This window comes from Micromonospora taraxaci (assembly GCF_007830095.1).
Lineage (GTDB): Bacteria > Actinomycetota > Actinomycetes > Mycobacteriales > Micromonosporaceae > Micromonospora > Micromonospora taraxaci.
In genome coordinates this window covers 3,085,095-3,200,437 of sequence record NZ_VIWZ01000001.1, presented here as the reverse complement: position 1 = coordinate 3,200,437, position 115,343 = coordinate 3,085,095, and the positions used below count along the sequence as shown (strand labels likewise).

Here is a 115,343-nt window from a genome sequence, read left to right as displayed (position 1 = left end):
TCAAATGCCGTTTCCAGGCATCGCGGTTGGTCACGTACTTCCCGAGCGAATGGCACCAGACACACAACATCCCGTACGTCTCCGCGAATCTCATTGCGATCAAGGACGACGCCCAACGCAACGGCGGCGAACTGAAGATATGACTGTCGGGCGAGCCACGGTCAGCTCGACTGTGGGCGATGCTGCCCGTCCTTGATCGTTGGCAGCTGAGCTGTTCGACACGCCGAGCGGTGCTCTGCTGAGCTGCCACCGATCGTTGTGACGATTTCGCGCACAAGGGACGGCCATCCGGGTTGCGGGCGGGCCGAATGATGGCTTAGGCGACGCACACGAGCCGGAAGCGCTCGGTCACCACGAGGGTGTCATCGTCCACTGTGAAGTCGGGATCGCCCAGCTCGGCGCGCATCTCGGCGCTGTGCCAGAACGTCTCGTGCCCCGCACGCCACTGCGCCACCGACTCGTCCCCCTCGCCCTCGGCGAGGGCGTGTTCCAGGTCGACGTCGGCGAGCCGGATCACCCGTACGTCGGTCAGCTCGATCACCGCGACCCGCCGGCCCGCGGAGTCCACCACGGCGGAGAGTTGGCCCACCTCGGGCAGCGGCTCGTTCGCGCGCTCGTACCCGATCAGCAGGCCGGTCGTGGAGGTCTTCGCCCCGGACAGGATCGCGCCCACCAGTGTGTCCCGCAGTGGCCCCGGAAACGCGAACTCGGCAAGCGGAAGATCGTCGAGGTGCATCCGTGGAGGGTAGGCGATCCGGTGCGGTGTGCGTGACCGTCGTCGACACGCTCGCGGCGACGTGGCACGGTCTCGTCATGGCCACCTATGGCGTCGCTCTCGTACTGCTTGTCGATCCGTCGGGCGCGGTGCTGCTGCAACACCGCGACGAGGATGCGGTCGTCTCGCCGGGCCAGTGGAGCCTGCCGGGTGGCCATGTCGAGCCCGGCGAGTCACCGGAGGAGGCGGCCCGCCGCGAACTGCTGGAGGAAACTGGCCTGACGGCGGGTGAGCTGCACCCGCTGTGGAGCGGACCGCGCCCGCACGAAGCGGACTTCCCGCACACCGTGACTGTCCACGTGTTCCGTGGTACTACCACGGCTCGTCAGCAGGACGTGGTGCTCGGCGAGGGGCAAGCGATGGTGTTCATCCCCCGGGACGAGGTGTTCGATCGTGACCTGGCGGTCTCCACCGCGCTGATCCTCTCCATGATCTAGCTCCAACGGTCGTCAACCTGCCCTGCCCTGCCCTGCCCTGCCCTGCCCTGCCCTGCCCTGCCCTGCCCTGCCTCGACGATCATGCAGTTGTGGTGGGTGACAAAGCAGCTTTACCGTGCGAAGTTTGGCACCACATCTCCATAATCGACGGGGTCGGGCTGTGCCGACGGGGCGGGACTCGGTCAGGTGTGGTGGATCGGAGTTTCCAGCTCGGTGAGTGGGCGGCCCGTGCCGCCCCAGGTCCGGGCCGTGATCTCGGCGGCGATCGCCACGGCAGTCTCCTCCGGTGTCCGCGCGCCCAGGTCCAACCCGATCGGCGAGCAGAGCCGGGCCAGCGCCGCCTCCCCCACACCGGCGTCGCGCAGTCGGCGCATCCGGTCGTCGTGGGCGCGGCGGCTGCCCATCGCTCCGATGTAGCGGGCGGGTGTGTGCAGCGCGACCTGGAGCAGCGGCACGTCGAACTTGGGGTCGTGCGTCAGCACGCACAGCACGGTGCGGTCGTCGACGGTCGTCGACTCCAGGTACTTGTGTGGCCACTGGACGACGAGGTCGTCGACGTCCGGGAAGCGCGCGCGGGTGGCGAACAGCGGGCGGGCGTCGCAGACCGTGACGTGGTAGCCGAGGAATGTGCCGATCCGGGCCATCGCGGCGGCGAAGTCGATCGCGCCGAAGACGATCATCCGGGGCGGTGGCACGTACGACTGGACGAAGACGGCAACGTCGTCGCCACGACGCTGACCCTGCCGACCCAGGTGGATCGTGCCGGTGACGCCGAGGGCGAGCATCCCGACCGCCTGTCGGGCGACCGCGTCGTCCAGCGCGGGCACGCCGACGCTGCCGGCGATCCGGTCCGGCCAGATCACCAGTTGGGCGTTCTCGACCGACGCGGTGGCGACCGGGCGGCCGTCCCGGATCGCGGCGAGCACCTCGTCGATCTCCATCATCGCGACGCTCGGCTGCACCAGGATCCGGATCGTGCCACCGCAGGTCAGGCCGACGTCGAACGCGTCGTCGTCGCTGACACCGAAGGTCTGGGTGTGGGCTGTTCCGGTCGCCAGCGCGGTCCGGCAGAGTTCGTAGACGGCACCTTCGACGCAGCCGCCCGAGATGCTGCCCAGCACCTCGCCGTGAGCCGAGACGGCCATCGCCGCGCCGGCCGGACGGGGCGCGGACTGCCAGGTCCGCACGACGGTCGCGACGGCGAACGCGACGCCAGCGGTACGCCAGCTCGTCAGCCCGTCGACGATGTCCCGCATGGCCGCACGATCCGCGAGCCCTGGCGGCACCGTCAACGCCGACCTAAGCAGTTGCTTAGGTCGCCGTTGACTTTGCTGACCGTCCGGCAGAGATTCTGCCGGACTGCGGAGGTGCGACATGCAGGTGCCGGCACCGTTCGAGTACGAGCGAGCCACCAGTGTGGACCATGCGATCAGCCTGCTGGAACGACTGGGCGGGACCGCCCGCCTGATCGCCGGTGGGCACAGCCTGCTGCCGATGATGAAGCTCCGGCTGGCCAACTTCGACTACCTGATCGACATCAACGACCTGCACGCCGAGTTGGGCTACGTCGAGACGGGCCCGGACGAGGTCCGCATCGGCGCGCTCACCCGCCATCGGGAGCTGCTCGAATCTCCGGTGCTGGCGGCGGCGTTCCCGATCTTCGCGGACGCCGAGCGGGTGATCGCCGACCCGGTGGTGCGTAACCGGGGCACGCTGGGCGGCTCGCTCTGCCAGGCCGACCCGTCCGAGGACCTCTCGGCGGTCTGCACGACGCTGGACGCACGGTGTGTGATCCGTGGTCCGGGTGGCGCGGAGCGGGTCGTGTCCATGGAGGAGTTCTACGTCGGGCCGTACGAGACAGCCGTCGCGGACGACGAGATCCTGGTCGAGATCCGGGTGCCGGTGCGACCCGGGTGCGGCAGCGCGTACGCCAAGGTCGAACGCCGGGCCGGCGACTGGGCCGTGGTGTCGGCCGGCGCGGCGGTGTGGCTCGACGGCGGCGTGATCGTGGACGCCCGGGTCGGGCTCGCGGCGGTCGGCCCCAACACGACGGGCATCCCGGAGATCTCGGCGGCGCTGCGGGGGCAGGAGCCTTCGGAGGAGCTCTACGAGCAGGCCGGGCAGATCGCGGCGCGCAGCTGCGACCCGGTGACCGACCAGCGCGGCAGTGCGGACTACAAGCGGCATCTGGCCGCCGAGCTGACCAGGCGGACCCTGCGCCGGGCCGTCGAACGGGCGAGGAGCTGAGTATGCAGGTCACCATGACCGTCAACGACGTCGAGGTCACCCGGGACATCGAGGCCCGGCTGCTGCTGGTGCACTTCCTGCGCGACGTCCTCGGGCTCACCGGCACCCACTGGGGCTGCGACACCAGCAACTGCGGCACCTGCGTGGTCTGGTTGGACGGCGAGCCGGTGAAGTCGTGCACAGTGCTCGCGGCGATGGCCGGCGGCCACCAGGTGCGTACCGTCGAGGGCCTCGCCAAGGGCGCCGACTTGGACCCGATCCAGCAGGGCTTCATGCAGTGCCACGGTCTGCAGTGCGGTTTCTGCACGCCGGGGATGATGATGACGGCGCGGGCGCTGCTCGACCGCAACCCCGACCCGAGTGAGACGGAGATCCGGGAGGCGATCTCGGGGCAGATCTGCCGGTGCACGGGTTACGCCACCATCGTGCGCTCGGTCCGCTGGGCCGCCGTGGCCGAGGCGCAGGCCGCGGCTCAGGTCACCGAGACCACCGAATCGACCGAGGCCGGCGAGATCGACAACGCCGGCCAGCCCGCGGAGGCCGCCGCATGACCACGGTGAACGAGCGCGTGGACGCGTTCCACGACAACGACCAGAAGCCCGTCGGGTACGGGCGGATGCTGCGCAAGGAGGACCCGCGGTTCCTGCGTGGCCGCGGCCGGTACGTCGACGACGTCCAACTGCCCGGCATGCTGCACCTGGCGATCCTCCGGTCGCCGGTGGCGCATGCCCGGATCGTCAGCATCGACACGAGCGCCGCCGAGGCGTCCCCCGGGGTGCGGGCGGTGGTGACCGGGGCCGCGCTGGCGCAGCAGAACCTGGCCTGGATGCCGACCCTCTCCAACGACGTGCAGGCGGTGCTCGCCACCGACAAGGTGCGTTTCCAGGGCCAGGAGGTGGCCTTCGTCGTCGCCGAGGACCGGTACGCGGCGCGTGACGCGCTGGAGCTGATCGACGTCGAGTACGACGTCCTCGACCCGGTGATCGACGCGCGCCGGGCGTTGGCTCCGGACGCACCGCTGATCCGCGACGACCTGGACGGCAAGACGAACAACCACTGCTTCGACTGGGAGACCGGCGACGAGGCGGCCACCGAGGCGGTCTTCGCCCGCGCCGATGTCGTGGTCAGCCAGGATCTCGTCTACCCCCGGGTCCACCCGGCGCCGATGGAGACGTGTGGGGCGGTCGCCGACTACGACGCCGTCGAGGGCAAGCTGCGGCTCTGGTCGACCACGCAGGCGCCGCACGCGCACCGCACCCTCTACGCCATCGTGGCGGGCCTGCCCGAACACAAGATCCAGGTGATCGCGCCGGACATCGGCGGCGGGTTCGGCAACAAGGTGCCGATCTACCCCGGGTACGTCTGCGCGATCGTCGCCTCGATCGTCACCGGCAAGCCGGTGAAATGGATGGAGGACCGCTCGGAGAACCTGATCAGCACCGGGTTCGCCCGCGACTACATCATGCGTGGGGAGATCGCCGCGACCCGGGACGGCCGGATCCTCGGCATCCGCACCAACGTGCTCGCCGACCACGGCGCGTTCAACGGCACCGCCGCACCGGTGAAGTACCCGGCCGGCTTCTTCGGTGTGTTCACCGGCAGCTACGACATCGAGGCCGCGTACTGCAAGATGACGGCGGTCTACACCAACAAGGCGCCCGGCGGCGTCGCGTACGCCTGCTCGTTCCGGATCACCGAGGCGGTCTACCTGGTCGAGCGGATCGTCGACTGCCTCGCCGACGAGCTGGGCATGGACCCGGCCGAGCTGCGGTTGAAGAACTTCATCCGGCCGGAGCAGTTCCCGTACACGACGAAGACCGGCTGGGTGTACGACTCGGGCAACTACGAGCCGACGATGCGGCTGGCGATGGAGATGGCCGGCTACGACGAGTTGCGCCGCGAGCAGGCGGAGAAGCGGGCCCGAGGCGAGCTGATGGGCGTCGGCATCGCGTTCTTCACCGAGGCCGTCGGCGCCGGGCCGCGCAAGAACATGGACATTCTCGGGTTGGGCATGGCTGACGGCTGCGAGCTGCGCGTCCACCCGACCGGGAAGGCCGTGGTACGCCTCAGCGTGCAGTCACAGGGTCAGGGGCACGAGACGACGTTCGCGCAGATCGTCGCCGAGGAGATCGGAATCCCACCGGCGGACATCGAGGTGCTGCACGGCGACACCGACAACACACCGTTCGGCCTCGGCACGTACGGCAGTCGGTCGACGCCCGTGTCGGGTGCGGCGGCGGCCCTGGTGGCCCGCAAGGTCCGCGACAAGGCCCGGATCATCGCCTCGGGAATGCTCGAGGTGTCGGTGGCCGACCTGGAGTGGGAGAAGGGCGCGTTCCACGTCGCCGGCGACCCGGGCCGGTCGGTCACGATCCAGGACATCGCCCTGCGCGCGCACGGCGCGGGTGACCTGCCCGAGGGCATCGAGGGCGGGTTGGAGGCGCAGATCTGCTACAACCCGTCGAACCTGACGTACCCGCACGGCGCGTACATCTGCGTCGTGGACATCGACCCCGGCACCGCGCAGGTGACGGTACGACGGTTCATCGCTGTCGACGACTGCGGCACCCGCATCAACCCGATGATCATCGAGGGGCAGGTGCACGGCGGGCTCACCGACGGCGTGGGCATGGCCCTGATGGAGATGATCGCGTTCGACGAGGACGGCAACTGCCTCGGCGCGTCCCTGATGGACTATCTGATCCCGACGTCCCTCGAAGTACCCGACTGGGAGACCGGCTTCACTGTGACGCCGTCCCCGCACCATCCGATCGGGGCGAAGGGCGTGGGCGAGTCCGCGACGGTGGGATCGCCACCGGCGATCGTCAACGCGGTCGTGGATGCCCTGAAGCCCTTCGGCGTCCGACACGCCGACATGCCGCTGACGCCGTCGCGGGTCTGGGACGCGATGCGCGGCCAGGCTCGGCCGCCGATCTGAGGGAGTCGAGGATGACCACCATCGCCGAGCGCGCCCGGGAACTGACCGACAACCGGGAACCGTTCGTCCACGCCACAGTGGTCCGCGCACAGGACCCGACGTCGGCCCGGCCGGGCGACGCCGCGGTGATCCGGTCGGACGGGTCGATCGAGGGCTTCGTGGGTGGGGTCTGCGCGGAGAGTTCGGTGCGGGCGGCGGCACTCGACACCATGCGCGACGGGACGGCCCTGCTGCTGCGTGTCCTGCCCGACGGCGCGCCCCCGTTCCCGGAGGCACCGGGGGCGCGGGTGGTGGTCAACCCCTGCCATTCCGGCGGCGCGATCGAGGTCTTTCTCCGACCCATGCTGCCGGCACCGGCACTGCGCGTGGTCGGGAGCACGCCGATCAGCGCCGCCGTGGCGACCCTCGCCGCGTTCCTCGACTTCGACGTCGTGGCAGCCGACGACGACGCCGGCTGCACCGCGGTGGTGGTGGCCGGGTTGGGTAAGGGTGAGCAGGAGGCGATCCGGGCGGCGCTCGACGCCGGCGTGGGGTTCATCGCGCTCGTCGCCAGCGACCGACGCGGCGCGGCCCTGCTCGACGAGCTGAGCCTGACCGACGCGGAACGCGCCCGCGTCCACACACCGGCCGGTCTGGAGATCGGCGCACGTACACCGGCGGAGATCGCCCTGTCGATCATGGGTGAGGTGGTCCGGGCCATCCGGGTGGACGGGTTGGCCCCGGCCTCCGGCACGCCGGCCGCGCGACCGCAGCAGGCCGTCGACCCGGTGTGCGGGATGACCGTGCTGGTCGGCCCGTCGACCCCGCACGCCCGGGTCGACGGGCAGGACTTCTGGTTCTGCTGCGCCGGCTGCCTCGCGAGTTACACGGCGGCGTAGCCCGTGTTCCTGACCGGTCTGGTCCTCGCCGCGGGCGCGTCGACGCGGCTCGGCGAGGCGAAGCAACTACTGCCGTACCGGGGGCGGACGCTGCTCGACGCCACCCTCGACCTGGCCCGCTCGTGCGGCTTCGACCAACTGCTCGTCACCCTCGGCGGAGCGGCGGCCGCCATCCGGGACCAGGTGGACCTGACCGGCTGTCAGATCGTGGAGAACCCCGCGTTCAGCACCGGCTGCGGTTCGTCGGTCAGCACGGCCGCGCGGGCGGTGCACGCGCGCGCCGACGCGCTCGTGCTGCTCCTCGGCGACCAGCCCGGCGTCCGCGTCGCGGACGTCCGCCGGGTCGCCACGGCGACCACCCCGCTGGCCGTATGCCGGTACGCGAACGGGCTGGGCCATCCGTTCCGCTTCGACCAGAAGGTCCTTCCCGAGTTGTACGACCTGCACGGCGACAAGGCCGTCTGGAAGCTGCTGCACTCCGGCCGCCACCCGGTGACCGAGGTGCCCGCCGACGGCCCGGTGCCGGTCGACGTGGACACCCGGGCGGACTACGAGCGCCTGCTGGCCGGCGACGTATGAAAGACGCCCAGGCCGTGCGGGACCGCCTCGACGCCGTCGACTACCTGGTCGACGACGGCCTGGCAATGGCCCTGTTCCTGGCGTTGCGCCTCGGTCGACCACTGCTGCTGGAGGGCGAACCGGGCGTCGGCAAAACCGCCGCCGCGAAGGCGTTGGCCCGCGCGCTGGAAACGCCGCTGATCCGGTTGCAGTGCTACGAAGGGCTGACCGCCGGCGAGGCGCTCTACGAGTGGAACCACCAGCGACAACTGCTGGCGATCCGGCTCGCCGAGGCACAGGACACCCGGCTCACCGACGCGGACCTGTTCAGCGCCGAGTTCCTCCAGGAACGGCCGATCCTGCGGGCCGTACGCCACCGGGGGCCGGTCCCGCCGGTGCTGCTGATCGACGAGATCGACCGGGCCGACGACGAGTTCGAGGCGCTGCTCTTCGAGTTCCTCGGCGAGGCCGGCATCACGATCCCCGAACTCGGCACCTTCACCGCCCGGACGCCGCCGGTCGTAGTGCTCACCTCCAATCGCAGTCGGGAACTGCACGACGCGCTGCGCCGCCGCTGCCTGTACCACTGGATCGACTTTCCCGCGCCGGCCCGGGCCGTGGAGATCGTCCGCCGGGCCGTTCCGGGTGCCACCGAGCCCCTGATCCACACGGCCGTCCAGTTCGTCGGCGGCGTACGCGACCGGGATCTGGAGAAGCCGCCCGGCATGGCGGAGGCCATCGACTGGGTGGCCGCGCTGTCCGTGCTGGGCATCGCCGACCTGGTCGCCGACGACGTCGCGCGGACCATCGGCACCATCGCCAAGACCCCCGACGACCGCGCGGTGGTCGCCGCCGCGCTTTACGCCTACCAGGAGAGCCAGCCGTGAAGATCAGCAACGAGTTCGCGGTCGCCGTGCCGATCGAGCAGGCGTGGTCGGTGCTCACCGACCTCGAAGGGCTCGCACCGTGCCTGCCGGGCGCCCAGTTGACAGGCGTCGACGGCGACGTCTACCGGGGCCGGGTGCGGGTCAAGGTCGGGCCGGTGATCTCCGAGTTCGCGGGCACCGCCCAGTTCGTCGAGAAGGACGACGCCGCGTACCGCGGGGTGATCGACGCGAAGGGCCGCGACGCCCGATCGACCGGGAACGCGTCCGCGCTGGTCACCGCCCAGCTACGGCCGGACGGCGACCGGACGCTGGTCAGCGTGGACACCGACCTGAAGATCTCCGGCAAGCTGGCCCAGTTCGGCAGCGCCATGATCAAGGAAGTGTCCGGCAAGTTGTTGGCCCAGTTCGTCGCCAACCTGGAGGCCAAGCTGGCCGCGGAGCAGCCGACGGCGGCGGCGCCGACCCCTCGTACGGACCCCGAACCCGTCGCGCCGAAGGTCGCCGCGCCGTCCGACCCGGCCGCGTCCGCCACCGCGATCGTGACCACACCCAGCACCGCCGCCGTCGCACCGTCGCCCGTCGAGCCGTCGCCCCTCTCGTCGTCGGCAGCCGCGCCGTCGCCCGTCACGCCGTCTGTCGTGGGACCGTCGGCTGATACCGCGCGGGCCACGCCGGCCGCCGAGCCGGAGGCGCTCGACCTGCTCAGCATCGCCGGTGGTTCGGTCACCAAGCGCCTCGTACCAGCGCTCGTTGGCCTTGTCGCCGTCGGCGCGGTGATCGTCTGGCTGGTCGCGCGCCGGTGAGTCCGGGAGTGCTGCGCGGCGTCGACCGGGCCGCGTTCGCTGTGGCGTTCGCCGGCCGGCTGCGACGGGCCGGCGTTGCCGCCGGGCTCACCGACGTCGACGACTTCGTCCGGGCGCTCGCCGCCAGCCCACCCGACTCGATGTCGTCGCTCTACTGGACCGCCCGGATCAGTCTGGTCCGGCGGCACACCGATCTCGCCGCGTTCGACCGGGTCTTCGCGGCGATCTTCGCTGATCCCCCGCCACTGCCCCGGCCGTCGCGGTCCACGTCGACGACCGACGGTCACGACGATCGGTACGTCCGGGTGCCCGCCGACAGCGACGACTCGGGGTCGGGTGGCGGCCTGCCCTGGGCGACGCTGCCGCCAGCCGTCGCGGAGACCGCGGAACGCGACACCACGCTGCGGCTGCCCGAGCGGCGGCCCAGCGCTCTCACCGGGCTCGCCGACCGCCCGTTCGACCACCTCGATCCCGCGCAGGTCACGCAACTCGGCGACGCCCTCCGCGCGGCTGTCGTCGGCTGGCCGACCCGGCGTACCCGGCGGCACGCCATCGCCACGGGCGGCGCGCGGGTCGCGCTACGGCAGACCATCGCCCGGGCCCGTCGCACCGGTTGGGAGCCCGTCGAGGTGGTCCGCGAGCGGCCGACACGACGGCCACGCCGGGTCGTGCTGCTCTGCGACGTCAGCGAGTCGATGCGGGCGCAGGCGACCGCGTACCTGCATCTGATGCGGGCGTTCGCGGTGGTCGCCGACGCGGAGGTCTTCGCGTTCGCGACCACGTTGACCCGGCTCACCGTGGTGCTGCGACACACGTCGGCGGCAGAGGCGGTCGCGCAGGCCAGCGCGGCCGTGACCGACCGGTACGGGGGCACCCGGATCGCCACGAACCTGCGCGCCCTGCTCACCTCCCACCACGCGGAGGCCGTGCGTGGGGCGGTGGTGGTGATCGGGTCGGACGGTTGGGACAGCGATCCGCCCGACGACCTGGCCGCCATGATGGCCCGGCTGAGCCGCCGCGCGTACCGGATCGTCTGGTTGAATCCCCGCGCCGGCGCACCCGGCTTCGCACCTCGGGTCGGCGGCATGGCCGCCGCACTCCCCTACTGCGACCGGATGCTGCCGGCCAGCACCTTCCAGGACCTGCTGGTCGTAGCCCGTCAGCTCCAGAGCGTCACGTGCACCGACGGCCGGAAGTGGCCGACGCTCACGCCCGCGCCGCGCATCATCGCCTGAATCGCCCTCGGCGTCGACGAGAAGCGCGACAGTTCGCCAGCGGCCGACATCGCGTCGGGGTTGGCGAGCACCTGCGAATGCCACACCGCCTCCATCGTCGCGTGTGGCCCCGCCACCTGCACGAGATGCCTCTGGCGGACGTCGGGCGCGACGGTGAACGCGAGGGCCGGCGCCACCCCCTTACCTCGCTTGGCCTCCCCCAGCGCCGCCGCGTGGCTCTGGAAGATCTGCTGCCGGTCATCCGGCACGGCGAGGCGACGCAGCAACGCCGGCACCCCGCCCAACTCCGTGGTCGCCGAGGGCCCGAGCAGCCAGGTCTGCTCCCGCAACTGCCCAGGGGACGCCGTCACCCCGGCGAGCGGGTGGAGCGGGCCGACGACGAGGACGAGGCGGTAGTTCATGACCGGGCGGCAGGCGATGGCGGCATCGACGACCGGCGGCTGCGGGCCGATGGCGATGTCCACGGCGCGGGCCAGCAGCAGCGGCCCGAAGGAGCCCGGGCCACGCACGCTCAACTCGACGTCGAGGTCGGCGGCCCGCCTCGCGAAGAGGTCGATCAGGCCCGGCGCGGCGAACTCGGCGAAGAGGCTCGACGCGGCGACCCGTAACAGACGCCGGCCACGGGTCGCGGCGCTCACCTCCCGTATCGTGCGGTCCTGCAGGCCCAGCAGCTCCGAGGCGCGGCTGGCCAGCCGCAGCCCACCGGGGGTGAACGCGAGGCCGCCCGCCGTACGGGCGAAGAGTTTGTCGCCGAACTCCTTGCGCAGTTGGGCGATGTGGAGCGACACGGCCGACTCGGAGACCTGGAGCTCCGCAGCGGCCTGCTTGACCGAGCCCAACCGGACCACGGCGACGTACGCGCGAAGCTGCGTAGGGGTCAACGGCGTCACCCTCTCCCCGCCTGATCGCGTGGCTCGGCTCGGCGTCGAGACGAACAACGATCATCCCCCGCTGGTCCGCCCCGCCGCCAGCACCCGATCATCCGATCGTCGGTCAGGTTCCCGTCTGGTGCCGACCGCGCACGCAGTACACGTCGCCGGAGTTCGCGCTGTGCGGCAGTGCGGCGAGGTGCGTCGCCATGTCGGTCGCGGAGACCCAGCGTTGGAACGTCATCGACTTGTCGTCGCCCAGCGCGACGTCGAAGCCGTCGAAGCCGAGGGCGGTCAGGCGTTCGAGACACCGGGAGGCGACCGGGCGCGCGATCGTGGTGAACTCGAACGAGAGGGCGGGCAGCGGGAGGGTCAGACCGGCCAGCACCTCGTCCTCGAAACCCTCCACGTCGATCTTCGCGAAGGTCGGCTCGCCGTACTCGGTGATGAGGGTGTCGACAGTGACCACCGGGACCTCGATGTCGGCGTCCCACACCTGGCCCTCCCACCCGCCGGCGCCCTCCGCCGCCAGCATGAAGTCGGGCGAGGCCGTCGACACTGTGGGGTTGGCGGAGTTGACGTGGAAGCGAGTGCTCCCCGGGGCCGCGCCGCAGACCGCCTCGACGAGCGTCACCTGGTCGTCGTCGGCGTAGATCGCCTTCAGGGCGCGCAGGCACAGCGGCTGCGGCTCCACCGCCACCACCCTCGCCCCGAGGCGACGGAAGCTGGCGATGTGGTCGCCCACGTGCGAGCCGACGTCGAAGACGAGATCCCCCTCGGTGACGAAGCGGGCGTAGAAGGCGTCCATCCGCGCGTCGCGCTCGGCGTCGCCGTAGTAGACGTCCAGCGATCGGTGCAGGAGGGACATCGCCGGGTCGGTCCGGAGGGCGGCGATCCTGGTGCTGGTGTCAGCCGTCATGTGTCTCAGTCCAGTCCGTGAGGGGGCCGGGTCACGGCCCGAAGGCGGTCAGGAACCGGTCCCGGAAGGTGTCCATCCGCCAGACCGGTGCCTGCGGTCCCGGCTTGAGCCCGTCCTGCCAACCCCACCCGGAGATCCGGTCCAGGACGGCCCGGTCCCGGGTGATGATGGAGATCGGGACGTCCCGGCTGGCGTTGTCGCCGGTGACAACGGCGGCGGGCTGGTGGTCACCGAGGAAGATGAACACGAGGTCGTCGTCGCCGTAGGTCTGCACGTAGGAGATGAGCGCGCTCAACGTGTACTCGATGGAGTGCCGGTAGTCCGCGCGGATCTGCTCGGTGTTGCGTCGCTTGTCGTCGGACTCCTTGGCGGTGCCCTTGAAGATCGCCCCGTTGCCGAGGGCGGCCCAGTCGACCAGCTCCGGGACGGGCGTCCACGGCGCGTGGCTCGACACCAGCGCGAGTTCCGTCATCGTCGGGTCGCCGTCGCCATTCGACTGCTCCAGCCGCCGCCAGCTGGCGAGCGTGTACTGGTCGGGCATGGTGCCGAAGCTGAACTTCGGCCCCCGGTACGCGAGCTTCCGGGCGTCGTAGAACCGGTCGTAGCCGAAGAAGGAGCCCTCCGGCCACGGCTTGCTCACCGCGGGCATCACGCCGACGGTCTGCCAGCTCGCCCGTTGGAACGCCTTGTTGAGGGTCAGCCGGTCACTCGCCAACAGGGTGCGGTGCCGCTGGTCGTTGTCGACCCAGAGGCCGGAGAGCAGGGTGTCGTGCGCGAGCCAACTACCGCCGCCGAACGTCGGCGAGGTGAGGAAACCACTCTGCGAGGCGAACCCCGCCGCGGTGAGCCGACTGGTCCCTCCGTCGAGGACCGCACCGACCTGCGGGGCGAACTCCGGGTCCTCGACGGCGTCCCGGCCGTAGCTCTCCACGAAGGAGACGACGACGTTCTTGCCGCGTAGCGCGGTGAGTAGTTGGTCGCCGGGCGTCTCGGCGAACCGGTCGTCCTCGAGCAGCGCGGCGAACCTCTCCCGGTCGTCGAGACGAAGACGTACCTGGAAGCCGTGGCCGTTGGTCAGGGTGGTCGCGGACGTGTCGGCGACAGTCACGCCGTCGACCACCCGCACGTTGAACGCGGCGCAGACCACCCAGACGACCACCAGCGCCGCCACGACCCGGGTGGTCCCGGCGCGGTGCCGGATCACCAGCCGGCGCAGTCGTCGCATCGACAGCGTGACCAGGGTGGGCAGGCCGACGGCCACCACCGCCAGGGTGATCGCCACGCCGATGGCGACGGGCCGGCCGTACGACTCGCTGACGAAGGCGAACCCCTCGTCGAGCAGCCCCCAGTCGAGCACCGGATCGAAGGCCCGGCTGAGCGCGGCGGTGAACCCCAGGTCGAACAGCTTCAGCAGGCCGAGCAGGCCGAGGGCCACGCCGGCGAGCGTCGCCACCAACCTGCTCCAACGCGGGGGTAGGGCGAGCAGGAGGGCGACAGCCAGCAGCGCCTCCAGGGGTATCCGTACGAACGCCCCCGGGCTGAGACGGCCGAAGTCGTACGGCAGGGTGAGCACGAGCACCACGAGCAGCACGGCCAGGAGGGTGACCAGTCGGGCCACGACGGAGCGCTTCGGCCGGCCCTCGGCCTCGGTGCCGTCGGTGGCGGTGACGTCCGAAAGCTCGCCCCTCATCGCCTTCCGTCCCTGGCTCGGCATCTGACGTACGCGCGTCAAGAGCGACAACCCGGGCATCCTTCCATGATCTTTGTTGAGTGCGGTAACCGGGCGACTCAGACGCGGGCGATCCCGCGTCGGGCCACGGCGACCGTCCGATGCTCTGGCCAGGGCAGCCCATCCGCCGTGCCGTGGACGACCGGAGTGCGCCGGTCCTCCGCAGCGTCGTGGGCGAGGGCGCGGCGGAGGTGACGCGTCGTCCACAGCCACGCGACGTCCCGCCCGAACGACTCGACCAGCAGCGCCAGCGACGCCACCAGCACGACTGTCGTCAGTGGCCCGGGCAGCGCGTCGCCCATCGCCACCGTCAGCACCACGCCCTGGATCGCGGCGACGACCTTCCGCCAGTAGCGCGGCGGCAACGATCCGCGCATCCAGCCCAGCACCCAGCTCGCGGCGACGAAGACGTACCGCATCGCGCCGATCGCGAGCACCCAGCCACCCGCCGAGGGGGCGACGTACATGCAGAGCACCAGGACCAGGAAGGAGTCGATCTCCATGTCGAAGCGCGCGCCCAGCTCGCTGGACGTCCCTGTGCGTCGGGCCGTGTAACCGTCCACGGCGTCGAGAGCCAGCGCCACACTGGTGAGGACGACCATCAACGCGACAGGTGCCGGCCGGGAGAACGAGTCCGCGGCCAGGGCAGTCACGCCACCGACGAGGATCGCCCGGCTCAGAGTCACCTGGTCGGCCGGGCCCAGGTCACGTGCGCCCGAGCGGGACATCCCCCGACTGAGCAGGGTACACAGCGCCACCCCGTACGCCAGCCCCGCCGCCCACCCGGCCGGGCCGAGACCGACGGTCTGCGCGAGCACCGCCAGCAAGCCGATCTGCACGAGCAGTCCGATGACCGGACCGGTTCGAACCGTTGACATCCTGCCTCCGTGACTCTGGTGGGTGACCCTGACCGTCATCACGGAAAACATGACCGATCGGTTCATTTTGAAACGCGCCGTGACCAAAGCGCGCCGTTGGCGTGTGCGCGCGCTGGCATCGCCCGCCGTCAGCCCACCTCGGCGGAGCCTGCATCAAGGGCGTGGAGCGCGGCGGTGGTCACCGGGTCCGCCGGGAAGAACGCCTCGACGGCCAGGCCGGCGACTGTGACATCCAGCGGGGTCCCGAACAGGGTGGTCGTGCTGAGGAAGGACAGCTCCTGGTCACCGTGGCGGTAACGGAGCGGAACAACGACGGCCGAGACGTCGTCGCTGGTCGGCAGGACGTCGTCGCCGCACGGATAACAGTGAAGCTCCTCGTGCAGTGCGGACAGGGTCGGGTCGTTCGTGGTCACAGCCTGCCGGCGCAGTCGGTTGAGCAGATGGGCCCGCCATTCGGCGAGGTTGAGGATTCGCGGGGCCATGCCGTCGGGGTGCAGGCTGAGCCGTAGCACGTTGATCGGCGGGGCCAGCAGGTGCTGCGCCGCGCCCGCGGTGAACAGGGCGACGGCGGGGTTGGCCTCGACGAGGTGCCAGTGCTGGTCGACGAGCACCGCCGGGTAAGGGCTGTGTCCGTTGAGGATCTGCCGTACGGCGGCACGCAACGGAGCCAGTTCCGGGCCGTCCAGGTCGTGGCTGGGGTAGGCGGGGGCGTATCCGCCGGCGAGCAGCATCGTGTTGCGCTCCGCCAGCGGCGTGTCGAGCTGTTCGGCCAGCCGCAGGATCAGGTCCGGGCTCGGCCGGGATCGCCCGGTTTCCACGAAACTCAGATGCCGGGCCGACACGCCCGCCTCGATCGACAGGTCGAGCTGAGTCATCCCGCGCCTGCGGCGCTGGTCGCGCAGCAGCTCACCCACCGGTCGCCCCGGCCTGGTCGTCACGCACCGACCCTACTGACCGCGTCGGGGGGCGGCGCATTACCTGCGACGTAATCGACAACGCGCGCCAGCGCTCGCGATTATTTCTCCAGGGGCGAAGCCCCGACCGCAACGAACGGAGAATCATGACCGCGTACGCGCTTGCTCACCTGCGCAGAGCTCCCATCCATGCCGAGGTGCTGGAATACCTGGAGCGCATCCAGGCCACCCTCGTGCCCTTCGGCGGCCGGTTCATCGTGCACGGCGGGCCGATCGAGGTCCTGGAGGGCGACTGGCCGGGCGACCTGGTCATCATCGAGTTTCCCGACCTGAGCAGGGCCCGCTCCTGGTACGGATCCCCCACCTACCAGGAAATCAAGCCCCTGCGGACGAGGCACCTCGCCGGCGAGGTGATCCTCGTCGAGGGGGTAGCCGCCGACCACAGCTCGTCGGAGATGGCGGCCGCGATCCGCCGGGCCGACGGTTCGTAGCGTAGGGGTCAGGGCTTGGGCATGGTGAGGACCTCGACACCGTCGTCGGTGATGGCGATCGTGTGCTCGCTGTGCGCGGTCCGGCAGCCGGTCACGCTGCGCAGGGTCCAGCCGTCGGGGTCGGTGACGAGCGTGGCGGTGTCCGCCATGACCCACGGCTCCAGCGCCAGCAGCACCCCTGGGCGCAACCGGTAGCCGCGGCCTGGCCGTCCCGTGTTGGAGACGTGCGGGTCCTGGTGCATCGTCGAGCCGACGCCGTGGCCGCCGAACTCGGTGTTGACCGAGTATCCGGCCGCGCCGAGAACCGAGCCGATGGCGTGGGAGATGTCGCCGATGTGGACTCCGGGGCCGGCGGCGGCGATGCCGGCGCTCAACGCGCGCTGGGTGGCGTCGATCAGCGCGACGCTGTCCGGGGGCTGCGTCTCGCCCACGATGAAGCTGATCGCGGAGTCGGCGACCACCCCACCCAGGGAGACGGCGAGGTCGAGCGACAGCAGGTCGCCGTCGGCGAGCCGGTAGTCGTAGGGCAGCCCGTGCAGCACCGCGTCGTTAACCGACGTGCAGATGTAGTGGGCGAAGGGGCCGCGCCCAAACGAGGGCTCGTAGTCGACGTAGCAGGACTGCGCCCCGGCCTCCATGATCATGCTTTGCGCCCACGCGTCGATGTCCAGGAGGTTCGTGCCGACCACGCTGCGACTCTTCAACGTCTGCAGGATGCCGGCGACCAGGGCTCCGGTGTCCCGAGCGCGGGGCAGGTCGGTGGGGCTCAGGATCTCGATCATGCCGCGCCTTCCTCGAACCAATAAGTATCCCGGCCATATTATCCCGGTACTAGAATCGGGGCATGGTCAGGTTGCCGCTCACTCCCGCAGAGGTCGAACGCGGACAGCGCCTCGGCGCCCTCCTGCGTCGCGCCCGGGGGGAACGTTCGATGCTCCTCACCGCGCTGGACGCGGGTGTCTCACCGGAGACTCTCCGGAAGATCGAGTCCGGTCGTATCGCTACCCCCGCCTTCCCGACCATCGCGGCGATCGCCGACGTCCTCGGCCTCTCCCTCGACGCGGTGTGGTCGGAGATCAACCAGTCGGACGACGGGGTCGAGTTCGTCCGAGCGGATCACACAGTGGCGGAGCGCCTGGCCTCGTAGCCCTCACCCCGGCGCCCGTCAAGGCAGGAACTCGGCGGTCAGGCTGATCAGCGCCCGGGCGGCAGCCCCGACCGGGCGGTCCACCGGGATGGCGAGGGACGCCGTCCAGTTCAGGTCGGCACCGGCGACGGTCAGCAGGCGCACACCGTGGTCGTCGGCGACGGCGAACCGGGGCAGCAGCGCGATGCCGAGCCCGTGCCGGACGTGGTCGGCGCCGGTGGCGATGTCGGGGATCTCGATCGTGACGCGCCGGGACAGGCCGGCCGCGGCGAACGCCCGGTCGGTCACGGCCCGATTGCCGTAGCCGACCGGAGAGTCGATGAAGTCCAGCCCGGCGATGTCGGCCAGGGTGACCGCCTCGCGGGTGGCCAGCGGGTGGTCGTCCGGGACGACGAGGTCGAGGGCCGAACTGGCCAGCTCAGTGAGGTGGATCTCCGCCGGGGGCGTGCCGGGTAGGGAGACGAACGCGAGGTCGAGCCGGCGTTCCGCGAGGGCGTCGATGAGCCCCTGGGAGCCGTGCGGGGCGACGCTGGTGTGCAGCAGCACCCCGGGATGCCGGCGGTGGAACTCGCCGAGCAGGGCCGGCAGGTGCAGGAGTCTGATCGAGGTCATCGTGCCGATGCGCAGGGTGCCGCGCAGGCCGCCGTGCACCTCGGCGACGGCGTCGCGCGCGTCGCGGGCCGCGTCGAGGGCGATCCGGGCGCGCGGCAGCAGCGCCGCCCCGGCGTCGGTGAGGAGTACGCGTTTGGAGTTGCGGTCCAGCAGCGGCGCACCCAGTTCGCGTTCGAGGGTCTTGACCGCCGCCGAGACCGCGGACTGGACGACGTGTAGCCGAGCGGCGGCGCGGGTGAAGTTCTGCTCCTCGGCCACGGCGACGAAGTACTCAAGTTGGCGGAGTTCCACACCACCAAGTATCACCGAACGCGATCGTCGCTAGCATCAACTTTCGTTGGCTCTGATGCTTGGGCCCAGCGACAGTGGGGCCATGTCGACGACCCTGTCTTCCCGCCCCGCCGTGTCCATGCCGGGATCCCGCCGGCACGGCCGCGGGTTCTGGGCGATCGCCCTGGCGTTCCTGGTCGCGATGGCGTTCTGCACAGTGCCTGCCCCGCTCTACCCGCTGTACATGGCGCGGGACGGCTTCTCCACCTTCATGGGCACTGTCGTGTTCGCGGTCTACGCGGTGGGCGTGGTGATCAGCCTGCTGCTCGCCGGTCACGTCTCGGACTGGGTCGGCCGCAAGAAGATCCTCATTCCGGCGTTGGTGTTGGAGCTGGTGGCCGCCGCCCTGTTCCTGGGCGACCCGTCCCTGCCGGTGCTGCTGGTCGCCCGGCTGGTGAGCGGGCTGGGCATCGGCATGATCACCGCGACCGCCACCGCCTACCTCCAGGAGCTGCACGCCGCGCACCGGCCCGACTCGTCCCGCCAACGCTTCGAGATGGTCTCGACGGCCGCCAACATCGGTGGCCTCGGCGTCGGCGCGTTGATCGCGGGCTTCCTCGCCCAGTACGTCGACGCGCCGCTGCGTACCCCGTACCTGGTGTTCGCCGTCCTGCTGACGGTGAGCATCGTGGCGGTCGCCCTGACCCCGGAGACCGTCGAGGCGCCGCTGGTCAAGCCCACCTACCGGCCGCAGCGGATCAACGCCGACCACGCGGACCGGGCCGGATACCTGGCTGCGGCGGCGGCCGGGTTCGCGTCCTTCGCCGTGTTCGGCCTGTTCACCTCGGTCGCCCCGGGTTTCGTCGCGGGTGCCCTGCACCTTCCGTCGCGTGCGCTGGCCGGCACTATCGTGTTCGCCGTGTTCGGCGGTGCCGCTGCGGCGCAGACCCTCACCAGCCGGCTCACCGGCCCGGCGAAGGTCCGGCTCGGGCTGCTCGCCCAGGCCCTCGGCGTACCCCTCCTGCTGGTGGGAATGCACGCCGCCAGTCTCACGGCGTTCCTGGTCGGCGGTGTGGTCGCCGGCATCGGCGCCGGAGTGTTGTTCAAGGCCGCCGTTGGTGCCGTCGTGGCGATGGCCGCCCCGGTCCGGCGCGGCGAGGCCCTGGCCGGGCTGTTCCTCGTCGCCTACCTGGGGATGATCCTGCCGTCCGTCGGCATCGGCGTCGCCACCCAGGCCGTCACCGCCGGCACGGCGATGGACTGGTTCACCGGGTTGCTGCTGGTCATCCTCACCGGCGTGGCCCTGCTCTTCCGCCGCAGCGCCGCGAGCGCTCGGTCCGCAAACTGACGGTGATGGCGGCTCAGAACCACCGGATGGGATGCTGCACTGGTGATTCGCCGACACGCCGTCTGGCTCGGTCTGGCGATCGGGCTGCTCACCGGCTGCTCCGAACCGCCCTACCCGCTACCTGACCGCAACGCGGCTGACGTTCGGGCCGAGGAGGACCGTCTCGTGACGCTCCTCCCCGTCGAGTTGCTGGGCGGACCAGGCACCTGCGAGGTTCGGCTGCTGGGGCGAGACGGTTCCTCGTCGTTCGCCTGGGCGCACTGTGAAGCAGCACCGGGGGCCGGGGTCGTCTCCGGAGTCTCCATACCGGTGCGGGTGGACGGCGATCGCGTCATCCAGCCCGGCGATGGGAGCGAATACTCCGCGAGCGTGCGTCGCATGTTCCCGGAGCGGCTGGCAGAAGCTGTCCTCGACGATGACGGCAGGCTGCGGCCCTGACGACGCGGGCGACAACCACGTCGCCGACGGTGCGCGGGGAGGGCCGGGGTCAGGTCGCGTCGGGCCACCACGGTTCGAGGAGGGTGGGGTCGGCGACGTACTGCGCCGCCTGCGTCCGCTCCTGCGGGGTCAGGGACAGCGCTTGGAGGCGGCCGCCCCACTCGGGCACCCGGTCGGCCTTGTCCAACGCGGTGGCCAGCTCGATCAGGCCGGCCAGCGCCATCGCCTGCTCGACCACCGGCGCGTCCTCGGCGCGGCGGCGCATCCCCGAGTCGAGCGCCCGGTAGGCCGCCCGGTCGTCCATCTTGAACTCGCGCAGGATCCGCGCGTTGTCGAGCACCCGGGCCAGCCCGTCAAGCTCCTTCGACCCGCCGTACTCCACGTCGTCCGGCTCGTCCCGCTGGATGAAGACGATGGTGTTGCCTGACGGGTCGACGATGCTGAACCGCGACGACCCGGCGCGGTAGCGGGTCATCCGGGGCAGGCCCTTGACCAGCACCTTGCCGTAGCTGCGGCGCATCGCCTCGGTGAACGCCGCGTGGTACGGCCCCACCGCGTCCACCATCACCAGGCACCCGCCGGACTGCTCCTTCGCCGGGTCGAGGTCCTTCGGCGCGGGACCGTAGTGCAGTTGGAACCCACTCCACGTGAAGGCCAGGTACACGTAGGGCTTGAGCTGCTCGTAGGCCACCTCGAACCCCAGCGCCCGCCAGAACGCCAGGGTCTCCTCCGGGGCTGGGCAGTGCAACAGCGGCACTGTGGTCTCGTTCGGTTGGACACGGTCCTCGTTGGTCGTCATCGTCGATCCCCGTCCGGTCGGCAGGCCGGCCATTGTGCCAGCACCACCGAGCGGCTTCGACGGGTTTCGTCTCCTACCCAGGGAGGAGGCGCGTTCCGACCACCGGCCGCAACCGGGGCTCGCGGTCGGACGCGATCGGCGGGAGCGGCCACGAGCATCTACAGACATGACTACCGATGTGCGCCGGGCGAGGCGCTGGAACCGCCCGCTGATGTTCCTGGTATCCGTGATGGCGGTGCTCGCCGTCGTCGCCGTGGTCGGCATCCTCGTCGACCCGCGCGTCCTCACCGGGGCGCCGATCTGGCTCAAGCCGTTCAAGTTCGCGGTGTCCTTCGTGCTGTACGGCGCGACGCTCGCCTGGATGCTCTCCCTGCTGCCGCGACGCAGCCGCGCCGTCGAGCGGGCGGTCGTCGTCATCGTCGCGGTGGCGGTCGTGGAGAACGCGTGGATCGTCGGTCAGGCGGTACGCGGGCAGACCAGCCACTTCAACGACACCACCCCCCTGAACACCGCGCTGTTCGCGGCAATGGGAGCGGCGATCATGGTGCTGTTCTTCGCGCACCTCGTCATCGGGATCGTGGTGCTGATCAAGCGGATCCCCGACCGGGTGGCGCACAGCGCGGTCGGTTGGGGGCTCGGCCTGTCCCTTTTGGGGATGCTCGCGGCGGTGCCGATGGCGCTGCCGGCTCAGGACCCGGGCATCGAGGGGATTTCCGGGGCGCACAGCGTCGGTGTGGCCGACGGCGGGGCGGGCCTGCCGGTGGTCGGCTGGAGCACCACCGGCGGTGACCTGCGGATCGGGCACTTCGTGGGGCTGCACGCCCTCCAGGCGTTGCCGATCCTGGCGATCCTGCTGAGCCGGTTCGCGACACGGCTGGACGAGCGCACCCGCTCCCGGCTGGTGGTCGTGGCGGGCGCGGCGTACGGCGTACTCACTGTGTTGTTGACCTGGCAGGCGCTGCGCGGACAGCCGCTGCTGCGCCCGGATGGCGTCACCCTCGCGGCGGTCGCGGCCCTGGTGGTCACGACCGCGACCGCCGCCGGGCTCGTGCTGGCGCGCCGCCGCCGACCGGAACTGGCGCTGGCGGCATGACCGCGACGCTGTTCTCTCTGACCTTCGCGGTGGCAGCGCCGTTCTGGGCGCTGATGATCCTGCTGCCGCGGTGGTCGTGGACCGCCCGGATCATCGCCTCCCCGCTGATCGTGCTGCCGGTCGTGGTGATCTACGCGCTGCTGGTGCTGCCGGCGTTCGGTGAGGTGCTGCCGGCCGTGGCCTCGCCGACGCTGGCCGGGGTGCGCGACCTGCTCGGCACCTCCGACGGTGCGGCGGCGGGCTGGGCACACATGATCGCGTTCGATCTGTTCGTCGGGCGGTGGGCGTGGTTGGACAGCAGGGAACGGGGGGTGCCGGCGCTGGTGATGGCTCCGGTGCTGCTGCTGACCATCCTGCTCGGGCCGCTCGGCCTCGCCGCGTACCTCGCGGTCCGGACCCGGTGGCGGCGGTCGGCGACCGCCGCCACCGGCCCGCAACGCCTAGGCTGACCGTCGTGAGCGGGCTGGGGCGACTGTTCGACCTGCGGGACACACTCGTGCGGATGGTGCTGCTCGACCTCACCGGGTTGTGCTACCTGCTCGTCGTCCCGCACTCCACCAGCACGCCCACGACGACACAGTGGGTCCTCGCGGTGCCGGCGTTCGCGGTGGCGCTGGCGGCGCACCGCCGACCGGTGGTGAACATGGTGGCGCAGGCCGCCCTGCTGGCGGTCGCCATCAGCCTGATCGACGACTTCACCATCAACCAGGTCGGCGCCAGTTGGGCGTTGCTCGAGATGACCATGCGGGCGCGTGGCCCCCGGGCCATCTGGCTGGCCACCGCGCTGCTGGTGGTGGTCGACCTGACCGACTCGATCGGCGACCCGCCGCGTCGGTTCGCCTCCGGGGTCGTCGGGCTCGCCGTGGAGGTCGGCGTTCCGGTCCTGCTCGGCCTGGTCATCCGCACCAACCGGGAACTCGGCCGGCAGGCCGTGGAGCAGGCCGCCGCCGAGCAACGACAGCGCGAGTCGGAGAGCCGCGCGGCGCGCGCCGACGAACGCGCCGCCATCGCCCGCGAGCTGCACGACGTCGTCGCGCACCACGTGGCGTCGATGGTGCTGCGGGTCGGGGTGGCCCGGCACGTGCTCACCGACCTGGACCCCCGGGCGGGCGAGGTGTTCGACGACGTGCACGGCACCGGCACGGCGGCCCTCGGCGAGTTGCGCCGGCTGGTCGCGGTGCTGCGCGACCCCGACGGGGTACGCGGTGACGCGGCGCTGACCGCGATCGAGCCCTCCGCGCTGCCGGCGGCGATCGGCGCTGCTGTCGACCGGGCACGTCAGGCCGGTGTCACAGTGGAGGCCGACCTGGATCCGGCGATCGGTTCGCTCGACGCGGTACGCGGCATGGCCGTGCTGCGGCTGACCCAGGAGGCACTGACCAACGTGGCCAAACACGCCGGAACCTCAGCGGTGGCGCGGCTCGTCGTCGCCGTCCACGACGACGCGGTGCACTGGGAGGTCACCGACACCGGTCGCGGTGAGGTCCCGGCGGGTCTACCGGCCGGCGGCGGTCACGGCATCACCGGCATGCGCGAGCGCGTCGAGGTCCTCGGTGGCCGGTTGGAGGCGGGCCAGACCGACACCGGCTGGCGGGTGCGCACCGCCCTCCCGGCCGTGGTCGCCGCGTCGGACCGGAGCCCGGGCGGGTCGATGCCCGCTGAGCGCGCGGCCCCGCCCGGGTCGTTGCCCGGTGAGCATGCGGGCCCGGTTGGGTCCCGCACGCCGGAGCCGGCGTGATCCGGGTGCTGCTGGTCGACGACCAGCACCTCATCAGGGCCGGGCTGCGGATGCTCTGCGACGCCCAACCCGACATCGAGGTCGTCGGGGAGGCCGACAACGGCCGCGAGGCGATCACGCTCGCCGCGCGGCTGCTCCCCGACGTCGTGGTCATGGACCTGCGCATGCCCGGCGTCGACGGGATCACCGCGACCAGTCGGATCCTCGCCGAACGCCCCACCACCCGCATCCTGGTGTTGACCACGTTCGGCGACGACGACCACCTCTATCCCGCCCTGACCGCCGGCGCCTGCGGGTTCCTGCTCAAGGACGCGCCCCCGACCGAGTTGCTGAACGGCATCCGCCGGGCCGCGGCCGGTGACAGCCCGTTCAGCGCGGAGGTGCTCCGACGCCTCGTGCAACGCGCCGTACACGCCCGCCCCGAGACGCCACGACCGGTGCAGGGGTTGACCGCCCGCGAACAGGACGTGCTGAACCTGGTCGCCGAGGGCCTGTCCAACACCGAGATCGGCGACCGCCTCCACATCGGTGTCACCACGGTCAAGACCCACATCACCAGTCTGATGACCAAGACCGACAGCCCGAACCGGGTACGCCTTGCCCTGTTCGCGCGCGGCGTCTGACGCTCAGGCCCTCATCCGCGAGGACACGGCGATGACGAGCAGCAGTGGCACGATCAGCAACGCCGGGGCGACGACCGGCAGGTGCAGGGCGACGAGCGCGCCGACCCCGGCGCCGACCATGAGGGCCAGCAGGACCTGGGCCTTGGGGCGCAGGCTGCCCCACGGGCTGCGCGCGGCGACGCCGGCGATCAGGCTGGTGAGCGTGCCGGTCAGGTACGTGGAGGACAGGCCGGGGACGCCGAAGCGTTGGATCGCGCTGCTCTGGATGCCCAGCGCGACGGCGGACAGCATGAGCAGCGCGAGGTGGACACCCGCGTCGGGGATGTGGAGGGTGACCTCCCAGACGACGAGGAACACGAGGAACACCACCAGTTCCAGGACCAGCGCCCAGGTGACCCGACGGGGCCAGACCAGGTCGTCCGGTTGCGCCGAGCCGACGACGCGGGCACCCGCGAGGACACCGACGATGAAGCTGACGATGGCGCAGCCCGACGTCAGAGCCAGCTCGGCGTCGCCCCGGCCCGCGGAGAGTCCGAGCAGGACCATGTTGCCGGTCATGACGCTGGCGAAGGCACCGCCGAGGGAGAGGAACCCGAGGGCGTCGGCGCTGCCGGTCAGGAAGGTGAGCACGACGACGAGCGCGTGCCGGCGGCGCAGGAGACGCGGGTCCTTCTGAGCTGCGAGGTCGGGCTGGATCACGCGGGGGACTGTGCTCGACACTGTCGGCCACCCTCCAGAGATTGTTCTTCGTATACACTTTGTCCGGACATGTTCACGGAGAGGCGACCAGGTGGCTGACGATCTGCGGGACAAGCTCGGCACCCAACACCTGCCGCTACGAGATCAGGTCCTCGCCGCACTGCGCACCGCGATCATCGACGGCAACTACCTACCCGGTGAACGGCTCACCGAGGACCGGCTGGCCGAGGACTTCGGCGTCTCCCGCAACCCCGTCCGCGAGGCTCTCCGCGTCGCCGAGGCCGAGGGCTTCGTCCTGATCCTCCCCCGCCGGGGAGCCGTCGTCGCCTCACCCAGCAGCGGGACCATCGCCGACATGTTCGCCGTCCGCGAGCGCCTGGAGACGCTGGCCGCCCGGCTGGCCGCCGAACGGGCCACCGCCGCCGACGTGGCCGCCCTACGGGCCCTGCTCGACCAGGGCCGCGAGGCGACCCAGCGACAGGATCTGGCCCGGGTCGCCGAACTGAACAGCATGCTGCACCTGCGCATCCTCCAGATCAGCGGAAACCCCTGGCTGTCGTCGATCGCCAAGTCGCTCTACCTCCATGTCCAGTGGGTCTTCCGGCTCGGGGCGGCGGAACGCGCACCACACTCGTGGGCCGAACACATCCAGCTCGTCGACGCCATCGAGTCGGGCGACGGCGACCGCGCCGAGCGGGCCGCGCTCGCCCACCTCGACGCGGCGTCCGCCGCAGCCCACGAGAACGCCGAGGGCGGCTACGGAGTGACGGCCTAGGGCCTGTGTCGAAGTCCTCGGTCGAGCCGAGGCGGAGTCCGGGCGGCGGTCCGGCAAGGCGGATATTCGTTCGGATACCGGTGTTGTATCCGGGCGAATATCCAACGCGGCCGGTCGTCGTCCGGGCCCGCCGCAGGCCGGCCAGGGGCTTCGACACAGGCCCTAACGGCCGCAGGCGTAGCCCTGCATCCCCCGGGGGTTCGCACCGGCGGCGAGCACACCCGTCGCCGGGTCCCGGGTCACGGCACAGAGCCGACCGAGGCTCCACCCGTCGACCACCCGCACCTCGTGCCCGTACGCCCGCAGGGCCGCCAGCACGCTGTCGTCGTAACGGTCCTCCACCACCAGGACACCGGGCTCCATGTCCCGTGGATAGAACGACCCCGGCAGGCCGAGCGTGTGCCAGGCCGGGGCATCGATCGCCTCCTGGAGGGTCTGACCGCCGACGAGGTGCCGTAGCAGGAACGGCAACTGCCACTGGTCCTGCTGGTCGCCACCGGGTGTCCCGCACGCCAGCACCGGTTCCCCGTCGCGGTGCACCATCGTCGGGCTCAACGTCGTACGCGGTCGCCGCCCCGGCGCCAGCGACGAGGCGAGGCCCTCCTCCAGCCAGAACATCTGCAACCTGCTGCCCAGCGGGAAGCCGAGTTCCGGGATCGTCGGCGAACTCTGCAACCAGCCACCGCTCGGGGTAGCGGAGATCATGTTGCCCCACCTGTCGACCACGTCGACGTGACAGGTGTCGCCACGGGTCACCCCGTCCGACTGCACCGTCGGCTCCCCCGTCGTCGGGTCCGTCGGATCAGCCCGCCGCCCGACACCGGGTCGGACGTGGGCCGGCAGGCGAGGCTGTGCCCCGTCGGGACGTCCCGGCCGCAACTGAACCGACGCGCGGTCACCGACCAGGGCAGCCCGCTCCCGCGCGTACTCCCGGGAGAGCAGCGCCTTGGCGGGCACGTCGGCGTCGTCGCCGTACCAGGCCTCCCGGTCGGCGAAGGCGAGCTTGAGCGCCTCGACCTGGGCGTGCACACCGGTCGCGGTGCTCGGGTCGTACGCGGCGGGCTCGTCGAGCGCGTCGAGGGTGGCCAGCGCCTGCAACAGCACCGGGCCCTGACCCCAGAACCCGGTCTTCGCCACCGAATAGCCGTGCCAGTCGAGGGTGGCGGGCTCCTCCCATGTCGCCGAGTACGCGGCCAGGTCGTCCCCGGTGACCAGACCGGCATTCGGTCGGCCGCTGGAGTCCTGGAACGGCCGTCGGCTGAACGCGTCGATCGCCTCGGCGACGAAACCCGTACTCCAGGCGCGTCGCGCGGCCTCGATCTGCGCCTCCCGGTCCGCGCCGGCCGCCTGCCCCGCCTCCACCAGTCGGCGCAGGGTGTCCGCGTACGCCGGGTTGGTGACCATCTCCCCCGCGCGCGGGGGCCGGCCGCCGCGCAGCCAGAGCGCGGCGGAGGTGGGCCAGTGTTCCTCGAACAACGACCGCACGGCGGCGACTGTGTCACCCACGCGGCCCACCAGCGGGTGACCGGCGCCCGCGTAGCCGATCGCCGGCTCCAGCACCTCGGCGAGGGTGAGCGTGCCGTGCTCGCGCAGCAGCAGGAGCCAGGCGCCCACGGCACCGGGTACGGCCGCGGCGAGCGGCCCGGCCCCCGGTACGAGGTCCATCCCGAGGGAGCGGAAGTGCGCGATGGTCGCCCCGGCCGGTGCCGGCCCCTGCCCGCACAGCACCTTCGGCCTGGGGTCCTGCGCGGTGGCCACGATGGCCGGGACCTCGCCGCCCGGCCCGTTCAGGTGCGGCTCGACCACGTGCAGGACGAACCCGGCGGTGACCGCGGCGTCGAAGGCGTTGCCGCCGCGTTCGAGGATGCCCATCGCCGCCTGGCTGGCGAGCCAGTGCGTCGAGGACACCATGCCGAAGGTGCCCTGCAACGTCGGTCGGGTGGTGAACGTCATGACAACACCTCACTGGTATCTGCGGTGCGAACGTCGGGGCCGGTGCCGTCCGGCCGGACCAGGTGGCAGGCCGCCATGCCGTCGCCGACGGCCGTCTGCGCCGGCACCTCCGTCGCGCACCTGTCGAAGGCGAGCGGGCACCGGGTCCGGAACCGGCAGCCGGACGGTGGGTCGAGCGCGGAGGGCAGGTCGTCGCCGAGCAGCACCGGCTGACGCTGCCGTTGGCGCACCGGGTCGGCCACCGGCGCGGCGGACAGCAGAGCCTGGGTGTACGGGTGGGCGGGCCGGGCGAAGATCCGCTCGCGGGTGCCCTTCTCGACGAGGTGGCCCAGGTACATGACGGCGATCTCGTCGGCCAGGTACTCGACGGCGGACAGGTCGTGGGTGATGAAGAGGCAGGCGAACCCGATGTCGCGTTGCAGGTCGGCGAGGAGGTTGAGCACCGACGCCTGCACCGACACGTCGAGCGCGCTCGTGGGTTCGTCGGCGATGAGCAGCATCGGTTCGGAGATCAGCGCCCGGGCGATGCTGACCCGTTGGCGTTGCCCACCGGACAGCTCGTGGGGATAGCGACGTGCCACCTCGGCGCGCAGGCCCACCCGTTCGAGCTGCGGAGCGACGCGGGCGTCCCGTTCGCGTCGGGAGAGCCGCCTGCCGGCCAGCCGCAGCGGCTCGGCCACGATCTCGCCGACCAGCATGCGTGGGTCCAGTGACGCGGCCGGGTCCTGGAAGACGATCGACACCGCGCCACGGTGCGGGCGCAGCCGCCGTCGGGACAGGTGGGTGACGTCGGTCCCGGCGATCCGGACCGTTCCCCCGGTGGGCTCGACCAGCCGCACCACGCATCGGCCCACTGTCGACTTCCCGGAGCCGCTCTCCCCCACCAGTGCGGTGACCCGACCCCTCGGGATGGTCAGGGACACCCCGTCGACAGCCCGGACCGGGCCGAAGTGCATCACCAGGTCCTCGATCTCCAGGGCGTTCGGCTGTGGCGTCATCGGGTCGCCTCCTGGGGTGCCGTCGAGCAGGGATGCCAACAGGCCGCCACGTGGCCCTCGCCACCGATGCCCGACAGCGGCGGGGCGGACTCGCGGCAGGTGTCGTCGGCGGCCGGGCAGCGGTCGGCGAAGGTGCACGCGTCGGGTTGCGTCGACAGCACCGGCACCAACCCGGGGATCTCGGTCAACCGGTCCGTGCCGGCGTGCCGCCCTGGCTGCGGTGACGCCGACAGCAGCCCGGCGGTGTACCGGTGCCGAGGGTGTGCGAACAGGTCGTCCACCGGTGCCCGTTCCACGACCCGCCCCGCGTACATGACGACGACGCGGTCCGCGATGTCGGCGATCACGCCGAGGTCGTGCGTGATGATGAGGACGCTCGTGCCGAGCCGGTCGCGCAGGTCGCGCAGCACCTGGAGGATGCCGGCCTGGACGGTCACGTCCAGCGCGGTGGTCGGCTCGTCGGCCACCAGCACCTTCGGGCCGCAGGCCACCGCCATTGCGATCATCACGCGTTGCCGCATGCCGCCGGAGAGCTGGTGCGGGTAGGTGTCGACCCGTTGGGCTGCGGAGGGGATGCCGACAAGCGTCAGCAGCTCGATCGCGCGAGCCCGCGCGGCCCGTCGGGACATCCGCTCGTGGACCTGGAGCACCTCCCCGATCTGCCGCCCAACGGTAAGCACCGGGTTCAACGACGTCATCGGCTCCTGGAAGATGTAGGCGATCTCCCGGCCGCGTACCCGGCGCAGCGCCGACTCGCGGGCGCCGACCAGTTCGGTGCCGTCGAGGCGTACGGAGCCGGTGATCCGGGCGCTGCCGGGCAGCAGGCCGGCGATGCTCATCGCGGTGACGCTCTTTCCGCACCCGGACTCGCCGACCATTCCGACGATCTCCCCGGGGGCGAGGTTCAGGCTGACGCCGTCCACCGCCGAGACGGTGCCGGTCTCGGTCGGGAAGGACACCGACAGGTCGCGGATCTCCAGCACGGGCGTGGTCATCGGCGGTCTCCCTTCGGGTCGAGGGCGTCCCGCAGGGCGTCACCGAAGACGTTGAACGCCAGCGCCAAGCCCATGATCACCACGCCGGGGAAGACGGCCGCCCACGGCGCCCGGGCGGCGAACTGCTGGGCGGTGGCCAGCATGGTGCCCAGGCTGGGCGCCGGTGGTTGGATGCCGAGGCCGAGGAAGGACAGCACCGCCTCGCCGAGGATCGCGGCCGGGATGGCGACGGTGGCCTGCACCAGGATCACCGACGTCGCGTTCGGCAGGATGTGCCGGGTCAGCACCCACAGGTCACTGGCCCCGTCCACCACGGCCGCCGCGACGAAGTCCAACGACTTGAGGCGCAGCGTGTCCGAGCGGACGACCCGGATCACCCCGGGGATCTGGGCGATGCCGATGGCCACCGCCGCGTTGCCGAGGCTGGCGCCCCGGATGGCCGCCAACCCCACCGCCATGATCAGGAACGGGAAGGCGAGCAGCAGGTCGGTGAAGCGCGAGATGACCGCGTCCCAGGCGCGGAAGTAGCCGGCCGCCAGCCCGAGCGGCACCCCGATGACCAGGGAGGTGGCCACCGCCAGGAGCCCCACCTGCAACGACGCCCGGGCACCGAGCATGATGCGGGAGAGGACGTCCCGACCGAGGTCGTCGGTGCCGAGCACGTGCCCGGCGGTGCCGGGAGGTGCGAGAGTACGGGCGAAGTCGGTCTCGTCGACGGAGTACGGCGCGATCCACGGCGAGAGCAGCGCGATGACTGCGGCGAGCGCGAGCACGACGAAACTGACCACCGCGAGGGGGTTGCGGCGCAGCCGCCGCAGCACCCGCGTACGCCTGGTGACGCCGACCGCGGTCTCCGCCATCGGTACGGTGAGGACGGTCATGCCGGATCTCCCGTCACCCGGATGCGGGGGTCGATGACCGAGTAGAGCAGGTCCACCAGGAAGTTGATCACGATGTAGGCGGTCGCGGTGAGCAGGACGACGGCCTGGATCACCGGGTAGTCCCGTTGGAACACCGCGTCGATGGTCATCTTGCCGAAGCCCGGCAGCCCGAAGATCTGTTCGGTGACCACAGCGCCCGAGATCAGCCCTCCGAGTTGGAGACCCACGACGGTCACCACCACGATGAGGCTGTTGCGCAGCGCGTGCCGGGTGATGACGGCACGCGGTCGCAGGCCCTTCGCCTTCGCCGTGCGCACGTAGTCCGACGAGAGCGAGTCCAGCATCGCCGAGCGGGTCTGCCGCATGATGATGGCGGCGAGGCCGGTCCCGAGGATCACCGCCGGCAGGACGATGTGGTGCAGGTTGTCCACGGGGTCCTCCAGGATCGGCACGAAGCCGGAGGCGGGGAACAGCCCGGTCGCCACGGACAGGTAGAGGATCGCGAGCAGCCCCAGCCAGAAGTGCGGCACCGACAGGCCGATCAGGGCCAGGCCGTTGGCGAGCCATTCCGCCGGTCGCCCGCGACGTACCGCCGCGAGCACGCCGGCGCCGACCCCGAGCGCCGAGGCGATGAGGATCGCCAGGACGGACAACTCGACGGTCACCGGCAGGGCGGTCGTGAGCATCGACGAGACCGGCGTGCCGGTGCGGATCGACACCCCGAAGTCGCCCTGCGCCATGCGCTCCACGTACTGCGCGAACTGGACCGGCAGCGGTTGGTCGAGCCCGTAGTGGCGGCGGATCGCCTCCAGCGCCTCCGGTGAGCGGTCCTCGCCGGCCAGGGCGAGGGCCGGGTCACCGGGGAGCGCCCGTACGCCGACGAAGACCACGACCGTCGACAGCAGCAGGGTCAGCGCCGACTGCCAGGCGCGGGTCAGCAGATATCGGGCCACGGTGACCTACTTGGCGAAGCCGGCGAAGCCCGCCCGGAGCACACCGTCCGGGAAGACCTGGAGGCCCTGGATCTGCTTGCTGACGGCGGTCAGGTTCCGCTGCCGGTAGAGGTAGATCAGCGCGTCGTCCTGCTGGAGCAGTGTGACCGCCTGCCCGTACAGCTTCTTGCGCTCCTCGACGTCGCCGGCCTGGCGGGCCTGGGTCAGCAGTGTGTCGAGCTGCGGGTTGCTGTAGCCGGCGACGTTCTGGCTGGCCCCGGTGCCGACGAAGTTCGTGATGTTGGCGTCCGGGTCGATCCGCCCGCTCCAGCCGAGCTGCAACAGCTCGAAGTTGCCGCGGTCCTGCTCGTCGAGGAGCGACGAGTACTCGACCGGGTTGATCTTCAGGTCGAACCCGCCGTCCTTGACCATGGACTGCAACGCCTGCGCGAGCCGCAGCGTGTCGGGGGTGTTGGAGGCGAGCATCGTCACCGTGTACGGCGTCTGCACGCCCGCCTCGGTGAGCAACTGCTTGGCCTTGGCGGGGTCGTGCGCCGGGCAGGTCTGCGCCTCGGGCGACGAGAACGGGCTCGCGGGCGAGATCGGCGAGCAGGCGGCGGCGTGCAGACCGTTGAAGACCGCGTCGACGAGCGCCTTACGGTCGATGGCGTGCTCGAAGGCCTGCCGTACCTTGGCGTTCTGCGCGAGGGGGCGGTTGATGGGCTTGGGCGCGGTGCCGACGCCGTCGACGTTGCCGACGTTGATGGTCAGGCCCTGGTAGCCGAGGGACTGCGACTGCAGGACGGAGATCGCGGCGTCCTGCCGCAGGGCGGCGAAGTCCTGGGTGGACACGCTGTCGGCGACCTGCACGTCGCCGGAGCGCAGGTTGGCGGCGCGGATGCTCGCGTCGGTGAGGATCCGCCACGAGATGGCGTCGAGGTGCACCTTGGCCGCGTCGTAGTAGTTCGGGTCCTTCACGACGTCGATCGAGTTCTGGGGCACCCGCTTGGCGAACTTGAAGGGGCCGACGCAGACCGGTGCGGAGGCGAAGTCGTCACCCAGGCTCTGCAGCGCCTTGGCGCTCATGATCATGCCGGCCCGGTCGGCCAGGGCACCCAGCAGCGGCGCGAACGGTTGCTTCAACCGGAGGACGACGGTCTGCGCGTCGGGGGTGTCGACGCCGTCGATGGGACCGAGTTCGCTCTTGCGCGCCGACCGGGCGTTGGTGAGGTGGCGTTGCACTGTGGCCTTCACGGCGGCGGAGTCGAACGGCGTCCCGTCCGCGAAGCGCACACCCGGGCGCAGCGGGATGGTCACCGTCCGGCCGTCGCCGCTCGTCGTGGGCAGCGCGGTCGCGAGCTGCGGTACGACCTGCGCCTTCTCGTCGACGTCGTAGAGCTTCTGGCACATCGCCTGGAAGACGTAGCGGGAGTAGAGGCTTCTCGACAGCGTCGGGTCCAACGCGTCGGGCTCGGCGGAGAGGGCGATGACCAACTTGCCGCCCTGCTTCACGGCGGCGGGGTCGGCCGGCGTACCGAAGGAGTCCTGGCCTGCCGACTGGTTGCCGCCGGACTGGTCGCCGCCGCCGCTGTCCGACACAGGTGAGCAGGCGACGACCGCGCAGACGACGGTGGCCGCCGCGACCGCGGCCCGGAGTACACGGCTCGTTTCGCTGACGGAGAGGTTCGTCATGGAGAGCTCCTCGAATGGGCGATTCGGGGAGCGTATGTTGTATACGATGAGCGCCGCAAGACCTCCGTGAACGGCTTTCCGGGCCGGCCAAACCCCCGGCGCGCCGACGTCGGTCAGGTCGCCGGCCGGGCCCGGCCGCCCCGCACGAGGCTGAGCAGGACGACCAACGCGAGCACCGCCACCACCGCGCTGAAGATCTCGCCGGCGGGCTGCAGCCCGATCGTCTGGATCAGCAGGCCGACCCCGACGGCGGGCACGCCGAGCATCGCGAACAGGATCGCGAAGAAGGTCGACACCGCCTCGGCCTGATGCTGCGGCGGCGTCTTCATCGTGATCGTCGCGACGCCGTCGCCGACCGCCACCCCGGACGCGACCCCGATGACCGCCGCGCTGACGAAGAGCGTCGCCAGCAGGGCCATCCACATGCTGAACGCGAGCAGGCCGGCCCCCACGACCAGACCGACGCAGGCGTAGGCGAGTGCGGCGCGCGAGGAGAGAACGCGGGTCAGCAACTGACCGAACGCGGCACCGGCGAAGGCCACGAAGACCACGAGCGCCGCCAGGGTGTGCGACCTCTCGTGCAGGACCATGCCGAGGAACAACCCGGTCACCGACGTGAGCACCCCGAGAGCCGCGAAGCCCGCCCCGGCGGTGATCGCCGAGCGGACGAAGTCGCCCCGGATGGCCGCCGGCACCGACAACCGTTGCACCCGGAGGGTCACCGGTGACCGATCCTGCACCGTCTCCGGCACACCGCGCAACGCGATGATCGCGACGACGGCCAGGACCAGCACGATCACCCAGGGCAGCCGGAGCGGATCCGGGGCCACGTCCGACACGATCCCGGACAGCAGGGTGCCGGTCGCGAGCCCACCGAGGTTCGCGAAGATCGATACGGTGGCGGCGCGTTTCGGATGCCGACGGTCGATCAGCTCCGCCAGCGCGGCGGTCGCCGCGCCGATGATCAGCGCGGCGGAGAGACCGGCGATGATCCGGCCCACGACGATCATCGCCAGGTCCACGGCGAACAGGAAGACGGCGTCGGCGGCGACGGACAGGCCCAGCGCGATGAGGATGACCGGACGGCGGCCGATCTGGTCGGAGAGCCGACCGAAGACCAGCAGCCCGACGACGACGCCCAACGCGTACAACGCGTAGACCACCGTCACGGTCAACGACGAGAACCCGAACTCCATCTCGTAGAGCGGATAGAGCGGGGTCGGCACTGTGGTGCCCACGAGCGTGATCCAGAACGCGAACGCGACCCGTACCGCGCCGGACGGGGAACCGGACCGTGTCACCCGTACAGCATGGGTGTCGGTAGCGGGCCGAGGTGCGGTAACGACCCAAACACCCTCATCAGGTGGCCGAACCGGCGCGACGCGATGGGAGGCGACGATCGGGGCGTCGCCTCCCACCGCGAGTTCCTAGCTGACCGCCGAGTTGTACGCCTGCGCCGTCACCCGCGCCTGGCGGGGCAGGCCCGGCCGCGCGGGCCAGGAGACCCGCACCTCGCGGGTCTCCCCCGGCAGGAGCCAGAAGTAGTTGTCGTCGAAGCGGGCCGGCAGAACCCTCTCGCCACGCTGGTCGCGCACGGCGAGCCGCACCAACGCGGCGACGGTACGGCCCTGGTTGCGGACCGTCGTGGTGACGGTGTTCCGGCCGTCCACGACACGTACGGTGCCCGACGACGTCGACAGGCGGGTGCTCGGCAGGTCGTTGAGCGCCCGCATCTGCTCGGCCTTGTCGTAGCGCCAGTAGGTGTTCTCCGTGAGCAGCCGGTCACGGCTGTCGCGCAGCTCCAAGCGGACCAGGTGCAGCCCGCCACCGTTCGGCGCGGCGAGCGGGAAGACCGCCGTCGTGGCCGAACGCGCCACGTCCACCCGCTGCCGCTGCGGCGTACCCAACGACCGGCCGCTCAGGTCGTACCGCCGGGCGGTGACCGTCACGCCGGTGACCGCCGCCGCGGTGTGGTTGACCACCCGGACCTGCCAGGTGCCCGGGTCGGCCTGCACGTGCAGCGGCTCGCAGCCCTTGCGGGCCCCGTAGTAGGCGCCGTTCACGTCGAGGTCGTAGTCGTAGGTCTGCCAGACCGTGCTGTGCCACGCCGGGTGCGACATCCACAGCAGCAGGCCTGTGGCGTCCTGCCACAGGTTGGCGTTCCACGCCTCGAACATGGCGCGGTGGCTCTCGTAGTTGACGAACTGCGCCCGGGTGGCGAACTCGTCGAGCGAGTCGGACTCGCCGAGCCGCGCGTCGATGGCCGCCTGGTACGTGCCGACGCGCTGGTTACCGATGGTCGACCAGTCGTGGTAGTTCCACACCTCGCTGATCGGCCACTCCTTCGCATCGCCGACGAGGTTGCGCATGCTCTCCGCCACCGACACGACCGGCATGCCGATCTCGGTGTGGAAGCCGAAGGAGTCGGCCTCGTACATCGTCACGTCGGTGTAGGTGTTCGGGTCGACCCAGTGGTACGGCCCGCGTCCGCTCACGATGCCGCTGGCGGAGTTGGGGATGTAGAGGATCTCCGGGTGCTCGGTGCTGACGGCCTGCTTGAGGCCGGCGTCGACGATCGGCGGCGGGTCACCCTCGTTGGCGCCGCACCACACCACGATGCTGGGGTGGTGACGGAACCGCCGGATCGTGTCGGCGGCGATGTCCACGTAGCCGGGCGGGTTGGGCAGGAACCCGCCGGCCTGCCAGAAGTCGTTCCAGACCAGGATGCCCTGCTCGTCGCAGGCCTGGTACAGCTCCTCGCGGTTGCTGCTGCCGAGCCAGTTGCGGATCATCGTGAAGTTCATGTCGCGGTGCATCTCGACGGTGTCGGCCAGCCGGTCGGGCAGCACCCGACGCAACAGCTCGTCCCAGCCCCAGTTGCCGCCCCGGGCGAACACCGGCACGCCGTTGACACTGATCTTCAGCTCGGTGATCTTGTTGCTGACCGACTTCACGTCGGTCCACGACTGCCCGTCGTTCGAGACCTGGATGACGAAGTCGCGGGCGTACGCCTGCTCCCAGACGATGGTGACCTGGTCGAAGGTGATCGGTGCGCCCAGGTCGACCTGGATGTACTGGTTGTCCTCGAACGTCGACGACCAGCGGGTCCGTGGGTTGCCGTCGACGGCTCGGTCCGGGCCGTTGGAGTCGCCGTCCGACGACGACGCGCTGGCGACCTTGCCCAGGGCCAGGTCCACGTCCGGCTCGGCCTGCCGCTGCACTGAGAGCGTCCACATGGACACGCCCCACGAGGTCACCCGCGCACCGGTCTGGATGCGCAGGTGCCGGGCGGTCTGGCTGGCGAACGTCTCGACCTGGTTGGCGCGGCTGCCCAGCGGGGTGTCGTTGCTGACCGACGTCACGTCGGTCCAGGCGCCGCCGTCGGCGGAGACCTGGACGCGGTAGTCCAGCGCGTACGCCTGCTCCCAGACGATGGTGACCCGGTCGAAGTCGACGGCCGCGCCGAGGTCGACCTGGATCCACTGGTCGTCCTCGGCCTTCGAGGCCCAGCGGGTCGCCGCGTCGCCGTCGACGGCCTTGGCGGCCACGTTGGTGTCGTTCTCCGCCGACGAGGCGGTCGCGTCGCGGCGCAGGGCGAGGTCCGGACCGGTGCCGTCGGCCACCGACAGCGTGTACATCGAGATGCCCCAGCCGGTCGCACGCTGGCCGGCCTGGATGCGTACGTGCCGGGCGTGCTGCCGGTCGAACGTGACGGTCTGCGTGGCCGCCCCGTCGACGAACTCCAGGGCGGGCTTGCCCGGCGGCGAGATCACGATCGGCTGGTGCCAGTCGTAGGCGAACTGTCGGACACCGAAGCGCAGCTCACGCCGGTCGCTGACGGTGCGCTTGACGGTGGCGGTGAGCGTGAGGTCGTACAGGTGGGGGTCGCCGTAGCCGTTGGGCCACCACAGCCGGGGCTTGCGCAGGCGCAACGCGGGGTGGCGCTCCGGTGCGAAGGTGACAGTGGTGCTTCCGTTGGCGGGGACGGTGACGGTGGACTCGACGCGTACCTTGTCGAACTCGGCGCGGACGGTGACAGTGGTGGCGGTGGCCGTCGCGTTGCGGACCGGCACCCGGATGGTGACCTCGGCGACGCTGGTGTCCGGCAGGTCCGGCAGCGTGGTCTGCACGTGCGGGTCGCCGACGACCACGGCACCGGTGCTGCGCAGCCGGACGTGGTCCCAGAGGCCGGTGACCCGGTCGCGGACGGCGGGCATCCAGTCCCATCCGGACACCGCGAGGTAGGTCGGCGCGTCGAGGTAGTGGTGGGCCGACTGGAGGAAGGTACGGCCGTCGGCACCCTTGTCACCGGGGGTGCCCTGGTGCGGCATCGGAGTGACCCGGACGGCGAGGACGTGCTCGCCGCGGTGACCGGCGAGGGCGTCGGTGATGTCGAAGGCCGCCCGCGCGAACGGGTGCTTGACGCTGCCGACCTGCACGCCGTTGACCCAGGCGGTCGCCTCGTGGTTGATGCCGTCGAACTCGAGCCAGATCCGCCGACCGGCCGACGTGTCCAGCTCGCGGGGCAACCGCAGGGCGCGCCGGTACCACCAGGTGTGCCGGGACAACGCCTCCGGGATGCGCATGTTGTTGAAGCCGGACACCGGGTCGGGCAGGTGCCCCTGCTCGACCAGGGTGCCCAGCACGGTGCCGGGCACGGTCGCCGGCAGCCAGGACCGGACGTCGACGCCCGCTCGGGAGAGTTCGGCGCCGTCGGCGGTGCCCGCGAAGTCGTCCATCGTCAACGACCAGCCGGACTCCAGCGGCACCGTGCCGTCGGCGGCGACCGTGAGCGCGGGAGCCGGGCCGGTGTTGCCGTCCTCCCAGCTGGTCCAGCCCTCCACCTTCGGCCGTCCCGCCAGGGGCACGCCGTAGACCTGGAAACCGTTGAGGCCCAGCGGGTTGCTGTTCGAACGCTTCGTGGCCGTCATCCGGATCCACCGGGCGGTGACCGGCTCCGGCAGCTTGATGGCCTGTACGCCGCCCTGGCCCTCGGTGGTCTCGTACACCGACTTCCAGGTGCGGCCGTCGGTGGAGACCTCGATCCGGTACGACGTGGCGGCGCTGGAGAGGATCTCGTCGCCGTCGGTTTCGGTGTAGTTGCCGTCGAACGGCCCGTCGGCGAGCGTGGCCTCGAAGACCAGGGTGACCGCCTCGACCCGGCAGAGCGCCTGCAGGTCCACGGAAATCCACTGTGGATCGGCGTTACCGGCCGCCCGCCACCCACTCCCCCGGACGCCGACCTGCGGCAGGCCGTCCACCGCGAAGGTCGCGGGCGTCGGCGCGTAGTCGGTCGAGGAGACCGCGACCGGACGGTACCGGGCGAGGTCGGTGGCCTGCGGGGCGGCAGGCGGCGTCGCCGGAGCGGCGGCTGCGACGGCGTCCGGTAGGACCGCGGCCACCCCGACCGACGCCAGCAGCGTGGCTCCGGCGGAGAGGAAGGTACGCCGCGACAGGGGCGATTGCTCGGACATTGTGCCTCCAGACGTGACAACGTTGTCAGACGAGGGTCTCTGACAACGTTGTCAGATCGTGGCCGCATGTTTCGCCAGAGTCAAGAGTCCGAGTCGATCGTGATGCCAGAAAACGGCCCGCGACTGTTCCACTTCAGAGTGTGAAGGGGGTGCGGGCGACCGGTCGCCGCCCGCACCCGACGGCCGTCACTCCGGGTACGAGGGCCCCGGCTCGGTGCGCAGCATCCGCTTGAGCATGCGGTTCGCCGCCCTCATGTCGTCGCTGATCAGCTGGGTCCGCACCGTCCCCTTGCCGGTCAACTTGCCACCCACCTCGAACACCGCCGTCTCGCCCGGCAACGGCACCGCCTGGCAACCGGTGTACGTCTCGGAGGGAAGGCGCCCGTCCAGCAGGTAGGCGTACACCGGGTCGTCCACGCACGACGTGTAGTACGGGAAGACACCGTGGCTGCCCTCGTTGTCGACGCTGATCATCGATGCACCGGGAAGCTTCTTCGACGCCGCCAGCGCGCCCTCGTACGCCGTGGCCACGTCGAGCTCGTCCTGCAGCATCAGCACCCGGGGGAACGTCTTGCGGTCGAACTTCGGCATCCGGTTGCTCGTCGGCCAGTACGCGCAGGCCGGCGGGTTCTGCAGGTACGGGGCGACAAGCGGCGCGTCCCGGGTGAGGCGCCGGCTGAACGCGTTCCAGTGCGCGATGCTGTCGTTCCACTGCCCGTCCTGACAGCGGATCACCTCGAAGACGTAGTCGATGTCGTACGTGTACTCGTCCGTGCCCTGGGCCAGCAGTGCCCGGTCACGCTGAGTCTTCAGGGCCGCCTCGGCGCCGACCCGGGACTGCTCGATGTACGCCCGGTCGTCGGCGGTGACCCCCGGTGCCGTGAGCATCTTGGCCGTCGCGGCACTGAGAATCCGCTCCGGCGTCCAGCCGTTCCACTCCTCGTAGTACTGGATCACCGTGTTCACCGCCGCCGCGGCCGTCGGGTAGTTCTGGGTGTCGTAGAGAGCGCCGAGGATGAACCAGCCGAACATGAACGGCCCCATGCCGACGCGGGTGCCGCCGGCCCGCTCGAACATCTCACGGATCTTCATCGGGTCGGTGCCCCGGCCGTACAGGTCGTCGTGGCGGGCCATGTACGGCAGCAACTGCTCCTGGAACGCCCGGTCCCGGGTGAACGGTTGCAGGTCCCAGGTCTCCTGCAGGGTGGGTGAGCCGACCGCGGCCACCGAGTCGAGCACCATCCGGTTGGTCCGGCTTCCGAACGTCGCCGCGTACCAGGTGCCCAACCAGGTGCCGTACGAGTAGCCGAGGTAGTTGAGCTTCTGCTCCCCGAGCAGCACCCGGATGAAGTCCATGTCGTAGGTGGTCTGCTCGGTGGTGATGAACTTCGTCAGCTCGGTGCTGCGGCAGCCGGCCACGTTGGCCTGGGTGATCAGGTCGTTGGTGTTGTCGGTGTCGCGGTAGGTGACGGTGCAGAGCAGCGGGGTGCTCTGCCCGACGCCGCGCGGGTCGAAACCGATCACGTCGTAGTGCTCGGCGAGGGCGGGCGCGGACCGCGCCACGTACGGCGCCAACGACAGACCACTGCCACCGGGTCCACCCGGGTTGACCAGCAGGATGCCCTTGCGGTCGCTGCCGGAGGCGACGGTGCGGCTGATCCGGACCTGGATCGTCCTGCCGTCGCCCGGGTTGTGCCAGTCGCGCGGCACGGTGATGGTCGCGCAGGTCAGCCGCAGCCGCGTCTCGTCCTCGGGGCTGACGTCGGCCAACCCGCACGGCTCCCAGGAGAGCCGCTGGCTGGCGAGGGATGCCGCCAGGGCGGCCGTGTCCGGCTCGGTGGCCTTGGCCGCGGCGGCCGGGGTCCCGGCCGCACCGCTGGTCAGAGCCGCCGCGACCAGGGTCACAGCGAGCAGGGCGGCCGGCCGGCGCACGCGGCGTGGGTGGCGCGACCCGGTCGTGGGAAGGGGCATCGTCCCGTCCTCTCATGGAGCGGATGATCGAATGGCCTTCACCCTGGCTCAGGAGTGTTTCGCCGCCACGGTCCGGCGATGACGAAGACCGGCCATGGCGGAATCCGGCCAGTCACAGCCAGCCGCGGCGAGTGGCCTGTACGCCGAGTTGGAACCTGCTGCGCGCGCCGAGCAACTCCTGCAGGCGACTGACCCGGCGGTGCACAGTGCGGTTGCTGATGCCGAGGTCACGGGCAATGGCGTCGTCGGTCAGGCCCGCGGTGAGCAGCGCGAGCAGCCGCTGCGTGGCGGCGGTCGGCTCGGCGTCCGGTTGGGCGGTGTCGGCGGTGGCGTGGATCGGCGCGCCGAGCCGCCAGAACACCTCGAACAGCTCGGACAGCCCGTCCAGCAGGCGGGAGCGGTGCACCAGCATCGCGTCGGCGTCGTCACCGCCGGCGCGCGGCAGGATGACGAGGCCACGGTCGGCGTCGACGAGCATCATCTTCAGGGGAAGCTCGGGGAAGACCCGCGCCTGCTCGCCGGCAGCGACCGCGGAGCGCACCGCCGCGAGCATCGCCTCGTCGTGCAACAGCTCGCCCTCGTAGACGCAGCGGTAGCGCAGACCGCGCCGCAGCGCGTCGTACTGCACCTCCTCCGGGACCCGGGCGGTGTCGCGCAGGTACGGCCCGCGTTCCAGGCCCCGCACCTCGGTGCGGGCACCGGCCTGCAACTGGCGAAACAGCTCGCGGACGGCGCCCTTTCCCTCGATGACCTCGACGAACGCGGCGCCGGTGCCGTGCACCGCTGTGTAGAGCCCGGACAGCGTCTCCGCGGCAGCGCGAGCACGGGTGGCCTCCATCTCCCGCTGCGCGGCCCAGTTCTCCAGGGCGGTACGCGGCGGTCGGACGTGCAGCACGCCGGCGGTGTCCCGGTGCACCGCCCCGCTGCTCAGCAACCCTGCGAGCACCCGAGCGGCCTGCGGCGACGCGGCGGACAGGAAGTCCCGCTGCGCCACGGGCGCCACCCGCAGAAGATCGCGGTAGACGTCTGCGGCGTCGGGCGTGACTGGGAGCGATTCCACGTCGAGGGCGGGGGCCACGACGAGGGGATCGGTCCGCATGCCGGCGATCGTAGAGCCCGTCGGTGTCCGGGGTCCACGCCGCCGAAGACGCGGACGCCGTCGACCCAACGGCCGTATCGATCGTGGTCAGCTCGTCGGCGGGCCCTCGCGGTGCTCGTGTTCCCGACGGTGGTACTCGGGGCGGAGCTTCGCGGCGGCGAACGCCCCCTTCACCGCTGCCGAGAGCGCGACGATGTCGTACGCGCCGTGGTGGCGCCGGCCGTTGATGAAGAAGGTCGGGGTGCCGGTGACGCCGCTGAGGTCGGCGGATTCGACGTCCTCGGCCACCCGGTCCACGCCCATCCGCTTGACCATGTGCTCCCGGAACATGTCGAGATCCAGGCCGAGCCGCTCGGCGTAACCCAGCAGGTCGGTGGGGTTGAGCGCGTCCTGGTGGGTGAGGAGCAGGTCGTGCATCTCCCAGAACGCGCCCTGCTCCCCCGCGGCCTCGGCGGCCTCGGCGGCGAGTTGGGCGTGCGGATGGACGTCGGTGAGCGGCAGGTGTCGCCAGACGTAGCGGACGTTGGCGAAGTCGGCCAGCATCTCCCGCACCACCGGCTCAGCCTGCCCGCAGTAGGGGCACTCGAAGTCGCCGTACTCCACAACCGTCACCGGCGCGTCGAGCGCTCCACGCATGTGGTCGCGCCCCGACTCGACAGCAAGCTTCAGGTCGACGATGGCCTCGGTGACGCCGAGCAGGGCGCGCGCACGTCGCGACGGCGAGAGGCGGGCGACAGCACGGAACACCAGCCAGGTCACGGCGGACGCACCGACCGTCGCGACCAGGATGCCGAACTTCGCCTCGTCCAGCGCCGGGCCGTGCAGCGCGTGGGTGGCGATCAGGAGGGCGACGGTGAACCCGATACCGGAGACTGTGCCGACGCCCGCCACGGCCACCCAGCCGACGGGTGGCCGGAACCGGTTCCCGCTCAGCCGGGCCACCAGCCACGAGGTGGCCACGATCCCGGCCGGCTTGCCGACGATGTACGCCGCCACGACGCCGAGCGTCACCGGCGAGGTCACGGCCCTGGACAGCAGCTCGCCGTCGAGGACGATCCCGACGTTCGCCAGGGCGAACAGCGGCACGACCACGTAACTCGCCCACGGGTGGTAGAGGGTCTGCAGCCGCTCGTTCGGCGACAGCGCCGAGGTGAGACCGGCATGGGCCATCCGGGCGAGCTGCGGGGTGGGCTGTTCCCGGAAGAGGCGGAACTGGTCGCTCGCGCGCTGCAGCTCGTCCCGCCCGGGGGCGTACGCGTAGGTCAGCAGCCCCATCACCAGGCCCACCACTACCGGGTCGACACCGGACTCCGAGACCGCGACCCAGGCCGCCACCCCCAACAGCGCGTAGACCGGCCCGAACCGCACGCCCCACGCCCGGACGAGCAGCACGACACCGAAGATCACCGCCGCGACGAGCAACGCCGTGGGCGAGGGGTGATCCGGGTACGCGATGGCCAGCACCGCGATCGCGACCAGGTCGTCGACGACGGCGACGGTCAGCAGGAAACTCCGCAGCCGGTCCGAGAAGCGGGGCCCGAAGACCGCGAGCGCGCCGAGCGCGAGCGCCGTGTCGGTGGCCATCACCGCGCCCCAGCCGGCGGCGGTGGTCTGCCCCGCGTTGATCGCGAGATAGATGCCGATCGGCAGGAGCATGCCACCGAACCCGGCCAGCATCGGCAACGCCAGTCGCCGCCGCTCCCGCAGCTCGCCGATGTCGAACTCGCGACGCAACTCCAACCCCGCGACCAGGAAGAAAAACGTCATCAACCCGCTGTTGACCCAGGTTCGCAGGTCGTGCGACACCGGCCAGTCGCCGAGCCGGACCGAGAAGGTGGTGCTCCAGACCGACTCGTACGACGACGAGTGCAGGTTCGCCCACACGAGGGCCACCACCGCAGCGACCACTACCACCCGCGCGCCGCCGGTCTCGGTGCGCAGGAACGCGCGCAGCGGAGCGTTGAGCCGCCCCTCCCAGGCGGTCCGGGTGATCATCACCCGGCGCGGGTTGTCGCTCGTCACGGGACAATCTTCGTTGACCCGACCGTCACGCGGTCCGAATTGAGGCACATCACCGACCGGCCGCCGTGGGGCGGGAAAGCTCTACTCCTCCTCGGCGAACACGACCGCACGGCGCCGGCGGATCGCCGGGAGGACGGTGACGACGAGCGCGGCAACGGCCAGGGCCAGGAGCACCGCCGAGATTGGTCGGGTCACGAAGACCGACGGGTCGCCACGGGAGATGATGAGCGCGCGTCGCAGGTTCTCCTCGAGCAACGGGCCGAGGACGAAGCCGAGCAGCAGCGGCGCCGGCTCGCAACCGCACTTGATCAGCAGGTAGCCCAGGACCCCGAAGAACGCGATCGCGTAGACGTCGTACGCGTTGAAGTTCAGCGAGTAGGTGCCGATCGCGGCGAACAGGATGATCATCGGGAACAGCACCTGGTACGGGATGCGCAGCATGCGCACCCACAGGCCGATCAGCGGCAGGTTCAGCAGCAGCAGGATCACGTTGCCGATCCACATGGACGCGATCAGGCCCCAGAACAGCGCCGGTTCGTCGTTGATGACGTTCGGGCCGGGGGTGATGCCGTGCACGATGAACGCGCCGATCATCAGTGCCATGACCGGGTGGGCGGGCAGACCCAGGGTGAGCAGTGGGATGAACGACGTCTGCGCGGCGGCGTTGTTCGCCGACTCGGGGCCGGCGACCCCCTCGATCGCACCGTGCCCGAACTCCTGAGGACGCTTCGAGATCCGCTTCTCGACGGCGTACGAGGTGAACGAGGCGAGCACGTGGCCCCCGCCGGGCAGGACACCGAGCGCGGCGCCGAGACCGGTGCCCCGCGCGATCGGGGCGACGATCCGACGTCGGTCCTCGCGGGTCGGCCAGAGGTTGGTCACCCGGTTGACGATCGCCGTACGGGTCTGCTCGTTCTCCAGGTTGCGCAGGATCTCGGCCACCCCGAACAGGCCCACGGCGACCGACACGAAGTCGATGCCGCCGTACAACCCCCGCTGCTCGAAGACGAACCGGGGCGTCCCGGTGTAGATGTCCTGGCCGACAGTGCCGAGCAGCACGCCGAGCGCGATCATCGCCAGGGCCTTGAGGGCCGTGCCCCGGGCCAGGGCGATCGACACGATCAGGCCGAACAGCACGAGCGAGAAGTAGTCGGCCGGGCCGAACTTCAAGGCGACGCTGGCCAGCGGTGGAGCAGCGGCGGCGAGCGCCACCGTGGCGACCGTACCCGCGACGAAGGACCCGATCGCCGCGGCCGCGAGGGCCGGCCCGGCCCGGCCCTGGCGGGCCATCTCGTGCCCGTCCAGCGCGGTGACCGCCGCAGACGACTCACCGGGCAGGTTGATCAGGATGGCGGTCGTCGAACCGCCGTACTGTGCGCCGTAGTAGATGCCGGCCAGCATGATCAGCGCCGTCACCGGCTCGAAGCTGAAGGTGATCGGCAGCAGCATCGCGACCGTCGCGGTCGGCCCGATGCCGGGCAGGACGCCCACCGCGGTGCCGAGCAGCACTCCCACGAAGCAGTAGAGGACGTTCTGGACCAGGAGGGCCGTCGAGAAGCCCAGCGCGAGGTTGTCGAGGAGTTCCATGCCTCAATCCAGATGCCGCGTCAGAACACCAACCACGGGCCCCACAGGGGGATCCGCAGCTGGAGTCCGACGACGAAGATGAGCGTGCTGGCCACTGTCAACCCGGCGGCCACGGCCACCGCCGTGAGCAGCCGCACTCGTGTGCTGGCCAGCGTGGTGAGCAGGGCGGTCACCGCCGTCGTCGGGACGAATCCGAGGCGCCGGATGGTGAATCCGAAGAACAGGACCGCGAGCACGATGACGGCGACGGCCCGCCACGGGACCGGTCCGAACGAGATCACCTCACCGGCGACGAGGCCCTTGCCGACGATCGCCAGGCCCAGCGCGACCACTGCCGCGCCCACCAGCAACGGGAAGGCACCCGGGCCCATCCGTGTCGGGGTGCCCAGCTCGTAGCCGAGCGCCCCCACCACGAATGCGCCACCGATCAGGACGAACATGCCCCCGGCGAGGACGTCCGGGAACGACCGATGGCGCTGCACCTCAGGACACCTTGACCCCGGCGTCGGCAATGATCTTCGCCCAGGTGCCCAGCTGCTCGTCGAGCTTCGCCCGGTGCGCGTCCGGTGTCGCGTCCTGGGCCGGGACCGGCGCGGTGCCGAGCTTGGCCATCTGGTCGATGACCGCCTGGTCGGCCAGCGCCACCTTGAGCGCCTCGGACAGCTTCTGGACGATCTCCGGCGGCGTGTCGGCCGGAACGTAGAGACCGTGCCACACGCTGACCTTCAGCTGCGGCAACCCGACCTCGGTGGTGGTGGGCAGGTCGGGAAGGCTCTTCACCCGCTCGGGTGTGGTGACCGCGTACGCCTTCACCTTCCCCGCGGCGATCTGACCGCTGGTGTTTGTCGTCTGGTCGCACATGAAGTCGACCTGACCGCCGACGAGGTCGGTCAGCGCGGGACCGGTGCCCTGGTACGGGACCTCCTGGAGCTTCACGCCCGTGGCGTTCTGGAACAGCAGGCCGCACAGGTGGGAGGCGGCCCCGATACCCGCGTTGGCCAGCGTGACCTTGCTGGCGTTCGCCTTCACGTGGGCGACGAGGTCAGGAAGCGTCGCGGGCGCGAAGTCCTTACGGGCGACGATCGTCATCGGCACCTCGGTGACGAGACCGACCGTCTCGAAGTCCTCCAGAGGCTTGTAGCCCAGGCTCTTGTACAGGGCGGGCGCTGTCGACATGCCGATGTGGTGCATGAGCACTGTGTAACCGTCCGGCCTGGCCCGCGCGACGTCGCCGGCGCCGACAGTGCCGCCGGCACCCTCGACGTTCTGGACGACGATCTTGCCGCCGAGCTTCGCGGCCATCGGCTCGGCGATCATGCGGGTGACCGTGTCCGTCGGCCCGCCGGCGCTGAACGGTACGACGATGGTGATGTTCTGGTCCGGGTAACCTGCGGCGTCGCCTCCGCCGGCGGCGCCTCCGTTACCGGAGCAGGCCGCCACGAGCGCGACGACGCTGATCGCGGCGGTCATCCGTCCGGCGGCCCGGTACCTGCTGGTCGTTCCCATACGGCGGCCCTCCCCATCAGCGCATGGACATTCCTCGGTGGATGCGAGGACCCCAGTCTCTGCTGGTCGGGGCACGGATGGTGTCAGAGAAATCCCAAGAACTCGCGGACCGCACGAGCACCGGTCCGGGCCGTAGAATCCGCTGGTATGCGGATAACCGTCATCGAGGATGACGACCGCGTGGCGCGGGGTCTGGTGACCGTGCTGACCCAGGCGGGCTTCGAGGTCCACCGGGTCGCCACCGCCGCGGAGGCGGTGCGCGCCGCGCCGTCCGACGTGGTCCTCGTCGACCTTGGTCTTCCCGACGGCGACGGGCTCGACGTGATCCGCAGGTTGCGTGACCACCCGCAGACCGCCGTCATCGCGGTGACCGCACGGTCGGAGGAGCACGAGCGGGTCCGTGGCCTGCGCGCCGGCGCCGACGACTACATCGTCAAGCCGTTCGGCATCCCGGAGTTGCTGGCCCGCATCGATGCCGTGCTGCGACGCACCCGGGCCGCCCGGGCGCACGGTCGGCCGGACGCGCCGCTCGTCCTCGGGCCGGTGCGGATCTGCGTCGGCACCCGCGAGGTCACCGTCGACGGCGCCCCCGTGCCGCTGACCCGCAAGGAGTTCGAGTTGCTCCTGCTCCTGGCGCGGCGTGCGCCCAACGTGGTCAGTCGCGACGTCATCCTCGACCAGATCTGGGGTGCGACCTGGGAGTCGTCGAGCCGTACCCTGGACACCCACATCGCGGCACTGCGGCACAAGCTCGGGCCGGGAGTGGTCATCCGCACGGTCCACGGCGTCGGCTATCGGCTCCTCGCCGACCAGCCGGAGTTGATCGGCTGACGCGCCGTGCACCGCCGCCTGCTGGTCGTCCTGGTCCCCCTCGCGGTGCTTCTCGTCGCGGCGCTCGGGGTGCCGCTCAGCGTCACCGTGGCCGAACGGGAGATGCAGGAGACCTACGTCAACCGGCTCAACGACGTCGGCCGGTTCGCGTCGTTGGCCGAGACGGCGCTGTCCACCGGCCGCACCGAGGCGTTGCAACAGGAACTGACGCGGTACCACGATCTCTACGGCATCCCCGTCGCGCTGATCGACACGTCGGGCACTGTGCTCCTCGGGCCCCTCGACGCCTACAAGGCGGCGGCACGCACCGAGCCGGCGTTGCCCCGGATCGTCACCGCGGCACTGGCCGGTGCCCGGTCCGAGCCGTCCTGGGAATGGGCTCCGTGGGACGACTCCGCCCTCGTCGTGGCGGAGCCGGTGGGCCGGGACAGCGAGGTTATCGGCGCCGTCGTGACCATCTCCGACCTGTCCAGGACGCGCGAGCTCATCCTCGTGCGCTGGGCCTGGCTGGCCGGGCTCGGGCTGCTGCCGTTGATCGCGCTGGCGGCCGTCGCCTGGCCGGTGTCGGCGTGGGTCCTGCGGCCGGTACGCAAACTGGACGCGGCGACCTCACGGATCTCCGAAGGCGACCTGACGATCCGCGCCGACGCCGAGGCCGGGCCGATCGAGCTGCGGCGGCTGGCGCAGTCGTTCAACACCATGATGGACGCCGTCGAGAACGCCGCGCAGCGACAGCGCGCGTTCGTGTCCGACGCGTCGCACCAGTTACGCAATCCGTTGACCAGCCTCCGGCTCGCGGTGGAGAGCCTCGCGCCGCACCTGCGACCGGAGGGTGACGGCCAGCAGGTGTACGACGTCGCCGTCGACGAACTGAAGGCGATGCAGCGGATGCTGAACTCGTTGCAGGCCAGCGCGCGGATGGAGAGCATGCGGACCGCGTCGCCGGTGGACCTCGACGAGGTGCTGGCGACGCGGGTCGACAGGTGGCGGGCGCTGACGGCCACAGCCGGACAGACGCTGACTGTCGACGTACCGCCGGGGTTGCGGTTGCTGGAGCCGCCGGGCGGCCTGGGCAGCATCCTGGACGAGCTGATCAGCAACGCGCTGCGGCTGTCCGACGCACGGGTCGTGGAGGTGTCCGCACAGGTCGTCCCCGGTCACGTCGGCGTCGGGGATCGCGTCGGCGCCGTGGTCACGGTCGTCGTCCGCGACGACGGTCAGGGCATCGACGTGTCCGAGCGGGCCCAGGCGCTACGACGCTTCTGGCGGTCGCCGCGACATCAGAACGTGTCCGGCACCGGCCTCGGGTTGGCGATCTGCGCCGACCTGATCGGGGCGGCCGGGGGCACGCTGCGCCTGGAGGACGGCCTGCCGCGGCCGGACGGCTCCGGGCACGGCCTCGCCGCGGTGGTGATGTTGCCGGTCGTACCCCAGGTGGTGTCGCCGGCCGACGCTCCGGCGTCGGTGCCGATCTGACGATCCGGTCGCGGTCCCGGGTCACCGCTTCCGGTCGCGGAACCAGGCCGCCGCGCCCGGGTGGAGCGGAACCGACGCGGTCGATATTCCGGTACGCACGTTGATCTGCCACGCCTCGGGAAGGGTTTCGGCGTCGTCGCGGCCGGCGGAGGTGATCGCGCCGGTGTGCGTGAAGACCGTGTCGGTGATGGCGTAGACCAGGTCGTCGGGCAGGTCGTCGCGCGCGAGCAGCACGTTCGGTACGGCGACGGTACGGGTGGCCGGGACACCGGCGTAGGCAGTCGCGTGGATCATCGCCGGGGCGTAGGGACCCGGGTACGCGGTGAAGAGCCCGCCCGCCTGCACGTCCAACGGGATCAGCCGGATGGGGTGCCGCTGCGCCAGCTCGGTGATGGCGGGTGTCGGGACACCGGTCAGGGAGAACATCGCGTCGATCGAGCCGTCGCGCAACGCCGCCGCCGATTCGGCCTGGCTGAGATGCCTGCGGTCGACGGTCACCGGGCCGAGTCGCAGAACGCGCAGCGCTGTGAACTCCGTGCCCGAGTCGTGCGCACCGAGCGACAGACGCCTGCCCTCGAGGTCCTGGAACTCGTCGATCGCCGAACCGGCCATCACCACGAGATGCAGGTGACTGTCGTAGAGCCGGCAGATCGCCGACAGCCCCCGGGGCGCGCTGCCGTCGGCCTCGATCAACGCGTCCAGGCTGGTCAGCCCGAGGTGCACGTCGCCGGCCCGCAGCATCCGGATGTTGTCGGTGGACGCCCCGCTCGGCACCGTGGTCACCGTCGCGCCCGGCACCTGCTCGGAGATGTGGTCGGCCAACGCGCCGCCGATGCGCCGGTAGACCGCTCCCGCCGGCCCGGTCGCCAGTCGCAGGTGGACCTCGCTCCCCTCGGGCTGCCGCGAGCACGCCACCAGCGAGCCGCCAGCGGCCAGCAGCACCGCCCGCCGACCAAACCGCATCCCCGGATCCAGTGCCATGGCGAAATGGTACGTTCGCCCCCAAAGTCGATCATGGAGTTGTGGTGCCCGACTTGACGTTGTATAGGCGCTTCGACACCCACCACAACTCCATGATCGCCGAGGCTTCGCGGTCAGCGGCCGTACGTCTCCAGCAGCCGTAGCCCCGCGCTCTACCGGTCACAGCCTGGCTGGACTGACCGTTCTATCCGCTATGCTGGTGGGTATGGCGCGCACCGAACCCGACACCCGGCCCTCTGCAGCGCGACTCCGGCTCCTCAACACGGCGACCAGGCTCTTCTACGCCGAGGGGATCCATTCCGTCGGCGTCGACCGGATCATCGCCGAGGCACAGGTGACCCGGGCCACGTTCTACCGGCACTTCCCCAGCAAAGACGACCTCATCCTGGCGTACCTGCGGGAAGTCCACGTCCTGGAGCGTGGACTGGTCGAAGCGGCGATCGCCGCCAACTCCGCGCCGGTCGACTCGCTCCTCGGCATCGCCGGCGCCATCGCCCAGAACGTCCAGTCGCCCGCGTTCCGCGGATGCGCCTTCCTGAACGCCGCGGCGGAGTATCCCGACGCCGGTCATCCCGTGCACCAGGAGATCATCGCCCACCGGCAGTGGTTCCTGGACACGCTCACCATGCTGATGGCGCAGGTCCACGAGGAGACGGCTGACCCTGCCGCGCGGCACTTCGTCATGCTCCGCGACGGCGCCATGGCCGCCGGATGCCTGTTCAACCCCACCCTGGTGTCCGAGACCTTCCTCCACGGGGTGGAAGGGCTCCTCCGGATCAACACCGAGCGCCAGTCGGCCGAAACCGACCGCTGAGCCGCGTGTTCACGCCTCGGAGTCGTCCCGGTCGGACGGCTCCCGCCCGACCGGTGGGGCGGGCACGTCCAGCGGACGGCCCCGACTTCGCAGCGCGTCGAGCAGCGCGACCAGGGCCAACACACCGGCCACCACGGACAGCGAGACCATCGACCTCCAGCGGAACAGCGCCGGTGTGAGCAGCAGCAGAGCCGCCAGGCCGATCACCAGGGCTCGGGAGACCCGGCCGAAGATCTCGTACTCCAGCCGCATCCGGGCGACGAGGAAGAGCGCCGGACCGCCCACCACGAACAGCAGCCAACTCGGCCGCGGCGACCCGTACGGATGGTCGATCACCAGCTCGTAACCGACAGCGGTGACGAGCACGCTGAGCACGATCAGCAGATGCGTACGTTCCGACGCCGTGCCCAACCTGCCGGGCATACCCGCGCGACTCAACGCATCGGTCAGCAGCAGACCGGCACGGTAGAAGTAAATTCGCCAGAGCAGCGCGCTGGTGACGAACGCGACGACGAAGGCCGCCGCCCGCTCGGCGGAGTAGTCAGCGCCCCCGAAGACGATGCCGATGAGCAGGATCGACTCACCGAGGGCGATGAGAATCATCTGCTGATAACGGTCGGCGAGATGCGTCCCGGCGATCCGCCAACGGCTCACCTCCGAGGCCCCGAGCTTCGGCAGCGGCCAGCCCAGAATCCAGGCGAGGTAGTCGACGCCGAGAGCGACAGCCCACCACGCCGGGAGAAGTCGGTCCGGGCCCAGGGCGCCGGCCAGCCAGAGCGGTGCGCTCGCCGCAGCCCAGATGGCGAGCCGGAAGGGCACCAGCCGTCGCGGATGGCCACGCAACGCGGCGGCGATCACCAACGGCCGCACCACCATGACCGACAGGTACGCGACCACGAACGGCAGCGCCCGCTCCTCCATCCCACGGGGCAGCGTCACCGCCATGACCAGGCCGGCGAACATGGTGCCGACCACGACGGCCTGGATGATCGACCGCTCCGGCTCGTAGCGGCTGGTGATCCACGCCGTGTGCGACCAGATCAGCCAGAGCGCCAGGAAGAGCAGCAGGGTACGACCGAACCCGCTCACGAGCGCCCAGCCGGTTTCGTCGCCCAGCTCGGCGAACCGTCGCGAGACCTGGGTGAGGGCCACCACGAAGGCCAGGTCGAAGAACAGCTCCAGGAACGTGGCTCGGCCCGAACTCGTCGGCGGGCGCAGCAGCTTGGCACCAGGTCCCGCCGTCATCGTCCTCCTCAGTCCACCCCTCGTCGCACCAACGAATCGACCTGCGAGGGGTTGCGTCGGAGCAGCGGGTCACTCGGCCTTCGCACGGCGACGACATGGAGATCGATCGTCAGCCGCGGGTGAGGCGACCCTCCGCGTCGAAGCGGAGGCGGCCGCTGGTCGTGGCGACGTGCAGCCCGTACCGGAGCAGCTTGTCGATTCTCTCGGTGCGTCGGCGGTAGCCGAGCCGCTCCAGGCCGGCGCGCAACAGCCGCTCCTCGTCCATGCTCGACGCGCCCTGCAGCACGTGTACGAAGGCGTTGGCCACCTCCTCGGGTGGCACCTCCTCGAACGCCCGGTCGTTGCTCGCCTGGGTGACCCGGTACGCCCGGTACATCTGCGGGTCGACACCATCGGGCCAGGCGTACCGGCCCAGCGTCGGGTGTGTGTGCAGGTGGCGGGAGTCCACGAGCGCCAGCACCGCGTTACGCCGGTCCTCACGGGTGCGGAGGAACCCGAACCGGGCTAGGGCGAGGCGTGCGAGCCGGTGCTGCTCGATGGGCCCCTCACTCTCGATGATCTCGCGGAGCCCGTTCCGCATGAGATCACGTACACGCCGGTCGGTTGCCAGCAGGTCGAGGTCGGCCTGGTCTCCCAGCGAGGTCGGGACGTACGGAACGAACGGGCTTGCCGTCACGGTGTCCGCTGTCGTTGCCGGCGCGGTGGTCGCGGCGGCGAGTGCGGTGACGGGGGCCGACGAGATGCCCGGGAAGGGTTCTTCCTCCACCGTGCGGCGCGGCTGTGGCACCTCGGCGGCCGGTGTCGGAAACTGCGGCTCCCCGTCTGTTACGGAACGTGGCTGCGGCAGCTCGATGCCAGGTGCGACTGACGACGACTCGGGCTCCGGTTCGACGGTCGCGAGGGCCTCGGCTCGGATGACCGCTTCGTCGACCCGGTCGAGCATGGCCGACCGGTCGTGGATCCACGCCGGCAGCCAGAACCGCACGACCTCCGACCAACCCATGATCGAGCAGAGCAGCGCGGGTGCCGAGTCCCGGTCGGCCACCGTCGGGCGTGCGCTCCAGTCCGGGCCGTCGAGCATGACGGCCACCTGCCAGCGTGGTGAGCCTGGCCTACGGACGGCGATGTCCACAGTGAAGTCGGACAGGCCGTGCGAGGTACGGACCTCGTGGCCGCGGTCGCGCAGTGCCACGGCCACCTCATCGCGGATCCGGCTGCGCCGCTCGGTGCGGTCGGTGGCCAGGTCACCCAGACGGTCCGCGCCTGCGGCGGCCATCTCGCAGTACGCCCGCAGGTGCTGAGTGCCCAACGCGGACGTACGGGCGAGGTCGATGTCGGACGGGTCGAAGGACGAGTAGAGGACGACCTGGCGGCGGGCGCGGGTGATGGCCACGTTGAGCCGCCGCTCCCCGCCGGCCTGGCTGAGCGGGCCGAAGCTCAGCGGGAGCTGGCCGGTCTCCAGGTTGGTGGAGAAGGCCAGCGAGAACAGGACGACGTCCCGCTCGTCGCCCTGCACGTTCTCCAGGTTCTTGACAAAGATCGGTTCCGCGACCGCACCGAAGAGGTGCTCGCGGATGATCGGATCGGCGCTCTCCTCCAGCAGGTTGAGGATGAGATCCCGCTGCTGGATGTTGAAGGTGACCACGCCGACGGAGTGGTGGGCGGTAGCCGGGTCGTGCAACCGCCGGGTGATGTCGGCGAGGATCGCCCGCGCCTCGACCTCGTTGGTGCGGGATCCGCCCCGGTCGTACTGGCCGTCGACACGTCGCCAACTGATGCCCGCCGCGCTGGAGGCGCCGGGCGACGGGAGGCTGGAGAGCTTGTTGTCGTAGTAGTAGCGGTTCGAGAAGGCGATCAGGGACTCGTCGTGACTACGGTAGTGCCAGGACAGCCAGCGTTGCGGCAACCCCGACTCGACGGCCTCGCTGAGGATGCTCTCCAGGTCCTCCGGCACCGGGCCGTTGCCGTCCTCGACCTCGTCGACGGTGTGGCTGGCCTGCATGATGCTGCTCGGCGGCATCTGCCGGGAGTCGCCGACCACCACCACGGCGCTGCCCCGACCCATCGCGCCGATCGCCTCCGCCACGCGGATCTGGGAGGCCTCGTCGAAGATGACCAGGTCGAAGCGTTGACTCCCCGGCGCCAGGAAGTTCGCCGCCGACGCCGGGCTGACCAGCACGCACGGGGTCAACGCCAGCACCGCGTCCGGGTACTGCTCGAACAACTCCCGGAAGGACCGCCCGCCCCGCTTGCGGCGAAGCTCAGCCGCGAAATCGGCGAAGCGGCCACGCCTGTCGGTCGGGCTGAACGGGCGGCGCCGGACCAGCACCGACGGCAGCTGCGTCGGCAGCGCGGACCGTAGCTCACCGGCAGCGGCCTCGAACTGGCTGATCTGATCGTCGTGCAGCTCGCTGTCGAAATACTGCAGGCCGCCGGCGCGTACCCGCTCGGCGAGCGACGCGGTCGCGACTCCCCGCCGGTAGACCTCCTCCGCGACCTGCGCGGACACCTCGGCGCGCAGCAGTTGGTCCCGGTAGTCGGTGAGGCCGGCCGAGGCCAGCACGTCGGCGTGGGTGAGGACGGTCGCCCATCGGCGCAGCGGGAACAGTTCCTCGGCCCGCAACTCCTGCAGCCAGACGGCGCCGTCGCGCTGCCAGGCGTCGACCCAGTGCGAACCGGCGGCCCACAGCGTCAGCTCCGGCCCGCCGGAGCGCAGCACCCCGCGCCAGGCCCGCCACCGCGAGGCGAACCTGTCGAGCAGAGCCGCCCCAACGTCGGTGAACCCGCTCTGGAACAGCTCCCAGGCCTGCGGATGCTGGCTCAGCAGCGTCCGGCTGACCCGGGTCGCCTCGATGGCCTCCGTCAGCCGCTCCTGCGCGTTCGGGTCAGTGGGCAGCCACTGCGGCAGCCGCAGCCCACCGAGCGCCAGCAGGTGGTGGTGGAGCGCGGCGGCCTGTGCCTGGGCAGCGACCAGCCGGCCGGTGAGCACCTCGATCTGATCCACGTCGAGCGTGGCACCGGCGACCACGTGCACTGCCAACCGGTCCGCGATGGCCTGTCGGCGCTTGCGCTTGCCGAACAACCGCTTCGCCGCCTCCTGGGCCTCACCGTGCCAGGTGGTCAGCTCCGGTCGGGCGAACACGTCCGGCCGGAAGGTCGCCAGCTCACCGGCGAAGCCCTGCCGGAAGGCCGCCAGGTCCGCCTGGAGCCGGGCCATCGCCTCGTCCCAGCGCCGATCGCTCGCGTGCACCGTGGTCGCCCGGTCCGGCAGCAGTCCGCGTACGGCGAGCCAGGCGCCCGCCTGCAACTCGCTCACGGTTTCCGGGGCGGGCAGGGTCCGCAGCAGCTCGACCAGACGGGGGTACGCGGCGAGGTCGACACGGAGACGTTCCAGCTCACCGGCGATCTCGGTGACCGCCGCGCCGTGCAACCCGTCGAGGGTGCGGCAACCGCTGAGCGCCCACGGGTGCGCCGCCCGGAGTCGGGCCGACCGGGCGGCGGCCGGGAACTCCCGCAGTGTCGTCTCGACCTGTGCGCGTGCCTCGGCCGATGTGTGCAGGTAGGCCACCGGGATCGGGGCGACCGGGCCGTCCCCGTACGCCAAGGTCTGCTCGTAGGCCGACCAGAGCGACATCCCGACGGGGTTCGTGGTGTGCACCTGGGCCGGGTACTCGGCCAGCGGGGCGAGCCGCGTCCGGTAAGCCGTCTCGACAGCCGTCCACGTGCCGTCGGCGCCCTGGTCGTACTGGTCGAGGGCGTCACGCAGCTGCTGGCGGATCGCGTTGAGGGACTGCTTACGCCCGTGCAGGTCCAGGGCGAACGGCCCGAGGCCGATCTGCTTGAGGCGGCGCTTCACCACCTCCAGCGCGGCCTGCTTCTCGGCGACGAAGAGCACTGACCGACCGGTGCTGACCGCGCGGGCGACCATGTTGGTGATGGTCTGCGACTTGCCGGTGCCGGGCGGGCCCTCCAGGACGAAGGAGTGGCCGCGCTCGGCGCGCACGATCGCCTGCATCTGCGAGCCGTCGGCGGGGATCGGCAGGTGCAGGTCCGCCTCGTCGACCAGGACCTCGGCGTCGTCGGGGCGGGCCGGGTCGTCGAAGGTGGCACCGGACGACTCGACCAGGTGCCGGACGACCGGGTTCTCCATGAACCGGGGCCAGTGGTCGGTGAGGTCCCGCCACATCTGGAAGGTGGAGAACTGCAGCAGCCGAAGGCTGGCAGTCTCGTCGATGCGGTAGTTGAGCCTGTTGTCGAGCAACCCCGTGTTGATCGCGGCGAGGGTCTTCGCGATGTCGATGCCGTGCTCGTCGAGGACCGGCTGTTCCAACTCCGGGATCCGCACGCTGTGCTTGACCCGCAACCACTCGATCAGGCAGTAGTTCGGGCTGGCGACCTCGGTGCCGTCGATGACCATCGCGTACGGGCGACGGCCGCTGCCACCCTCGATGCGTACCGGCAGGAGGAACAGCGGCGCGTACGCCTCTCCCCCGGTCGTCTTGGTGTGCACCAGCGTGCCGATGGTCAGGTAGAGGTAGTTGCTGCCGGTCTCCTGCTCCATCGTGCGCGCCTCGCGCTGCAGCGCCCGCATCGCCGTCTTGTACCGGGCGTCGGTGACCGCGCCATAGACCCGGCGATCGGTACGCAGCTCCCGGGTCAGGATCTCGGCGTCGAGGTCCTGCGCCCGGCGTGCCCCTGCCAGCTCGTGGACGTGGCTGATGTCGTCCTGCGGGATGACCTGCACCTGACGGCCGTCGTGGATGAGGTCGTCGAGCAGGGCCAGCGCACCCGCCGGCACGTGCAGGTCCAGGCCACGGCCGCGCTTGGGCAGGTTGAGCAGCGGGTTGCGCAGGCTCAGGTCGAGCAGCGACTTCTTCCACTGCTGGATCCGGGCCGGCGACCCGTCGGACTGCTGCGCCACCTCGTCGCCGTCGTCGGCGAGCTGACGCAGCTTCGCGGCGGCGACGCCGGGCGGAAGGTCGAGGGATGCTGTTATTTCCAGCGTCGCCTCGGCGTCGACTGTGGCAGGCGTGATCAGTTCGTCGGGCGACGGCAAGGGCTGGATGCCCGAGCGGTGCGCCAGGTGCACGTCGACGACGCCCTGCATGCGCTCGCCGTCGCCACGGAAGTGCCCGAGCCCGACGCGTACCGACTCGGTGAAGGTCGCCGACTGCGCGCCCGGCCCGATACGGGTCAGCTCGACCGGTACGGCCCGGCCGGAGTCCACCATCGAGATCAGCAGGTTGGTCTCGGTCACCGCTGCCGAGCCCAGCCGCTCCTCCTCCAGCAGGAAGCCACCGAAGGCATGCCCCGCGCTGACGAAGATGAGCGGGTGCAGCCCCGCCGCCTCCAGACACGCGGCGTACGTGACGGACAGGTCGAGGCAGTTACCGAGTCGCCCGTCCAGGACGGCGGCTGTCGTGCGTACCTTCTGGCCGGTGTTCTCGAACGACGCCGGCAGGGTCTGGTAGGTGATCTCCAGTTGGCGCAGCGCCTCGTACACGGCGCCGGCGATCAACGCCGCCCGCTCCGAACCCTCCTGGTAGCCCTGCAACGAGCCGGAGCCGGTCCGCGCCAGCAGGAGCTGCGCGGCCGCCCGCAGGACCGCCTCCACCGCCCGGGTGTTCGGCTGTACGAAGGCCGCCAGGCTGTCGTAGAGGGCAGGGCTGTTGAACCACTCGTTGTGCGCCAACACTCGCGACGGGGCGACCAACGTCACGTCGTTGTCGGCTGTCTCGACGATGAGGCGGTAGTCGACCGGGAACGCCTCGTCGGTGCGGTACAGCAGCTTGCGGTCGGGCGTGAAGTCGCGGAAGTCGTCCCAGCTCGTGCTCGCGCCGGGACGCAACGGCGCGGCCAGGGTGCGCGTCCACGGGTCGGTCAGCGCGCCGTCGGGGCCTCGCAGTTCCAGCGTCAGCGTCACGTCGGTCAGCGGCACCGCGCCGCGGTTCACGAGAGTGAGGTGACGGACCAACGGCACCCGGTTGTGCACCAGGGCGGCGTTGATCGCCGGCTGCACGAGCAACCCGACTTCGAGCTGGTCGTCGTCGGCGGTGAACTGCGCGAAGACGCTGTCGGACATGGGCGTTTCTCCAGGTGGGGAGACCGTGGGGGGCCAGCCTAGCGGTCAACCGACCGGCGGAGAGGGCCCCGGCCGTAAGACGATCTTGGAAGTCGTACGTCTGAGGCAGGATGTGCGCCATGACGACGCAACACCAGCACCTGGTCTACGGACGCGCCACAGCACACGACTGCCTCGCCTTCGCCGACGCCGGCACCGCGACCGAGGAGGCCGCGGAGATCCGGGCGCTCGCCGCCGCGCGCACGTGGGGCGAGGCGCGGCAGGTCCGGATGACTCACCTGTGGAACCCCGCCGGTCCGGAATACCACGATCCGGAGGACGGGTACGCCGACGACAAGCCTTTCACCATCAGCGAGGTGCGTGCGGTCGAGGACGGAACCTGGCCGCGGATGGTCACCGAGCGGGCGTTCACGCTGCTGCCGCAGGACCTGCAGGACCGGTACGGCAAGCGTCAGGTCACCGTGCACGACGGCGACTACCTGGAGGTTCCGGTCGCTGGCGAGAGTGAACTGGTGGCCGAGCTGCGCCAACGCGGCTACGAGGTGACCCGCGACGACGAACTGATCAACCAGCTCGACGGCTTCAGCTTGGGCTCGCTCACCGCGTGAGGCGTGGCGGAGACCCCGGCATCGCCTCCGAGGGTTGACGTTGGTCGGTCCGACGCGGGCCGGGGTCTCCGTGGCTGGTCCTCATCGTCGGCGCTTGTTCAGACTTGGAAGGCCACCTGACACAGTCCGCACAGTGCCGTCCGGGTTGCTCCGGCCTGGCTTCTGTTGGGCCTCTGTCACTCGCCGCCCGGCGAGGTCGGAGGCGCCCAAGTTGACGACGACCCGGTCCGGCCGCTGCCAGCTCCGCAGGTGAGCCAGGGCAAGCTGTCTGTCCACGATGCCGGTGAGCGCACGAATCGCCGGCATCGCCCGGGACGGGTCAGCGAGCAGGAGATGGGCGACATCGGCTGGGGTCAAATGCCGCGGTGAGGCGTTGCCGGCTGAGATGAGGGACCCGTGAACCTCACCATCCTCAAGCCACAGCCACACCGGCAGCTTGCCGTCGCCGGCCCGCATCACTGGGGTTGTCGACGGCATGCTCAGCGTGGTGGAAGCCTGCCTGGCCGCGAGGTGGGCTCGTAGCGTAGCCGCCAGCTGCGCCTGCCCCCGCGTGGTGGAGGCCTGCCTGGCCGCAAGGTGGGTTCGTAGGGCAGCCGCCAGCTGCGCCCGCTGCCGCGACAGGGCCGCCAAGTCGGTCGCCGGGCGGGACGGGGCCGCCAGGTCGGCCGGCGGGCAGGACAGGGCCACCTGACCCGACGATGCCTTCGGACGGAGTTGCGGCGGCCTGGTCGGTGAGGCTCGCCGTATCGCCGCACGCCGTTCCTCCATGAACCAGCCGGCGAACGTCCACTGCTCCCGCGTGAAACTGACCGGGATGACCTCGGTCAGGTCTGGTGCCGACGTGTTCTGAACGGAAAGTTGGGCGTGTCGCTTCGCATGGTCGGTTGCAGTGAATGATCCGATATGGAGGATCTCGGCCAGCGGTATTCGCCTGACGTAGGCCTTCGGCCACGGCAGCAACCGCCAACGCCGGAGGACAAGGTGCTCCTCCTCGAACCTGGCGTCCCAACGCCGAGCGACCATCCCCGCCACCTCCCGTGCTGCGCACGTTAGCGGCCTGATGATCATCACCGCACTCGGCACAACGGGCAGTTGAGATGCCGGATCGTCTGGTTGTGTCAGCGGCGCAGCCGACGGGTGCAGTCGCCGTCGTGGCCGTCGCGCAGGAGGCAACGCCGGCCACCAGGCAGCCGCAGGTCGCAGAAGACCCGGTGGCGGAGGAACTGCTGGTCCTCCTCGGACACGGTGGTCTCCCCCGGGTCGGCCATCGGCAACACCAGCATCCACCGGCCGATGACCCTGGCCAGGCGTTGCGCGGCCGGCAGGTCGTTGGCGACGACGGGCAGGTGGATGACGTACCGCTGGCTCATCGGGCCTGGCCCCGCTCGTTGCGGGCACCGGCCTGCTCGGTCTGCCAGCGGCGCAGCCCGGCCTTGATCCGGGCGGTCTCGCGGCGGCTCTCGGCGAGAGCGGCGTAGACGGCGGCCATGTCGACGGCGACCCGGTCGAGGAAGGCGTACACGTCGTCGGGGTTCAAGCCGCGGCGCCCGAACCCGACTGGCGCGAAGCGACGCTCACGCACCTGCCACGGCAACAGACTTGTGTACGCAGCGGAGCGGTAGGTCGCGCCACTACCCGTCGCGGTTGATCGCCGGTTTGGAGCGTTCACGTCCGTCCGCCTTTCCTGGCCGTGGATGGGCGGGTTGCCCGCCCATCCTGTGGAGGCACACCCGTCCCCTGAAACCCCAGTTCTCAGCGGTACGGTTCACTGCTCGGCGAGGGCTGTCCTGGGAAGCACGGCGGCCGTTCGGGGGGACCGGCCGGCCGCCGTGCTGTGATCAGCCTGTGATGGCCGCATTGGAGAAGCAACGTTTCAGGCCCACTTTCGCCGTTTTGCGCTGACTTTCTTTGCTGCAACCCGCGCGAGTTGCAGGGACGGCTCATGCAGTGTTGCGTAAGGGAATCAGGAACCGTGCGGATGCTCGAACCCACTCAACCGTGAGCAGCAACGGATGGCAGAGGATCTGCCGGGACACGGGCGACGTCGCGATGAGCTAACGCCTCGAGAGCGCATCGGTGGCGTCAGCGCACTCGCCCAGTTCAAGCTGACAGGCCATTACCTGCTGTCGACATTCCTCGACTAGGTCCTGGCCCCCGCCCGACCGCTCCAGATCTTGTGCCAGAGCCCCGAAAGCGCGGCGCGCCTTCCGGAAATCGCCTGCAAGCATCAGGAGGTTCGCGATATCAACTCGTAGCGCCACGATCTCGGCGGCGAGCGGCGCACCGCCTTGCGGCACCAAGCGAAGGGCCCGCTGCAACACCTCGGCGGCCTGCACGAAGCGCTCATTCTCGGCCAACTCCCTCGCCTGCGCCCGCAACTCCACCAGTTCCCGCTTGACCTTCTGCGGCGGAACCGAGACGGGGGCAGGGCCGGGAACCTTGTCGTCCGATCGTGCGGCCACGAGCCCTGGTGATTCACCGTTTTCGAGGAACGGCGTAAGGATCTGACGAACCTCGCCAGCCGACGCTGGCCTTTCCGCTGGGTCCTTGGCTAACAGGCAATACAAGAGATGCGCCAGATCGTCGGGCACATCCGATCGATACTCAGTGATGATGGGAATCGGTGAGTCGATGTGACGGCGCATCATTTCTGGTGCGTTCGCCGCCTCATAGGGAGGGCTTCCGCCGAGCATCTCGAAGAAGATGCAGCCCAAGGCGTATAAATCGGCGGCAGGGCCCACCGGGCCGCCCTGCGCCTGCTCGGGTGCGATGTAGGCAGGGGTGCCGAGCGTGCGCCCGGTCGCGGTGAGGCGCGAGGCCTCGGCCGGGCCGAGCAGCGCGGCTACGCCGAAGTCGAGCACTTTGACCACCCCCGATGGGGTGATCATGAGGTTGTGGGGCTTCAAGTCACGGTGCACGAGCGAGGCGCTGTGAGCTGCCACGAGCACCGAACAGACCTGCGCGGCAATGGAAACCGCCTCGCCGACAGACAGTCGTTCCTGCTCGGCGATGTGGTCGGCGAGAACAATTCCCGGTACGAGTTGCATGACGAGGAAGAGGTCTTCGCGATGTACGCCCAGGTCGTGTACGGCCGGCACTCCGGGATGGTCGAGCCTGGCGGTCGCTCTCGCCTCCCGCCTGAAACGCTTGCCCGCCGTCTCACGCTCGTCCTCCGGCACGTCCAACTGCCGGAGAAATTTGATCGCCACCGGCCGGTCGAGCCGCTCGTCGAAGCCGGCCCAGACCTGACCCATTCCTCCGCGACCGACCGGATACGTCAACTCGTACCGATCACCGACACGATCCCCCGCCTGCACCTACAGCCTCCCCGCATCCCACGCCGACCCCGCTGAGCAGGAACGGCAATCAGGCTAGCTGTCGCTGCACGAGCCGTCCGGTCAGGAACGGGCTGGGCGTGCCGTGCCAGAACACCGCAAGCTCGTCACGGGCACGGGTGGCGGCGACGAACAGCAACGACCGGTCACGCTGGCGTTCGCGCTGGTAGCGCTTCGGGTCAGTGTCCCGGTACCTGCTGATCATCTGGCGAGGCACCAGGCCGTCGCTGACCCCAGCGATGATCATGCGCTGGTACTCGAGGCCCTTGAACCGGTGCATCGTGCCGATGTGCACGCCGTCCGGGCGCTTCGGGCCGTCCGGGCCGATCTCCACCACTTCCAGGCCCTCGGCCTCCAGCCGGCTGATGACGTCCGCCGCCAGGTCCTTGGTGGGTACGCAGATGGCAACCGAGCCGTCCGTCGGACTGCCCCAACTGCGCAACTGCTCGACGATCAGGTCCCGCTCCTGCGCCCACGTCGCGGCTCCGCGAAAGACCGGGCGGCCGCCACGAAGCAGCGACCGGTAGCCCGCCAGGTCCTCCTCACCGCCGTCCAGGTCGTCGTACACCTCCCCGGTCATGATCTGCAGGGCGTCGGCGAGGATCTGCCGGGTCGTGCGGTAGCTCAGCGTGAGTCGGGACGACCGGCCGCGGATGTTGACGCCGAGGCTGCCCAACGTGACGTGGTTGTCGTAGATGCGCTGGTGGGTGTCGCCGGTGAGGAACATGTCGTCCGGCCCTGGCGCGACCATGGCACGCAGCATCTTCCAGTGGGCAGCGCTGAGGTCCTGCGCCTCGTCGACCACCACGTGGCGGTAGCGCGGGCGGTAGAAACCGCCGGACGACTCGCCGGCGACCCCGGTGTTCTGGGCCGTGCGGTCCATCTCGAGGCGGGCAGCCCGTTGTGCCACCTGGCGCCAGGTCCAGACGCCGCGGTTCTCCAGCCAGGTGGTGAAGCGCTCGGTCAGCTGCCAGATCTGGTCCCGCTCCGCCCGGGTGAGACTGCGGCCCCGGTTGGGGCGGCGGGCCTTGAAGTAGTCGGTTCGGGAGTTGAGCACCTGACCGAGGATCACCTGGGTCCACTCGGCGGCCAGGAACTCCGCCTCCCAGCCGGTCTCCCCGGTCTCCAACAGGAATTCGTCCCACAGCTCAAGGACGCGATTGTCGTCCACCAAGCGGCGGCTGCCACCCGCCTTGGCTTCGGCCACGACCCGGCTGGCCAACCGGTCGATGTTGACGATGTCGACCCGGGCCACCAACTCCTGCCCGCCCAACGCCATAAGGCGGGTACGCAGATCCGCAGCCAGGTTCCGGTTGAAGGTGGTGAGCAGGATCGGCTTGTCCACGCCGTTTGGCAACTGCCGGGCGAGGTGCGCCACCCGGTGCAGGGCGACGATCGTTTTGCCGGTGCCCGGGCCACCGCCAACTCGCGCTGGACCGTTGTAGCGGCGCTCGACCAGCTTCCGCTGGGTGGGGTGCAGGAAGATCTGCCACCGCTCGAAGGCTTCGCCGAGCATCGCCTGCAAAGCCTCGTCGTCGGAGGTCACCTGCGTGGCGGGGCGTTCCACCGCCGCCTCGAAGTCCTCGGGGTCGACCGGCTCGTCGGCGCGTACCGGGTCCGTGACCTGTTGGAGCACGTCGTCGTAGGGGGTGCCGTCGAAGAGCGCGAAGAGCACGTCGGTGGTGAGCTGCGGCGCTCGGTCGAGCAATTCCAGCAGCTCCGCCTCGGTGGTCAACTCCCGGATCTGCGGCAGCAACGGCTCGGAGACGCCGAGCTCCAACAGTTGAGTGTCGGTGTAGGCGTCGAAGAGCGGCTTCTGGGCGGGCTCCGGTTCGGCATCCGGCGGCACGACTCGACCGATGATGCTGTCACCGACGGGTGCCATGTCGACGACCTCGATGCCGCCGGTGATCCGGTTGATGCGGTACGCGTACCGGCTGAGGTCGTCGTACACCTCACCGCGGTGCTTGACCGCGACGAGCAGGTAGTCGCGCGCGGCGATGTGCAGCAACAGCGCTCGGTAGTCCTTGTTGACGCGGGCGGACATCAGCCGGGACTCGCTGTTGAGCGCCTTCAGGTTGAGCCCGGGGTTCTCCGGGTTGTGCCGGAACTTGTGCATGAACTCGTAGACCGCTCCGATGTCGGCGCGGGTGAGCTTCATGACCTCCTTGTCGGCACGGTCCAGCATCCGCAGAGTTGTTACTCCGGTGCTCATCGACGTTCTCCCCCGCTCGTCGCCTTGATCTCTGCCGCCAATTCGTCAAACGACCATTCGCGCGCGGTACGGGCGTGCCAGCCTGCGTCCGCGTACGCCCGATCGCGGTCCTCCGTCTCCGGGTCGTCGGACGGGCCGGTCAGCACGATGGCGATCCGCCGGTCGGGCCAGGCCAGTTCGGCTGGCCAGCCCTGGTCGCCCAGCTCGTAGCCGACGATCGGGGCGGGCAGGTCCTGTCGGGCGAGTTGCTGGACGAGGTGGTCGAGAGTCTTCTCGTCCGGGTCGAGGTAGCGCAGGACTTCCCGCCATGGTGACTCCGTGTCGAGGCTCCCGGACTCGGCGGCCATCGGCTGCGCTACGACGCCGAGCCAGGTGGCCGTCTCCTCGTCGAGCGGCAGTGCACGGTGGGCCAGCACGAGCCCGGTGCCCTCGGTGACGGCCATCGAAGCCGGCTCGAAGGTGTCCAGGGTGGACACGGCGAGCTGACCGGCATCGCCGCCACCATTGCCGAGGAACTGAATGACGTTGCCCCAGGCGAGCCACGCGGCCCAACGCTCCTTGTGGCCCGCCGCGGTCACGGCGGCTGGCAGGTCATCGAGGACAGTCAGCGCGGACCAGGTCGGCAGCGGCCTGCTGCGCCCGTCGACAACGAGCGTCACCGGGCAGTCGGCATTGTCCCGGGCCCGGGCAACCATGATCTTGCCTGCAGTCGGACCGGGTAGAGGCTCGCCATGCAATGCCGCCAAGAGCCGCTCCGCCACGCCACCAGAGTCGGCGGCGGTGTTGTCCCGGGCCTGTTTGATCATGCCGGCCAGGGTGGCTTCGACCCGACGCTGCCATCGGTTGAGGTCGGGGTCGGCGAGGAAGCGCATCAGCTGCTCGATCGGGTTGACCCAGATGGTTTCCTCAAGCTCATCCGGGTCGGCGCCGGGGAGGAACTGTCGGTATCGCTCCCGGGCGGCCTGCTTGCTGACCCCGCCGTACGGCGTCCACCGCCCCTGCTCGTCCGTGTTCCCCCAGGTCTTGACGTCATCCCAGGTGGCCGCGAAGACCAGGTAGCCGTGTGCGCGCAGCCGGGCCCGCTTCTCCGCGTCGTCCGCGAGCCGGTTGTACTGGGACGAGGCATGGTATTTGAAGCCGTCGAGATAGACGGCCACCTCCGGCGACGGGGCGTCGAGGCGTTTGAAGTGGACGTCGGGGCGGGTGCCGCGAACGGTGTTCTGCAACTTCATCTGCCAGTGGGTGACGCTCTGACCGTTGTCCCGGACGAACCGCAGGTCGGCGATGCGGGCACCGTCGTGGTCGGTCCGTCGATCGATTCGCAGGCCCGAGTTGGGTTTCTCACCAAGCGCCAGCAGCTTGGTGAGGAAACGCATCTCCAGCTCGCTCTCCACTTGGTGGATCAGCGAGATCTCATCCGTCCGGGTGCCCTCCTCGACGTCCCAGCTGTCGAGGAGCTTGTCCAGCATCCCCAACGCCTCGTCGCGACTCATCAGTGCGAAGTGCTCGTTGCGCGCGTGCCGCAGGAGGCAGCGGTGACAGACCGCCCTGCCTTCGTGTCGACAGGCGCAGTCGGCGATCCGCTGTCGCGCGAGCTCCAGGACCGCGCGAAACTCCTCAGGCTTGGCAAGGCGGTGCAGATAGCCGGTGCCTTGCGGCTGAGTGTCGTAGACGACCACGAAGTTGCGCGTCCCGTCGCTCTGCCCGTCCGGCATGGTGGCCGACACAGCCTGGAGGTGTGCCGGGTCCCCGCCGTACTGCGCGGCGATGCCGAGGCGGATCGCGGCAGCGAACGACGCGATGCGTTCCTGCACCACGGCGGTGGCGGCCGGGATCAGGATGCGCAGCGCCTCGGTCTCCAACTCGTGGGCGAGGATCAGGTCGACGTGGGCGTCCGGGGCGGCTGGCGAGCGCCGGTACGGGCACCAGGGCCGGTGGTGCTCGGCGCCCTTCACGACGGTCGACCCGGAAGCCTCCGCAGCGAGTTGCTGGGCCACCGCGGGGACGCCGTCAACCGTGGTCCCGCCGCATGCGGTGCAGGTGTGGAAGCGGTTGATCCGCACCTCCTCGCCCGCGAACAGTTCGGCCGCCCGGTCGTAGCGCTGCGCACCCAGGTTGAAGTGGCGGATCATCGCGTGCCGGCTGTAGTCGACACCGAACGTGTCGTGGGCGTGCCGCCAGGATGAATCGACCTTCGCCGGGTCGACGTCGACGGCGATGGTGGTGGCGTAGAAGCGCCGGTCCCGGTCGTCGCTGTCGTCGCGGATGCGGGCGTCGTCGCGCTTGTCGCGGCTGAGCACCCGGGTCGGTTGGAGGACCTGGAACAGCCGGCCGTGATCGGCGATGCCCTGGTCGGCGCAGCGCGGGCAGGCGCTGGTGTCCTCCTTGGCGAGGTGGGTGCGGACGTAGCCGCACTGGGCGCAGATCCGCCACTGCTCGTACGCCGGGCGGTCCGCCGGACCGACGTCGAGCCCAGAGATCTCGTGCTTGTAACCCCGTACGTAGTAACTGTTGCCGGGGGCGATCTCGACCAGCGCTTGACGGGCGGGGCGGGCGTACTCGCGCAGTTCGCTGTGGAAACGGCGATCGCCGTCGACCTTGTCCTCCCAGGTCAGGGTGGCTTCGAGGTCGGTCCGGCTGTCGATGAGCGCGTAGTTCGGCAGTAGGCCGAACTCGACCATCGTGCCGTGGGCGGCAGCCGCGCTGACCTCCCGCAGTCGGCGACGGACCGCACCTTCCTCCGCTTTCAACATCTTGATCTCGCGGGCGTGGTCCGGGTCGCTGGGCACGAGCGTGCCTCGGGCGGCGGCGAGTTCCTGCATCCGGCGCCGCAGGTCGGCCAGGCGCGATTCCCAGACATCGTCGGCTTCCTTGACCCGGTGGACGATGCCATCGGCGGCGAACTCCCGCAGTTGATCGGCGGCAGCGCGAAGGACCTTGTCCCCGAACAAACTCAGGAAGCCCTCCACCAGCCGTCCGCTGTCGCGGCGACCAGCCTCGGCGAGGCCGGTCAGCCAGCCGGTCGGCCCGAACAGCACGTGTGCCCGCCGTGGCATCGGCAGCACCCCGGCGAGGCGGCCCCGGGCGGCCAGATCGATCAGGTGGGCGAGGTACTGGCGTCGCAGGATCTCCACTGCGGACAGGAAGCAGCCGGGTGGCACGATCTGGCCGGCGATCATGTCGCGCGGGTCGGCCAGGTAGTAGCGGTCCCGTTCGGTTCGCCCGACCAGGGTCAGCACCAGCGCGTTGCCGCTCTTGCGGCCGGCCCGGCCCGCCCGCTGGACGTAGTTCGCTGGGCCGTGCGGGAGTGACGCGAGCACCACCGCGGAGAGGGCGCCGATGTCGATGCCCATTTCCAGGGTGGGCGTGCAGGAGAGCACGTTCGGGTCGGTGTAGCGAACGCCGTCGCGGAACTCCTTCTCCACCGTCTCCCGCTGAAAGCGCGTGAGCATCCCGGTGTGCTCACCGGTGACGACCCGGAACACCGGGCTGTCCAGGTAGAGCCGGCGGTAGTAGTCGTCGGCGGCGGTGTCGTCGCGGGCGGCCTGGAGTTGACCCCGGCAGCGGTACTGCCGGCACGGCTGGCCGATCCAGTCGGCCACCCGGTCAGGGTGCTCGGTCTGCTGCCAGTGGCAGGTGTCGCAGCCGACTCCGGCCGTCACGGCGGACGCGTCGTCGAGCCGGGTCACCCGCAGGTGGCCGGGCATCAGCCCGTACACCGTGTTGCCGTCCTCCGTGTCGCCGACCGCGACCACGTCGGCGGCGGCGAGGGCCGGCAGCAGCCGGCTGAGGAAGCCGGCGGCGTCACCGGGGTCGAGGCCGAGGCAGCGCGACGTCCAGTCCTGGTACCAGTTGCCCCGCGCGGTGATCACGTCGAACTCTGAGCGGGACTTCGGTGTCGCGAGCAGGAATGCGGGCGCGGACAGCCCTTTCGGGAACGCGGGCATCCCGGCGGGCCGGCCGCCCCAGATCTGCCACCGGGTGCCCCCGCGCTTCAGGTACGGCACCAGCCACTCGTGGAACACGGCGCCGCGGACACGCAGCCGTTCCAACAGGCCCCGGAGGAAGGCGAGGTAGCGGGCGTCGTCCGGCGCCATTCCGGCCAGGTGGCCGGGGCCCGTGAGGTGGACGTCCCGACAGATCGCGGCGGCTCGCGCCGGATCGTCGAGGGACACCTCGACGGCGACGCTGCGGGTCAACTCCAGGGTGCGGCCCTGGCGGGAACGCAGCCCGGTCTCCATCACGGTGGCGAAGACGAGCCGTTCGCTGATCAGCTCCCACGTGTCCCGGCTGCCGCTGTGCTCACCGGCGAGCAGGCTGTCGACACCGGGCTGGTCGTGCAGGTCCGGTGGCACGACGGTGGAGAGGATCTCTGGCTTGGCCGCCTCTTCGATCATCCGGATGAAGAGGTCGTCGAGCCCGATTGACTCGCCGGCTTTCAAACGGCCGGCGAGGAGCGAGCGCAGCGAGAACGAGTAGGACCTGTTGGCGACGAAGCCGGCCCGGTGCGCGGCGTCCTGCACCGAGTCGTTGAAGAGCAGCGTCTTCTTCTCAACCTCGTCGAGCTCCCCACCGGTGAAGAGCTGCGTGATCGCCACCGAGGCGAGGGTGGCCAGGCCGGCACCGAGGAAGCGGATGCCGTGGTCGAGCTCGCAGGACGGGCAACGGTCCTTCTCGGCGCCGTCGATGTCGAGCACGTCGCCGAGCACGACTATCGCGTCGTCGGTGGGCTTGCGGTCACGCTGCTCGTCAAAGGGGCGCACCCGACGGCCGTACTCCAGGACCAGCAAACCGCGGGAACGCTGGCGCACCTCGTCGTCGGTCGCGGCGATCAGCGCGCGGACCCGGCGCTTGTCCCGACCGACGCTGGCGCGGTAGATCTTGTCCGGGTCGGTTTCCAGCTCCTGCGGGTCCTTCTCCGGCGACAGCGCCATCCAGCCCGAGCGGCCGCAGTGCCGGCAGTAGATGGCCGGCAACCGTGGGTAGCGGTTGTCGGCCACGACCACGTCGGCGTCGGTGGCGTACGGGTCCAGCTCGCGCGGCGCTTCGCCGTACCAGCCGAAGGCGGCCTGGTGGGAGGTGCCGCGCAGCAGGCGGGAGACGGCGCGCACCCACAGGTGGGTCTCGATGTTGAGCAGCGGTCGACCGGGAGCTTCCGGGTTCTGCGCGACGGAGAGCAGGCCGACGAATCGGGCGAGAGCCTTCGCCGTGATCTCGGCCGGGGTCTTCATCACGCTGCCCCAGCCGGTGGCGTTCTTGCGAGGCAGCACGTCGATGATCTCGTCGAAGGTGCACGGCCTGGCCTGGAGCGAGTCGAGCACCGCCTTCGTCAACGGGTGCTGACGGAGCAGGTCACCGAGTCGCGCCGGGTCATCGAGGCAGCGTTCACCGACGACCAGCTCGGCGACTTCGGCCATCATCTCCTCGGGGTCGCGGTCATCGACGGCCGCGAGCTGCTCCGGGCTGGGCAGCGGCAGGCTGAAGTCCTGGCGGGCCACGAACTCGCCGGCCTCGTACCGGTCCTCCCCCACCAGTGAGCCGGCGTCGAAGGCGACGCCAAAGACCTGCTCGGCGACCTCACGGATCGCGGTACGACCGTCCCGACCGCCGCCCTCGCCGAGCGTGGCGGAGGTCGCCACGGGGCAGATCGGTCCGAGCGGCCGGTCCGGCTCGTCGAGGTCGAGCGCGGCGGCGAGCCGGCGCAGCAGCATCGCCACGTCGGTGCCCTGCGCGCCGTCGTAGGTGTGGAACTCGTCGAGTACGACGTACGCCGGCTCGGCGCCCTCCCAGAGCGGTAGATCGTCGGCGCGCTGGAGCAGGAGGTCCAACATTTTGTAGTTGGTGATCAGGATGTCCGGCGGCGTGCGGCGCATCTCCGACCGCTTGGTGAAGACATGCTTGTACTCGATGGCCGCGACGTCGCCGATGTAGAGACCGGCGGTGACCTGGCTGAGCGCCGGGTCGGTAAGTAGCTCGTTGATGCGTTGTGTCTGGTCCGTCGCGAGGGCGTTCATCGGGTAGAGCAGGATCGCCTTGACGCCGGCTCTGCCCTGCTGCTTCTGTCGCCGGCAGTGGTCGAGCACCGGGATCAGGAACGACTCCGTCTTACCCGAGCCGGTGCCGGTGGTGATCAGCGTCGGCTCGGCCGGCTTGCCCTTCGTCGACAGCCGGGCGAACGCGTTCGCCTGATGCAGGTAAGGGGTGAAGTCGGCCGGCGCCCAGTTGAGGTGCGCCCGCCAGTCACCCTCCGCCGGGCGGAAGGGGGTGCGGATCCGCAGGTACGGGCCGCGGAAGATGCCCTGCTCCGGGTGGGAGAGAAAGCCCTCCAGGCCCTGGCGTACGCCGTCCTCGGTCAAGCCGAAGGTGGTGGTCAGGTACTGGGTGAGGGTCCGACGCAGGGTGTCGGCGGCGATGGTCGGCCTCATGAGCGGATCACTGCCGCATGCTACTGCACCCCTTACCGGCGTTGACCTGCGCGACAGCCCCGCCAGCGGGGTGAGTCGGATTCACGACAAATACATTCCGGAGCAGGCGCCGAAACCGACTCTCACCACGGCATACATCCAACTAGGCAGCCCTACCACCTCACCAGCAGCAATGAAAGGGTGTACGGCTCTTTGTGATCCGCCTTATGATCGCGTGCCGGAACGGCTCCGGAACGAATGAGGTGACAGCCACCCAATGGTCGCAGCGGCAGAGACCACCCTGCAAGGACTGCTCGAAGGCACAAAGCAGTATCAGGTGCCCCTCTACCAGCGCACCTACTCGTGGCAGGGTCACCAACTGGAGCGGTTGTGGGACGACATCGTCCGACTCGCTGAGGACAGGGTCGAGAACCCGAAAACGACGCACTTCATTGGGTCACTGGTGCTCGCACCCAGCCCCAACAACGGTCCTGCCGGCGTCGGGGTGTTCTTGGTGGTCGATGGCCAACAGCGATTGACAACCCTGTCCATTCTGCTCTGCGCCATCCGGGACCATCGGGCAGCCACCGAAGATGACAGCCACCGCGACCGACTCACCGGCCAGTATCTGATCAACCAGTGGGTGCCCGAGCGCCGTTTGAAGCTCGTCCCTACCCAGGCCGACCTCGACGCTTATCTGGCCTGCGTGGACTCCTCGGCGCAGGCCGGTGGGGGTGAGGTCGGCGCAGCGTACAAGTTCTTCCGTGACAGGCTGGCGGCTTCCGCCGACGCAACACAGGTCAAAGACCTGGAAGATGCGGTGCTCTTCGGGTTAGCGCTGGTCTCGGTGATCGCGCACCCCGACGACAACGTCTATCGAATCTTCGAGTCGTTGAACAACACCGGCCTCAAACTGACCCAGGCCGACTTGCTGCGCAACTACCTGTTCATGCGTCTGCCCGACCGCAGCAAGACGGTGTACGACGCGCACTGGCTGCCGTTGCAGCAGCGGTTCAACTCAACGGAGTTGGAGACCCTGTTCTGGTTGGACCTGGTGCAGCGCGACCCGCGAATCACACAAGGCGACACGTACGCGCGGCAGCAGGCGCGGCTCGACCGGCTCGGCACCGAAGATGACATCGAGGCCGAGGTGCGTCGATTCGGTCGTCTCGGCCGGCTGCTCGAAATCATCCTGCATCCCGACAAGGAGCAGGACTCGGACGTACGTTTCCGGCTGGAGCGATTGCACGCCTGGGGCACGACTACCGTCTACCCGCTCCTGCTGCACCTGCTGGATCGTCGCAGTGTGGGCACTGCGACCAGCGCGCAAGTCGCGTCGGCGATGCGGTACGTGGAGAGCTTCCTCGTCCGGCGGTTGCTGATAGGCCGGGCCACCGCGAACATCAACCGCAATTTGCTGTCCATCGTCACCGAGATGAACAAGGACCTACCGGTCGACCAGGCGGTACACGCCTACCTGTCGGCCGGCCGCAAGTACTACGCGACGGACGCCGACGTACGCCACGCAGTACGGTCGCTGCCGTTCTACACCAACGGAAGGGCATCCCAGCGTTCGCTGGTGCTGCGCTGGTTGGAGGAATCGTACGACAGCAAGGAGCCGGTCTCTCCAGCGAAGCTGACCATCGAGCATGTCCTGCCGCAGAGCATCGGTCCGGAGTGGCAGCGCATGCTCGCTGCGGACCTCGAACCGCACGAGAACGTCGTCGAGGTGCACGACGCTCTGAAGCACACGTTGGGCAACCTCACGCTGACCGGCTACAACGCTGAGCTGGGTAACAGCCCCTTCGCCGTCAAGCGGGTCGACCTCGCGAGGAGCGGCGTACGCCTCACTCGGGACATCGTCGCATGTGAGCGCTGGGGGCGACCGCAGATTCATGCTCGCGCCGACGCCCTTGCCGAGCGAATCATCAATCTTTGGCCGGGGCCGACCGGGCCTACCGTCGATCAGTCCGAGGTGCGCTGGGACCTCATGGAAGCGGCACTCTCCGCATTGCCGGCCGGCTCCTGGACAACCTATGGAGACCTCGCTGCGTTGATCGGCACCGCGCCCCAGCCGGTCGGCAACCGGCTACGCGCCGTCCCGGTACCCAACGCCCATCGGGTGTTGCAGGCCGAAGGAACGAAGGCCGGGGGTTTCCGGTGGCCCGACGGACGCACGGACGACCCGGTCGCGGTGCTGAAAGCCGAAGGGGTCGAGTTCGACCAGCACGGCCGGGCCGATCAGGCCCAGCGCATCGACCTCGACGAGTTGGCACAATTGACCGGGCTGGCCCCCGACGAGTTGCCACGGCGGCTGCCCCAGCCTCGACCCGGTGACGGGCAGTCCCTCGCCGAACGCTTCACCGAGCAGCTCGGGGTACTGCAAGGTCCGGTCGTTGCCGGAGCCACGCTGACACTGCTCGACCGATGGACCGAGATGGGCGGCACGCTCCTCTACGGCGGTGGAGCGGAGACATCCTGCTTCCTGATGGCCCGCGAACGTGGTCACCGTGACGGCGACATCTGGCCGGTGACCCTTTACCCCAGCGGGAAAGTTGAGGTGGTCTTCCAACACATGGCCAGTCGTTTGCCGTTTGACGCCTTGGCGCTGCGTGAACAGTTCCGGCAACGACTTAATCAGCTGCCCGGCGTGAACATCGCCGCCGCGAAACTCACACTGCGACCCGGCGTCCCACTGACCATCCTCGCCGATCACGCAGCCGCTTCGACGCTTGTGGAGCACCTGCAGTGGTTCTACGACCAAGCCCACCTGTCCGAGGAGGCGGACGAGACGCTCACGGTCTAGCAGGAGGGCAGACGCCTTCTCTGATATGCCGACCTGCCTTCGCAGCAATCAAGGTGGTAGCCGTGTCCGCGTTGACCAATGAGGTAAAGAACGCCAAGAGCCCGGTGGCCCGTTGGCTCCGCGCGACGTTTCCGCACCACCACGACATACAGGCCGATTATCGAGAGGCCGCCGGCCCGGCCCGGGTACTGCCGTCACCGAGCGTTGCGCTCTGGACGCAGGGTGCTGCTATCGATTGGTGGTTACGCTTCCTGATCGACCCGGCCCCATCGATCGGGCTCGCAGTGGCCGGGCTGAACACGCGGCGAGCGCCGTGCGAACGAGCTGGCCTGGAACTGCTGCACGAACTGGGTGCGGTCGATAGCGATGGCAATCACGTGGGGCCAATCCATCCGGCCCGGTTCAGAGAGCGGTCTGATGAGTGGTGGGCACGGATGTCCTACGCGCTCGCACTCATGGTCGAGCTGTACCGGGCGGCTCGGGTAGACGGATCTCGCCTGATGCAGCTTGGTCCGGACAGTCGGGCGCGCGACCTGCTGGCACTGGCGAACGCCGACGAGGTCGCCGACCTGATTGCGATGCGCGACCTGGCAGTGAAGCAACTGATACCAGTGCTGCCGGTCGGGCGCGTGGCCACTGGCTCGACGTTCGAGGGCAGCGCCGATCTCAACGCTGACGCCGATCTCATCGTCGGCGGCGTGCTCGTCGACTTCAAGTCCACCCAGGGAAGGGCAAGGCCGGACGGCAGCCGTGCGGCCGGGCTGACGAGGGCCGAAATCGATCAGTTGCTGGGATACGTGCTGCTGGATTACCTCGACGCGTTCGCACTGCACTCGGTGGCTATCTACACCGTCCGCTACGGACACTATGCCGCGTGGCCGCTGGAGGACTTGTGCGCAGAGCTCGCAGGGCGGCCAGTTGACCTCCCCGCGACGCGGCAGGAGTTCAGGCATCTGGTACGCGAGCTGCCGATTAATCGCAGGGCGTCGATCGTCGACAGGATCCAGCGGCGGGTCGCCGCCAGTTAGCCGGTCAGCAGTCTGGACCCATGCCTTGGCGGTGTGACAGCAACATGCGGCTCAGCGCTGAGCGGTTCGAGGAGCGTCCACGATCCACAGATCCAGGTCAGCCGCGCCACCCACGTCGGTGAATCCAGCTACTACTAACGTCGGCGCTGTTCGGCAGCACCAACCGGGTGAATGCTGCCGCCGCAGGCCAGCGCACGCACCGCAAAGGGCCCGAGCCAGTAGCCAGGGATCCGCGCAGGCTCGAAGCGGATCTGATAGCGCAACGCCTAGCTCCGACCTCCGTCGAACTCCCACAGCAGTCAACCATTCGTCACCCCGGCAGGACGAACGGCTACTTCCGGGGCAACGTCACCGCCAATAGCATCGAGTTTCTCGGATGGAAAGGACGAGCTTTGCGCTCGGCCTTTTCTGCGGCCAGAGCCCGGTCCGACGGCATCGGAGGCGGCGTGGTAATCAGGCGAACCATCAGCGACTGGTACACCAATGCGGAGGGCCGAGATCGTTCTGATTCCCGGCATGACTGGGAGAATGACGACCAGCCCGACCGTACGCCTGATGCCTGGCTCGATCGCCTCCAACCCGCAAGTCGCGTAGGCTACACCCGCCCCTCAGGCGGATCCGTCTCCAAGGTCGCCCCGGCGAACGCTGGTCGCCTGACCGATCGTAAAAGGCGAGACCTGGCAGATGCCGCCCGCGATCTCCGGCACCGAATGCCGAACATCAAGGACTCGACGATTGCTCGGCACCTTCGTCAGGACGGGTGGCCCCAGGTCTCTGTTGACCAGATTCGCGCAGCTCTGCGCGCCCATCCTTCTCCGCGTCACAGGCAGCAGTCTCCTGCTCGTCATTCGGAGGCCCGGAAAACTGCGACGAAGAAGCCTGGCACCGCAACCGTCACTAGTTCACCCAGCGCGATCAAGCCAACGGGAAGCCCGGCGGTCGCACGAGGCCAACAGAGCCTCGCCCAGGTGGCGCACGCCATGCGTGCAACGTTTCCGCAACTCGGCATGAAGAAGCTGACTAAACAGGTACGGGGGCGCGGCTGGCCGACGGCAACCGTCAAGCAGGTGGAGGCGGCTCTCCAGCGACCGCGACCCAAACAGCCGGTCAGCAGCCGACCGATTGCATCTCGGGCCGTCCGTTCTCCTCAACCAGACACCTGTTTCGCCTGCGGAGTGGTGCCGTCGCTGCTGGGAACGTGCCGCTGCTCCTGACAACCACACGAAGCCCGAACCCGTTACGTCGTCAGCCGGCGCTCACGCCAGCGCTGGATGGTCCGCTTGTAGGGCTCGGGCATGTGCAGATGTGGCACCTCGTCGTACGTAAACACGCCGAGCTCCTTGTGCTCGGCCGAGTAGACGAGCTCCTCATCCCCGACGTAGGTAGCGCCGAAGCTCACGATGAACACGTGCCGGACGGGCGTGATCTCGTAGACCCAGGAGTCGATGATGTCGACCTCGGTGATGGTCAGGCCGAGCTCTTCGGCAACTTCCCGGCAAACACCATTCTCGGGCGTCTCACCGACTTCGAGCTTGCCGCCGGGCAACTCCCACTCGTCGCGTTCGTTGCGTAACAGCGGCACCCGACCATGGTGGTCGACGACGAGCTTGACCGAGATCGGCAGCTGGTACTCGAAATACCCCGGGTTCCGCTCGACCAGGTACGGCGGTCGCTCCGTCACGCGAGAAGTCCTTCCGTGGTGCGGCATCAGTTGGCGGTCAGTAGGAGAGCGGCGATGTCGTCGGCCCGTTTGAACCGACCACCGCTACCACCGGGTTCGCTTTCCGCGTCTCGGATCAACTTCTCCAGGTAGTGCAGCCCTCGATCACGCGCATCGGGAATCACCTGAGCCCACGAGCGGTAGATTTCGTAGTCGGTGACCAGCCGGGCGAAGCCGTCGGTGCACAGCAGTATGCAGTCGACGTGCGTCCACTCGCCGGCAGCGGTGTGTGGTCGAAGCTGGCGATTCGGGTGCCCGGAGAAGATCGATTCGACATCACCGGAGGTCATCGTGTGCAGCCGGCGCTGGTGCATGGCGGCGATGACTCGGTCCGCCTCAGCCTCATTTGTCGCGACCGCCGCGGCTTCGCGTCGGTCGAAGTAGCCGGTCGACAGCACCACAGGTTGAACGCCCTGGACCACGGCGGTGGCGTCGCCGATTCGGGCGAGGTCGTAGCCGATGCCCTGGTCGACGCAGACCGCGATTGAACAGGCCGGTGGCACCCGGCTTACGGGGAACGACAGTGCTGTCTGCTTCCGGGCCACATCGTCGGCGAGCGACGTCAGGAGCGCGGCGGCGCCACCTTGATAGTTGCCCGCACCGGCCTGCGTCAACCGCTCGGCGAGGTGGTCGACAAGCCACTGCACGTCGCTGTCGGCGGGCAGCGCGGTGTCGTCGTACAGATCGGTGGCGCCATCGATGACCCAGGCGAGGGTGCCGCGGTGGCCGACGCGGTCTTCATTCGCTCGCATGCCACCGGCCGAGGTAATCGCTTCTCCTACCTTCATGGCCTGTCCAACTCTCATGACATCCACGAGGCTGGCACGAACATACCGGCCCCGATCATGGCGCACCCGATGACGACCGCTGCGATCACCCGGCGAACGCGGCTGTTGTTGACGAGAGAGAACGTACCGAAAACGACAGCGATCGCGCCGGACGCCACGAGCATGAGACGGAGGCCCTCGACGCCTGCGCTCTGGCTGGCGATGTTGCTGGCCGTGGCGATGAAGGCCACCACGGCCGCCAGCAGGCCCAGGAGTTGCAGTTGCTGGCCCTTGAACTCGGTCAACTCGGTGCGGAAGCGGGCGTGGGCCTGGGCCCACCGGGCGCGCTCCTGCATCAGATCGATTCGGATCCGGCTCGACTGGTACTGGCTGAGCCGACGCAGGTGGTCCCGGGAATCACGCGGCTCCAGTTCGATGGCCTGCGCGACGGCGGCCCTGGCCGCCTCGAACTCTCCGCGCAGTGCCAGCACCCGGCCTTTCGTCTCGTAGTAGTGGGCGACACGTCCCTGGGTGAGTGTTATTGCCCGGTCGATGTGCCGCTCCACCTCGTCGAGGTCACGTGCCGGGCCTGGATCCTCCAGGCGTTCGAGGTATTCGACCCAGAACGCCGCCAGCTGATGGATCACCGCCGCCACGTCAGGCATCGAGGCAACGGCCTGACGGGAGTATTCGACCGAGCTGCGAAGTGAGGCGAGGTCGCCCTTGGCGCGGGCCACGATCGCGCGAAAGGTGTGGAAGTAGGGCTCCGCCCCAAACTCGTCGTCGTGGTCTCGGACGACCGAGGCGTACTCGGCGTGGCGCTCCTCGCGCCGTAACCGCAGCAGGAGAGCGTAGAGCGCCGCGAACCGGGACCGCCTGCGAATGGCGTGATCGTCGAGAACGGCGCGCAGCAGCGGCTCGGGGTCGGGGTACGCCTCGACGACGGCCCGGATTGCCTGCGGGAAGGCCGCATCGGACGGTGGCGGCACCTTCGACAGCGCGGCGACGAGGTGGCTGCGGTCGGGCGCCGAGGACGCCGGCTGGCGCAATCTAGGAACTCGCAATCGAAAACCCCCGGTTCAACCCGGTATACGGATGATCGCTGTTGACTCTCGCCAGGAACCGCACCAGGCTCCGATCGCCGGTGAAGGCTGTGCGCCCGTGCAGGAAGCGGTGATTGTGTACGAGGTAGCCGTCGCCCGCACCCAGGCGCAGAGTTTGGGCCGTCTCAGCGATCAGGCGACGGAACGTGACCACGAGGTCCGTACGCCCATCGGTGCTGTACGGACCGGCGACCCGATCGTCGCGATAGCGGATGCGGGCGTGGCCGACACCGATCTCGATAACCGCCGGGCCTGGCCGACCGGTTGCCGTCCTCAACCGCAGGCCGGCGATCTCGGTATCCCCGGCACACTGGCGGACGAGCGCCAGCACCCGCGCTCCGTCGACCAGCGTGGCGCTTCCTCCGGCCTTCGCTGGAGTCAGCATGAGGGTGGCGAGCACACTGGGTGGTTGTGCGTGCAGACTGCGATCGGTATGCGGCGACAGGGCCAGATCGGTGAAGCCGGCCTCGTTGTCGTCCTCGTCGGTGCGTAACCGAGGCGCGATGACGGTCAGCCCGTCGGCCACCTGATGCGGATGGTCGGCGGGGGCGGTCCAGCGGTCGAGCAGAGCCCGGACCTCGGCAACGGATCCTTGCCGGATCAGGACGACGCCGTCATGGGCGAGTGCGCCGGGCACGAGGTCCGGGCTCACCTCAGCCTCGCGTCCCGCCTCCACCAGCCGCATACGCCCCGCCTACGCGCGCCCGTCAGTCCTCAGGGTCGTCGAGGTCGACGGCCGCCGGAAGCTCCGACCGCGCCGGGGGCTTCACCGGGGCGGGCGTGGGCAACGCGCCGAGACCTGCTCGGTCCAGCGCTGTGTGCAGGTTGCCGACCAGTTCCTTGAGCACATCTTCCCGCGCCTGGTTGTAGGCGAGTTGTGCGGCCGCGCCGGCGGCGGCTCCAGCACGCTCATAACCACCCCAGGTGTCCAACCACTCGTAGGAGCCGTTGACGCGGCGCATGCGGGCGACCCAGTAGACGGATCCCTGCTTCCGAACCGTCCAGTAGCTGCCATCGGCCGTGTAGTTGCGGTATGCCATAGAAACCAAGCTATAGACCGACAGGGCGGGCCACTTCAGCCGTACGTCCACTTCAGACTGCGCCGAGCACCGAGAGCGCGCAGGGAAGAGACCCCTTGCGGGGCAGCTATCGGCGCTGGTCCAGGCCCGTCAGGTCGAACCCCGCCGCAGTACCGGGCCACAGCGGCGACCGGACAGAGTGTCGCCTGGCCATCCTGGGCCAGGCAGAGGCATCGGCTACGTCGTGCCGAATTCCGGACCGGCGCGAGACATGGCCCAAGCGAGCCGATCATCGGAAGAGGGGCGACTGAACGTCGATGACCGGCTTTTTCGCTTCATCTGGCGGTGGCAGCACGCCTAGATCCTCAAGCTCTGTCGCCCTCAGAAGAGGTCCATCGAGGACGGCTTTCAGCACGTCGTCCTGCTGCGGTTCGAGGAGCACGCACCCATGGAGCACGGCTAGCAGGTTTCGCAAATCATCGGTGAAATCCCACTTGCTGGCAACGATTCCGTTCAGTGGAGACGATCTGCGCAAACGGGGCCACTTGGAGCGGTAGTCAAACCATTTCTTGACCACTTGCGTGCCACAAACGTCATAATCCCAAACGGCCGAGGGGACGGGACCGAGGGCCCCCTCGCCCACATACAGTGTCGAACTGTCCCGGTCGTACGTGATGCTTTCGGGCATGCGGTCCGGCACACCTGGTATGGGTACGAGAACGTCAGGCCGCAGTTCCCGCGGTGGTCCCGGGGGACGGCCAGACGATGGGCAGACATAACGCTCACCGTAGGTCTGGAGCCAGATTACCCGCCCACCAAGGCCGACTGCCGTACGCCAAAGGTCGGGGTTCAATGTCAACGGGATCCGCACTCCCGGGGTGCGGAGCTCCGATCGAAATCGCGTCGGGAAACCGGGGTGCGACGCCACGGCGGCAACATAGGCGAAAACGTCTTCGCAGGTAACGTCGCTGCCAAGCTGGCAAGAAAGGTGTTCCATTAGGCCAGGGGCGATGTTGGGATGATGACCGCTGACATCACGGTACGGAGGTATTACCTTGCCTCCATGATGACCCATGTAGTGGTCGTTATCCGGCACCTCCGCGGCGAACACGACGGCCGGTCCAGAGGTAACTGACTGCGCGAACAGTGTGGTCAGATACGTCTGATGCTTTCCGTATGTAGACCAGAGATCGGGGCGGGAGAAGTCGACAACCCTTCGGTCGGCAATAACGTACTGCCGGTCGAAGCTCCGGAACGCTACGCGCATGACGGAAACCTGAGGGTCAATGGTGCCGACCAGTGACGCGGGCTGACCTGTGCCGTCGAAGTGCGGCGAGAGTGCGACAGATATTGCCCTATCCCTAGTCTCTTTCATGAGCTCCGGCCGCTCAGCCAGAGGAGCCGAGATTAGGCGCCGCCACCGCTCGGCTAACGTCTCTTTATCCGGCGCGTAAACCCATGTTCGGTTTGCCTTGATACCTGGGGATTGCCACGGCATCAGGTCGGCGAGCGCAATGCAGTCATTCCATATCGCCTGCGACGCGGGACGGAAGGGAGTCGACCACTTCGTTGGGCAGTCCAACCACCGACCACTTGCGGCAGTCAGATCCTGGAGGGCGTTTAATTTTTCTTGCCTAGCGCCGGAGAGGGCAACGTAACGAATCCTGGCGGGTGTTTCCGTATCGGCCGCCTTGGCGCGTCCGAATACGCCGATACACAATGGCTGCTGCACGTCTGGAAAAATGCGTGTCGGCACCTCGGGCTGATGCCCTTCAGGAGATAGATCGATGATCCAACCCCAGTCGGCCTGTCGTCGCAGGTACTCACGCATGCCGGCAAATCCTGGCCCGGTCGTGTAGGCCGACGTGCAAACGAAGGCCACGACCCCCTCCGGGTGCTCAGGATGTGCTTCGAATACCTTCCAGGTGGCCCAGCGCCAAAAGTAGATGTTCAAGTTGTGCAGTTTGAACTCGAGTCTGCCGGTACCGGTGCCTCGAAAAGCATCGAGCATGCTCGACTTTCCCTTGTTGCTGGCAAGTACGAGCCCTCCCTGATTCTTGGCGCGTTCGAGGTAGGGCGGGTTGCCGAGAACGACCATGACTCGTTCCTCGGTCTTGACCTTGATTGCTTGCGCACGGGAGTCAGCAATTGGCCGGTACACGTACGGGCTAACAAGCGTCTCTACGTCAGGGTCCTCCAGGGTATCCGTGACGTAGAATCTGACCCTCTCGTCGGCAACCTCCAATCCCCGCGCCGCGAGATCCTGGTGCAGCCGTAGTTCCGCTACGGCGAAGGGCGCGATTTGGCGTTCAAATCCAACTAAACGACCGAGGAGAGCACGAAGTTCAGCTGGCTCGTCCCCGTGGTCAGCCGCAATCGTCTTCGCTACACGTGCAATCACGCTTAACAGGAAAGTGCCGGTACCCATAGCCGGGTCGACGACCACTACATCGCGGTCGGCCAGACCTAGCCGTCGTTTCAGCTTGTCGTGCAAGATGCTGTCGACAAACTGGACCATGAAGTCCGCAACGGGCTGCGGCGTGAAGTAGGAGCCACTTCCCCGTCGAACCGCTGGGTCGTACAACTCCAAGAAGCGCTCATACAGCTGATCCGATGTGTCTGTCCGCCAATCTGTCCAGTCACTGGCCTCGATGGCGCGTCGCAGCGTTTGCAGAGCCACGCTGCGCTGCTCAATGCTAGGACCACCGTGGTCCTCGGTGAGGATAGCCAGCGCTCGCCCGACGAGCAGGTGGTTCTTGGCCAGCTCTCGCCCGAGCGTCGGCAGTTCCTTGCCCTCGAACTCAATCCCTGACCGACGCGCCAACAGCAGCCCAAACGTGACGGTCTGCGCGTAGGCGTCGGCGAACAACTCCTCGCTCAGGTGGGGAAATAGCCAGGTGCGCCAGTCGGCTAGATGATCGCTGAAGAGCCGAACCCTCCCACCGAGTCGCTCTTGACCGAGGGTGTCCAAAACCTCGTCGCGCAGCAATCGGCAAAGTCGTGCCGCGTCTCGGACCAGATGTTCGAGGCGGCGATGTGGACGTGGACGCCACGCAAGGAACGCGTGGAGCACGAGCGCCAGGTTGCCGTCTGCGGGCCGAAGGCGCGCACCGGCCCGCTGCAGGTCGCCGTCCATCCGTGCCACTGGCCCCTGCAATTCTCCCCAGCGATACACCGCGAAGGACTGACCGTCGGTGTACAGAACGTTCGGAAGCAACTGAAGCTGGACCCATTGCCTACGCTCCCGGGCCGTGGGGTGCCAGCCGTGGCCGGGAACACCTCTGCCCGGCGCCTTGAGTTCCACATACCCGATCGGGGCTCCGTCGACGTCGATCAAGTAGTCAGGGCGGATAGCAAGGTCCGGGAGACGGACCTCGCCATGCGCCCTGACCGGGCAGCCAATCGCTTGTCCAGCCGCAACGAGAAGCTCCACCATTGGCGCCCGCAAGGTGTCCTCCCGAGCAGCCAGTCCCCGCTGAAGGATCGGCGCGACGGAAGCACCGAAGTGAGAAACAGCTGCCTCGAGCAAGGCACCGTACGCTTCAGCAGAACCCCGAGGACCGGGCACGTCGGCCGCACTGCGGGTGCGGGCGCTCCTGTCCATGCGCCCTCACCTCGGTCGGTGAGTCATAAAGGGGCCGCCACCACCCAGCTCACGATGGCTACTCAGAGTCATTGGATGACCTCCCGCCGTATTGCCACAGCATGCGGCAGGCAGCGAAATAGATCAATGGCCACAGTGCACGTCTGACCAACCGCATGATGCTGGCCGGTACGCACGACAGAGAGCGGAGGCGCTGAAGGTGACTGACCCGACCGGGAACGATCGTCGGCCCGGAGGGATTGGGTCGACCCATTCGTGGTCATATCTGACCGTCCAGCCGATGACGCGACCGGTCCCGCCGATCAGACCCACATCAACATCTGGTCTTGCACGTCGCACACCTCAGGCAGGATCTGGGGCATGACAACGCACCGCCCGACCACCGCGCGCCTGGTCTACGGTCACGCGCAGATGCACGACTGCCTCGCCTTCGCCGACGCGACACCGCCGCCCGCCCGCACCTGGGACGAAACCCGGCGAATCCGGACCACCCACGTGTCGAACCTGCCGTCCCGGAGTGTTACGGCCCCGACAAGGACCCCGCGGACGACGAACCGTTCGACGTCAACGAAGTGGGTTCGGTCGTAGAGGGCAACTGGCCGCCGTTGGTAGCCGAAGGGGCCTTCACGCTGCTGCCAAAGGATTTGCGCACGCGCTTCGGCAAGCAGCGGGCCACCGTCCTCAATGGTGAGCTGCTAGAGATCCCGTTGAGCGATGTAGCGGAGCTGGTGGCTGAGCTGCGGCGGCACGGCTACGAAATGCAACGCGATGGCGAGCTGATCAACGTGCTCGATGGCCGCAGCTTCAGCCCGCTGGCCGGCTGACCGCGACTTCGGGCTCCGACCGCCGGCTCCGCGCGACACGCCGGAGCCGGCGGGAATTTCGATCACCCCGAAAACATACAGAACCCCCATTGGTACGCCGAAAATCGCCGCCTGGGAATTGCACGTGCATGACTGTTGTCGGGAGTGTCTTGTATGGTCAGACGCGTATCGCTATTGATGCAGTGGCACCGCCGAAGAATGGCCGAACGGCAACGGTTCCACGTTTCAGCGATGGCGTCGGGATGTAACACCATGCAACACGGAGAGGGGTGGCGGATGGCCGACGACATGGGATCGACAGTGCCGCGACGGCAGCTTGGGCGGGCGCTGCGCGACCTGCGCACCGAAGCGCGGATGACGCTGGACGGCGCGTCCGAGGCGATGCAGTTCAGCCGACAGAAGCTGTGGCGCATCGAGACCGGCCTCGGCCCGGTCCGCTCCGTGGACGCCAAGGCGATGTGCGAGCTGTACGGGGCGACGCCCAACCTGACCGGTGCCCTCACCGCCCTGGCTGCCGAAACCAAGGCCAAGGGCTGGTGGCACTCGTACGGCGACGCCGTCCCCGACTGGTTCGAGCTCTACGTCGGCCTGGAATCCGCCGCCTCTTCCATCCGCCGCTTCGACGAAGCGCTGATCCCCGGACTGCTTCAATCGCGCGCCTACGCCCTGGCGATCTACCAGCACCGCCACGAGGTGACGGAAGAGGAACGCGAGCGTTTGGTCGAAGCACGACTGCAACGGCAGGCGCTTTTTCATCGGCGACTGCCTCGGGCACCCAAACTCGAGGTGATCCTGGCCGAAGCAGCGTTGTTGCGGAGGGTTGGGGACGCCGCGACCATGGCAGATCAGCTTCGTCGTCTACTGGAGATCGGGGAGATGCCCAACGTCTCGGTCCGAGTGCTCCCGCTGACTGCCGGGATCCATCGAGGCGCGGAGGCGGGCACCTTTGTCATCCTCGACTTCCCACCCGCCAAACGGAACACCCCTGAGCCACCGGTGGTCTACCTCGAGTCGTGGACCGGCGCCCTGTACCTGGATCGGCCAGAGGAATACGCAGCCTACGAGCAAGTGTGGGCAGGCCTCGATGACTTGACGCTCGATGAGGCACAATCGAGGCAGCTCATCGAGAAGATCATCGGAGAGGTCCACCATGGCTGATTTGACTGACGCTCAGTGGCGCAAGAGCACCCGCAGTGGCAGCAACGGTGGCGATTGCGTGGAGGTCGCCGGCAACCTGCCCGGCCTCGTCGCCGTACGCGACAGCAAGGACCCGGCGGGACCAGCCCTCACCTTCTCCCCCGCCGCCTGGAACAGCTTTGTTCAGGTCACGAAGTCCGAGCACTGACACGCACGACGGACGGGAGCGCAGTTGGCGGACGCGCCGGACACGCTCCCGTCACACAATCGGTCAGGAGGTCGCGTCCCCGATCACGGACTGAGCCGCGTCCTCGAACAACGACCACCGGTTCCGCCACACCTCCACGTCCTTCGGGTAGATGGCCGTGTGACGGCTCTCCGGGTTACGCGGGCGAACACCGCCGACACTTGCCATGAACTCGTCGTGCCGCTCGCGCACCCCGGCACGCAGGTCCTCTCCCGGCACGACGTAGAAGTCCCGACGCCCCTCGGTCACGTCCACGAGAACGTAGACATCAACCGACATCGCCGTCATCTTGTCGATGTCCGCGATCATCCAGGTGCCCTGCGCGGCAACCTGCACAGCCGCAGTCCTACCACTGATCGTCACGAAGGTCTGCGGACCATGCAAGCTCGCCGAATGGCCGTGCAACAGGGCCTCCGCCACCGCTAGGTGGCGCCCAGCCTGGTGCTTCTGGTGGTTAGTCGGAGCCATCTGCTCTCCTTCGGTTGGAATCGGGGTAGCGGGCTACGACGGCTGCCAACCCGCGTCGATCGCATCCTGAAGCCGCTTACTGAACACGGCATGCGCCTGCCGGTACTCGCTCTCCCGATCTGCCTTATAGAACGGCGCCACGTACCCCTCGGGCAACAGATTCCGCTCGGAACGCTCTAGGTACGACATTAACTGATCGTAATGACCCTTGGTCTGACCATAACCAAACGCGTAAGAGTCAGCCGCAACCCTTCGGCCATTAGCGTCGAACCACGTCTGATCTTCTCGGTCAACCAGGATCGGATAACGAGAACGTAGAACCGCAAGCAGTTCCTCAATCCCAATACCAAGCCATACAGCCACTAATGAATCGATCTCAACTAAAGCGGCTCGGCGTTCATACTCCGACCGCAGGGGAGTGTCTGCCCCCCACGTTTCAGATACACCACCAAGTTCCACCACGCACGGCCAACTGAGGGCCCAAGTCTCTTCGCCCCAGTCCGAGCGGTACAACTCCGACCACAACTCCGCGTAGCTGGATGTCAGACAGTTCAGTCGTAGGACACGCAGGAGGAGCGGCTGGCTCAGGGGATGGCCTGGGATCGGCACGGGCATAGTCTGAGCCTCATGGCGACCGAGGTATGTCAGGCCGAGCACCCGGATAATGTAGTCCAGTGGGAGCGATGCCCAGAATCCCGCAACCAGCACAGTCTCCAGACTGGAAGACATCGCGAGACTATGCACGGCGTGCACATGCGAAAATTCCTTTGGCAGGATCGACGCGTAGAGAGATCGCTCCATTGCCTTCGGGTCAATCATTGCCCGCCACCCAAGCCGATAGTATTCGGTGTAGGGCCGCCCGTCCCATTGATCTTGCACACGAACAAACTCCCGCCGATCGCACCCTCGCCTGTACGTCGTGCGCGGGAGAAAACCGTCCTCAAGCATGGTGAGATTGATCGAGCCCCAGTCCTTGACACCCTTGAACGGCACGTTGGGCTGCTTGGAGAGTGGCGTTCCTACTGTGAAGTGGCTGCCCTGAAGGATCACCTCGTTGGCCGCGGACGGTACGCCCACGCCGTACTCAATGAGACCCCTGTCCTTTGCCGTCTTCTCGTTCATCCCTGAAGTCGTCCAGAAGGGCCGATCGCCGAGCCTGTAAACGACCATCGATAGGGCCTCGATTGCGCCCTGCTCGTGAGTGGTGATGGGATACAACAGTTGGGCTTCGGAAACAGCACCATACGGCTCGCCCCGCAACCTCTGCCACTCCGCGAGTAGCGCGAGGTCAACGCTAATTACTCGTGAAGCGTGTGGGCGAATATCCCAAGAACCATTATACTTCTGTCCAGGAATCATGCCAGATCCATCGTGTATCAGCGATCCGTAGAGCGGTTCGACTCCATATAGCTTACTAAGGTGCAGGAAGTGGATTTCCTTCACCGGCCCGTATACGTGGAGCCCGAACTCGATATTCCTGCCAACAGGAGATGCGAATGCCCAATTGGCGGCATTCACGAAACCAGCATGCAGCCGGAGCCTCCTATATGCCTCGCCCCTGAGATGCCCTTCTCTAACCCCAACAAAATGGGTATCAGGATGGACAAGCGCCGTAACACCACGCGACCCTTGGCTGCCCCAACAGCGACACATAAAAGCTCGATACAGATCCGGCCGAGTGCCATTCATTAGCGGATATAGAATTCCCGATCCGACGAGCTTTACAAGTCCCGCGTTTGCCCCAAGCTCTCCCAGGTAACGATGTCTGGGTGTGGCGGATGCGAGCGCCTCAGTTTTTCTCTCCTCGATATCGCGAACACTCGCCCGTTCAGCCGTTTTGAACCAAGGTTCCTCTTCCGCCAAGCTGCCCGCGGCGTCCCAATCCGGCCGAACCCAAGGTGGGTTACCAACTTGCACGTCGAAGCCACCCTTGGCGAAGGCTTGGGCGAAGGTGAGCTCCCAGTGGAAGAAGCTCTGCTGGTCGGCAATCCGATGGGCCGCGAGGAGCCAGGGAAACCGGTCGGAGAGGGTCCACGGCGAGTCGACGCCGATTACGCCGTCGAGCTTCTGCTCGAACTCGCTCATCTCGCTCAGGCTGGTGAACGTCCGGCCGTAGAACCGTTCGGCGTTCTCGTCCAGGTCAGTCCGGCCGATGAGCGCCTCTGCGAACGTCAGCCAATCATCCAGGTTGGACAGCGGCACCTGCTGGCGAAGTTGTTCCGCCACCGTCATCCGACGGGTGCCGGTCGCCTTCGTCGGCATCTTCATCTGCTGCGGCTGCACGTTCCCGAAGATGTCCGCGGTCTCGTAGACCACCGGTTCCTCGTACGCCGGCTCGTCCTTGATGTGGGAGACCTGGACAGGCGCGGCCGGATAGGCCGGATCGGAGCCGTCGAGCAGCCCGACCTTGTCCAGCGGCCAGAACCACAGCGCGCACCAGACGTCCATCAGCGTCTTGAGCCGCCAGTACGGCGTGCCCGGCGCGGTGAGGTCGGCCAGGATCTCCTCCCGAGGCACCGCCTCGGTGACCTCAGGCAGGTCCTCAGCACCCCAGACCCGGATGTCGCGGCGAATCTCCCGCTCGGAGATGGCGAGCCGCTGCTGCACCAGCCCCCACAGGAACTCGACCCGCCGCGCGAGGGCCTGCAAGCGTTGGACCTGCGAGTTCTTTCCCTTGGCCGACGGCGTGCGCTTCATCGCCGTACGCCAGGCTTTTAAACGGGCGGTCTCAGCCGGCGCCAGTTCGCGGGCCTCCTTCTCCCCCGCGACCGCGCCCCAGCCGTCGGCGGGGAGCAGGAAGTGGTGGATGGTGCCCTCGTCGATCGGCCCGTCCCGGAAGGGCTGTTCCTTGGGTGCGGTGGTGAGCCACGACTTGTCGGTGAGCTGCTTCGGGGTGTAGGTCTTGCGGCCGGCGCCGATGAGGGAGTTGCCGCGTTGCAGGTGCAGGCCGAACCAGGGGGCCTGGAGGCCGGCGTGCATGACGTTGAGCCAGAGTGACACCTCGGCCAGCTCGACGGCGGTGCGGTTGAGGTCGACGCCGTAGCTGTTGTGCAGGGCGATGTACGCCTTCACCCGCTGGAGTTCGAGGTGGTAGTCCTCCGGGTCGAGGGTGACGTCCAGTTCCTTCTGCCGGCGGCGTAGGTATTCGGCGGCGACCTGGTTGATCGCCTCGTTGAGGAACGCGCCGGAGCCGAGCGCCGGTTCGCAGATCGTCCAATCCAGCAGTTCGCGGGCCGGGGTGATGGTGTCGTCCTGGTCGAGCCGGTACTTCAGGGCGAGTTGGACGGTGACCTCGGTGAGCGACTGTGGGGTGTAGTAGGAGGCGCTGGTCTGCCGGTCCCGGCCGGCGAGCCGGTAGACGAACTGTCCCGCTTCGTAGCAGACCCGGCTGCGCACGCCGGTGTACGCGTTCTCCCTGTACACGAAGACGTTGTCGTCGTACTCGTCGGTCTTGGAGGCCGGGATCATCCACGAGCCGTCCTTCGGGTCGCCGTTCTTGGCGACCTCGTAGAGCTGCTCGGTGGCGACGAAACCGGTGTACGACATCAGGCCCTCGTAGACCGCGCCGAGCTGGTTGATGCCGAGCTGGGCGTACGAGATGAAGCCGCCGCGGCGCTTCTTGCCGCCCTTGGTGAGCATGAGCCGGCGCAGCACCTCGTAAAGGACCTTGTTGCGCAGCCGCGTGTCGATCTTCGGGCCGTCCGGGTCGTCCGGGTCACTGCCCGGTACGGCGATGAGCCGACCGATGAGCTTGGTCTTCTCCGGCAGGAACAGGTCCGACTTCATCGGCTCGAAGCGCAGCCCCTCCCCCTCGCTGGCCTTCTCCTCGACGTCTGCGCCGCGGCGCGGCCGGTGCCCCTCGTTGACCATGTGGAACAGCAGGTCGAGGGACTCGTACAGGTGGGTGCCGTCCTCCGCGGAGGGGGCGAGGCGGCGGGAGACGAGGTCACCGAGGCGGGCGAGGCTGTAGCCCTCGACGTACTGCGGGTCGTTGACCGGCAGTACGCCCAGCTCGGGGCGAGCCTCGGCGTAGAGCAGGAACAGGATGCGGTAGAGGTAACGCAGCGATTCCCGGCCCAACTCCTTGGCCAGCTCGTCTAAGTCCATCACCTGCTGCGGCTGGTAGCCGGCCCGGCGGATCTGGTCGAGGACCTCGTTGGCGATGAGCTCGACGGAATCCTTCAGGCCCACACGGAGTTCGCTGGACACCCCGACGGCGTGCTGGCGGGAGCCGGCGACCAGGTCGGCGAGGGGTTCGGTGCCGCCCTCTGCCGGTGGGCGCAGCGAGTCCGCGCCGAAGAGCGCGGCGACGACGTCGAGTTCCTTGTCGTCGTTGCGGGCGTACGCGGTGTCGAGGCTGACGGCCAGGTAGCGGCCCTCGCCCCAGACGGTGCGGTCGGCGAGGGTGACCACGCCGCCGCTGAGGATCAGCACGTAGCGGGGCTTCGGGTTGTCGGCGGCGAAGAGCAGGGAGGCGAGCTTGGCGCCCGTCTCGATGGTCTCGGTGTTCGACAGGGTGAGCGGGTCGAGCAGCCGGCCGGCGTCGTCCGGGTCCTGTGCGGCCTCGGTGTCGACCGCCCAGCCGCAGTCCAGTGCCACGATGCCGTGCGCGGTGCCCAACTCGGCGTGGGCGACGTGGACCTCGTACTCCTGGGCGTTGCGCTCGACGGTGATGGTCTGCGGCTGCGGGTCGAACCCGAGCGCCTCCAGCACCTCTCGATGGTGCTTACGCAGCCGCTCGGGGTCGAAGAGTTCGGCGTCGGTCAGCTCGGTCTTGGAGTCGAAGTAGGGCCGGCGCAGGCGGCGGAGCTTCGTGCGTGGGGTCTGCTCGCCACTCTTCTCCTGCTCGGCCCACTGCTTGAGCAGGCCGCCCTTGAGGGTGGCGGGCAGGATCTCGGCCAGGTAGTGCGCAGAGAGGTACTCGCCACGGTTGGTCAGCGACTCGAAGCTCATGCGGCGTTCTCCTGCGACGGTACGAGGACGGCGAGCACCCGCAGCAGCGGGTCGCCGGCGGTTTCCAAGCGGTCGAGCAGGTCGTGCTGCTCCTGGACGGTGGTGTCGACGCGTTGGCGTCGCTTCTCCCGGTGCGCGCCGGGCAGCTCGTCGAGGATGCTGGCCTGTTGGAAGGTCCTCAGCTGCTCGCGGTGCCGCTGCAACGGCTCCGCGTTGGCCTCGGCCCACTCGGCGCGCTTGCCTTCCAGGTACTGCCGGGCAACCTGGACAGCCTCCGGCAGCAGCTCCTTGAGCGGTTCGATGGCGATGACCTCGGCGCGGTTGACCATCGTCGGGCCGACGTTGGCCTCGCGCAGCACCTCGTCCATCGGGCGGATCGTCGGCGAGGCTGGTAGGTCGGAGACGGCCATCCACTGGACGACGGTGGGTTGGCCGAGGCGGTTGGCGTAGACGCCCTGGATCAGGAACGTCGGCGCGGCCACGTCGGCGGTGAGCACCGGGGCCTGCTGGCGGCCCAGCCGGATCAACACCTTGTCGACCAACCAGTCAACCATCGGGTGCACGTCGCTGAGGAAGGCGATGTCCGGCCACATTGGGGTCTTACTCTGCCGGGCCTGGTCGAGTTTGCGCTGCGCGAGCGGACGGTCGAAGGTGACCTTGAGCCGCAGGTCCTCGCCCTCCCGGTGCGCGCGCAGGTAGGAGCGGGGCAGATCGGTGAGCCGGTGCACCAGGTCGTCGGGTGCGAGGAAGGTCAGCAGTTCGTCCTCGCGGCGCAGGTCGATGTGGTCCTCGGGGCGGTCCTCGTAGATCTCGTAGAGGGCCGTGTCGACGAAGTCCTGGGTGGAGTCGAAGAGTTTCGGCACCCGGGCCTGCAACACGTCCGCCGTCACGGGCGCGGTGCCGACCTCGCTGAAGAGGTCGGCCATCACGTCGACCTCGGCGTGGGCGGCCTCGTACGACTCGTCCACCGACTTGCCGGCGAGCAGGTCCCGGACCAACCGGTCCTCCTCAGCCTTGGCGTCGAACTGACCGGTCAGGGCCTCGACGCTGCCAAGACTGCGGTGCGCGGTCTCCTCGCGGTTGAGCAGCTTCTCGGCGACCGTCCGGTCGTCCTTGGCGTCCTCGCGGTCGGAGGTGAGGATCAGCGCGCGGAACTGCGGCTGGTGCTTCTGCCCGTACCGGTCGATCCGGCCGTTGCGCTGCTCGATCCGGATCAGGCTCCACGGGATGTCGTAGTGGATCAGGTGGTGGCACTGCTGGTGCAGGTTGACACCCTCGGAGGCGACATCACCGGTGAACAGCAACCGGACGTCGCTGCCGGCCAGCTCGAACTCCTGCAGGATCGTCTGCTCGTCCTTGTCGGCCACGCCGCCGTGCAGCACCCGGATCGCGTTGGGCTTGAGGCCGAGCAAGCCGGGGACCACCTCGGCGAGCCACTTGATGGTCGGCACACGCTCGGAGAAGACCACCGCCCGGGTGTCACTCCCCTTACCAACGCCGATATCCCGCAGCTCGTCGACCAGCCCCTGGAGCTTGCTGGAATCCTGGTCGGTCATCGCGGACGTCAGCTCCGCGAGCCGGTCCAGCGCCGCCCGCTCGGTGCCGGTCGCCTTCTTACGCCGGTTGGTCACCGTCTCGTGCAGCGCGCGGTGCGAGGACAGGAACGACTTCAATAAGGTGTACGGGAAGAGTCGGTGCTGCCCGGTGACTGGCTCGTCGGTCCACTTGCCGGCCAGCCACACGTCGGTCAGCTCGTCGAAGATGCGCTCCTCGCGTTCGCTGGCTTCGCAGTGCAGCGCCTGGGACGGGCCTCGGTCGGCCCAGCGGTCGCCGATCTGGTCGCGTACCTCCGGGCTGATCTTCGTGCGGCGCAGGTAGAGGTGCGCGATGTCGCTGGCCTGATAGTCCTTTTCGTTGGCGATAGCCGCCGGGTCGAGCAGCGAGATCAGCTGGGCGAAGGACTCCTTGTCGCCGTTGTGCGGGGTGGCGCTGGCCAACAGCAGCGCGTCGGTCTTCGCCGCCAGGCGGCGGGCCAGTTCGTTGCGCTGGGTGCCCTTGTTGATGAGGTTGTGCGACTCGTCGATGACGACCGCATCCCAGGTCGTGGCGTCGAGGTGGTGGCCGAACTGGCCGGCGTCCTTGAGGGTGTCGACCGAGATGATGGCCCGCTTGAAGTAGGTGAACGGGTTACGCCCCGCGGGGATCTCCTGCTGGATGCGCTGGATGCCGGTCGAGTCGAGTCGGACGAGCGGGATCGCGAACCGGGTCCAGAGCTCACGCTGGAACTGTTCGAGCACCTGCTGCGGCGAGACCACCAGGATGCGTTCGCCTCGGCCCCGGCGGATCAACTCGGCGAGGATCAGCCCGATCTCCAGGGTCTTGCCCAGACCGACAACGTCGGCGAGCAGGATCCGCGGCCGCAGGCCGGACAGGGCCAGCTCGACCGGCCGCTGCTGGTAGGTCAGAGGGTCGAGCAGGAACCGGTCCGCGAGGGCCAACCCCCGCTCGGTGCGCGGCAGCGGCGTACGCCGCAGCACGGCCTCCAGGAAGAGGCGGCTCTGCCGGAACCGCGACGAGGTGTCCTGGACGAGTTCCGTCTCCTCGGGCACCAGCGGCGTGATGTCTTCAAGCTTGGTGAAGAAGGTCGCCTCGACGTCCTGCACGAATTCCGAGACGCCGACCGCCTTCACCATCGTGCCGTCCGCGGTGCCGGTCTTGACGCTGCGGATCAGCCACTCCTCGTCGCGGACGACGATGCGGGAGCCCGGGGCGAAGGTCGCGGCCTGGGTGGTGGTCATCGGTGGTGCCTTCCTACAGGGTCGAGCGGCGGGCGTACTGGCGGCGCACCTTGTCAACAAGCCACGTCACGTCAGTGGACGCCTTGGTGACCGACTTAGGCTCGTGCTCGTCAGGCTTGGTCGGATCCGGAGGGGTCACATCCTCGATGACCGGCGTGTCCTCCGGGTCTTCTCGCGGATCATCCAGGTCCGGCGGGACCAGCAGTTCGGTGCCAGCGTCGTAGGTGAGAGCGGCCACCTCCCGGCGCAGGGCGTGGACGGTCTTGCCGCTGGTGGCGGTGGCGACCGCCAGCAGCCGGGCACGAACGTCGTTGAGGCCGGGTCGGGCGGTGGGGTCGAAGGCGAGCATCGCGCCGAGCAACTGCACCAGCTCAGCCGGTACCTCGGAGAGGTCGGGAAGGTCGCCCGGCTCGCTGATGCGCAGCAGCAGGTTCCAGGAGTTGGTCGGCGGGTAGAGCCCTCGCCCGGTGAGCGCGAAGACCAGCGTCGCCGCAAGCGCATAGACGTCCACCGCCGGAGTGAGGTCCCGCTCACCCCTGACCTGCTCGGGTGACATGTAGGCGGGAGTGCCGACCAGCGCGCCGGGCTCGGTCAGGTAGTCGTTCCGGTCGATCAGCACGGCCAACCCGAAGTCGATCAGCTTGGGGCCGTCGGGGCCGAGGATGATGTTCTGCGGCTTGAGGTCACGGTGCAGCAACTTGACCTCGTGCACCTTGGTGAGGCCTTCGGCGAGCATCGCACCGGCCATCGCGGCCAGCGGCAGGGAGAGTGGCCCCCGTGCGTCGACGTGCTGGCGCAGCGTGGCCCCGGGGACGTACTCCACGGCGAGCCAGGCCGGGTTCGCGTACGCGTCGGCGCCCTCAAGGCGGGCCACCCGGGAGCCGAAGACCAGCTTGAGGCTGTCGACCTCGACGGCGAACCGCTCACGCACCGTCGGCGCCTCGATCAGGTGCTGCTTGATCACCTTGATGGCGACCCGCTCGGCGGTCGGCGACACCGCGAAGAACACGTCGCCCATGCCACCTGAGCCCAGCGGCCGGACCAATTCGTAGCCGCCGATTCTGCCCAGCGTCATTCGTCCCCCTCACGATGACACCCACCCAAACTGCGCGTCCGCCCTGTCGGCTGGACGCCTCGGCGGACGCATGACCGTACAACGTCGAACTTTCTACGAGGAAGCGTCCGAACGGCGGTTCTTGTTGGGCGCTGAAGTCATACTCCATGTGGCTCGATGGACGAGTCCGCGTTAACCATCGTCGGTCGATCAGATGGGATGCACCCGGCCCGCCAGCCGCGCGTATATCGCCAAGGTCCGGCGCCGCTGTCCGATTTCTGACTGGAAGCATGCCGCTATTCAGCGGCGGCCTGTCAGCCGTTCCAGAACATCAGGTCCCGTGCCTGCCGCGAACAAGCCGTCAACTCCGGCACGCTCCGGAAAGGGACGACGTAGTCACGCTCCCGGATGAGCGCGAGAAAGGCCGCAGGCACTGCGACGCGGTGACGCCGCACGTAGTAGGCGAGGTCCTTCCGCCAAAGCCAGTCGCCGTCGGTCATGACGGTCGAGCCGTTCATCACCTGCCGGGTCGAGTCGAAGGCGTCGTCGGCGACGTCCATCACGTCGATGAGGACGTGTCCCGAGTTCAGATAGGCGACCACCTGGGCCACGTCGGGCAGTTCCTCGGCGGCGACGCTGTCGAAGATGCTCTCCTGCGGCTCGGCGGAGCGGACCGGCCCGAATTCGCGGAACATTCCCGCCGCCTTCAACTGACCGCCGTCCATCAACGCCCACCGTTCGGATAGAAGGTCTTCCACTCTCCGCCACCCCGGATCATTGGGGTCTGTCCCACCGGACCATACCGGTCGACACCGACCGCGTCCGTCGGCGCTGTCACCGGCACTCCGAGAGCGTCGGCGACCTGTTGCGCCGCTGGTGGCACGCCGGCTTCAGGGGCCACGGTGCCGGTGTGGCAGGAGACCAGCCGTACCGGGCCACCGTCGTAGTGCGGGTTGGTACGGATGGCGTCGGCGATCTGCTGCGGGTGGGTGGAGTTGGCGGGGTGGTCGGCACCGTCAGCGCCCACGAGGCCGGGCCGGAAGAGTCCAGTGCGTTCGCCGTGCACGACCACATCGTGATGGCCGGGGATCGGTGCCACGGCGTCGAAGTTGCGCATCGTGGCGCTGTCGTAGCCGATGGCTGTGCTGTTGGGCCGGTGATAGACCGGATCCCCGGCCGGGAGGTTCGCATCCGGCGGTGGCGGCGCCTGCGGATGTGCGGCAGGGTCCTCCCAGTCCGACCGGCGCCCCATCGAGTCCAGGTCCGGGTCTGCCCAGGCCGCAGGGCGCCCACCGGGTGTGGCGCCGTTGGCCGGGCTGACCGGGTCGGCGCGGGCCGCTCGCCGCAGCAGGCCATTCAACTCGTCGATCAGGTCGCCCAAGCGTCTGAGCAGCGGGACTAGCCGGCGCAGGCTGCTGATCAGCGCGCTGATCAACCTGCCGATCCGCGCCGCCCACTTGGCCACCAGGCTGCTGACCTGAGAGATCACCAGCGGAGTCGCCAAGCCCAACGTCGCGCCGGCTTCGGCCAGCCAGAGCGGCAGCCTGACCGCCAACACCGAGACGAAGTCCGCGATGAGGTCCCGAACCAGCTCGCGGACCAACGCCACCAGCAGCCCGGCACCCTCCACCAGCGAAGCGATGCCGCCGGCAGCCCGCGCGATGCCCTCCATCGCCTGTACCTGACCCGAGATGTGTGCCCGGTAGGCCCGCGCCGAGGCCCCATCCCACTCGGCAAGCTGCGTGGAGACCGCCGCTTGCAGGTCAGCCGCCGCATCGGTGCTCTGCTTCGCGACGTTGCGCCACGTGGACGCGTATGCGTTGATCTGGTCCGGGTCCCCGGCCAGCCAGTCCAGCGCGTCCGACAGCGGCTTGACGTGTTCGAGCAACCAGCCGACGCCCCAACTGACCAGCGACCCGAGCGGGTCGAGCACGGTGGCCAGGGCGTCCATCGATGTGGCGACACCACCGATCGTCGAGTCGATCCAGCTGCCCGACTCGATGCCCGACACCGTGTCGGCGACGTCCTCCACCAACCCGAGCCCGGTGTACCACTGAGTCGAGTCGTGGCGTGCCGCGATCAGTGGGTTGGCCGCCATGTCTGTCACAGCGGCAGGTCCAACCGACCGCCACTCTGGTTGAGGAGCCGTGCGCTCGCCGCGTCGGTCGCCTCAGTCGTGGCAGCAGCCGCTCGCAGGTTGGCTGCCGCCTCACGCAGTGCCGTAGCGGACTCTCCCAGCGCGGTCACCGCCCTGTCCGCCACGGGGTCGATGAGACGAGGCAGAAACCCACAGATCTGCCCGTACGCCTCTGCGCCCATCTGCACGTACGCCGCCGCCCCACGGGCGGTTTCCATCTTGTCGGCGGCGTCGTCGACCGTCGCGGCGTGCCGAATGACCGCCGCCACCGACATGAGCATTTCCGCGTCACCAGCCACTTCTGGCGTCCCGCTCCCATCGACCGGGCTGCTCGTCGGCGGGCTTGGGGAAGCGCCTGGCGAAGGTGTCGGTGACCGCCCGCCCGGTCTCCGAGTCGATGCCCACGGTGTCGTGCACTGCGACGATCACCTGATCGGTCAACCCGGCCTGCGCACGGGCGACCGTGGCCATGATGATGCTGGCAAGTTCGGAGCCGCGCATCCGCTGAACGCGGTCGTCCAACCGTAGGTCCGTCAGCGCCCCGGAGGCGGCGACCGTCACGCGGACTGCACCGTCCGCGCCAGCTGCCGACGCCGCCACGGCCGCAACCCGCTCCGACAGGTCGGCGGCAGCTTGAGCGCGGGTCGACAGCTGGGCTGTCCAGGAATGCAGCCTCTCCTGGGCCTCGTCCGGATCTCGACCAAGCACTCCGCGACCTCCCCGTTACGCACCTCGGCGCCCCGCTCAGCCCTCCACTGTGCCCCACGATCGCGCTGGGCGATGTCCCCAGCCGTCAAACACGGATCGAGCAGAGTCGCCGAACGATAATTCAGTGCACGGGGGTCACCCTTGACACCCTGAGTACCGGCAAGGCCGTCGCCTTATCGGATGTCGGCGTCTGGCCGCAGGATCCCCCGCGCCAACCCGTCAGCGGTCAGTTGCGCCAGCTCCGCCCCGAGCGAAGCGGCCTGCCGGATCGCTGACTCGAAGGCGACCAGGCGCCGAAATGCGTCTCCATGAACCCGCTGTTCGTCGAGCGACAGCCGCCGCACCTGCGCCCGTCGGATGTCGAACCGCATCGTCCCCGACAGGCTCGACGACTGCTTCTCGTTCGCCGACGTCCGCAGCTGACCGGCCAGAAACCACGGATCCAGTGCCGCAGCGTTCGGCCGCAGTAGGTAGAGATTGCGCCCCAGGAGCACCCCTTCAGCGGTCACCACCCGCGCGGTGAGCTGCCGCGCGATCATCGGCACCACGACGTCCCCCACAGCGAGGGGAATCTCCTGCCCGAACCGGTCGTCGACCCGCCCCGACGCCTCCACCCCGGCGAGCACGTCCTGCACGGTGAGCACCGGCGGCCCGTGAGGTGCGGGTGTGGAGGTGCCAGCACGGACCGGCCCGATCAGCTGGAGAGCGCCGGTCTTCGCCAGCTCCCCCACCGTGAGGAAGAGACCGTCCGGCCCATCGGGAGCGGGTGTCACCTGCGGCAGCAGCGCCGGCAGCTCGCCCACGATGGCGGCCAGCCGCTCTCTGGTGCGTACCAGATGCTCGCCCGATGCCTCGCCCACGACGGCGGGTTGCCGGCGTGCGGGGGTGAGGTCGACGTCCTCGTCGAGCAGCTCGATGACCGGGACCGCGCGAGCGAAGCCGGCCTCCTCCACGTCGCCGTCGGGCGCGGCGGCGAAGGTCCGCCACGCGGCCAGCACGCGCGGCCCGGTGTCGGCCAGGTCGCCACCGGCGGCGTCGATCAGCAGCGCCCGCGCCGGTGGCGGCGCGTCCGTCGCGGCCCGTCGCAGCACCCACAGATGCAGGGGTACGCCGTGCGGCGCCGCCACCCCCGGCGGGAGCGCGATGACAGCGCGCAAATGACCTCGGCGCAGCAGTTCGCCGCGGATCCGTTTGCCGGCGCGGCGGCTGGCGACGGTGGGCGGCATCAGCAGGACGGCGTGCCCGCCGACGCGCAGGTGGGCCAGGGCGTGTTGCACCCAGGCCAGCTCTGGTTCGGTGCGGGGTGTGGTGCCGACGATCCAGCGGGGGTCGTGACCGAGTTCGTCGTCGCCCCAGTTGGTGGCGCCGAAGGGTGGGTGGCAGACGACGGCGTCGACGGCGCGGCCGGCGAAGGCGTCGGCCCGTAGTGAGTCGCCGGCACTGACCTCTCCGGGTACGTCGTGCAGCGCCAGCCACAGTCCGGCGAGCCGGGCCAGGTCCTCGTCGAGTTCCTGCCCGTAGACGGAGGTGCTGCCGGCGCGGACGGCGGCCCGCAGGATGGCGCCGGAGCCGGCGGCTGGGTCGATCACTGAGCCACCGCCGACGCTGGCGAGCCCGATCATCAGGTCGGCGAGGTCGTCGGGTGTGGCGAAGGGGCGGCCGGGGCCTGGTGCGGAGAACCGCTGCCACAGTTCGTCGAACGCTCCCTGCGGGCCCAGCTCGTCGGCGAGTTCGGCGATGTCGGTCATCAGGGGCGCGAGTTGGGCGTCGGGGTGGCCGGATCGGGATCCGCGTTGACGTGCGAGTAGGAAGGCCCCGACGGCGGCGAGGCCGGCGGCCGGGGTGTCGCTGGCCGCCGCGAGGTGTCGCCAGAGCCGGTCGGCGGTGGCCAGCTCAGGGAGCTTGCCCTGGGCGCGTAGCCATTGTTCGACCTGGATCAGGTCGAACTCCGGACTCGCCGTCGTCCCGCCTACCGGGGCAGGGAAGTCGGGGTGCCGTTTACGCCAGTTGCTGACCGCGGCGCGACCGACGCCGGCGAGCCGGGCGATCTCCGCTGCCGTGATTGTCGGGTTCTCCTGCACGCCGAAAGTCTCGCACATCTGTCAAGCACGAGATTGTCTGTTGACAGCGTTCTCGGACGATGCTCTTATTGACGCCGCAACGTTCACAACAGGAGGACAACGATGCGCAAGACCACCACTCTCGCTCTGATCGCCACCGGCCTCATCGCCCTGGGCTGCGGCTCCGGTGCCGCCGACAAGGCGAACTCCAGCGGTGACGAGGGCGGCGCCAAGGCGGGCAGCTCCACCGACGACAAGGGCGACGCCAAGACCGAGGAGAAGCCGGCGACCGCCAAGATCGGTCAGCCGGCCCGGGACGGGAAGTTCGAGTTCACTGTGAAGTCGTCCAAGTGCGGCGTCGCCAAGGTCGGCAGCGAGCCGCTCGGCCAGAAGGCGCAGGGCCAGTTCTGCCTGGTCACGGTCAACGTGAAGAACATCGGCAAGGAAGCGCAGATGTTCGACGGCAGCAGCCAGAAGGCGTACGCGGCCGACGGCACCGAGTATTCCGCCGACAGCGGCGCGGCGATCTACGCCAACAAGAACGCCGAGACGTTCCTCAACGACGTCAACCCCGGCAACCAGGTCACCGGCGTCGTGGTCTTCGACATCCCGAAGAACGTCAAGCTCACCAAGCTCGAGCTGCACGACTCGATGTTCTCCGGCGGCGTCGACGTCGCCCTCAGCTGACCTCTCCACGGAATCCCGGGGCGGGTCTGGACGATCCGCCCCGGCTGTTCACAGCCAACCTGTTCACAGAAGGAACCCGTGATGACCGACCTGACAGCTCCAGATCCGAACGAGAGCCCGGAGGATCCACGGCCGACCATTGGCACCTCGGCCAACGGCCCTGAGGGTGACGCCTCCAGCGCGAGCACGGCGCCGACAGGCAAACGTCGCTACTTGGTCGTGGCGTCGGCAGTGGCGATTCTGCTAGCTGCGGCCGCGAGCATCCTCTTCCTGACGCAACGCGATTCGCCCTTGGAGGAGGCCCGACAAACCTGCGGTGCAGGCAGGGACGACTGGGCGATGCTGGGCGACGACGGCAACTCCCTCACGCTGCGCAGCGTCGGCAAGGAGCGAACCGGCCTGAAGCTGGAGCAGTTGCAGTGCTACTTGACCGAGCTGAAAGTGCCCGACGCCGTCATTGCGGAGATCGAAGGCACGCGTGCGCTGGACGGACGCCAGTCCGGCGAGTGGGAGGACATGGGCGCCTCCTGGATCTACCACCCGGACAACGGCCTCCAAATGATCATCACTCTCTCGGACTGACTCATTGCCCTTCACGGTCTGCACTCGGCCGTACCGCTGTTCCTCCCGCGCCCCGGAGACGACCAATGGCCCTCCCCCGCCCGCACGCCACCCTCCGCTGCTCGGCGGGGACCGTCCACCTGCGTCGAGCCGTCCGCACCACCGGCACCCTGCTCACCGCCGCCCTACTGGCCATGACGTTCACCGGCTGCGGTGAGGGACAGAGCCCCGCCGCCGGGCCTACGACGGCCTCCCCGAGCGTGTCGGCGTCTGCCAGCGCCTCGCCGACCGCGACACCGCCGCCGGATCGGGACGCCGACGGCATCCCCGACTCCAGCGACACCTATCCCGACGATCCCAAGAACACCCCGCAACAGCCCCCGGTCAGCCTGGAGTGCGACACGGGCAACGACTGGGATGCGCTGCTCACAGTGCGGCCCGGCAAGGACGGCCGGCCGGACTTCAGTGAGGTGTGGGCGGCGAAGCCGACGTCCTGCGACGCCCAGACGGAGATCTACCCCGTCACCGACACCGAGAAGACCGCACTGGAGACGTCCAAGTACGAGGACGGGGACATCACCACCCTGTACGAGATGTGCGCCGCCGTCGACCCCGAGGACACGTACGTGGAGGCCGGCTTCGCCGCCAGCAGCGAGCAGATCCCGGAGATCAACGCGGCCCTCGTCCTCTGCCCCAGCTACCCATACGCGAAGAAGTGGCGCGAGACGGTGAAACGCGGGCAGGTCGACGTGGACCTGGCAGCCCAGGGTCGGATCTTCGGCGAAGGCACGTTTCGCGTCGGTAAGGAGATCAAGCCCGGCACGTACGTCACCAGTGACGTAGACGGCTGCTACTGGGAGCGGCAGAACAGCTCCGGCGACACCATCGACAACTACTTCACGAACAGCGCCCGACGGGTGCAGGTGACCATCCGCTCCTCCGACTACGCCTTCAGCTCCGAGAACTGCGGCGAGTGGCGCCCCGCGCGCTGAACCGAAGCACCGAATCCACCGCTCACCCGGGCGGGCCGACGAGTCGTCGGTCCGCGGACACCACACGCCTGGAGACGACCATGACCGAGCCTCCGCAGCCCACCACACCCCTGATCGAGCTGATCTTCGACCGGCTCGCCGCCGCTGACGTCGTACCGACCGAGACCGCCGAGCTAGTCCTCGCCGCGCTGACCAGCGACGACGACCTGACCGCAGCCCTCGCCGGCACTCCCACCCGGCTCGACCCCCGCTCCCCCACCGGTGAGGGTCCACCGGAGCGCATCTGGTTGAAGTCGGTGACCGTCGCCGGGTTCCGCGGCGTGGGCCCGGAGCGGACCCTCCAGGTCGACCCCGGTCCGGGCCTCACCCTGGTCGTGGGTCGCAACGGCTCCGGCAAGTCCAGCTTCGCCGAGGCCGTCGAGCTCGCCCTGACTGGTGACAGCGCCCGGTGGGCCGACAAGACCAGCGTCTGGCGTACGGGGTGGCGCAACCTGCACAACCCGGACCCGTGCTGGGTCGACGTGGAGCTGCGCGTCGACGGAGTGGCCACGCCAACCCGGGTGCACCGAGCCTGGCCGGTCGGGGCCGAGCTGGCCGATGCCGAGGTGACAGTCACCAGCGCCCGGGGTCGGCACACCGGCCTGTCCGAGTTGGGTCTGGCCCGTCCGCTGGAGCTGTACCGGCCGTTCCTCACCGCCGCCGAGCTGGGCAAGCTCGCCGCCGGCACGCAGAGCCAGCTCTTCGACGCGCTCTTCGCGATCCTCGGCCTGGACGCGCTCACCGACGCCGACCAGCGTCTGCTGCGCGCCACCCGGCCGCATGACACGACCATCAAGGAGGTACGCCGACAGCGTGCCTCCCTGGCCAACGCGCTCACCGACATCGCCGACGACCGGGCCCGACGGACCGCCGCACTGCTGCACGGGCGGGGCGCTGTCGACCTCGGCGCGGTGACGGCGATCCTCGACGAGCCGGACGAGGCGACCACCGACCGGGAGGTGCTGCTCTGCCGGGAACTCGCCGACCTCGCCCCGCCGCCGGTCGACGAGGTGACCCGGCTGACCGCCCAACTGCGGGAGGCGGCGAACGAAGCCCTGCGGTACGACGGTGGCCGCTCGCGGGCCGCGTTGCGCAGCGCCGAACTGCTCCGCCTCGCCCTCGAACATCACGAGGACGAGGGCGACGGGTCGTGTCCGGTCTGCGCGACCGGCACCCTCGACGGTGGGTGGCGTGCCGCCGCCGCGCAGTCGCTGACCGAGCTGCGGCAGCGCAGCGTCGCTGCCCAGACGGCGACAACTCGGCTCACGGCTCTGCTGCGGCAGGCGCATCACCTGATCGAGGACCTCGCGGTCCCCGAGAGCCCGGGGTCGGAGACGTCGGCCAGTGCGCTGCACGACGCCGTTGCCGCGCTTCGGCGCGTACCCGGGAAGCCTGCTGACCTGGCCGACCACCTGGCCGCGCGGTACCCGGCGGTGGTGGCGGCGGCGGACGCGGCCCGCGCGTACGCCGAGGGTTTCCTGCGGCAGCGCGACACCGGTTGGCGGGCCGCGGCGGCCGACGTGCGCGAGTGGGTGGCCGCCGCCGACGGGCTTGCGGCGCGGGAGGCGGCAGTGGCCCGGTTGAAGGCCGCGCGCGCCTGGCTGAAGGGTGTCGGTGCGGAGATCCGCAACGAGCGGGTAGCGCCGTTCGCCGGGCACTCACAGCGAATCTGGGCGCAGCTGCGGCAGGAGAGCAACGTCGAGCTGGGTGCGATGACGCTGGAAGGGGTGAACACCCGACGGCGGGTCGTGTTCCCGGTCAGCGTGGACGGCGCCGACAACGGCACAGCGCTGGGTGTGATGAGTCAGGGTGAGATGCAGGCGCTCGGGCTGGCCACGTTCCTGCCGCGGAGCTGCGCCCCGGAGAGCCCGTTCCGGTTCATCGTCGTCGACGACCCGGTGCAGAGCATGGACCCGTCGAAGGTGGACGGTCTCGCCCGGGTGATCGCCGAGCTGGCCGAGGACCGGCAGGTGGTGGTCTTCACTCACGACACCCGCCTGCCCGACGCGGTCACCCGGCTCGGCCTCGGCGACGCCCGCATCATCGAGGTGACCCGGGCGGAGAAGTCGGTGGTGACGCTGCGGCCCGGCTCGGACCCGGTCACGCGCTACCTGGACGACGCGTACGCGTTGGCGCGCAACGACGAGATCCCCGCCGAGGTACGCGGGCCGGTGGTCGCCGAGCTGTGCCGTTCCGCGATCGAGGCGGCCTGCCACCGGGCGGTCTGGCGGTCCCGGGTAGCGCGGGGTGTCCCGCACGGCGATATCGAGGCGGCCATCGAGGACGCCTCCCGGCGGGTCGCCACCACCGTCGCCCTGGCGGCGTTCGACGACGCCGAGAAGGGAGGCGACGTGCTCGGCTGGCTTCTCCGCCGGCACGGACGACGGGCGGTGAACGCCTACCAGGCGTGTCGGGAGGGTGTGCACGGGGCGTACCTGGCGGACCTGCCCGGACTGGTCGCGGACGCCCGCTTCCTCGCGGCGGTGCTGTCGTGACCACGCCGACGCCACAGCGCTGCCTGGCGGCCGCCGACCAGTTGCTGCGGGGGTCCGGTCTGCTCGGTGCCGCGGCGGTGAGCGCCGGTTGGTGGCCACGGGCCTGCGCCTGCCTGATCCGACTCGCCCTCGAAGGCGGCATCGACGCCTACTGGCGGCGGGTGAAGCCGACAGTGGCAGCGTGCCGGCAGGGCCGCGCGAAGCAGCTGATGTTGCGTGGCCGGCTCGGCCCAGGCACCGAAACCGCCCGCCGGGTGGCCTTCGCCTGGGTGACGCTTTCCGCTGCCACGCACCACCACTGCTACGAGCTGGCCCCCACGGCGGCGGAGCTGCGTCGCCTCCATACCGAGGTGAACACCCTGCTCGCGCGACTTGAGCCGGAGCACGGCACCCACCGCCGGTCACCGCGGCGTCCTGACCCGCTCGCCCCACGCGCGTGATCTGTTCAGCCACTCGCGTCTGGACGCTACGCGCATTGAGGTGCCGCTCCGGCTGAGCCGGGGTGAGCACGTTGACACCTACTGTGATGCTCCCGTTGTCGATCATGAAGGACGTGGGATGGCAGAACCCGAGGAATCCGAAAGCGAACTCGCCATACCCGTTGACTACGTGCCTGGCGCGCGTGGTCACGCTGTTCTCGCCGTCGGCCCCGACGCAGACGGCACCGAGGCCCTGGCCGTGTGGCGGCTCAGCCCGACCGGACATGCCGGCGGCGCGTGGGTGGTACGCCTCGATGACATCGCGCAGGACGACCAGCTTGTTCACATCATGTGGATGGTGCAGGGGCGGTGCCTGGTGGGGTGGGCCCGGGAGACTCCTGTCGCGATCCTGGACAGGGTCGCCCACGCACTGCCACAGCAATTGGTCAGTACGCTGCGGGGGCACGTGCTGACCGTCCCTGAGCTCCTCACGGAGATCACTGAGCATCGAGCCGCCTACGCCGAGGCGGTCGACCGGCAGCGTGCGGTGTCCACGTCGAAGCTCGCCCCGCTCGCCTGGCCCGCCGAAGTGCCGGATCACGAGGATCTGGCGATTCGGCTCGCCGCGCAGCCCCGCGCCGCCTCGCCGGTCGCGGGGTCGGCGCTGGCCCTGACGTCGGCTGTCGCCATGACCGCTCAACTCTGGCAGGACACCGAACAGGCGCGGTATCGCCGAAAGTATCTGCGGCCTCTGGGCGAACCGCAGCCGCTGCCGCCACGGTGGCTGGCCCGACTGCGCGCCGCCGCCGACAACTCCGCTCCGGCCACGATCTAAGGAGTCGACTCGACGTGTACGCAGTTATCGACCTGGAGACGACGGGCCTGCGCACCAGCTGGCACGACCGCGTGGTCGAGGTTGCCGTCATCCACCTCGACAGCGCCGGGCAGGTGACGCACGAGTGGTGCAGCCTGGTCAACCCCGACCGGGATCTCGGACCGCAACTCATCCACGGCATCTCGGCCGCCGAGGTACGGCGCGCACCGGAATTCAGTCGGCTCGCAGGCCACGTCGCCAGCCTCCTTCGTGGAAGGGTGCTGGTCGCTCATAACCTGCACTTCGACGCCGCTTTTCTCCTCGCCGAGTACCGCCGGCTGCGGATTGAACCGCCGATCAGCCCGGCAGAGGGGTTGTGCACCATGCGGCTGGCCGGGCACTTCCTCCCGGCGGCCGGTCGCAGCCTCCACGACTGCTGTCGCGCGGCGGGGTTACCGCCGCACCAGGCGCACTCCGCTCTGCATGACGCGAGGGCAGCCGCGCAGCTACTGGCCCACTATCTGCGGGATGCGGGAACGCCGCCGCCGTGGACGTCCGTCATTGACGCCGCTGCGGCGGCCCCTTGGCCGCCCTTGGCTACCGAAGCGGTGGTGCCGGTGCCTCGCCGAGGCCCGGGACACCGGGAGGAGCACTTCCTGGCCCGTCTGGTGGACCGGCTTCCGCGGCTCCGTGAGCCGCAGGGTGACGCGTATTTGGACCTGCTCGACCAGGCACTGCTTGACCGGCATATCTCCGCCAATGAAGCGGACGCGCTCGTCGCCACGGCGGAAGAACTCGGCCTCGCCCGAGTCGACGTCGACCACCTGCACCACACCTATCTGGCGAGTCTGGCGGCTGTGGCATTGGAGGACAACGTCCTCACGTCAGCCGAACGCCATGACCTGGACCAGGTCGCCTCGTTGCTAGGGCTGCAGGCGTCCGACGTCGACCATGCACTCAAGGCCGCTCGCGACGTTGGCGCGGCCCGGCCGCACGCCAAGAGCTGGCGACTCCAAGCCGGCGATCTGGTGGTCTTCACCGGGGCGATGGAGCCACCGAGGTCGTCCTGGGAAGAGGACGCTCGGGCGGCGGGGCTGCAGGTCGGTGACAACGTCACCAAGAAGACTCGCCTCCTGGTGGCCGCTGACCCCGACTCGATGTCCGGCAAGGCCAAGAAGGCCCGTCAGTACGGCATTCCGGTCGTACACCCCATCGCGTACCGGCGCATGCTCGCCGACCTCGGTCGGTAATCCGCACTCAGTCGACGGGCTCGCCCACCAGCACGGCGTCCACCGTTCAACGATCTGGTGCACGATCCGCTCGGCTGGTCGGGTGGGCGACTCAGTTAAGACGTGACGATTGAAGGAGCTCAAGGCATGGCAGAAGATGCCCTCGACGAACCGGTTCTGGAGGCAGCCGGACGTGGGCAGCGGGTCCTCGACCTGCTGGACAAGGCGATCGCCCTGCAGACCCCACTGGTGCAGAAGAACATCGCCCGGGCCCGCCAGCGCAACCCAGAGGCGACACCGGCGGAGGTGATCCGCAACCTGGAGCGGATGTACGTCAGCGCGTTGACCGGGACGGGCGCCGCCGTCGGCGGCACCGCGGCGGCACCCGGCGTCGGCACGGGCGTCGCGCTGGCGTTGTCGGCCGGCGAAGCTCTGTCCTCACTCCAACTGAGCGCCCTCTTCGCGCTCTCGATCGCCGAAGTCCACGGCGTCCGCATCGACGAGGTCGAACGGCGCCGGACGGTCGTCATGGGGATCATGCTCGGCGGGTCCGGCTCGGCCACCATCACCAAGGTCGCCGAGCGCACCGGGCAACACTGGGGACGCCAGGTGGTCGCCAAGGTGCCCGTCGAGACGTTGCGTCAGATCAACAAGATCCTGGGAAGACACTTCATCACCAAGTTCGGGACCAAGCAGGGGATCATCGTGCTCGGTCGAGTGGCACCCTTCGGTATCGGCGCGGTGATCGGCGGTGGCGCCAACGCTGCTCTCGCCACCCTGGCCGTACGGGCCGGCCGTCGCGCATTTGGCCCGCCTCCGACGTCCTGGCCGCGACCGGCACCGCCGGCCGTGGGTGGAGATCCTGCTTGAGGTACGTCTGGGCGAGCAGGTCAGCACGACAGCTCCAGTGGCTTATGGTGAGAAACCGGACACCCAATGGGCGGGTGTCCGGTCCGGGCCGTGGGATTCACGCTGTTCAGCCGGAGGATGACCGATGACCGCGAACGCCCGCGACGTCGACGACTGCTGAGATGGACTGGGCTGGATGGGCGGTGTTCGGGTTGGTCGCCACCGCGGCGCTCACCGCGGCGATGATCACCGCCCAGCTGGCCGGCCTCACCCGGCTCGACCTTCCCCTGGTGCTCGGGACCTTCGTCAGCGGGGACCCCGACCGGGCCCGGGTCGTCGGGTTCTTCCTCCACCTCTGCACCGGTCAGGGTTTCGCCCTGGGGTACGCGGCCACGTTCGCGCTGTTGCACCGCGCGAACTGGTGGATCGGGGCGCTGCTCGGGATTGTGCACGTCGGGATCGCGCTGACGGTGATTCTGCCGCTGCTGCCTGGTGTCCACCCGCGCATGGCCTCGCAACGGGCGGGGCCGGCCAGCACTGCGGTGTTGGAGCCGCCTGGGCTGTTCGCCGTCAACTACGGCATCCAGACCCCGCTGGTCACGGCTGTCGTCCACCTCGTCTACGGGGTCTGTCTCGGGCTGCTCCTGCAAGCCAGGTAACCGGCGCCCGACAGCCGTCCCGGCCTGACACAGGCTGGCCGCCAGCCCGGCTCATCGAGGGGCGATCTCCATGACCGATGGGCCACCGATCAGCGACTACGGGCTGCTGGGCGACACGCGCACCGCCGCCCTGGTGGCGAGTGACGGCGCTATGGACTGGCTCTGCGTACCGCGCTTCGACGGCGATCCCCTGTTCGGCCGACTGGTCGGGGGCCCGGACGCCGGAACGTTCCGGGTCGGCCCGGCCGGGCCGGCCACTGTCGTCGAACGGCGGTACCGGCAGCACACCGCCACCCTGGAGACCACCTGGGCGGTGGGCGGCGGCCGGCTGCGCCTCACGGAGGCGATGGTGGCCGAGGTCAGTGGTCGCCTGCTGCCCACGACGCTGATCGTGCGACGGCTGTCGGCGGAGCAGGCGGCTGTCGATGCGGTGGTGGAGTTCGATCCGCGTCTTGGCGCGCGGCACCGTCGGCCCCGAGCGCAGCACCGGCGCCAAGGGCTCGTCTGTGAGTGGGGGGCGCTCGCGGTCGCGCTGAACAGCACGCCCGCGTTCAGATGTGAACCGGGTCGGCCCATCTCGATCACGGTCACGCCGGGCCGTCCGGTCACCCTCGTACTGGCCGTGGCCCACCGCGAACCGGTGATCCACGTCGAGCCGACGGCCGCCTGGGACCTGGTCGTCGAGGACGAGGCTCGGTGGCGGGCCTGGGTCGCGGAGATCGACGAGCGGCTGCCGTTCCGGGACCACGTCGTGCGGAGCCTGCTCACCCTGCGGTTGCTGACCTACTCGCCCTCGGGAGCGCCGATAGCCGCGCCGACCACGTCCCTGCCCGAGGAACCGGGTGGGGTACGAAACTGGGACTACCGCTATGTCTGGCCCCGTGACGCCAGCATCGGCGTCAGCGCCTTCCTCAGCGTCGGCAAGTCCGAGGAGGCCCGTGGCTTCCTCGCGTGGCTGCTGCACGCCAGCCGGTTGCAACGGCCACGCCTGCCCGCGCTGCTCACAGTGCATGGCCGGCACGTGCCGGCGGAACGGGAACTGCCCGGTTGGCCCGGCTACCTCGACAGCCTGCCGGTGCGGATGGGCAACGACGCCGCCCGCCAACACCAGCTCGACGGGTACGGCTGGGTGATCGACGCCGCCTGGGCGTTCGCCCAAGCCGGACACCGCCTCTACGCCGAGACGTGGCGGGCGGTACGCGGCTTCGCCGACGTGGTCGCCGACTGTTGGAGGCAGCCCGACGCCGGTATCTGGGAGGTACGGGAGCCCGCCCAACACGTCCACTCCAAGCTCATGGGCTGGCTCGCCCTGGACCGCGCCCTGGCCATCGCAAACACGCACCCCCTGCCGGAGCGGCATCGTCGACGCTGGCAGGAGGCCCGGGATGCCATCGCCGCCGAGGTCCGCACGCGCGGCTTCGACCCGACGGTGGGCAGCTACGTCCGCACCTACGGCTCCCCGGATCTCGACGCGGCGCTGCTCGTCCTGCCGCTGCTCGGTGTGGACCCGACCGATTCGCCCCGGGTACGCGGCACCATCGACGCCATCCGGGACCGACTGTCCGCCGGCGGTCCGCTGCTCTACCGCTACCCGGCCGGACGGGACGGGCTCCCCGGCACCGAGGGCGCGTTCCTGCCCTGCTCGTTCTGGCTCGTTCAGGGGCTTGCCAGCACCGGGCGTCGCCGCGAGGCCGTCGAGCTGTTCCAGGCCATTGTCGATTACGCCAGCCCACTCGGTCTCTACGCCGAGGAGGTGGATCCCGCGACGGGTGCCCACCTCGGTAACTATCCCCAGACGTTGACGCACGCCGCGTTGATCCAGGCCGCGCTCGCCATCCGGGACGCCCCCACGCGGGTAGGGTTCCGATCATGACGATTCCCCATCTGACGGCTGCCGACGGCACCGCCCTGCCGGCGATCGGGCTCGGCACGTACCAGCTGAACGGTTCGGCGGGCGTCGACGCGATCGGGCACGCGATCCGGGCGGGTTACCGCCTGCTCGACTCGGCGGTGAACTACGAGAACGAGGGGGCCGTCGGTCGGGCCGCCCGTTCGGCGGGCGACGTGCGGGACGAGTTGATCGTCACCTCGAAGCTGCCGGGGCGGCACCACCGGTACGACGAGGCGCTGACCACCATCGAGGAGAGTGTGTTCCGCACCGGCCTCGACCACGTCGACCTGTACCTGATCCACTGGCCGAACCCCAGCCAAGACCTGTACGTGCAGGCGTGGCGGGCGCTGATCGAGGCGCGCGAGCGCGGTCTGGTGCGGCACATCGGGCTCTCCAACTTCCTGCCGGAGCACATCGAGCGGCTGGTGGCCGAGACCGGGGTGGCCCCGGTGGTCAACCAGATCGAGGTGCACCCGTACTTCCCGCAGCAGGAGGCGCTCGACTACCACCGGGAGCAGGGGATCCTGGTGCAGGGCTGGAGCCCGCTCGGCCACGGCAACGACCTGAAGCAGCACCCCGTCATCGTGGAGATCGCGAACGCCCACGGCGTCAGCCCGGCGCAGACCATCCTCGCCTGGCACGTGGCCCGCCAGGTGATCCCGCTGCCCAAGGCCGCGTCGCCGCAGCGGCAGACCGAGAACCTCGACGTCTTCGGCATCACGCTCACCGACGCGCAGGTCGAGGCCATCACCGCGCTGGGCCGCCCGGACGGTCGGCTCTCCGATCAAGACCCAGCGGTGTACGAGGAGTTCTGAGCGACCCACTCCACAGAATGGTCAGGGGGTCGGGAGAGCATGGGGCGTGCTCGACGGACTTGACGACATCGACTGGGCGCGGCTGGGCCACGCCTACGGGGCGGCCGATGACGTGCCCGGCCAACTGCGTGCCCTGCTCTCCCCCGATCCGGCCACCCGGGACGAGGCGTTGAGTGACCTCTACACCAACGTCTTCCACCAGGGCGGCCGGTTCGAGGCGAGCGCGTACGCGGTGCCGTTCCTGCTGGAGATGCTCGGTGATCCGGCCACCCCGGACCCGGCGGCGGTGCTCGCGCTGTTGAGCGTCCTGGCCGTCGGGTACGACGAGGGTGTCCTGCCGGAGGGTTTCCCGGTGGCTGAATACCGCCGGGCCGCCGAGGGCGGTCGTGAGCTGCTCGCCGCGAAGCCGCCGCCGTGGACCGGCGAGGACGAGTCGGAGAAGGAGTACGTCGAGTACGCCTACGTCGAGTCGCTGTCCGCGGCGGACCAGGGTCGGCTTTGGGCGTACATCGAGGTGGCGACCTACGACGCGGTGCGCGCCGGGGTTCCCGTGTTCCGCACCCTGCTGGAGCACTCCGATCCGGGCGTGCGCGCGGTCGCGGCGTACGCCCTCGCCTGGTTTCCGGAGGACGCCGACGGCAGCGTGTCCGCGCTTGCCGCCGCGATCGGCGCCGCCCAGGAGCCCGGCGTCGAGTCGACCCCCGGCGAGCTGGCCACCATGCTGGTGGCGTCGGGGCTGCTGGGTGCCGCGCCAGACGCTCGTTGGATGGCCGATCCGCGTCCGGTGCTCCGCTGGGCCGCCGCGATCGGTCGGGCCCGGGTCCTCGGCGCGGCGGCCGACCCAGCGACCGTCGAGGAGCTGTTGAGGTGGGCGTCAGCGCCGTCCGACGACGCCGAGCCGGTCGAGGGTGAATGGGTGCCGTTCCTCGGCGGCGATCTGGGCGGCTACGCGGCGCTCGCCCTGCGGCAGCTCGGCCCGCAGCACACCGACCGTGCCTTCGACGCGCTGCTCGACCGGCTGCCCACCGTCGGCGGCGAGCGGTCGTTGACGGTGCTGGGTGTGGCGTTGCGCCTCGCGTTCCCGGACGGTCCGGCAGCGGCAGGGACGCCGGTCGTGGCGTTGCCGCCCCGGCAGCGACGGCTCGCCGAGGTGCTGGGCCGGTCGACCGAGCCGTGGCTGATCGACGGGCAGGAGTTCGGCAACGTGGCCATGCTGGTCGGGGAGTACGGCCTGCCGAGGAGCCGCGAGACGATGCTGGCGTACGTCGAACGCGTGCCGTAGCCGGCGCGAGCACCGGAGACCGGGAGCATTCGCCGCCCCGGTGAGGGACGCCATCACCGCACTGACCAGACCGTGCATCACTGGCAGGGCAATACTGGTCGGGTGGAAAGCACCCGGCCCCGCCTGCTGCTGGTCGAGGACGACCGAGCGCTGACCGCGCTGCTCGCCGACCTGTTCGCCGAGGAGGGGTACGACGTCGACCTGGCCGGCGACGGGCAGAGCGGCCTGCACCACGCACTGGCCCGCGACTACCAGCTCATGGTCATCGACCGAGGGCTGCCGGTGCTGGATGGCCTGCAAATGGTCACCCGATTGCGGGAGCGCGGAGTGACCTGTCCCGTGCTGCTCCTCACCGCTCGGGGCTCCCTCGACGACCGGGTGGAAGGGCTCGACGCGGGCGCGGAGGACTACCTCGTCAAACCCTTCGAGGTCCCCGAGCTGCTGGCGAGGCTCCGGGCGCTGCGTCGCCGACACCAGGACGCGGCGAGCCGACTGCCGCTGGGGCCACGACGCTGGTTGGACGTGGGTAACCGGCGGGTGCTCGACGACGGCGAGGAGATTCCGTTGTCCGCCCGCGAGTTCGCTGTCCTGCGCGCCCTCGCCGGTCGACCGACGAAGGTCTTCACCCGGGCAGAGTTGCTGAGCACCACTTTCGACCACGCCGACGCCCCGGGCAGCGTCGACGCCTGCGTCCATCACCTGCGCCGGAAGCTGGGCCGGGGCGCCATTCGTACGGTGCACGGTCTCGGCTACCGAATCGGTACGGGCTGACGGGTGGACGAGGCCCAGCTGAACCACGCCCGACGGCGCAGTGTGGCGCAGACCGCCGCGGCGATCGGCGTCATCCTGTTGCTGGTCGGCGCGTTGATGTTCGTCCTCTCCAGCCGTCAGGAGTCCCGTGCGCTGGATGCGGAGCTGGGTCAGGTGCTCACCATGGCCGAGGACGTGGACGACCCGCCGCCCGGTCAGGTCCTGGCCCGCAGAGCAACCGGAACCGACGCGGTCGAGGTGACCAGTAGCGCATCACCGGAGTTGGTCGGCGTCCTAAAGGACGCGCTACGGCGGCAGCCGACGCGGTACGACACCGACGCGGCGGACGACCATCCGGTCCGGGTGCAGATCGAGCACCGGGTGGACGGCAGCCGCTGGGCGGTCGCCGCCGACCTGGCGCCGCTGCGCCAGCGCCAGGAACAACTCGGCATCGCGCTGCTCGTGGCCGAACTGGCCGGCCTGGCCGGGGCGCTGGCAGCCGCGGCGCTGCTCGCCCGGCGGGCAGTCGCGCCCCTGGCCACCGCACTGACCCTGCAACGTCGCTTCGTCGCCGACGCGTCGCATGAGCTGCGCACACCGCTCACTGTGCTGCACACCCGCGCACAACTGCTCCTGCGCCGAGCCCGGACCCAGCCGGCGGAACAGCTCACCGATCAGCTCGAACAGTTGGTGGCCGACACCCGGGCGCTCGGTGAGGTCGTCGAAGATCTGCTGGTGGCCGCCGCCGAGCACCAGCCGCCACCGGACACGGTGGTCGACCTGGCGGAGGTGGCCCGTGAGGTGGTGGCGAGCATGTCGGTGTACGCGCGGGAGCGCGAGGTCGAGCTGCGTCTCGAGGTCACCGGGGCGGCAGTGGTCCGGGGTGCTCGCACCGCTCTGCGCCGGGCCTTGACGGCCCTGGTGGACAACGCCGTCGGGCACGTGGCCGTTGGCGGGCACGTCACAGTGACCGTGCGACACCGCGACGGCCGGATTGCCGCCGACGTCACCGACGACGGGGTGGGCCTCGATCCGGCCGAGGCGGACCGCCTCCTGGGCCGTTTCGCACACGGCTCGAACGGGACGGGCCGACGTTTCGGGTTGGGCCTGGCGCTGGTGCAGCAGGTAGCGCAGGCCCACAAGGGATCGCTCCAGGTCGGCGGGGCCCCGGGTCGCGGTGCCACATTCACGCTGCTGCTACCCGCGTACTGAACGGGAAGCGCAAGAATTTCACAAGAATCGCGAAATATGGTGACTGGTAGCGATATCCCGAGCGCGGAGGAGATCTCATGCCAGACACTTTCAATGGACTTCCTCTGCACCCACTCGTGGTGCACGCAGTGGTGGTTCTGCTGCCGCTGGCCGCGATCGGCGTCGCCGCGCTGGCCATCCGGCCATCCTGGCGGGGGCGCTACGGCGGGCTCGTCGTACTGATCACCGCGCTGGCCACGGTCGCGGTGCCGGTCGCCTCCTCCACCGGTGAGGGCCTGGAACAGCGGGTCGGCGACCCTGGCGTGCACGCGCAGCTCGGGGACACGCTGATCTGGTTCGCGCTGCCGCTGTTGGTCGCCGCCGTCGCGCTGTTCTGGCTGCACCGCCGGGCGGCCCACCCGACCGGGGAGACGACCGGGTCCCGCCGTACCCCTGCTTGGGTGGCGGTGGTGATCGCGGTGCTTGCCGTGGTCGTGGCGGCCGCGAACCTGGTCCAGGTCTACCGGGTGGGTGACTCCGGGGCCAAGGCGGTCTGGGGCAGTGCCCCGGCCGCGTCCGCGGGGCGCGGCGGCGGCGACGCCGCGTAACGCCCGCGCTGGGCACAAGCGCGGCGCGTCACCCGGGCCGCTGCTGGCCCGGGTGACGCGCCGTTGTCTAGACGAGGCCGCCGAGCGACGGGTCGCTGATGCTGTCCTTGCCGTTCTCGACGTGGCCCGCGTACCGGTAGGCGAAGTCGGTCTCGCCCGCGACGGTGACGGTCAGGTCGTACCAGCCATGGGTGCGGGAGAGCTGCCAGTGCGCACGCTCGGTGTGGCCCGGCCGCAGCGACAGCGTGACGGGCCGGGAGTGGTACCGGTCGGTGACGGTCACCTCGACCCGCTTCGACCCGGGGTTCTTCAGCGTGAGGACCACCTTGTCGTTGCGCTCCTCGTAGGAGGGGGTGATGTCGAGGTGGGCTCGGCCGCCGGTGAACCGGCGGTAGAAGCCGTTCGGCCCGTGCACGGACAGGTCGTAC

92 protein-coding genes and 1 pseudogene (2 of these 93 cut by a window edge) are annotated in these 115,343 nt (G+C 69.5%); 43 read left to right on the top strand and 50 right to left on the bottom strand.

What is annotated here, in order from left to right; all coding sequences use genetic code 11:
- A protein-coding gene (locus FHU34_RS14700) for a glycosyltransferase (protein WP_145780756.1) crosses the window boundary here: on the top strand, positions 1-143 show its final stretch. Its footprint begins 1,123 nt before the window's first position; only the last 143 of its 1,266 coding nucleotides appear in the window; the start codon falls outside the window, past its left edge; the stop codon is at positions 141-143.
- A gap of 173 nt (positions 144-316) precedes the next feature.
- Here FHU34_RS14700 and FHU34_RS14695 read toward each other — a convergent pair whose 3' ends face one another.
- Positions 317-736, bottom strand: coding sequence for an ASCH domain-containing protein (locus FHU34_RS14695; protein ID WP_145780754.1), 420 nt, complete (start codon positions 734-736; stop codon positions 317-319).
- Positions 737-768: 32 nt separating this feature from the next.
- On the opposite strand from FHU34_RS14695, the gene FHU34_RS14690 reads away from it, so the two are divergent.
- Entirely contained in the window at positions 769-1,212 is a 444-nt protein-coding gene (locus FHU34_RS14690) for an NUDIX hydrolase (protein ID WP_280116484.1), read from the top strand.
- Between the two features lie 182 nt (positions 1,213-1,394).
- Here FHU34_RS14690 and FHU34_RS14685 read toward each other — a convergent pair whose 3' ends face one another.
- Positions 1,395-2,468 carry an XdhC family protein gene (locus FHU34_RS14685; protein WP_145780751.1) on the bottom strand — a complete coding sequence of 358 codons (1,074 nt, stop codon included), beginning with the start codon at positions 2,466-2,468 and terminating at the stop codon, positions 1,395-1,397.
- Positions 2,469-2,586: 118 nt separating this feature from the next.
- Here FHU34_RS14685 and FHU34_RS14680 point away from each other — a divergent pair, with 118 nt between their 5' ends.
- Genes FHU34_RS14680 through FHU34_RS14645 form a run of 8 tightly spaced genes read left to right on the top strand, consistent with a single transcriptional unit; the run spans position 2,587 to position 10,758 of the window.
- Entirely contained in the window at positions 2,587-3,459 is an 873-nt protein-coding gene (locus FHU34_RS14680) for an FAD binding domain-containing protein (protein ID WP_145780749.1), read from the top strand.
- Positions 3,460-3,461: 2 nt separating this feature from the next.
- Complete coding sequence (locus FHU34_RS14675) at positions 3,462-4,010, top strand: (2Fe-2S)-binding protein (RefSeq protein ID WP_145780746.1); 549 nt, start codon at positions 3,462-3,464, stop codon at positions 4,008-4,010.
- A complete protein-coding gene (locus tag FHU34_RS14670) occupies positions 4,007-6,397 on the top strand; it encodes an aerobic carbon-monoxide dehydrogenase large subunit (RefSeq protein WP_145780744.1) in 2,391 nt (796 codons plus the stop codon). Before FHU34_RS14675 ends, FHU34_RS14670 begins: the two co-directional genes overlap by 4 nt.
- A gap of 11 nt (positions 6,398-6,408) precedes the next feature.
- Positions 6,409-7,275, top strand: a complete 867-nt coding sequence (locus FHU34_RS14665; RefSeq protein WP_145780742.1) for an XdhC family protein — start codon at positions 6,409-6,411, stop codon at positions 7,273-7,275.
- A 3-nt stretch (positions 7,276-7,278) separates the two neighbouring features.
- Positions 7,279-7,854: a nucleotidyltransferase family protein gene (locus FHU34_RS14660; protein ID WP_145780740.1), complete on the top strand. Its 576-nt coding sequence runs from the start codon at positions 7,279-7,281 to the stop codon at positions 7,852-7,854.
- Complete coding sequence (locus FHU34_RS14655) at positions 7,851-8,720, top strand: AAA family ATPase (protein WP_145780738.1); 870 nt, start codon at positions 7,851-7,853, stop codon at positions 8,718-8,720. The genes FHU34_RS14660 and FHU34_RS14655 overlap by 4 nt, the downstream gene beginning before the upstream one ends.
- Positions 8,717-9,523 carry an SRPBCC domain-containing protein gene (locus FHU34_RS14650; RefSeq protein ID WP_145780736.1) on the top strand — a complete coding sequence of 269 codons (807 nt, stop codon included), beginning with the start codon at positions 8,717-8,719 and terminating at the stop codon, positions 9,521-9,523. The genes FHU34_RS14655 and FHU34_RS14650 overlap by 4 nt, the downstream gene beginning before the upstream one ends.
- Entirely contained in the window at positions 9,520-10,758 is a 1,239-nt protein-coding gene (locus FHU34_RS14645) for a vWA domain-containing protein (RefSeq protein ID WP_145780735.1), read from the top strand. The genes FHU34_RS14650 and FHU34_RS14645 overlap by 4 nt, the downstream gene beginning before the upstream one ends.
- Here FHU34_RS14645 and FHU34_RS14640 read toward each other — a convergent pair.
- The 5 genes and pseudogenes from FHU34_RS14640 to FHU34_RS14620 all read right to left on the bottom strand — a co-directional run bounded on the left by FHU34_RS14640 (position 10,683) and on the right by FHU34_RS14620 (position 16,091).
- Positions 10,683-11,648, bottom strand: a complete 966-nt coding sequence (locus FHU34_RS14640) for a LysR family transcriptional regulator (protein WP_244311673.1) — start codon at positions 11,646-11,648, stop codon at positions 10,683-10,685. The two genes, FHU34_RS14645 and FHU34_RS14640, sit on opposite strands and share 76 nt — an antisense overlap.
- A 103-nt stretch (positions 11,649-11,751) precedes the next feature.
- Positions 11,752-12,546, bottom strand: a complete 795-nt coding sequence (locus FHU34_RS14635) for an FkbM family methyltransferase (protein WP_145780730.1) — start codon at positions 12,544-12,546, stop codon at positions 11,752-11,754.
- 31 nt (positions 12,547-12,577) lie between these two features.
- Positions 12,578-14,236 (bottom strand): sulfatase-like hydrolase/transferase, encoded by a 1,659-nt coding sequence (locus tag FHU34_RS14630; protein ID WP_145780728.1) that lies wholly within the window; start codon positions 14,234-14,236, stop codon positions 12,578-12,580.
- A 224-nt stretch (positions 14,237-14,460) separates the two neighbouring features.
- Positions 14,461-15,153, bottom strand: a pseudogene (locus tag FHU34_RS14625) (CDP-alcohol phosphatidyltransferase family protein); the annotation flags it as partial.
- Positions 15,154-15,281: 128 nt separating this feature from the next.
- Positions 15,282-16,091 carry a helix-turn-helix domain-containing protein gene (locus FHU34_RS14620; RefSeq protein ID WP_280116483.1) on the bottom strand — a complete coding sequence of 270 codons (810 nt, stop codon included), beginning with the start codon at positions 16,089-16,091 and terminating at the stop codon, positions 15,282-15,284.
- A 122-nt stretch (positions 16,092-16,213) separates the two neighbouring features.
- On the opposite strand from FHU34_RS14620, the gene FHU34_RS14615 reads away from it, so the two are divergent.
- Positions 16,214-16,558: a DUF1330 domain-containing protein gene (locus tag FHU34_RS14615; RefSeq protein ID WP_145780724.1), complete on the top strand. Its 345-nt coding sequence runs from the start codon at positions 16,214-16,216 to the stop codon at positions 16,556-16,558.
- 8 nt (positions 16,559-16,566) lie between these two features.
- Here the strand turns inward: FHU34_RS14615 and map are convergent, their stop codons facing one another.
- On the bottom strand, positions 16,567-17,340 hold the full coding sequence (gene map, locus FHU34_RS14610; protein ID WP_145780722.1) for a type I methionyl aminopeptidase: 774 nt from the start codon (positions 17,338-17,340) through the stop codon (positions 16,567-16,569).
- Positions 17,341-17,402: 62 nt separating this feature from the next.
- On the opposite strand from map, the gene FHU34_RS14605 reads away from it, so the two are divergent.
- Positions 17,403-17,705 (top strand): helix-turn-helix domain-containing protein, encoded by a 303-nt coding sequence (locus FHU34_RS14605; RefSeq protein ID WP_145780720.1) that lies wholly within the window; start codon positions 17,403-17,405, stop codon positions 17,703-17,705.
- An 18-nt stretch (positions 17,706-17,723) separates the two neighbouring features.
- On the opposite strand, the gene FHU34_RS14600 is transcribed toward FHU34_RS14605, so the two are convergent.
- Complete coding sequence (locus FHU34_RS14600) at positions 17,724-18,608, bottom strand: LysR family transcriptional regulator (RefSeq protein WP_145780718.1); 885 nt, start codon at positions 18,606-18,608, stop codon at positions 17,724-17,726.
- 82 nt (positions 18,609-18,690) lie between these two features.
- Here FHU34_RS14600 and FHU34_RS14595 point away from each other — a divergent pair, with 82 nt between their 5' ends.
- Together FHU34_RS14595 and FHU34_RS14590 are read left to right on the top strand one after the other, a co-directional pair.
- The gene (locus FHU34_RS14595) at positions 18,691-19,935 is read left to right on the top strand and encodes an MFS transporter (protein WP_244311672.1); all 1,245 of its coding nucleotides are present in this window, start codon (positions 18,691-18,693) and stop codon (positions 19,933-19,935) included.
- A gap of 42 nt (positions 19,936-19,977) precedes the next feature.
- The gene (locus FHU34_RS14590) at positions 19,978-20,373 is read left to right on the top strand and encodes a hypothetical protein (protein ID WP_145780716.1); all 396 of its coding nucleotides are present in this window, start codon (positions 19,978-19,980) and stop codon (positions 20,371-20,373) included.
- 49 nt (positions 20,374-20,422) lie between these two features.
- Here the strand turns inward: FHU34_RS14590 and FHU34_RS14585 are convergent, their stop codons facing one another.
- Entirely contained in the window at positions 20,423-21,172 is a 750-nt protein-coding gene (locus tag FHU34_RS14585) for a VOC family protein (protein ID WP_145780715.1), read from the bottom strand.
- A 166-nt stretch (positions 21,173-21,338) separates the two neighbouring features.
- Between FHU34_RS14585 and FHU34_RS14580 the strand changes: the two genes are divergently transcribed.
- From FHU34_RS14580 to FHU34_RS14565, 4 genes are read left to right on the top strand one after another with little or no spacing between them, the layout of a single operon-like run.
- Positions 21,339-22,265 carry a hypothetical protein gene (locus FHU34_RS14580; RefSeq protein WP_145780712.1) on the top strand — a complete coding sequence of 309 codons (927 nt, stop codon included), beginning with the start codon at positions 21,339-21,341 and terminating at the stop codon, positions 22,263-22,265.
- Positions 22,262-22,714, top strand: coding sequence for an ABA4-like family protein (locus FHU34_RS14575; protein ID WP_145780710.1), 453 nt, complete (start codon positions 22,262-22,264; stop codon positions 22,712-22,714). The genes FHU34_RS14580 and FHU34_RS14575 overlap by 4 nt, the downstream gene beginning before the upstream one ends.
- Before the next feature lie 53 nt (positions 22,715-22,767).
- Positions 22,768-24,003, top strand: a complete 1,236-nt coding sequence (locus FHU34_RS14570; RefSeq protein WP_425280573.1) for a sensor histidine kinase — start codon at positions 22,768-22,770, stop codon at positions 24,001-24,003.
- On the top strand, positions 24,000-24,626 hold the full coding sequence (locus FHU34_RS14565; RefSeq protein WP_145780706.1) for a response regulator transcription factor: 627 nt from the start codon (positions 24,000-24,002) through the stop codon (positions 24,624-24,626). The genes FHU34_RS14570 and FHU34_RS14565 overlap by 4 nt, the downstream gene beginning before the upstream one ends.
- A 3-nt stretch (positions 24,627-24,629) precedes the next feature.
- On the opposite strand, the gene FHU34_RS14560 is transcribed toward FHU34_RS14565, so the two are convergent.
- Positions 24,630-25,325, bottom strand: coding sequence for a YoaK family protein (locus FHU34_RS14560; RefSeq protein WP_167524824.1), 696 nt, complete (start codon positions 25,323-25,325; stop codon positions 24,630-24,632).
- A gap of 91 nt (positions 25,326-25,416) precedes the next feature.
- On the opposite strand from FHU34_RS14560, the gene FHU34_RS14555 reads away from it, so the two are divergent.
- Positions 25,417-26,100, top strand: coding sequence for a GntR family transcriptional regulator (locus tag FHU34_RS14555; protein WP_145780702.1), 684 nt, complete (start codon positions 25,417-25,419; stop codon positions 26,098-26,100).
- A gap of 162 nt (positions 26,101-26,262) precedes the next feature.
- On the opposite strand, the gene FHU34_RS14550 is transcribed toward FHU34_RS14555, so the two are convergent.
- The 14 genes from FHU34_RS14550 to FHU34_RS14485 form a co-directional block, all read right to left on the bottom strand.
- Complete coding sequence (locus tag FHU34_RS14550; protein WP_145780701.1) at positions 26,263-28,053, bottom strand: gamma-glutamyltransferase family protein; 1,791 nt, start codon at positions 28,051-28,053, stop codon at positions 26,263-26,265.
- The gene (locus FHU34_RS14545; RefSeq protein WP_145780698.1) at positions 28,050-29,051 is read right to left on the bottom strand and encodes an ABC transporter ATP-binding protein; all 1,002 of its coding nucleotides are present in this window, start codon (positions 29,049-29,051) and stop codon (positions 28,050-28,052) included. Before FHU34_RS14545 ends, FHU34_RS14550 begins: the two co-directional genes overlap by 4 nt.
- Entirely contained in the window at positions 29,048-30,046 is a 999-nt protein-coding gene (locus FHU34_RS14540) for an ABC transporter ATP-binding protein (RefSeq protein WP_145780696.1), read from the bottom strand. The genes FHU34_RS14545 and FHU34_RS14540 overlap by 4 nt, the downstream gene beginning before the upstream one ends.
- Positions 30,043-30,927: an ABC transporter permease gene (locus FHU34_RS14535; protein ID WP_145780693.1), complete on the bottom strand. Its 885-nt coding sequence runs from the start codon at positions 30,925-30,927 to the stop codon at positions 30,043-30,045. Before FHU34_RS14535 ends, FHU34_RS14540 begins: the two co-directional genes overlap by 4 nt.
- Positions 30,924-31,880 (bottom strand): ABC transporter permease, encoded by a 957-nt coding sequence (locus FHU34_RS14530; RefSeq protein ID WP_145780691.1) that lies wholly within the window; start codon positions 31,878-31,880, stop codon positions 30,924-30,926. Before FHU34_RS14530 ends, FHU34_RS14535 begins: the two co-directional genes overlap by 4 nt.
- A gap of 6 nt (positions 31,881-31,886) precedes the next feature.
- Positions 31,887-33,551 (bottom strand): ABC transporter substrate-binding protein, encoded by a 1,665-nt coding sequence (locus FHU34_RS14525; RefSeq protein WP_145780689.1) that lies wholly within the window; start codon positions 33,549-33,551, stop codon positions 31,887-31,889.
- A 113-nt stretch (positions 33,552-33,664) separates the two neighbouring features.
- Positions 33,665-34,852: an MFS transporter gene (locus tag FHU34_RS14520; RefSeq protein ID WP_145780687.1), complete on the bottom strand. Its 1,188-nt coding sequence runs from the start codon at positions 34,850-34,852 to the stop codon at positions 33,665-33,667.
- A 126-nt stretch (positions 34,853-34,978) separates the two neighbouring features.
- Positions 34,979-39,025, bottom strand: a complete 4,047-nt coding sequence (locus FHU34_RS14515) for a discoidin domain-containing protein (protein ID WP_145780685.1) — start codon at positions 39,023-39,025, stop codon at positions 34,979-34,981.
- A gap of 186 nt (positions 39,026-39,211) precedes the next feature.
- Complete coding sequence (locus FHU34_RS14510; RefSeq protein WP_145780683.1) at positions 39,212-40,996, bottom strand: alpha/beta hydrolase; 1,785 nt, start codon at positions 40,994-40,996, stop codon at positions 39,212-39,214.
- Positions 40,997-41,108: 112 nt separating this feature from the next.
- Positions 41,109-42,095: a helix-turn-helix transcriptional regulator gene (locus tag FHU34_RS14505; protein WP_145780681.1), complete on the bottom strand. Its 987-nt coding sequence runs from the start codon at positions 42,093-42,095 to the stop codon at positions 41,109-41,111.
- An 87-nt stretch (positions 42,096-42,182) separates the two neighbouring features.
- Entirely contained in the window at positions 42,183-44,117 is a 1,935-nt protein-coding gene (gene nhaA / locus FHU34_RS14500; RefSeq protein ID WP_425280526.1) for a Na+/H+ antiporter NhaA, read from the bottom strand.
- Between the two features lie 81 nt (positions 44,118-44,198).
- Entirely contained in the window at positions 44,199-45,704 is a 1,506-nt protein-coding gene (locus FHU34_RS14495; RefSeq protein WP_145780679.1) for a tripartite tricarboxylate transporter permease, read from the bottom strand.
- A 20-nt stretch (positions 45,705-45,724) separates the two neighbouring features.
- On the bottom strand, positions 45,725-46,186 hold the full coding sequence (locus tag FHU34_RS14490) for a tripartite tricarboxylate transporter TctB family protein (RefSeq protein WP_208745002.1): 462 nt from the start codon (positions 46,184-46,186) through the stop codon (positions 45,725-45,727).
- A gap of 1 nt (position 46,187) precedes the next feature.
- The gene (locus FHU34_RS14485) at positions 46,188-47,210 is read right to left on the bottom strand and encodes a tripartite tricarboxylate transporter substrate-binding protein (RefSeq protein WP_208745001.1); all 1,023 of its coding nucleotides are present in this window, start codon (positions 47,208-47,210) and stop codon (positions 46,188-46,190) included.
- A 147-nt stretch (positions 47,211-47,357) separates the two neighbouring features.
- Between FHU34_RS14485 and FHU34_RS14480 the strand changes: the two genes are divergently transcribed.
- The gene (locus tag FHU34_RS14480; protein ID WP_145780678.1) at positions 47,358-48,041 is read left to right on the top strand and encodes a response regulator transcription factor; all 684 of its coding nucleotides are present in this window, start codon (positions 47,358-47,360) and stop codon (positions 48,039-48,041) included.
- Between the two features lie 6 nt (positions 48,042-48,047).
- A complete protein-coding gene (locus FHU34_RS14475; RefSeq protein WP_145780676.1) occupies positions 48,048-49,517 on the top strand; it encodes a sensor histidine kinase in 1,470 nt (489 codons plus the stop codon).
- A gap of 21 nt (positions 49,518-49,538) precedes the next feature.
- Here FHU34_RS14475 and FHU34_RS14470 read toward each other — a convergent pair whose 3' ends face one another.
- Positions 49,539-50,498: a TAXI family TRAP transporter solute-binding subunit gene (locus FHU34_RS14470; protein WP_208745000.1), complete on the bottom strand. Its 960-nt coding sequence runs from the start codon at positions 50,496-50,498 to the stop codon at positions 49,539-49,541.
- 205 nt (positions 50,499-50,703) lie between these two features.
- Between FHU34_RS14470 and FHU34_RS14465 the strand changes: the two genes are divergently transcribed.
- The gene (locus FHU34_RS14465) at positions 50,704-51,312 is read left to right on the top strand and encodes a TetR/AcrR family transcriptional regulator (protein WP_145780674.1); all 609 of its coding nucleotides are present in this window, start codon (positions 50,704-50,706) and stop codon (positions 51,310-51,312) included.
- Positions 51,313-51,321: 9 nt separating this feature from the next.
- On the opposite strand, the gene FHU34_RS14460 is transcribed toward FHU34_RS14465, so the two are convergent.
- The gene (locus tag FHU34_RS14460) at positions 51,322-52,557 is read right to left on the bottom strand and encodes a low temperature requirement protein A (RefSeq protein ID WP_145780672.1); all 1,236 of its coding nucleotides are present in this window, start codon (positions 52,555-52,557) and stop codon (positions 51,322-51,324) included.
- A 109-nt stretch (positions 52,558-52,666) separates the two neighbouring features.
- On the bottom strand, positions 52,667-58,639 hold the full coding sequence (locus tag FHU34_RS14455) for a DUF4011 domain-containing protein (protein WP_145780671.1): 5,973 nt from the start codon (positions 58,637-58,639) through the stop codon (positions 52,667-52,669).
- Between the two features lie 119 nt (positions 58,640-58,758).
- On the opposite strand from FHU34_RS14455, the gene FHU34_RS14450 reads away from it, so the two are divergent.
- On the top strand, positions 58,759-59,247 hold the full coding sequence (locus FHU34_RS14450; protein ID WP_145780669.1) for a hypothetical protein: 489 nt from the start codon (positions 58,759-58,761) through the stop codon (positions 59,245-59,247).
- Positions 59,248-59,328: 81 nt separating this feature from the next.
- Here the strand turns inward: FHU34_RS14450 and FHU34_RS33670 are convergent, their stop codons facing one another.
- From FHU34_RS33670 to FHU34_RS14420, 6 genes are all read right to left on the bottom strand, one after another.
- Positions 59,329-60,270, bottom strand: a complete 942-nt coding sequence (locus FHU34_RS33670; protein WP_244312030.1) for a hypothetical protein — start codon at positions 60,268-60,270, stop codon at positions 59,329-59,331.
- 95 nt (positions 60,271-60,365) lie between these two features.
- Entirely contained in the window at positions 60,366-60,617 is a 252-nt protein-coding gene (locus FHU34_RS14440; protein ID WP_145780667.1) for a hypothetical protein, read from the bottom strand.
- The gene (locus FHU34_RS14435) at positions 60,614-60,916 is read right to left on the bottom strand and encodes a DivIVA domain-containing protein (RefSeq protein WP_145780665.1); all 303 of its coding nucleotides are present in this window, start codon (positions 60,914-60,916) and stop codon (positions 60,614-60,616) included. The genes FHU34_RS14440 and FHU34_RS14435 overlap by 4 nt, the downstream gene beginning before the upstream one ends.
- Positions 60,917-61,301: 385 nt before the next feature.
- Positions 61,302-62,564 carry a serine/threonine-protein kinase gene (locus FHU34_RS14430; protein ID WP_145780662.1) on the bottom strand — a complete coding sequence of 421 codons (1,263 nt, stop codon included), beginning with the start codon at positions 62,562-62,564 and terminating at the stop codon, positions 61,302-61,304.
- 49 nt (positions 62,565-62,613) lie between these two features.
- Positions 62,614-64,797: a UvrD-helicase domain-containing protein gene (locus tag FHU34_RS14425; protein WP_145780659.1), complete on the bottom strand. Its 2,184-nt coding sequence runs from the start codon at positions 64,795-64,797 to the stop codon at positions 62,614-62,616.
- Positions 64,794-71,222, bottom strand: coding sequence for a DEAD/DEAH box helicase (locus FHU34_RS14420; protein ID WP_145780656.1), 6,429 nt, complete (start codon positions 71,220-71,222; stop codon positions 64,794-64,796). The genes FHU34_RS14425 and FHU34_RS14420 overlap by 4 nt, the downstream gene beginning before the upstream one ends.
- Before the next feature lie 256 nt (positions 71,223-71,478).
- On the opposite strand from FHU34_RS14420, the gene FHU34_RS14415 reads away from it, so the two are divergent.
- Positions 71,479-74,007: a GmrSD restriction endonuclease domain-containing protein gene (locus FHU34_RS14415; protein ID WP_145780655.1), complete on the top strand. Its 2,529-nt coding sequence runs from the start codon at positions 71,479-71,481 to the stop codon at positions 74,005-74,007.
- A gap of 62 nt (positions 74,008-74,069) precedes the next feature.
- The gene (locus FHU34_RS14410; protein ID WP_145780653.1) at positions 74,070-75,035 is read left to right on the top strand and encodes a hypothetical protein; all 966 of its coding nucleotides are present in this window, start codon (positions 74,070-74,072) and stop codon (positions 75,033-75,035) included.
- A 1,237-nt stretch (positions 75,036-76,272) separates the two neighbouring features.
- Here the strand turns inward: FHU34_RS14410 and FHU34_RS14405 are convergent.
- The 6 genes from FHU34_RS14405 to FHU34_RS14380 all read right to left on the bottom strand — a co-directional run bounded on the left by FHU34_RS14405 (position 76,273) and on the right by FHU34_RS14380 (position 83,248).
- On the bottom strand, positions 76,273-76,716 hold the full coding sequence (locus FHU34_RS14405) for an NUDIX hydrolase (RefSeq protein ID WP_244311671.1): 444 nt from the start codon (positions 76,714-76,716) through the stop codon (positions 76,273-76,275).
- A 26-nt stretch (positions 76,717-76,742) separates the two neighbouring features.
- The gene (locus FHU34_RS14400; RefSeq protein ID WP_244311945.1) at positions 76,743-77,561 is read right to left on the bottom strand and encodes a protein phosphatase 2C domain-containing protein; all 819 of its coding nucleotides are present in this window, start codon (positions 77,559-77,561) and stop codon (positions 76,743-76,745) included.
- Positions 77,558-78,586 carry a hypothetical protein gene (locus tag FHU34_RS14395; protein ID WP_145780647.1) on the bottom strand — a complete coding sequence of 343 codons (1,029 nt, stop codon included), beginning with the start codon at positions 78,584-78,586 and terminating at the stop codon, positions 77,558-77,560. Before FHU34_RS14395 ends, FHU34_RS14400 begins: the two co-directional genes overlap by 4 nt.
- Positions 78,573-79,310 carry a TauD/TfdA family dioxygenase gene (locus tag FHU34_RS14390; protein WP_145780645.1) on the bottom strand — a complete coding sequence of 246 codons (738 nt, stop codon included), beginning with the start codon at positions 79,308-79,310 and terminating at the stop codon, positions 78,573-78,575. The genes FHU34_RS14395 and FHU34_RS14390 overlap by 14 nt, the downstream gene beginning before the upstream one ends.
- Before the next feature lie 22 nt (positions 79,311-79,332).
- Positions 79,333-79,665 carry a hypothetical protein gene (locus FHU34_RS14385; RefSeq protein WP_145780643.1) on the bottom strand — a complete coding sequence of 111 codons (333 nt, stop codon included), beginning with the start codon at positions 79,663-79,665 and terminating at the stop codon, positions 79,333-79,335.
- A 268-nt stretch (positions 79,666-79,933) separates the two neighbouring features.
- Positions 79,934-83,248, bottom strand: coding sequence for a type ISP restriction/modification enzyme (locus FHU34_RS14380; RefSeq protein ID WP_145780641.1), 3,315 nt, complete (start codon positions 83,246-83,248; stop codon positions 79,934-79,936).
- A 326-nt stretch (positions 83,249-83,574) separates the two neighbouring features.
- Here FHU34_RS14380 and FHU34_RS14375 point away from each other — a divergent pair, with 326 nt between their 5' ends.
- The 3 genes from FHU34_RS14375 (at position 83,575) to FHU34_RS14365 (ending at position 85,417) form a co-directional block, all read left to right on the top strand.
- Positions 83,575-84,072 carry a hypothetical protein gene (locus tag FHU34_RS14375; RefSeq protein WP_145780639.1) on the top strand — a complete coding sequence of 166 codons (498 nt, stop codon included), beginning with the start codon at positions 83,575-83,577 and terminating at the stop codon, positions 84,070-84,072.
- 276 nt (positions 84,073-84,348) lie between these two features.
- Positions 84,349-85,230, top strand: a complete 882-nt coding sequence (locus tag FHU34_RS14370; protein ID WP_145780637.1) for a helix-turn-helix domain-containing protein — start codon at positions 84,349-84,351, stop codon at positions 85,228-85,230.
- A complete protein-coding gene (locus FHU34_RS14365) occupies positions 85,223-85,417 on the top strand; it encodes a DUF397 domain-containing protein (protein ID WP_145780635.1) in 195 nt (64 codons plus the stop codon). Before FHU34_RS14370 ends, FHU34_RS14365 begins: the two co-directional genes overlap by 8 nt.
- A 63-nt stretch (positions 85,418-85,480) precedes the next feature.
- Here FHU34_RS14365 and FHU34_RS14360 read toward each other — a convergent pair whose 3' ends face one another.
- From FHU34_RS14360 to FHU34_RS14320, 9 genes are all read right to left on the bottom strand, one after another.
- Positions 85,481-85,924, bottom strand: a complete 444-nt coding sequence (locus tag FHU34_RS14360) for a hypothetical protein (RefSeq protein WP_145780633.1) — start codon at positions 85,922-85,924, stop codon at positions 85,481-85,483.
- 33 nt (positions 85,925-85,957) lie between these two features.
- A complete protein-coding gene (locus tag FHU34_RS14355; protein WP_145780631.1) occupies positions 85,958-90,877 on the bottom strand; it encodes an Eco57I restriction-modification methylase domain-containing protein in 4,920 nt (1,639 codons plus the stop codon).
- Positions 90,874-93,675: an SNF2-related protein gene (locus FHU34_RS14350; protein ID WP_145780629.1), complete on the bottom strand. Its 2,802-nt coding sequence runs from the start codon at positions 93,673-93,675 to the stop codon at positions 90,874-90,876. Before FHU34_RS14350 ends, FHU34_RS14355 begins: the two co-directional genes overlap by 4 nt.
- Positions 93,676-93,688: 13 nt before the next feature.
- The gene (locus tag FHU34_RS14345; protein ID WP_145780627.1) at positions 93,689-94,750 is read right to left on the bottom strand and encodes a serine/threonine protein kinase; all 1,062 of its coding nucleotides are present in this window, start codon (positions 94,748-94,750) and stop codon (positions 93,689-93,691) included.
- A 293-nt stretch (positions 94,751-95,043) separates the two neighbouring features.
- A complete protein-coding gene (locus FHU34_RS14340; RefSeq protein ID WP_145780625.1) occupies positions 95,044-95,454 on the bottom strand; it encodes a hypothetical protein in 411 nt (136 codons plus the stop codon).
- On the bottom strand, positions 95,454-96,827 hold the full coding sequence (locus tag FHU34_RS33255) for a WXG100 family type VII secretion target (RefSeq protein ID WP_460717901.1): 1,374 nt from the start codon (positions 96,825-96,827) through the stop codon (positions 95,454-95,456). The genes FHU34_RS14340 and FHU34_RS33255 overlap by 1 nt, the downstream gene beginning before the upstream one ends.
- Positions 96,828-96,832: 5 nt before the next feature.
- Complete coding sequence (locus FHU34_RS14330) at positions 96,833-97,135, bottom strand: type VII secretion target (RefSeq protein WP_167524822.1); 303 nt, start codon at positions 97,133-97,135, stop codon at positions 96,833-96,835.
- A gap of 19 nt (positions 97,136-97,154) precedes the next feature.
- Entirely contained in the window at positions 97,155-97,574 is a 420-nt protein-coding gene (locus FHU34_RS14325) for a YbaB/EbfC family nucleoid-associated protein (RefSeq protein ID WP_145780620.1), read from the bottom strand.
- Between the two features lie 173 nt (positions 97,575-97,747).
- Complete coding sequence (locus tag FHU34_RS14320; protein ID WP_244311670.1) at positions 97,748-99,673, bottom strand: N-6 DNA methylase; 1,926 nt, start codon at positions 99,671-99,673, stop codon at positions 97,748-97,750.
- 84 nt (positions 99,674-99,757) lie between these two features.
- Between FHU34_RS14320 and FHU34_RS14315 the strand changes: the two genes are divergently transcribed.
- The 15 genes from FHU34_RS14315 to FHU34_RS14245 all read left to right on the top strand — a co-directional run bounded on the left by FHU34_RS14315 (position 99,758) and on the right by FHU34_RS14245 (position 114,915).
- A complete protein-coding gene (locus FHU34_RS14315; protein ID WP_145780616.1) occupies positions 99,758-100,321 on the top strand; it encodes a DUF4352 domain-containing protein in 564 nt (187 codons plus the stop codon).
- 81 nt (positions 100,322-100,402) lie between these two features.
- The gene (locus FHU34_RS14310) at positions 100,403-100,903 is read left to right on the top strand and encodes a hypothetical protein (protein WP_145780614.1); all 501 of its coding nucleotides are present in this window, start codon (positions 100,403-100,405) and stop codon (positions 100,901-100,903) included.
- A 65-nt stretch (positions 100,904-100,968) separates the two neighbouring features.
- Positions 100,969-101,874, top strand: a complete 906-nt coding sequence (locus tag FHU34_RS14305; RefSeq protein ID WP_145780612.1) for an Rv1352/Rv1906c domain-containing protein — start codon at positions 100,969-100,971, stop codon at positions 101,872-101,874.
- An 80-nt stretch (positions 101,875-101,954) separates the two neighbouring features.
- Positions 101,955-104,408 (top strand): AAA family ATPase, encoded by a 2,454-nt coding sequence (locus FHU34_RS14300; RefSeq protein ID WP_145780610.1) that lies wholly within the window; start codon positions 101,955-101,957, stop codon positions 104,406-104,408.
- Complete coding sequence (locus tag FHU34_RS14295) at positions 104,405-104,848, top strand: hypothetical protein (protein WP_145780608.1); 444 nt, start codon at positions 104,405-104,407, stop codon at positions 104,846-104,848. Before FHU34_RS14300 ends, FHU34_RS14295 begins: the two co-directional genes overlap by 4 nt.
- Positions 104,849-104,966: 118 nt before the next feature.
- Positions 104,967-105,662 carry a DUF6218 family protein gene (locus FHU34_RS14290; protein ID WP_145780606.1) on the top strand — a complete coding sequence of 232 codons (696 nt, stop codon included), beginning with the start codon at positions 104,967-104,969 and terminating at the stop codon, positions 105,660-105,662.
- 14 nt (positions 105,663-105,676) lie between these two features.
- Positions 105,677-106,891: an exonuclease domain-containing protein gene (locus tag FHU34_RS14285; protein ID WP_145780604.1), complete on the top strand. Its 1,215-nt coding sequence runs from the start codon at positions 105,677-105,679 to the stop codon at positions 106,889-106,891.
- A 126-nt stretch (positions 106,892-107,017) separates the two neighbouring features.
- The gene (locus FHU34_RS14280; protein ID WP_145780602.1) at positions 107,018-107,740 is read left to right on the top strand and encodes a hypothetical protein; all 723 of its coding nucleotides are present in this window, start codon (positions 107,018-107,020) and stop codon (positions 107,738-107,740) included.
- Positions 107,741-107,901: 161 nt separating this feature from the next.
- A complete protein-coding gene (locus FHU34_RS14275) occupies positions 107,902-108,378 on the top strand; it encodes a hypothetical protein (protein ID WP_145780600.1) in 477 nt (158 codons plus the stop codon).
- Between the two features lie 70 nt (positions 108,379-108,448).
- On the top strand, positions 108,449-110,251 hold the full coding sequence (locus FHU34_RS14270; RefSeq protein ID WP_145780598.1) for a glycoside hydrolase family 15 protein: 1,803 nt from the start codon (positions 108,449-108,451) through the stop codon (positions 110,249-110,251).
- Entirely contained in the window at positions 110,248-111,084 is an 837-nt protein-coding gene (locus FHU34_RS14265) for an aldo/keto reductase (RefSeq protein WP_145780596.1), read from the top strand. The genes FHU34_RS14270 and FHU34_RS14265 overlap by 4 nt, the downstream gene beginning before the upstream one ends.
- Positions 111,085-111,130: 46 nt before the next feature.
- Complete coding sequence (locus FHU34_RS14260) at positions 111,131-112,366, top strand: hypothetical protein (protein ID WP_145780594.1); 1,236 nt, start codon at positions 111,131-111,133, stop codon at positions 112,364-112,366.
- A 102-nt stretch (positions 112,367-112,468) separates the two neighbouring features.
- Positions 112,469-113,137 carry a response regulator transcription factor gene (locus FHU34_RS14255; RefSeq protein WP_145780592.1) on the top strand — a complete coding sequence of 223 codons (669 nt, stop codon included), beginning with the start codon at positions 112,469-112,471 and terminating at the stop codon, positions 113,135-113,137.
- 3 nt (positions 113,138-113,140) lie between these two features.
- A complete protein-coding gene (locus FHU34_RS14250) occupies positions 113,141-114,328 on the top strand; it encodes a sensor histidine kinase (RefSeq protein WP_145780590.1) in 1,188 nt (395 codons plus the stop codon).
- Positions 114,329-114,405: 77 nt separating this feature from the next.
- A complete protein-coding gene (locus FHU34_RS14245) occupies positions 114,406-114,915 on the top strand; it encodes a DUF2231 domain-containing protein (RefSeq protein ID WP_145780588.1) in 510 nt (169 codons plus the stop codon).
- Positions 114,916-114,982: 67 nt separating this feature from the next.
- Here the strand turns inward: FHU34_RS14245 and FHU34_RS14240 are convergent, their stop codons facing one another.
- Positions 114,983-115,343, bottom strand: the final stretch of a protein-coding gene (locus tag FHU34_RS14240; RefSeq protein WP_145780586.1) for a phosphocholine-specific phospholipase C. Its footprint extends 1,709 nt past the window's final position; only the last 361 of its 2,070 coding nucleotides appear in the window; its start codon lies off the right edge, out of view; the stop codon is at positions 114,983-114,985.

Excerpts from the sequence above, each read along its gene's own strand:
- FHU34_RS14695 (WP_145780754.1), bottom strand. The coding sequence starts at position 736 with ATGCACCTCGACGATCTTCCGCTTGCCGAGTTCGCGTTTCCGGGGCCA.
- FHU34_RS14685 (WP_145780751.1), bottom strand. The coding sequence starts at position 2,468 with ATGCGGGACATCGTCGACGGGCTGACGAGCTGGCGTACCGCTGGCGTC.
- FHU34_RS14680 (WP_145780749.1), top strand. The coding sequence starts at position 2,587 with ATGCAGGTGCCGGCACCGTTCGAGTACGAGCGAGCCACCAGTGTGGAC.
- FHU34_RS14675 (WP_145780746.1), top strand. The coding sequence starts at position 3,462 with ATGCAGGTCACCATGACCGTCAACGACGTCGAGGTCACCCGGGACATC.
- FHU34_RS14670 (WP_145780744.1), top strand. The coding sequence starts at position 4,007 with ATGACCACGGTGAACGAGCGCGTGGACGCGTTCCACGACAACGACCAG.
- FHU34_RS14665 (WP_145780742.1), top strand. The coding sequence starts at position 6,409 with ATGACCACCATCGCCGAGCGCGCCCGGGAACTGACCGACAACCGGGAA.
- FHU34_RS14655 (WP_145780738.1), top strand. The coding sequence starts at position 7,851 with ATGAAAGACGCCCAGGCCGTGCGGGACCGCCTCGACGCCGTCGACTAC.
- FHU34_RS14635 (WP_145780730.1), bottom strand. The coding sequence starts at position 12,546 with ATGACGGCTGACACCAGCACCAGGATCGCCGCCCTCCGGACCGACCCG.
- FHU34_RS14630 (WP_145780728.1), bottom strand. The coding sequence starts at position 14,236 with ATGAGGGGCGAGCTTTCGGACGTCACCGCCACCGACGGCACCGAGGCC.
- FHU34_RS14615 (WP_145780724.1), top strand. The coding sequence starts at position 16,214 with ATGACCGCGTACGCGCTTGCTCACCTGCGCAGAGCTCCCATCCATGCC.
- map (WP_145780722.1), bottom strand. The coding sequence starts at position 17,340 with ATGATCGAGATCCTGAGCCCCACCGACCTGCCCCGCGCTCGGGACACC.
- FHU34_RS14605 (WP_145780720.1), top strand. The coding sequence starts at position 17,403 with ATGGTCAGGTTGCCGCTCACTCCCGCAGAGGTCGAACGCGGACAGCGC.
- FHU34_RS14595 (WP_244311672.1), top strand. The coding sequence starts at position 18,691 with ATGTCGACGACCCTGTCTTCCCGCCCCGCCGTGTCCATGCCGGGATCC.
- FHU34_RS14585 (WP_145780715.1), bottom strand. The coding sequence starts at position 21,172 with ATGACGACCAACGAGGACCGTGTCCAACCGAACGAGACCACAGTGCCG.
- FHU34_RS14580 (WP_145780712.1), top strand. The coding sequence starts at position 21,339 with ATGACTACCGATGTGCGCCGGGCGAGGCGCTGGAACCGCCCGCTGATG.
- FHU34_RS14575 (WP_145780710.1), top strand. The coding sequence starts at position 22,262 with ATGACCGCGACGCTGTTCTCTCTGACCTTCGCGGTGGCAGCGCCGTTC.
- FHU34_RS14570 (WP_425280573.1), top strand. The coding sequence starts at position 22,768 with ATGGTGCTGCTCGACCTCACCGGGTTGTGCTACCTGCTCGTCGTCCCG.
- FHU34_RS14550 (WP_145780701.1), bottom strand. The coding sequence starts at position 28,053 with ATGACGTTCACCACCCGACCGACGTTGCAGGGCACCTTCGGCATGGTG.
- FHU34_RS14545 (WP_145780698.1), bottom strand. The coding sequence starts at position 29,051 with ATGACGCCACAGCCGAACGCCCTGGAGATCGAGGACCTGGTGATGCAC.
- FHU34_RS14540 (WP_145780696.1), bottom strand. The coding sequence starts at position 30,046 with ATGACCACGCCCGTGCTGGAGATCCGCGACCTGTCGGTGTCCTTCCCG.
- FHU34_RS14535 (WP_145780693.1), bottom strand. The coding sequence starts at position 30,927 with ATGACCGTCCTCACCGTACCGATGGCGGAGACCGCGGTCGGCGTCACC.
- FHU34_RS14525 (WP_145780689.1), bottom strand. The coding sequence starts at position 33,551 with ATGACGAACCTCTCCGTCAGCGAAACGAGCCGTGTACTCCGGGCCGCG.
- FHU34_RS14515 (WP_145780685.1), bottom strand. The coding sequence starts at position 39,025 with ATGTCCGAGCAATCGCCCCTGTCGCGGCGTACCTTCCTCTCCGCCGGA.
- FHU34_RS14510 (WP_145780683.1), bottom strand. The coding sequence starts at position 40,996 with ATGCCCCTTCCCACGACCGGGTCGCGCCACCCACGCCGCGTGCGCCGG.
- FHU34_RS14505 (WP_145780681.1), bottom strand. The coding sequence starts at position 42,095 with ATGCGGACCGATCCCCTCGTCGTGGCCCCCGCCCTCGACGTGGAATCG.
- FHU34_RS14495 (WP_145780679.1), bottom strand. The coding sequence starts at position 45,704 with ATGGAACTCCTCGACAACCTCGCGCTGGGCTTCTCGACGGCCCTCCTG.
- FHU34_RS14485 (WP_208745001.1), bottom strand. The coding sequence starts at position 47,210 with ATGGGAACGACCAGCAGGTACCGGGCCGCCGGACGGATGACCGCCGCG.
- FHU34_RS14480 (WP_145780678.1), top strand. The coding sequence starts at position 47,358 with ATGCGGATAACCGTCATCGAGGATGACGACCGCGTGGCGCGGGGTCTG.
- FHU34_RS14470 (WP_208745000.1), bottom strand. The coding sequence starts at position 50,498 with ATGGCACTGGATCCGGGGATGCGGTTTGGTCGGCGGGCGGTGCTGCTG.
- FHU34_RS14465 (WP_145780674.1), top strand. The coding sequence starts at position 50,704 with ATGGCGCGCACCGAACCCGACACCCGGCCCTCTGCAGCGCGACTCCGG.
- FHU34_RS14460 (WP_145780672.1), bottom strand. The coding sequence starts at position 52,557 with ATGACGGCGGGACCTGGTGCCAAGCTGCTGCGCCCGCCGACGAGTTCG.
- FHU34_RS14455 (WP_145780671.1), bottom strand. The coding sequence starts at position 58,639 with ATGTCCGACAGCGTCTTCGCGCAGTTCACCGCCGACGACGACCAGCTC.
- FHU34_RS14450 (WP_145780669.1), top strand. The coding sequence starts at position 58,759 with ATGACGACGCAACACCAGCACCTGGTCTACGGACGCGCCACAGCACAC.
- FHU34_RS33670 (WP_244312030.1), bottom strand. The coding sequence starts at position 60,270 with ATGGTCGCTCGGCGTTGGGACGCCAGGTTCGAGGAGGAGCACCTTGTC.
- FHU34_RS14440 (WP_145780667.1), bottom strand. The coding sequence starts at position 60,617 with ATGAGCCAGCGGTACGTCATCCACCTGCCCGTCGTCGCCAACGACCTG.
- FHU34_RS14425 (WP_145780659.1), bottom strand. The coding sequence starts at position 64,797 with ATGAGCACCGGAGTAACAACTCTGCGGATGCTGGACCGTGCCGACAAG.
- FHU34_RS14420 (WP_145780656.1), bottom strand. The coding sequence starts at position 71,222 with ATGAGGCCGACCATCGCCGCCGACACCCTGCGTCGGACCCTCACCCAG.
- FHU34_RS14415 (WP_145780655.1), top strand. The coding sequence starts at position 71,479 with ATGGTCGCAGCGGCAGAGACCACCCTGCAAGGACTGCTCGAAGGCACA.
- FHU34_RS14400 (WP_244311945.1), bottom strand. The coding sequence starts at position 77,561 with ATGAGAGTTGGACAGGCCATGAAGGTAGGAGAAGCGATTACCTCGGCC.
- FHU34_RS14390 (WP_145780645.1), bottom strand. The coding sequence starts at position 79,310 with ATGCGGCTGGTGGAGGCGGGACGCGAGGCTGAGGTGAGCCCGGACCTC.
- FHU34_RS14385 (WP_145780643.1), bottom strand. The coding sequence starts at position 79,665 with ATGGCATACCGCAACTACACGGCCGATGGCAGCTACTGGACGGTTCGG.
- FHU34_RS14380 (WP_145780641.1), bottom strand. The coding sequence starts at position 83,248 with ATGGACAGGAGCGCCCGCACCCGCAGTGCGGCCGACGTGCCCGGTCCT.
- FHU34_RS14370 (WP_145780637.1), top strand. The coding sequence starts at position 84,349 with ATGGCCGACGACATGGGATCGACAGTGCCGCGACGGCAGCTTGGGCGG.
- FHU34_RS14365 (WP_145780635.1), top strand. The coding sequence starts at position 85,223 with ATGGCTGATTTGACTGACGCTCAGTGGCGCAAGAGCACCCGCAGTGGC.
- FHU34_RS14360 (WP_145780633.1), bottom strand. The coding sequence starts at position 85,924 with ATGGCTCCGACTAACCACCAGAAGCACCAGGCTGGGCGCCACCTAGCG.
- FHU34_RS14355 (WP_145780631.1), bottom strand. The coding sequence starts at position 90,877 with ATGAGCTTCGAGTCGCTGACCAACCGTGGCGAGTACCTCTCTGCGCAC.
- FHU34_RS14350 (WP_145780629.1), bottom strand. The coding sequence starts at position 93,675 with ATGACCACCACCCAGGCCGCGACCTTCGCCCCGGGCTCCCGCATCGTC.
- FHU34_RS14345 (WP_145780627.1), bottom strand. The coding sequence starts at position 94,750 with ATGACGCTGGGCAGAATCGGCGGCTACGAATTGGTCCGGCCGCTGGGC.
- FHU34_RS14340 (WP_145780625.1), bottom strand. The coding sequence starts at position 95,454 with ATGGACGGCGGTCAGTTGAAGGCGGCGGGAATGTTCCGCGAATTCGGG.
- FHU34_RS33255 (WP_460717901.1), bottom strand. The coding sequence starts at position 96,827 with ATGGCGGCCAACCCACTGATCGCGGCACGCCACGACTCGACTCAGTGG.
- FHU34_RS14320 (WP_244311670.1), bottom strand. The coding sequence starts at position 99,673 with ATGTGCGAGACTTTCGGCGTGCAGGAGAACCCGACAATCACGGCAGCG.
- FHU34_RS14315 (WP_145780616.1), top strand. The coding sequence starts at position 99,758 with ATGCGCAAGACCACCACTCTCGCTCTGATCGCCACCGGCCTCATCGCC.
- FHU34_RS14310 (WP_145780614.1), top strand. The coding sequence starts at position 100,403 with ATGACCGACCTGACAGCTCCAGATCCGAACGAGAGCCCGGAGGATCCA.
- FHU34_RS14305 (WP_145780612.1), top strand. The coding sequence starts at position 100,969 with ATGGCCCTCCCCCGCCCGCACGCCACCCTCCGCTGCTCGGCGGGGACC.
- FHU34_RS14300 (WP_145780610.1), top strand. The coding sequence starts at position 101,955 with ATGACCGAGCCTCCGCAGCCCACCACACCCCTGATCGAGCTGATCTTC.
- FHU34_RS14290 (WP_145780606.1), top strand. The coding sequence starts at position 104,967 with ATGGCAGAACCCGAGGAATCCGAAAGCGAACTCGCCATACCCGTTGAC.
- FHU34_RS14280 (WP_145780602.1), top strand. The coding sequence starts at position 107,018 with ATGGCAGAAGATGCCCTCGACGAACCGGTTCTGGAGGCAGCCGGACGT.
- FHU34_RS14275 (WP_145780600.1), top strand. The coding sequence starts at position 107,902 with ATGGACTGGGCTGGATGGGCGGTGTTCGGGTTGGTCGCCACCGCGGCG.
- FHU34_RS14270 (WP_145780598.1), top strand. The coding sequence starts at position 108,449 with ATGACCGATGGGCCACCGATCAGCGACTACGGGCTGCTGGGCGACACG.
- FHU34_RS14265 (WP_145780596.1), top strand. The coding sequence starts at position 110,248 with ATGACGATTCCCCATCTGACGGCTGCCGACGGCACCGCCCTGCCGGCG.
- FHU34_RS14245 (WP_145780588.1), top strand. The coding sequence starts at position 114,406 with ATGCCAGACACTTTCAATGGACTTCCTCTGCACCCACTCGTGGTGCAC.